This is a genomic window from Actinomadura monticuli (assembly GCF_041463655.1).
GTDB classification, from domain to species: Bacteria; Actinomycetota; Actinomycetes; order Streptosporangiales; family Streptosporangiaceae; genus Spirillospora; species Spirillospora monticuli.
In genome coordinates, this window is the sequence record NZ_JAXCEI010000009.1 from 1 (window position 1) to 113505 (window position 113505).

The window sequence follows — 113505 nt, forward strand, 5'->3', positions numbered from 1 at the left end:
CCTCACCCACATCGGCGACACCGCCGACCAGCGGCTGGCCATCCAAGCCGCCTACCCGATCCACGGCTGACACGTCGGGCCGACCTAGAATTCCCACACTCTGAATAAGACCCTCCGCCACTAACGGCGTCCTGCCGGTCCGCAGAGCGGCTGATCGTGGAGGCTACTTCTTGCGGCCGAAGAGGAAGTAGGAGATCGGGCCGGCGAAATTGATGAATGCGAGCATTCGCCAGAGTCGCTTCGAGCCCTTGATCTGGTCCTGTGGACGGCGTCGAAGGTCGACCAGCGCGGCCGCCAGAAGGGACAGTTGCACGACCGTGGCGCCCGCGATGAACGAGCGTTCCCGTCCGCTCAGTTCGGACCAGCGCTGAGAACCCACCATGCCTCCCCGTAGATCCGTTGCGGTCCCAGGCTAGACGAGGGTGGACATCGCGAAAGGGGCGCCCCTGGTGTAGGGGCGCCCCTTTCGTCAGCGACGCGGTCAGTCGGCGTAGCTGGGGAGCATGCGCTCGTGGGCCTCGCGCAGCTCCGACAGGCCGATGCTGAACAGCTCCTGCTGGTCGCCGTCCGAGCCGCGGCCGGTCACGTGGAGGCTGTCGCCGCCCGCGACGCCGATCTGGGTGACCGGGACGCCCGCGGACTCGCACAGGGCCGCCAGGCGCGACTCGGCGCCCGGCCGGACCACCAGCACGGCCCGCGCCACCGACTCGCTGAACAGCGACACGAACGGGTCGCCCGGCAGCGTGATGCGGGCGCCGAGGCCGCCGCGCAGGCACGCCTCGACGAGGGTCTGCGACAGGCCGCCGTCCGACAGGTCGTGCGCGGACGTGACCAGGCCGTCGCGGATGGCGGCGACCATCACCGACGCCAGCGCCGCCTCGGCCTTCAGGTCGACCAGCGGCGGCAGCCCGCCCAGGTGGTTGTAGACGACGTGCGCCCACTCCGAGCCGCCGAACTCCTCGCGCGTCTCGCCGAGCAGCGCGATCGTGGCGCCGTCGGTGGTCAGCGACATGTTCACCCGGCGGCGGACGTCGTCGTGCACGCCCAGGACGCCGATCACCGGCGTCGGGTTGATCGGAGTGTCACCGGTCTGGTTGTAGAAGCTGACGTTGCCGCCGGTGACCGGGATGCCCAGGTACTGGCAGCCGTCCGCCAGGCCCTCGACCGCGCGCGCGAACTGCCACATGACGCCCGGGTCCTCGGGGGAGCCGAAGTTGAGGCAGTTGGTGACGGCCAGGGGCCGCGCACCGGTCGCGGCGACGTTGCGGTACGCCTCGCTGAGGGCGAGCTGGGCGCCCGAGTACGGGTCGAGGCGCGTGTAGCGGCCGTTGCCGTCCAGGGACAGCGCGATCCCCAGCCCCGACTCGTCGTCGATGCGCACCACGCCGGCGTTCTCGGGCATCGCCATCACGGTGTTGCCCAGGACGTACCGGTCGTACTGGGACGTCACCCACGTCTTGCTGGCGAGGTTCGGGGACCCGGCCAGCCACAGGACCGTCCGGCGCAGCTCGTCGCCGTTGGACGGACGGGTGAGCCGCCCGGGGGTGTCGGCCTGCAGGGCGCCCAGGTCGTGCGGGGGCTCCAGCGGGCGGTTGTAGACCGGGCCCTCGTCGACGGCCGTGACCGGCGGGATGTCGACGATCGTCTCGCCCCGCCACGTCATGACCAGCCGGCGCGTGTCGGTGACCTGGCCGATGACCGTCGCCGGGATCTCCCAGCGGGCGCAGATCTCCATGAAGCGGTCGACCTTGTCGGGCGAGACCACCGCCATCATGCGCTCCTGCGACTCGCTCATGAGGATCTCCTCAGGGCGCAGCGTCTCGTCGCGGAGCGGGACGGTGTCGAGGTCGACGTGCATGCCGCCGGTGCCGGCCGCGGCCAGCTCCGTCGTCGCGCAGGACACGCCGGCGGCGCCGAGGTCCTGGATGCCGACCACGAGGTCCTCGCGGAAGAGCTCCAGGCAGCACTCGATGAGCAGCTTCTCCATGAACGGGTCGCCGACCTGGACCGACGGCCGCTTCTGGTGCGACTCCTCGTCGAACGTCGCCGAGGCCAGGACGGACGCGCCGCCGATGCCGTCCGGCCCGGTCAGGGCGCCGAACAGGATCACCTTGTTGCCGGGGCCCGGGGCCACGGCGCGCTGGATGTCCTCGTGCTTCATCACGCCGACGCACAGGGCGTTCACCAGCGGGTTCTGCTCGTAGCAGGCGTCGAAGACCGTCTCACCGCCGATGTTGGGCAGCCCCAGGGAGTTCCCGTAGCCGCCCACACCGGCCACGACGCCGGGCAGGACGCGCTGGGTGTCGGGGGCCTCGGCCGGACCGAACCGGAGCGAGTCCATCACCGCGATGGGACGGGCGCCCATCGACATGATGTCGCGCACGATGCCGCCGACTCCGGTGGCCGCACCCTGGTACGGCTCCACATAAGACGGGTGGTTGTGCGACTCGACCTTGAAGGTGACCGCCCAGCCCTGGCCGATGTCCACGACACCGGCGTTCTCACCCATGCCGACGAGGAGCTTGTCGGTCTTCGGGGCCTTGTCGCCGAACTGGCGCAGGTGCACCTTGGAGCTCTTGTAGGAGCAGTGCTCGCTCCACATGACCGAATAGATCGCCAGCTCCGCCGACGTGGGACGGCGCCCGAGGATGTGCCGGACGCGCCGGTACTCGTCCTCGTTCATCCCCAGCTCGGCGAACGGCTGGCGGCGCTCGGGGGTCGCGGCGGCGACGGCGACCGTGTCGGTGCCCTCGACGGGGACGGCGCCCTCGATCGCGGGCTGCGGCCCCGTCCCGGTCTCCACCGTGGGCCCCTGCCCGGCGCCCGGACCGAGCGCGGGTTGCGGGCCCGTGCCCCGGCCCACGGCGGGCTGGGGCCCGGTCCCGCGGCCGATGCGCGGCTGCGGCCCCGTGCCCGGGCCTTCGGCGCGGACGGGCAGCAGCGGCCCGGTGTTCATGCTGACGACGCCCTGCTGCCCGGTGCCGGACCCGACCGCCGGCTGCGGACCCGTGCCGAACCCCACGGCGGGCTGCGGGCCCGTCCCGGAACCGACCGCGGGCTGCGGACCGGTACCCGGACCGACCGCGGGCTGCGGACCCGTCCCCGGCCCCTCAGGACGCGCCAACGGACCCGAGTTCAGATCGAGGATGGGCTGCGGACCACTGCCAGGCCGCACGGTCGGCTGCGGGCCCGTCCCGGAGCCGACGGCGGGCTGCGGGCCCGTCCCGGAGCCGACGGCGGGCTGCGGACCGGTGCCCGAACCGACCGCGGGCTGCGGACCCGTCCCCGGCCCCTCAGGACGCGCCAACGGACCCGAGTTCAGATCGAGGATGGGCTGCGGAGCCGTGCCGGAGCCCACGGCGGGCTGCGGACCCGTCCCAGGGCCCTCAGGACGGGCCAGCGGGCCCGAGTCGAGGTCGACGACGCGCTGCGGCCCGGTACCGGCGCCCACGGCGGGCTGGGGGCCCGTGCCGAAGCCCACGGCGGGCTGCGGGCCGGTGCGGGTGCCGACGGCGGGCTGCGGGCCGGTGCCCGTGCCGACGGCGGGCTGCGGGCCCGTGCCCCTGCCGACCGCGGCCTGCGGGCCGGTGCCGGAGCTGCCGGGCTCGGCGGGCGGACGCGGCGCGGCGAAGCCGTTCAGGTCGGGCATGGTCAGCGACGGGTCGGCCACGGAGGGGTCGGCCACCGTGGTCGAGGGGTCGCCGCCCGCGGCGCGCTCCTCCTCCAGAGCGCGGGCGAACTCCTGCTCGGGCCCTTCGAGGGACCCCGGAGGCGGCTGCTCGCCGTCCAGCACCGGCATGGGACCCGTGAACGGCCCGGGAGAGGACTGGACGGCCGGGTCCTGCTGCGCCGGACGGCCCGCGGGAGCGGCGTTCCGGTCCTCCTCGATGATGGCCTTGAAGCCCTGGGTCACCGCCGGGTTGACGGGCTGGAGCTCGGGGTCGTCCGCGTCGGACCTGAGCTCCCCGAGCCATTCCATCGACGGCTCGTCGGAGGCGTCCCGGGTGGCTCGTCCGGACGGGTGGGGCCGTTGCTCACTCATGCGTTGACCAGTCTCTTGACGATCGAGGTGAAGAAACCGAGCCCATCGGTGGACGGACCGGTCAGCGACTCCACGGCATGCTCGGGGTGGGGCATGAGCCCGACCACGTTGCCGGCCTCGTTGCAGATGCCGGCGATGTCGTCGAGGGAGCCGTTCGGGTTCAGGTCGACGTAACGGGCGACGATCCGGCCGGTGTCGGCCAGTTCGATCAGGGTCTCCCGGTCCGCGGTGTAGCGCCCGTCCCGGTTCTTGATCGGGATCACCAGCTCCTGGCCCTCGCTGTACTCACTGGTCCAGGCCGTGCCGGCGTTCTCGACCCGCAGCCGCTGGTCGCGGCAGACGAAGTGCAGGCCCGCGTTCGGGAGCAGCGCGCCCGGCAGCAGGTGCGACTCGCACAGCACCTGGAAGCCGTTGCAGATCCCGAGGACGGGCAGCCCGTCGCCGGCGGCGGCCACCAGCTCGGTCATCAGCGGCGCGAACCGGGCGATCGCCCCGGCGCGCAGGTAGTCCCCATAGGAGAACCCGCCCGGCAGCACGACGGCGTCGACGCCCTGCAGGTCGTGGTCGCCGTGCCACAGGGCCACCGGCTCCGCGCCGGACAGCCGGACGGCACGTGCGGCGTCCTTGTCGTCCAGAGAACCAGGGAAGGTGATGATCCCAACCCGGGCAGCATCCATCTGTTCTGTTCCTCCGAGATGAGGGGCGGGCCGGGACGTCGGGATCTCCTCCGCCGATTACCCCGCTGCGCGTCGCATACCCCCCGCGCGCGTCCTAATCTACCCGGCGTTGTGCATGAGGCGGGCGTCGAGGCGGCCGATCAGCGCCCCGTCGCGCCAGGTCAGGCGCTTTCGCAGGTGAACGACGGTGCCGCTGTCGGGCGAGGAGTCGATGTCCAGGTCGTCCACGAGCGCCCGCATGATCTTAAGCCCGCGCCCGGACTCGCTCAGTACGCCCCGGTCCGCCGGGGCCGGCCGCGGCCCGCGTCCGGAGTCCATGATCTTGAGCAGGCACATGCCGTCGTCCACATGCCCCGTCACCTCGTACCCCCCGGTCGCGCGAGCGTGCTGGACGACGTTCGTGCACGCCTCGGAGGTGGCGACCAGAACGTCGTCGACGCAGTCCTCGGATACGCCGATGCCCCGCAGCGCGCCCCCCACCACCCGCCGGATCACCGGGATGCTCAGCGCGTCGCGCGGCAGCGCGAGCGAGAACCGCATATCCACCCGGACACCTCGTGTCATGCCCCGGGTTCAGCGACCGTTCCCCCGGTCCCGGGGCGTGCTCGACGACTCGACGCAGCTAACAGTTCCCCGGCGGAATACTGCGTAATCGCTATACTCGCGGGTCTTCTGGGAAATCCCGCGGACCCGCACAACGGATGGGAACGTACCGCACCATCCCGATACCGAGCGGTATTCCGCGCCATTTCCGGTGCGATCCGGCCGATCAGAGGACGTGCACCTCGTAGTTCTCGATGACCGGATTGGCCAGCAGCGTCTCGGCGATCTTGGCGACCCGCTCCAGGGCCGCCTCGTCGGCGTCCCCCTCCAACTCGACCTCGAACCGCTTGCCCTGCCGGACGGCGACCACGCCCTCGAACCCCATCTGCGGCAGCTTCCTGGCGATGGCCTGGCCCTGCGGGTCGAGGATCTCCGGCTTGAGCATGACGTCCACGACAACGCGCGCCACGACCGCCCCCTCCACTGATCTGCGCTTTCCCTTACGTGCTGAGCGTACGGCACCATGGCTGTTCACGAGCCGTCCGCACCCCCCGGAGCGATCCGATGAACATCGACGACCTGACCTCCTCGGAGCGCCGCCTGTGGAAGGGCTTCCCGAAGGGCGAATCCGTCGACCTGTCGACCGGCGACCCGGCGTTCGACGATCCCGGGCAGGCCGACCGCTGGGGACACGACCGGGTGGTCAGGGCCGAGGTTCTCGTCGCGCTGCTCGTCGGCGCGGTCGAGCGCGAGCCGGGGCAGGTCGCCGCCGTCCGGCTCTCCGGCGCCCGCATCACCGGGTCGCTGAACCTCGGGCACGCGGAGGTCACCGTCCCGCTGGCGCTCACCGGCTGCTCGTTCGACGAGGCGCCGCACCTGTACTGGGCGAGCATGAACAGCGTCCACCTGATGCGCTGCCGCCTGCCCGGCCTGGTCGCGTCCGGCACCAGGGTGGACGGCCACCTGTGGCTGGAGGGCAGCCGGATCAACGGCGGCCTCTGGCTGGACGGCGCGAACATCACCGGAATCCTGAACATGTCGGGCGTCCAGCTGACGAACCCCGGCGGGGACGCCCTCCTCGCCGACCGCCTCTCCGTCGAGGCGAACGTCTACTGCGACCAGGGGTTCGTCGCCAACGGCGAGGTCCGGCTCCCCGGCGCGCGCATCGGCGGCCAGCTGATCTTCCGTGGCGCGCGGCTCTACAACCCGTCCGGCGTCGCCCTGTACGCCAGCCGCCTGGACGTGGCCGCGAACGTGTTCTGCGACGGCGGGTTCGCCGCCGAGGGCGAGATCCGGCTCCGCGGCGCCCGCGTCGGCGGCTACCTCTCCTTCGTCGGCGCGAACCTGTCCGCCCCGCAGCGCACCGCCCTCAACGCCGACGACCTCGCCGTCGAGACCGACGTCTACTGCTCGGACGGGTTCACCGCCGTCGGCGCCGTCAGCTTCTCCGGCGCACGCGTCACCGGCCAGCTCAGCCTCCGCGACGCCCGGCTGAGTCACGACACCGGGACGGCCCTCAGCCTGCAGCGCGTCCAGGCCGAGGAGCTCCTGCTGCGCACCGCCGAACCCATCAAGGGCACCGCCGACCTCTCCTACGCGCGCATCAACCTCCTCCGCGACGACGCGGCGTCCTGGCCGGAACGCCTCCAGTTGGACGGCCTCCAGTACGAGACCCTCGAACCGCCGCTCACCGCCCGCGAACGCCTCGCCTGGCTGCGCCGCGACACCGACGGCTACGCCCCCCAGCCCTACGAGCGCCTGGCCCAGACCTACCGCTCCCTCGGCCTGGACGCCGACGGCCGCTCCGTCCTGCTCGCCAAGGCCCGCGACCGCCGCCAGACCCAGGGCCTCCCCCGCAAGATCGTCGGCTGGCTGCAGGACGTCCTGGTCGGCTACGGCTACCGCCCGTTCCGCGCCGCGAGCTGGCTGATCGGCCTGCTCGCCTTCGGCACGATCGTCTTCTCCCTGCACCGTCCGGACGTCCTGGACGAAGGCCACAAACCCCACTTCAACGCGTTCTTCTACACGCTCGACCTCCTCCTGCCCATCGGCAGCCTCGGCCAGGAGATCGAGTTCGCCCCCAAGGGCGTCTACCAGTGGATAGCGAACCTCATCGTCGCCGCCGGCCTCGTCCTCGGCCTGACCGTCGCCGCCGGCGCCACGAGAGCCCTCTCCCGCGAATAACTCCGGATTCCCCGACTCCGCCGCCGCTCCTTTCACTACGGTTCACAGGTCGAAAGGAGGCGGGTCATGACCCTGAAGATCGACGCCCGCGCCGTGCACGCCGAACTCCAGGCGATATCAACGGCGATGTCCGAGGTGACCCGCCAGATGGGCCCGCAGACCTGGCAGGGCGGCTCCGCCGCCGGCTTCACGAGCGACCTCCAGGCCCACAACAGGGCCTTGAACCGCTTAATGCTCGAAGTGGAACGCACGGTCGTCCGCTTCAACCAGGTCCCACTGACGTTGGACCCACCAGAGATCCCCCGCGCGACCCCGCCCGCCGGCAAGCCGGGCGTCGCCTCGGTCTCCCCGTCCGCCCTGGAACGCCTCGAAACCGCCCTGACCCGCGCCGCCGCCGACCTCCCTCACCGCGCCAAGATGATTCGCGGTCACCTGGCCCTCGCCCACCCGGACATCCCGAGCACCACGTCCTGCGACAACGCCGCCGCCTGGTGCCGCACCCAGGCGACCCGCATGCGCACCCGCATCATGTACGCCCTGGCCGAAACCGAAGTGACCGCGACCCCCTTGATCCAGGGCCCGGTAATCCAGGTCCCGGACGTGGAGCGCTTCGGCTCCAAGGAAATGACCGACCTGGCCCGCCTCCAGGCCCGCGCGTGGCAGAAACATACGACCCACCCGGGCAACGCCACCCCGGCCCTCATGTCGGAGATAGCCCGCACCCTGGCCGAGAACAGCAAGAACACCACCTACCTGGCGACGTTCTTCTCCAACATCCCACCGGGCTCCGCAGGCAAACTCCCCTACCGCCTGCACCAACTGAGCAACACCAGCGGTCTGACCCCAGAGGACAAGAAGACAGTAGGCAACCTGGGCACAGCCCTAGCCGCCCTATCCCGCAAGAAGGAAACCGAGGGCATTACCGCCGAAGCCTTGGGCCCAGCCGGCGCCGACATGCCCGGCCAAGCCCTTCTCGTCAAGTTGAGCGCCCCCAATATCAAATGGAGCAGTGCCATTCTGGCCGACCTGGGAAGGGCCGCCCTCCGCTGGCGCCAGAAACACCCGTCCTATGAGATCACGCACACCTATGACGAGGGCGACAGAGGCCGCACAAAAGTACTCAACCAGCCTTACGGCCTCTGGTGGAAGGCATGGGGGATCTCAGGCCCTTCCGGCAAGTACCCGGATGCGAAGACGCTGCGCGAGTACGACCCGGCACTCGCCGTGCTCGGCCGCATTTCCGGCCAGAAGGACCTCACCGCGGCCCGCAACCTGGCGTCGATGAAGCTGGACGACGCGTTCCTCATCGAGGACCCTGACAGAGCTCCCGCCGTGACCTGGCTGACCCGCGGCACCGGAGACACATACGCCTCGCTGATCGTCGCCCCCGACTGGCCGGACGGCGGCACCGTCGCAGGTTCGGTCATCCAGCTGGCGACCACCCCGGAAAAGAGCCACGAGAACCAGGCCGCTCTGAACGCTGCCGAGGTCATGAAGTCAGTAGGCTGGTGGAACGACAAGGGCCGCGAAAAAGCCGAGAAGCCGCTGAAGAGCGGAGCGCCGCTGGACCTGATTCCCTGGTTCGACATCCTGCCTCGAATGGACCAAGCCCCTCCTGGCACAGCACACAGCGAGCACTACACCCTCGAACTCGGCCCCGGACTGACCTCCGGTCTCCTGGCCATGACACGCATGTACCTCCCCGCACTCGGCCAGGCGAACCGAACTTCGAGCGGTACGGGGCTGACCACCGAGGACCCGGTGACGAGGAGAACGTTCGCGGAGATCGGAGGCGAGGACATGCAGCAGTTCCTGCGCACCTTCGCGGCGGACGACAGAGCCTGGGCCCAGATAGCCGTCGACACGGAGGCCTATCGACAGGGACTGTTCGCCTGGGGAATAAAGCACCATAACCTCAACGACGCGATCGTGAAAGCCGGCTACCTGGAGGGCGTGCTCATCGCCGCTTTCGGAAAGGAGCGGATAACCCGGGAAGAACTCACCAAGAAGCAGTACGAAGAGGCACAGAAGCATCTCGGTCTGCTTCGTGACGTCGGCGGGGCGGCACTCGGCGCCTCACCGGTCGCCGCGACTCCGGGAGCGACCGATGCCTACGCCATCGGCACCGCACTGGCGCTGGACAAGGTCAAGTACGCGGACTTCGACAAGAAGGTGCAAGAACTTCGAGGAACGTACGCGACGTACTCGGACCAACTATACCGGGACTTGGCCATTGGGTTGCATCTCGCCAAGGGATCCCGTACCGGCGACCCAGAAATGGACAAACTACTGTTGACGGCCCGGTCCTCGGGCTACCGCGGCCCTGAGATCGTCAGAGGCATTCAGTATTACGACTTCGCGGAGCCTGGAGCGGTGGAGCGGCGAACCGGGTTTGCGGTGATAGGCGATGTCCAACTGCAGGTCGAACACAATGCGCCTGAACAATAGCGGCTTATCGGGTATAGGGCGTCCCCGCCAGAGAGGACGGCAATCGAACCCGGTACGTCCGGCCGCAGGACTGGTCCACGACGACATAGTCACCGTTCTTCAGTCGACCGGCGGCAACCAGGTCCGCTGAGGCCAGCACCGCCATGGACCCGTCGAAGTCATCGCATATCAGTCGCTTCCCGTAGGACAGAACCTCCAACCTTCCGTCCGGACGGACCAGTCCTGGGCGCGGGCTGGGCTGGACCGCCGATGTACCGCCCAGCAGGAGCGTTGACCCGTCGTCCACGGGGAGCGCCGCCGACCAGTCCGGCAAGCCTCCGGATCGCATATGGATCCTGATGCCTTGGGAGCGGTCATCGGTGATCCGCAGAAGCCCAGTCGGCGCCAGGACGAGCATGCCGCGAGCGCCGACGGCGATGGCGCTGACCGGCCGAAGATCCGCGGCGCCCGCGAGATCGCGCACGGCCTCGCGGTAACCCTGCGGCATCCACTGCCTGATCTTGCCTGGCCCGGTCACCTCGTAAAGATCGCCTGCTCGGGAAACGATGACCGGCATGCCGTCTCCGCGGACGACGAATCTGGCTCCAGGCAAGGACTCGCGGAGTCTCACCTGCCTCCGCGCGCCTAACGGATTTCCCGAAGGGGCGAGCACCTGGGTTCCGGACTCCCCCATGTCGAGCACCTTCGTCTCGATGCGGCTGGGGAGCGACATCTTGGTGAGGCGCAGCCCCTGATAGGACGACATGATCCAAAGCGTCCCGGGAGTGAAGCCGAGTTGATCGCCCGGAGCCCTGGTGCGGAGCGTGGTCAGGGTGCCATCCCGCTCAATTCGCTCAACGGGTTTGTCGCTACCGCCACCAAGCACCCGGAGGTAGACGACCCCGTTATCGGCATCAATGGCCAGACCGCCTTCGGACTGGGCGCTGGACTTGATCGCGTACTCGCCGTCTCGCGGGGGCTCGTGGTTCTCCGGCGAGCCGGCGATCACCACCACCTGGCCGGGACGGTTCGGTCGAGGAGTCGGGTTGAAGGACGGAGTGTCTTGGGTGCAGGCGCTCAGGGTTGCCAGGAGGGCTACTGGCGGGATGACCCTTGTGTAACGCACCTGTCGATGATGCCAGAGCGGGGGTGGGGTTGATCGGAGGGCGGCGGGACTGGGATCAAGGGGCGCGACTGGGGTAGGGATCACGGTGGCGGGACTTGCATCGCAGGGTGTGATGTCTGCCACGATGGCATTGCGACTTTTGTCCCTTACCGGGGGCTCTGGTCGTTGGCATCGGCCGGCGGCGCGGCGATCCCGCGGTCCCGGCCCCGAACGAGGAGTGTCATCGATGACGATCGACTCCGTGCGCGGCGCGCCCGACACCCCGCAGCTCGTCGAGCCCGAGCTCGTCCAGCTGCTGACCCCCGAGGGGGAGCGCGTCGAGCATCCCGACTACCCCCTGGACCTCAGCGCCGAGGAAGTGCGCGATCTCTATCGCGACCTGGTGATCGTCCGGCGGATCGACCTGGAGGCCGTGGCGCTGACCCGGCAGGGCGAGCTGGGCCTGTGGGCGTCGCTGCTGGGGCAGGAGGCCGCCCAGATCGGGTCCGGGCGGGCGCTGTCCGAGCACGACATGGTGTTTCCGACGTATCGCGAGCACGGCGTCGCGTGGTGCCGGGACGTCGAGCCGCTCAAGCTGCTCGGGCTGTTCCGGGGCGTGAACCACGGTGGCTGGGATCCGGCCGAGCACGGGTTCCACCTGTACACGATCGTGATCGGCAGCCAGACGCTGCACGCGGCCGGCTACGCGATGGGGATCCAGCGGGACGGGGTGCTGGGCACGCCGTCGGCCGGGGCCACGATCGCGTATTTCGGGGACGGGGCGACTTCGCAGGGAGACGTGAACGAGTCCTTCGTCTTCGCGTCCGTCTTCAATGCGCCGGTCGTGTTCTTCTGCCAGAACAACCAGTGGGCCATCTCGGAGCCGCTGGAGAAGCAGTCGCGGATTCCGCTCTACAAGCGGGCGCAGGGCTTCGGATTCCCCGGGCTGCGCGTGGACGGGAACGATGTCTTCGCCTGTCTCGCCGTGACCCGGAAGGCCCTGGAGAACGCCCGGACGGGCCAGGGCCCGACGCTGATCGAGGCGTTCACCTACCGGATGGGCGCCCACACGACGACCGACGATCCCACGCGGTACCGGCTGAAGGCCGAAGAGGAGGCGTGGAAGCTCAAGGATCCGATCGAGCGGGTCAAGGCGTACCTGGTGCGCAACGACCTGGCGGACGCGGGGTTCTTCGAGAAGGTCGAGGACGAGGCGAAGCAGCTCGCGAAGGAACTGCGCGAGGGCTGCCGGGCGATGCCCGATCCGAAGCCGCTGTCGATGTTCGAGGACGTGTACGCCGAGCGGCATCCGCTCATGACGGAGGAGCAGGAGCAGTTCGCCGCCTACCTGGCGTCGTTCGAGGAGGAGTCGAAGTGACCACCCTGACCCTCGGCAAGGCGCTGAACGAGGGCCTGCGCAAGGCCATGGAGAACGACCCGAAGGTCCTGGTGATGGGCGAGGACGTCGGGAAGCTCGGCGGGGTCTTCCGCATCACGGACGGCCTGCAGAAGGACTTCGGCGAGGAGCGGGTCATCGACACGCCGCTCGCCGAGTCCGGCATCATCGGGACGGCGATCGGGCTCGCGCTGCGCGGGTACCGGCCCGTCTGCGAGATCCAGTTCGACGGGTTCGTGTTCCCCGCGGTCGACCAGATCGTCACGCAGCTCGCGAAGATGCGGATGCGGTCGCTGGGCAGGCTGTCGCTGCCGGTCGTCGTCCGGATCCCCTGCGGGGGCGGCATCGGCGCCGTGGAGCACCACTCGGAGTCGCCCGAGGCGTACTTCACGCACACGGCCGGGCTGCGCGTGGTGACGTGCTCCAACCCGGTGGACGCGTTCTCGATGATCCAGCAGTCGATCGCCTCCCCCGACCCGGTGATCTTCTTCGAGCCGAAGCGCCGGTACTGGGACAAGGCGGAGGTCGACGTCGACTCCACCGACTGGGCGCCGCTGCACGAGGCGCGGGTCGTCCAGCCGGGCGAGCACGTGACGGTGCTGGCGTACGGGCCGTCGGTGAAGACGTGCCTGGAGGCGGCCGCGGCGGCGTCCGAGGAGGGGCGGTCGCTGGAGGTCATCGACCTGCGCTCGCTCAACCCGCTCGACATCGGCGCGGTGACGGAGTCGGTGAACCGGACGGGACGCTGCGTGGTCGTGCACGAGGCGCCGGTGTTCAGCGGGTTCGGCGCCGAACTGGCCGCGCGGATCACCGAGAAGTGCTTCTACCGGCTGGAGGCGCCGGTGCTGCGCGTCGGCGGGTTCTCCACCCCGTACCCGCCGTCCCGTCTGGAGGACGACTACCTGCCCAACCTCGACCGCATCCTGGACGCGGTCGACCGGACCTTCGCGTGGTGACGCCGGTGAGCGAGCCAAGACTGTTCAAACTGCCGGACGTCGGCGAGGGCCTGACCGAGGCGGAGATCGTCAAGTGGCACGTCCAGCCGGGCGACACCGTCGAGGACGGGCAGACCATCGTCGAGATCGAGACGGCGAAGGCGATCGTGGAGCTGCCCTGCCCGTTCGACGGCGTGGTGGCCGAGCTGCTGGTCACCGAGGGCCAGACCGTGGACGTCGGGGTGCCGATCATCTCGGTCGGCACCGAGGGCGGCGCCGTCGCGACGCCGGTGTCGGAGCCGCCGGCGCAGACGGCTGCGCTGCGCGAGGAGGGCGTCCCGACGGCGAACGAGCCGGGCATGGTCACGCCGGAGGAGCCGCCGAAACGCCAGCCGGTGCTGGTCGGGTACGGGGTCAAGGAGGCGGCGACCAAGCGCCGCCCGCGCAAGGCGTCCAACGGCGCGGCGCGGGCCGTGCGGCCCGCGCCGGTGCGCCCCCCGGCCCCTCGTCCACAGCCTGTGGACAACGGGTTGCCGCTGGCGAAGCCGCCCGTCCGGAAGATGGCGAAGGACCTCGGCATCGACCTCGCCACCATCACCGGTTCGGGGCCGCAGGGTTCGATCACGCGTGAGGACATCCTCGCCGCGCAGGCCGCACCCCAGGCGCCCGCGCCGGTCCAGGCAGGCGCGCGTGAGGAGCGCGTACCGGTGAAGGGTGTGCGCAAGGCCACGGCGGCGGCGGTGTCCGGTTCGGCGTTCACGGCACCGCACGTCACCGAGTTCCTCCAGGTGGACGTGACCCGCACCATGGAGACCGTCCAGCGGCTCCGCGAACTGCCCGAATTCGCGGACGTGAAGGTGTCGCCGCTACTGCTGGTGGCGCGCGCGCTGCTCACCGCCGTGCGACGGCACCCGATGGTGAACTCCTCTTGGGTGGACGGTCCGAACGGCGCGGAAATCGTCGTCAAGCGCTACGTGAACCTGGGCATCGCGGCGGCGACCGAACGCGGCCTCATCGTGCCCAAGGTGAAGGACGCGCAGAACCTCGACCTGCCGGGCCTCGCGCGCGCGCTGAACGAACTGGCGACGAAGGCGCGCGCGGGCAAGGCGTCCCCGGCGGACCTCTCCGACGGGACGATCTCCATCACGAACGTCGGCGTGTTCGGCGTGGACACCGGGACCCCGATCCTGACCCCCGGTGAGGCCGCGATCCTCGCGTTCGGCCAGATCCGGGACATGCCGTGGGTGCACGAGGGCGAACTGGCGATCCGCAAGGTGACCACGCTCGCCCTGTCGTTCGACCACCGCATCGTGGACGGCGAGCTGGGCTCCCGCGTCCTGCGCGACGTCGGCGACATGCTGGAGGACCCGATCCGCATGCTCGCCTGGAGCTGACGGCCGGAGCGAACGCCGATTCCGTGGGGCCGGCCCCGTGCCGGCCCCACGGAACCGTCTCAGCGCGGCGGGTTGTCGCCGTCGTACATGCGCTCGTCCCGCCTGTCCTCGAAACGCGGACCGCGTTGCTGCGTGCGGGTCATCATCAGCAACTGGAGTGCGAACGACACCCCGCCGACGATGATGAGGATGACCCCGATGACGTGGATGTCCACCGGGTCGGTCATCGCGTCCGGCTTGATCGCGAACTTGAGGATCAGCCCTAGCGTGATCGTGAAAACACTGACGCCGATACCCATGACTCGACCTCCGCCGGACGATCCGATGCCCTGCTCTTTAACTATCCCTTTGGGTCGTCCGCCACACGTCGCGGCGGCCATGAGACTGATCTATGAGACGGGGACCTTCTCGACCTTCCCGAAGGGTCCGGCGTTGAAGGTCACTGATGTGACGCTGCCGGGCGGGGCGGGCAGGTAGAGGAAACCGCGGTCGGGCTTGCCCACGGCGGTGAGGAAGGTGGCGCGTCCAGGGTCGAGGTAGATGCTCGTACCGCCCGACCGTGCCGGGCCGACGCGGACGGCCCGGTAGACGTCCTTGCCGCCCGGCGTCTGGATGGAGAACGAGCCGAACACGCCTCCCGGATAGTTGGGGTCCGGGTAGGACGCGTCGGGCGGGGTGGTCCCGGGCCCCTGGTTCACGATGTCGAAGACGGCGACGATGTAGGCGCCGTCCCGGTAGAAGGGTTTGACGTCCAGCCGCCTCTTGGCCGCACCGAAGGGGGCTGTGCGGGTCGCCACCGTCTTGCCGTCCTCCGCGCGGAAGGCGGCCGGTGAGGTGGTGCCGCGCGCGCTTGCCTTCGTCCGGTAGGAGACCTCGACACGGTTGTTGCGGGCGGCGTCCTTGGCGACGGGCTCGGTGTTCCCCTTGCCGCTCGCCGTGTAGGTGAAGCCGTCCCCCAGGCGGGTCTTCATCTCCTTCATGACGGCATCGGCCCGGTCCGCGGACAACTTGGTGTCGTTCTCGCTGGTGTGCCCTTCGAATGTCAGCGCGCCCGTGGCGTTCGTCTTGATCTGCTGCGCCGCGTCGTCCAAGACGGCTTTCGCACGGCTCGACAGCTTCGCCGAGGTGCCGTCGAACAGCCCGTCCGCGCGCAGGCCGACGGTGACCTCCGACGGGCTGGACGTGACGTCCTTGGTCTCGCCCTCGACGATGTCGTACAGATCCCTGGGATTGCCTCCCGTCCCGGCCGAGGGGGACGCGGACGTCGACGGTGTGGCTGACGTTGAAGGCGTGGGGGCGGCGTAGGGCCTGACCCGGCCGAAGGGCTCGGCGCCGACCGACGGCCCAGCGGAGGGCGTCGTGGACGGAATGGACGGCATGGTCGGCATCCCCGTCCCGCTTGGAGGCGCCGACGCGCTCGGGCTCCCGGAGGCCGCGGCATCGGTCACCGGAATGCCGGTGAACTCTCCCGCCGTCCCAGGAGTGATCGCCGTGACCTTCCGGACGTCCGCCGGTATCGCCGGGTATTCGGCGGCCATCTCCCGCGTCGCTCCCGGGGTGAAGCCGGAGCCGCTCGTCGTCCCGGTCGGCTTGTAGAGCTTGCGTCCCACCGGGTCGACCAGCGCGATCTCGAACGGAACGGACTTGGTGGACGAGTCCAGCGACGTCACGCTGTACCGCAGCACCGCCTTGCCCGCCAGCCGCTGGACGCTCCGGACGTCGACCCGCGCGTGCAGGCCGTCCGCGCCGCCGAACCAGCCCTCCCTGGAGAACGCCCCGGCGCTCTGCGCGGCAGGGCTCGGTGCGCCGCCCACCGTGACGGTCGGCGGAGCGACCTTCTCGGCCCGGCTGCCGTCGGCGCAACCGGCGGCGAGGAGCAGGCCGACGAGGGAGGCGGCGAGGGGCGAGACACGCATCGGCCATCCGGTCGGAGGGAACGGGCGAGGGACGCGGCCGATAGTAGTGAACACCGCCACCCCCCGCCATACGCGCTGCCAGGCTGCACCGTGCCGCCACGCCGCGAACAGTTGGAGGCCATTCTCAAGCGATTCCCCGAGCGGCCGAACCCGGGCGCCCGCGATCCGGGGCTCGAACCCTCTACAAGTGGGGAAGTGCCCTAACCCCGGTTGCCACGCCATTTCTGCACCGGACACGTAACGGGGCCGGGCCGAGCACCCGATCCTGCGGCGACCGTGCCGATCAGGCGTCCTCGATACCGTCCACCTTCCCCGCCGCGGCGGCCGACCAGACACCGAGGGCGATGTGGTCATAGTGGGAGTACGTCGTGATGTCGTCCTCGATCGACAGCGTGAGCGCCATCGTCTCGCGGTCCCAAATCTCCCTGACCCATCCGGCCGTCAGGTCACCGACCGTACGGGTAGGCGGACCGATCCGGTCTTCGACGAGCCCGCGCACGCGGCGGAATTCGGCCTCGAACTCGGCTGGCCCGGCATCCGGATACCGAATCCACTCGGCCGAGAAGTCCTCGTCCAGATCGTCCTCGTCATCGTTGTCGTCCCCATCATCGTCGACACCTTCGGCGACGAGCGGCGGCCACAGCAGCGCGAACGGAAGCGCCACGAACGAGTGGTCCGCCGCGCCGGCCTCACCGGAGTCCTCATCGGGCGGCGGCGCACCCAGATCCAGTTGCCAGCCGGCCCCGTCCGGGTCGCCCGCCCCAGATCCGGAAGCCGCCGGCAGGTCCAGCTTGGGCCAGTCCTCGTGACCGGTCTGCCAGGGCACTCGAACAGTGCCCACGTCGTCCGCCCGTATCCATCCGCGTTCCACGAACGCGCGCTCGACGGCCTGCCGCGTCCACGGCCCGTCCGCGAGCGAGATCATGGCGTCGACCAACGCTCCCTCCACCGGCAGCAGCTTCATGCTCATGGAGCGACCCTATTGATTCACCTTGGACCGCCGCCCCATCAGTTGCGCCGCCCGCGCCAACCGATGGTTCTGGCGGTGAGTGCGGCGTCATCGTCCAGACCCTGGCCTCCCCGTCGTTACGGCGTGGCCAGGACGTTCGTCCGCGCAATGTTCGGGCCGCGACCGGCCCTGCACTCCGGGTCGGCTTGTCCCCCGATCCCCGTCGCATGCCCTGGCCGACCCGCGAACGTTGCTCACCGACCGTGCCCAGGGATGTCCAGTAGGAGCGTCGCAGCGCGTCCGGCGGTTGAAGAGCAGAGGTCAGCACACCCGCGAGTGAGAGCGGGCACCAGCCGTGGCCACAGGCGCGCACTGGCAGCCGAGATGCACGCGCCGCAGGGGCGGCTTGCGGGTGGCAGTGCGGAATACATGGGGAAGGCAAGCGCCGTATCTGGCATTTAGCCTGTACGGATGCAGACTGAGCCGCGCGGCACGATGCACGGGTGGATTTGGCGTGCCAACCTGCTCCCATTCGTCGAGACGATCGCTGATCTTGTGCGGTGCCGGCTCGACGAAAGCGGTCTTACGGCCGGGCTGAAGGGCTCCGATGCCGAGGACGACCGCTGGTTCACCTTCGTCCTGGACGGGCAGCCCCGCGTCGAGATGCACTTCGCGGGTGGGGACGATCGAGTGCTGGTCGACGTGGAGCTTGACGGCACAGACCAGTCATTCGAGATCAGGGCCGCTCTCCTGCTCAATATCTGCAGCACCTACCACCTGGCTCCCAAAGTCAGCTGACCTCAGCACCATCGACCCAAAGATCAGCCGTCCCGTAGTACTAGCTCGATCCGCCGGCGGCGACTCACCACGCGGCGGTCGTCCGTGCATGTCGAGCGCGCCGACCTGGCACGGAGCACCACTGTCGACGTCCTGTGGAGCGGCCCGCGCGACGCCGAGCACCTACCGCACCTGCCCGGGATCGCGGCCCCCCAAGTGGCGGCCGCTACCCCCGTTGACCTGCGGCGTGTTGTTGTTATGGGAGCTCTCATAAGAACAACACGCCGCAGGTCAACGCAGTCGGCTTCGGGTGGTGGTGCGGGGCGCTGGAGCCCGGCCTCGCGAGCCTTTGGCGTCCCTCGATGTTCAAGGGCCGCTCGCGTGTGTCACCGGAGCACCTCGGCGCTTCGGCCGCCCGCGACCACGGTGCGGACGGGGAACGTGATGAGGAGCGCGGCGGCGACCAGGAACCCGCTCACCCACAGTGGCCCGAGGGTCCCGACCGCGGTGTTGAGAGTGGTCGCGGCGATGAGGGGGCCGGTGGCGGCGCCCGCGTTGAGGGCCGCGGTCGCATACGAGCCGGCCATGGTGGGGGCTCCCGCGGCCTCGTAGAGGACCCGCGTGATCAGTGTGCTGCCCAGCGCGAACGACAGCGCGCCCTGCACGAACACGAGGGTGAGCAGGGCGACCGGCTCGTCGGCCAGCACCGCCAGGGCGGGCCAGCCGAGGAGCAGCAGCGGACCACCGGCTGCGATGACCAGGCCGGGACGCTGGTCGGACAGCCGGCCGGCGACGGTGACGCCGACGAGGGAACCGGCGCCGAAGAGCACCAGGACGACAGAGATCCACAACTCGTCCAGCCCGGCGGTGTCGGTCACCACGGGGGCGAGGAAGGTGAAGCTTGCGAACGTCGCCGCGTTCACCAGTGCGCCGAGCAGCATCACCAGGATCAGCCGCGGCCTGGTGATCTGGGCGAGTTCCGCTCGCAGGGCCGGCCCGCCGGTCGCCTCTTCCTTCCTGCGTCCCCTGGGGATCCCCCTCAGGATGCCGAGAGCCGCGGGCAGGCAGAGAGCGGCGACGGCCCAGAATGTGGCCCGCCAGCCGAACGACGCGCCGAGTACGGACCCGCCGGGAACCCCGGCGATCGTGGCCATCGTCGTGCCCGACAGCAGCACCGCCAGCGCACGTCCCTTCTTGTCGGCGGGGACCAGCGTGGCGGCGGCCGTCAGGGCGACGGCGAGGAACCCGGCGTTCGCGAGCGCGGCGACGACCCGGGTGGCGAACAGGACCGGGAAGCTGGTGGTGACGGCGCCAACGGCGTGGGCCGCCGCGAAGGCGAGGACGAACCCCAGCAGGCTGGAGCGCCTGGGCCAGTCGCGGGCGAGCGCGGCCACCAGCGGGGCGCCGACGACCATGCCGATCGCGAAGGCCGAGGTGAGGATGCCTGCCGTCGCGACGGTGACGTCGAGATCCGAGGCGATGTCCGGCAACAGGCCGGCGAGCATGAACTCCGAGGTGCCCATGGCGAAGACCGCCAGGGCGAGCAGGTACAGCGGGAGAGGCATCGAAGGCTCCGAGGTGAGGAGAAGCACGAGAAGGTCATCTCGTCACCGCTGCCAGCCCACGGGCACACACGTCCCACCGCGGAAACGCGGCGCGACGGGGCTACGAACTCAGGCGTTCAGGGGGCTGACGGCGTGACCGAAAGCCCCCACCTTGTCCGACTCAGGACCCGACATGGCCCGCACGCTACCCGACCGGCGTCCGTCGAAGCACTTCGGTTTCATCGGCATCGGCCAACGTCATGTCCCGCAGCCACCAGGGGCCTCCCTGTGTGAGCAACCGGAGGCGTTCCGATGACCTGCGCACCCAAGGCATGGCGGTACCGGCCGGCGCACGCCCGCTCAGCGTTCGCGCCACCGCTTTCTGCGCGTCCGGCCGGTCGTCTGGAGCTGGATCACGACATCGACCAGGCTCTCGCCGTCCTCGCTCGTCGACCTGCGGCGTGTTGTTGTTATGGCAGGCCGGATAACAACAACATGCCGCAGGTCAACGTGCTCGCGGGGGCGGGGCCTAGGCAGGTCCCGGGTGGCGTGGCTTGCGGAGCAGGGCCGAGGCCAGCAGGTACTGCGCGGCCAGGTAGGTGGCCATGACGATCACGCCGTGCAGCGGCAGCCGCGGCAGGTCGCTGAGGTCGACGCCGATGAGGGCGTCCGAGAGCAGGAACAGCAGACCGCCCGTCCCAGCCCGGACGCTGAAGCCTCGCGCGGTCAGCGCACTGACCAGCAGCAGCAGCGAGTAGGCCACCACCGGCGGCCCCATCGAGCCGAGGCCGGGCCAGATCACCGCGATGCCCGCCGCCCAGCCCAGCCCGTACAGCAGCGGGATCAGCGGAACGCGCCGCAGTCTGCGCAGTGCGCCCCGGCGGACGAAACAGCCGATGTAGCAGGCGTGCGCGGCGCCGAACGACACCATCCCGGGGATGAACATCCCGTCGATGGACAGCAGCACGTCTCCGCCCCAGGAAAGCAGCAGCGCCGCCAGCAGCCCCCGGGACCCGCCGCAGGCGGCCGCCCACGCCGCCAGCAGCGGCAACAGCATCGCCTTGGTCAGCGCGTCCCATGGCCCGAGGTCCACGGCCACCAGCAGCAGATGCAAGGCCGCACAAACCCAGAACCCGGTCAGCGTCCACCGCGCGAAGGGCGACGGACCGGCCGGGAGATCACTGTCGCGCACGCCGGGAATCCTCACTGTCTCCTTGCCGGGAGATTCTTCCCTAAGGGCCAGGAGCTCGGAGTCCGCACCCTGACCGACCGCGGCGGCCCTTGCCTAGGCGCAGTAAGCCCGAGAGGGAACAGGACGTGAACGGGCCCCCGCCGGGAGTCCGGCGGGGGCCCGTGTCAGAGGGTCAGAACGCCTCTTCGGGCAGGTCCATCACGTCCAGGGTCGTCGCCTCGGTGATGGCGCGGTCGGAGGCCAGGCGCGGGAGCACCGTCTGGCAGAAGAACTGCGCCGCCGCGACCTTGCCGTTGTAGAACGCCTTGTCGGAGTCCGACACGTCCCCGCCGCCGAGCGCGGTCAGCGCCACCTCGGCCTGGCGGAGCAGCAGCCAGCCGACGATGAGGTCGCCGAGGCCGAGCAGCAGCCGGGACGAGTTGAGCCCGATCTTGTAGAGCTCCTTCGGGTTCTCCATCGCACCGAGCGCCCACCCGATCATCGGGTTGAGGATGCCCTGGACGTCGTCCAGCGCGCGGCTGAGCAGCGCCCGCTCGTTCTTCAGCCGGCCGTTGCCGGCCTCGGACCCGGCGAACGCCTGGATCTCGCCGGCGATCACCTTCAGCGCCGCGCCGTTGTCCCGCAGGATCTTGCGGAAGAACAGGTCCTGGCCCTGGATCGCGGTGGTGCCCTCGTACAGGGTGTCGATCTTGGAGTCGCGGATGTACTGCTCGATCGGGTAGTCCTGCAGGAAGCCGGATCCGCCGAGGGTCTGCAGCGACTCGGCGCCGAGCAGCGCGTAGGCCCGCTCGGAGCCGAAGCCCTTGACGATCGGCAGCAGCAGGTCGTTGATCTTCTCGGCCTGCTCGTCCTTACGGCCCTCGTGCTCGGCGATCTGCACGGCGTCCTGGTAGGACGCGGTGAGCAGCACGAGCGCGCGCATGCCCTCGGCGTACGCCTTCTGGGTCATGAGGCTGCGCCGGACGTCCGGGTGGTGGGTGATCGTGACGCGCGGGGCGGTCTTGTCCGTCATCTGCGTCATGTCCGCGCCCTGCACGCGCTCCTTGGCGTACTCCAGCGCGTTCAGGTAGCCCGTCGACAGGGTCGCGATGGCCTTGGTGCCGACCATCATCCGGGCGTACTCGATGACGAGGAACATCTGCTTGATGCCCTCGTGCACGTCGCCGACCAGGTAGCCGACGGCGGGGTGCTTCTCGCCGAGGGTGAGCTCGCAGGTCGTGGAGACCTTGAGGCCCATCTTCTTCTCGACGTTCGTCACGTAGGCGCCGTTGCGGTCGCCCAGCTCGCCGGTCTCGACGTCCACCAGGTACTTCGGCACGAGGAACATCGACAGGCCCTTGGTGCCGGGGCCCGCGCCCTCGGGACGGGCCAGCACCAGGTGGAAGATGTTCTCGGCCATGTCGTGCTCGGCCGAGGTGATGAAGCGCTTGACGCCCTCGATGTGCCAGGTGCCGTCCGGCTGCTGGACGGCCTTGGCGCGCCCGGCGCCGACGTCGGAGCCCGCGTCCGGCTCGGTCAGCACCATCGTGGCGCCCCACTGACGCTCAAGGGCCAGCTCGGCGAACTTCTTCTGCTCGGGCGTGCCGATGTGCCAGAGGATCTGGGCGAAGCCGGGGCCGGAGGAGAACATGTAGACGGCCGGGTTGGCGCCCAGCACCTGCTCGGCGACGGCCCACGTCAGCGAGCGGGGCGCGCCGCTGCCGCCGAACTCGGGGACGAGGTCGAGCCGGTACCACTCGGCGTCCATCCACGCCTTGTAGGACTTCTTGAAGCTCTCCGGCATCTCGACGGTGCCGGCGGCCGGGTCGAACTTCGGCGGGTGGCGGTCGGCGTCCTCGAACGACTCGGCGATCGGGCCCTCGGCCAGCCGGTTCACCTCGTCGAGGATGCTGCGGACGGTGTCCTCGTCCAGATCCGCGTACGGGCCGCTGCCGAGGAGGTCCTGGCGCCTGAACACCTCGAAGAGGTTGAACTCCAGGTCCCGGAGGTTGCTCTTGTAGTGCCCCATTCGAGACTCCGTCTGGTCCGGCGGCGGCCGACGGGCCCCGCAGCGTACTCATCAGTAACTCAACATCATGCTACCCGTTGGTAACCAGTGGCAACCACTCGAACCGGACGGATTGGGAGAACGCCCACATCGATACCACGGCGGCGTGCTCTCCATGACGCAACTCACAAGGTCGGGCCGGTGTCCGGCGGGCCGCGCCGCACCCGCGCCGGACCCTGCGCCGGGTCGCCGGAGGGTGGTGGGAAGATCGGGCGGGGGCTTGACCATCGTGAGGCACGAGGAGGTGCGCATGAACCAGGAGGAGCCCGAGACCCCGAGGCTGACCGTCATCGGGACCGGCTACCTCGGCGCCACGCACGCCATCTGCATGGCGGTGCTGGGCTACGAGGTCCTCGGCGTGGACGTCGACCAGGACAAGATCGACCGGTTGGCGTCCGGCGAAGTCCCGATCTTCGAGCCCGGACTGCCCGAGCTGCTCACCAAGGCGCTCGACTCGGGCCGGCTCCGGTTCACCACCTCGTTCGAGGAGGCGGGCACGTTCGGCGACGTCCACTTCCTCTGCGTGGGTACTCCGCAGCAGGCCGGTTCGGACGCCGCCGACCTGAGCTACCTCGACGCCGCCGTCCGCTCCCTCGCCCCGCACCTGCGCCGCCGCGCCCTTGTGGTCGGCAAGTCCACGGTGCCGGTCGGGACGGCCGCGCTGCTCACCGGCCTCGTCCAGGAGCTGGCGCCCGCCGGGAAAGAGGTCGAGCTGGCCTGGAACCCCGAGTTCCTGCGCGAGGGCTTCGCCGTCGACGACACCATGCGCCCCGACCGGATGGTGTTCGGCGTCACCTCCGACTGGGCGGACGAGCGGCTGCGGGCGGCGTTCAAGCCCGTCCTCGACCTCGGCACCCCGGTCATCCGGACCGACCTCGCCACCGCCGAGCTGGTCAAGGTCGCCGCCAACTCGTTCCTCGCCACCAAGATCTCCTACATCAACGCGATGGCGGAGGTCTGCGAGGCGGTCGGCGCCGACGTCAAGGACCTCGCCGACTCCCTCGCGCTGGACGACCGCATCGGCGGCAGGTTCCTCAAACCGGGGCTCGGCTTCGGCGGCGGCTGCCTGCCCAAGGACATCCGCGCGTTCGCGCACCGCGCCGAGGAGATCGGCGTCGGGCAGGCCGTGTCGTTCCTGCGGCACGTCGACGACATCAACCGGCGCCGCCGCGCCCGCACCGTCGACCTCGTCCGGGAGCTGCTCGGCGGCGACTTCACCGGCCGGCGGATCGCCGCGTGGGGCGCGGCGTTCAAGCCCAACTCCGACGACATCCGGGACGCGCCCGCGCTGGACGTCGCGCACACGATGAACGACCTCGGCGCGGACGTCCGCGTCTACGACCCGGCCGCGCTCGGCAACGCGCGCCGCGCGTTCCCCGAGCTGCGGTACGGCGAGAGCGCGTTCGACGTCGCGCAGGACGCGGACGTCGTCGTCCTGCTGACCGAATGGTCCGACTTCCGGGAGGTCGACCCGGCGGCGCTGGCCGGGGTCGTCAGGCACAAGCGGATCGTGGACGGGCGGCACGCGCTCGACGCCGCGCAATGGCGCGCCGCCGGCTGGGAGTACCGCGCGCTGGGCCGCTCCTAGCCCGGAATAGCCCGCCGCAAGGGGCCGTTGACGATGACGAGGGCCCGTGCCCTCCCGGACGAGGTGCGTCGTACCCGGAATGCGAAGACGACGCGTGACCACCGTCGTCTCGCACCGGGAGCGCGATCATGGCCTGGATCCTCGTCATCGTCGCCGGCCTCTTCGAGGTCGCGATGGCCCTCTGCCTGAAGGGCAGCAAGGGCTTCACCGAACCGCTGCCGTCCGCCGGATTCCTGGTGTTCGCCGTGACCAGCTTCGGCCTCCTCAGCCTCGCGTTGAAGAACCTCGACGTCGGCACCGCCTACGCCGTCTGGGTCGGCATCGGCGCGGTCGGGACGGCCGTGCTCGGCATGCTGGTCATGGGCGACCAGGTCTCCGCCGTCAAGGTCGGCGCCCTCGTGCTGATCATCCTCGGGGTCGTCGGGCTGAACCTCGCCGGGGGCGGGCACTGAGAAATGGCCGCAGGCGGCCACGGAACCCGGCGGTTCGCAGGTCACGGCTCTTTGCCGGAACGTAATCTCCCGTAACAGCGTCTATGGGACGACAGAGCGCGGGGAGTGCTCGAACACGGGAGGGGACCGGTCTTGGTCTTCAAGAAGCTGCGGCAAATGGCGGGCATCGGCGGTCCGTCCATCGAAACGATCCTGCACGATCCCAACACGAGGCCCGGCGGGGTCGTGACGGGCGAGGTCACCATCATCGGCGGCCAGTACAACTCCGACATCAAGTCGGTGAACCTCGCCCTGCGCACCAGGGTCGAGGTCGAGTCCGGCGACAACGAGTACACCCAGAACCTCGAGTACTCGAAGATGCCCGTGGCCGGCGGCTTCAGCCTCCAGGAGGGCGCGCGCCACAGCGTCCCCTTCCAGATGCCCATCCCGTGGGAGGCGCCGCTCACCCACATGTACGGGCGCGCGCTGCACGGCACCACCGTGGGGATCGCGACGGAACTGGAGGTCGCGGGAGCGCTCGACCCGGGCGACCTCGACCCGATCGCCGTCCACCCGCTGCCCGCGCAGGAGCGCATCCTCGTCGCCTTCTCCAACCTCGGCTTCCAGTTCCGCAACGCCGACTGCGAGAAGGGGCGCATCTGGGGCGTCCACCAGGAGCTGCCCTTCTACCAGGAGATCGAGTTCTACCCGCCCGGCCAGTACGCGCGCGGCATCAAGCAGCTCGAAGTGACGTTCGTGTCGAACCCGCACTCCATGGAGGTCGTGCTGGAACTCGACAAGCGCGGCGGCGTGTTCACCGAGGGGCACGACGCGTTCAGCCGCTTCACCGTCGACTACGCGAGCGTCGAGCACACCAACTGGGAGCAGCAGCTCGACGGCTTCCTGCAGGACGCCGGGCGCCGCCGGGGCTTCTTCTAGACGCTCGCGCCGGGACGTCCACGACTTCCAGGCACCCACGAGAGATCCCCTCCGCGAAGTTGATCGCGGAGGGGATCTCCGCGTAGAAAGAGGTTCCGTGCCCCAGCCCCCCGGACTGAACGACGCGGAACGGCGCCTCTGGGCCGCGTTCCCCACCGGCGCATCCGTCGTCCTCGGCGACGGCCTGCCCGCCGGCCCCGACCCCGACCGCATCGTCCGCGCCGACATCATCACCCGGCTGCTGCTCGGCGCCGGCGACACCCGCCCCGGCGCGGTCGCGGCCGTCCGGCTGCGCGGCGCCTACATCACCGGGCAGATGGACATCACCGGCGGCACCGTCGAGCACGAGCTGCGGCTGGAGGACTGCCGGCTGGTCCGGGAACCGGACTTCTCCAACGCCGAGACCCGGCAGCTGCGGTTCGCCGGCTGCCGGATGCCGGGCTTCGACGGCGGCGGGCTCCGCGTCGACGGCTACCTGAGCCTGTCCGGATCGCGGATCGACGGCTCGGTGCGGCTGGCGAGGGCGCAGCTCGGCGGCGGCCTGCGGATGAACGGCACGCGCATCACGGTGACCGACCCGACCCAGTGGGCGATCTTCAGCGGCGGGCTCGTCGTGGACGTCGGCGCCTTCATCCGGGACGCCGAGATCACCGGCGGCGTCCGGTTCGTCGGCGCGCGGATGAACGGCGGCCTGTTCATGGAGCGCACCGTCCTGTCCAACCCCGGCCGGATCGCGCTGGACGCGCAGAGCATGGTCGTCGAGGACACCGCCGAGTTCAGCAACGGCTTCACCGCGCTCGGCACCGTCCGGCTGCGCAGCGCCCGCTTCAACGGCCTCCTGTCGTTCAGCCGGGCGCGCCTGGACTCCACCGACCCGGCGCGGATGGCGCTGCACGCCAGCCACATCCAGGCCGACGAGCTGCTCCTGTGGCCGGAGGAGAAGATCCAGGGCCGGGTGTCGCTGTCGTACTCCCGGATCGACCTGCTCATGGACCATCCGTCCGTCTGGCCGGACGAGCTGTACCTGAACGGCATGACGTACCAGACGCTGCGCGGGGCCGAGTTCAAGGACCGGCTCAGCTGGGTGTCGCGGGACAAGGAGTTCCACCTCCAGCCGTACGAGCAGCTCGCCGCCTGGTACCACGGCATCGGGCACGACGACCTGGCCCGGAAGGTGCAGCTGGCCAAGATGAGGGCGCGGCGGCGCGGGCTGAACCCGGTCGGCAAGGCGTGGAATCACCTCCTGGACTGGACGGTCGGGTTCGGCTACCGGCCGTGGCTGGCGTTCGCCTGGTTCGCGTCCCTGCTGGCCATCGGGACGACGGTGTTCTCCATCGAGCACCCGCAGCCGATCAAGCCGCGGGACGAGCTGCCCGCCTTCCATTCGCTGATCTACACGCTCGACCTGCTGATCCCGCTCGACACGTTCGGGCAGCAGCTGTCCTACGACGCGGTGAACTGGTCGCGCTGGGTGGCGTACGGGCTCGTCACCACGGGCTGGGTGCTGGTCACGGCGCTGATCGCCGGGGCCACGCGCGTGCTGCGACCGAACTAACGCGCCGCCCGGGGCGTCCACCCGGGTAGGGATCCACGAGAATGGGACTTCATGGGCACGTATCTGATCACGGGGGCGACGGGCGGCATCGGCACGGCGGTCGCCGAGCTGCTGCGTGAACGCGGGCACGACCTGATCCTCACCGGGCGCTCCCAGGAGCGCCTCGACACGCTGGCCACGACGCTGAGGACCGGCGCGCACGCCGCCACCCAGGTCATCAACCCGGGGGCGGTCACCTCGCCGCCGCGCACCGCGTCCGTCACCGCGATCCCGCTCGACCTCACCGAGCCGCGCCGCATCGAGGCGTCCCTCGCGATGGCGGGGATCCCGGCCCGGCTGGACGGCGTCGTCCACGCGGCGGGGATGGTGCACCTGTCGCCGGTCGCCCAATTGGAGGCCGACGAGTGGATGGAGCACCTGTCGGTGAACCTGGTGTCGGCGGCGGAGCTGACCCGCCTGCTGCTGCCCGCGCTGCGCGCCGCCGAAGGCCACGTCGTCTTCGTGAACTCGACCGCCGGGCTGCGCGCGAACCCCGAATGGTCGGCGTACGCGGCGAGCAAGTTCGGGCTGCGCGCGCTCGCCGACTCGCTGCGCGCCGAGGAGAGGTCCGTTCGCGTCACCACGGTCTACCCCGGCAGGACGGCCACGGAGATGCAGCGCAGCGTGCGCGCCCAGGAGGGCCACCCCTACGCCGAGGACGACTTCGCCGCCCCCGCGACCGTGGCCCGCGTGCTCGTGGCGGCGCTGGAGACCCCGCGCGACGCCGTCGTCTCGGACGTCACCGTCCGGCCGAACTAGCTCCGCCGCCCGGCGCTCACTCCGGCCACGGGTTGTCGAGGATGATCTGGACGAAGTCGTCGCGCTCGAACCCGTCCATGTAGTGCTGGAGGACGTCGGCGTTCATGTTGCCGAACGTCGTCCGCGGCCGGTGGGCGTTGCCGTCGGTGAACGCGCGGAGGATGCGCTTCTTGAAGTCCGGGCGCGGATGCGCGGCCGTCACCGCGTCGCGCTGCTCGTCGGTCATGTCGTGGTAGCCGACCCCCAGGACGTCGGTCGCCACGCCCGCGTTCAGGAGCGCGATCTCGGGGTCGAGGAACTCGGGGACGCCCGGCGTGGTGTGCAGGGCGATGCCGAGCCACACGGTACGCGCGTCGGCTTCGCTGTAGCCGCGCCGCAGGAGGAAGTCGCGCGCGGCATGGGCGCCGTCCACCTCGAATCGCAGTTGCGACGTCCGGTAGCCGGCGGTCAGGCCGATGTCGTGGAACATCGATCCCGTGTAGAGGAGTTCCAGGTCGGGGCTCAGCCCCTGGGCCCGGCCCTGGAGCGCGCCGAGGAGGAACACGCGGCGCGAATGGTGGTAGAGGAGGTCGTCCTCGGTGTCGCGGATGTATTCGGTGACGTCCCGGACCAGCGGGGTGTCGGGGACGGTGACGCCTGCGATCGTCTCGGCCATGTGACCGGGCTACCCGCCCCGTCCGGGCGCACTCGGGCTCAGCCGCGGCGCAGGAACCAGGACGCGAGGACGCCGCCGATCAGCCCGAACAGGTGGCCCTGCCACGAGATGCCGGGGTCGCCGGGGATCACGCCGAAGATCATCGTCCCGTAGACGGCGACGACGGCGACCGCGATGCCGATGTCGAGCAGCCGCCGCTCGAAGATCCCGCGGCCGACGAGGTAGCCGAAGAACCCGAAGATCAGGATGCTGGACCCGAGCGTGTTCGCCGAGCTGAGGAACCACACCCCGAGCCCGCCGACCACGATGATGATCAGGCTGGCGGCGAGGAACTTGCCGATGCCGCGCGCCGCCGCGATGAACCCCAGGATGAGGAACGGCAGCGTGTTGGCCATCAGGTGCCCGAACCCAGCGTGCATGAACGGGGCGGTGAAGATGTCGGGCAGGTCGTCGACGTCGCGCGGCTGGATCCCGAACCGGTCGAGCCATCCGTTCGTCGTGTAGTCGAACGCCTCCAGGACCCACATCACGGCGGTCACCGAGATGATGAGGATCAGCGACGACAGCGCGCGGACGCCGTGCTTCGCGAGCTCATCGGAACGCTGCCCGTCGGGGGTGTAGCTCATGTTCTCCACCGTAAGTCTGGACGTCCCTGAACCGTCAACGACGGGGGCGTCCGGAAGGTGCCATCGGGCCCTTCCGGCATAGTGGGCGAATGCGTGCAGCGATCTGTGAAGAACTCGGCTCGGTCGTCGTCAGGGACACCGCCCCGCCCACCGCCGGGCCCGGCCAGGTGCTGATCACCGTGGAGGCCGCGGGGGTCAACTACGTCGACGCCCTCTTCGTCCAGGGCCGGTACCAGATCAAGCCGCCGGTGCCGTTCATCCCGGGGGGCGAGGTGGCCGGGACGCTCCCGTCCGGCGAACGCGTCCTCGCGATGTGCGGCCTCGGCGGCTTCGCGGGCCGCGTCGCCGTACCCGCCGCCTCCGCCGTCCCCATCCCGGACGAGCTGGACTTCGCCCGTGCCGCCACGTTCACGCAGAGCTACTGCACGGCCCTGTTCTCCCTCCGCGACCGCGCGAACCTGCGGGCGGGCGAAACGGTGCTCGTCCTGGGCGCGGGCGGCGGGGTGGGCCTGGCGGCGGTCCAGGTCGCGAAGGCGCTGGGCGCCCGCGTCCTCGCGGCGGCGTCGACGCCGGAGAAGCAGGAGGCCGCCCGCGAGGCCGGCGCCGACGCGGCCGTCGGCAGCGGCGAGGACCTCAAGGCGGCGGCCCGCGCCTGGTCGGACGGCGGAGTGGACCTCGTCTACGACCCGGTCGGGGGAGCGCTCGCGGAGCCCGCGCTGCGCTCTCTGCGCGAGCTGGGCCGCTATGTGGTGATCGGGTTCGCGTCCGGGGACATCCCGTGCCTCCCGCTGAACCAGGTCCTGCTGCGCAACCGCGCGGTCGTGGGCGTCGACTGGGGCGCCTGGTCGCTGCGGAACCCGGTCGACCAGCGCGCCCAGCTGGAGGAACTTCTCGCGATGGTCGCGAAGGGCGACCTCAGCCCGGTGCCGCCCCGCACGGCGCCCCTGGCGTCGGTGGCCGAGGTGCTGGACGACCTGCTGAACCGCCGGGTCGTGGGCAAGGTGGCCCTGCTCCCCTGAGCGGCCGGCGGGCGGCTGCTAAGCAGCTGCCACGTGGCTCAGGCGGCTCAGGCGGCGGAGGCGTGCTCCGACTCGGACGCGTCGCCGCGCACCACGATGACGGGCAGCGGCTTGCGGGCGGGCGCGTCGGCCGTGCGGCGCAGGTAGCGGCGCTCCTCCGGGGTCGTCCCGCCCCAGATGCCGTCGGGCTCGCCCACCTTCAGCGCCCAGGTGAGGCAGTCGGCGATCACGGGGCAGTTCGCGCAGATCGCCTTGGCGGCGTCCTGCTGCTCCTGGAGCACCTCCGCCGAGTAGCCGATCGGGAAGAACAGGTCGGGATCGGCCCCGCGGCAGATGGCGTGGTCGGTCCAGTGCTCCTCGTTCTCGTTGTTCTCGTTGCTGTGCATTGGCTTCTCCCTGCGCCGCGACGAGACCACCGTTGGGCTCCGGTCGGCGGGGGTGGTCTCCACTCAACGTAGTACTACAACCCGTAGTACTACAAGACATGCGTGAACGTTGCAACTTAGCGTCCGGATAACCTGTGAGGTGTGCAGCGTGATCAAGAAGTGACCTTCCGCGAGGCTACGGCGGCCGATCTCCCGCAGATCGTCCGGCTCCTCGCCGACGATCCCCTCGGGTCGACCCGCGAAACACCCGGGGAGGAGATCCCGGAGGCCTACTTCACCGCCTTCGCCGCGATCGAGAAGGACCCGAACAACGCCGTCATCGTCGCGGAGGCCGGCGGCGAGCTCGCCGGCACCCTCCAGCTCACCTACATCCCCGGGCTCACCTACACCGGCGGCGAGCGCGCCCAGATCGAGGGCGTCCGCATCGCCGCCGAGCAGCGCGGCCGCGGCGTCGGCCAGCTCATGATCACCTGGGCCATCGACCAGGCCCGCGCCCGCGGCTGCCGCGTCGTGCAGCTCACCACCGACCGCCAGCGTCCCGACGCGATCCGCTTCTACCAGAAGATCGGCTTCCGCCCCTCCCACATGGGCATGAAGTACCCGCTCACCTGAGCGTCCCCCGCCGCGGTCAGCCGGTGGGGAGGGCGAGGTGGCGCGGGTTGGCGACGGTCACCTTGTCGACCACCGAGGCGCGGACCGCCGCGGTCACCTCGTCCATGCGGTCGTCCAGGGCGCCCTCGCGGATGGCCTTGGACAGGTCGGCGTCCGACGCGCAGTCCAGCTCGCGCAGGCGTCGCTCGTGCGCGGCCTTGTGGGCGGCACCCAGGAGCATTTCCCGGCGGGCTATGCGGAGCGCCGAGGCGGCTACACGGGCGTGGAAGCGCAGTCGGTCGTCAGGTTGGTCGGCCTGGACGAGGAAGGCGCCCACAGCGTCGATGAGGGTCGCGGCGTCCGGGGGGTCGTGCGGGGACGCGTCGGCCGGCTCGGACTCCTCCAGCGGGTCTCGGACGGTCATGGGTTCGGTCAGGCCCAAGGCCAGAAGAAGGTCGTGTTCCTGCTCACAGACCCTGCGGCCCAGGACGGCGTACTCGATCGACAGGTCGGTGCCGGTCAGGTAGCGCTCGGCCTGGTGGCGGCACAGGATCAGCCAGCGGAGCGTCCCGTAGACCTCCCACCAGTGGAGTTCCTCCGGGGTGGGCGGGGTGCCGCCCGCGTCGGCGTAGCCGGCGAGGAGGTCCTCGCGGGAGCCGAAGCCGCCCACGGGGTGCGGGGAGCCGAAGCGCCATGCCTTGGTGCAGAGCCAGCCCAGGTCTTCGGCCGGGTCGCCGAGGTGGGTCAGCTCCCAGTCGAGGACGCCGCGGACGCCGGTTTCGTCGATCATCAGGTTGCCGTTGCGGAAGTCGCCGTGGACGACCGTCCGGCGGCCCGAGGCGGGCGGGCGGTGGTCGTCCAGCCAGCGGAGCGCCAGCTCGACGGAGGGGCGGGCCTCGAAGTTCGCGTAGTACTCGGTGAGGGCGTCGAGGGGATCGGCGTCGGGCAGGTCCGGGACGGGCGCCATGGTGTGCAGGCGGGCCAGGATGGCGCCGAACTCGCGCGCCAGGCCGGGGCGGACGGCGGCGAAGCGCTCGTCGCGCAGCAGGCGGCGGGGGATCGTCTCGCCCGGCAGCCGCTCCATGATCAGATAGGGCGCGCCGGCCAGGTCGTCGCCGTGGCCCGCCAGCGCGGGGACGGGGACGCCGGCCGCGGCGGCCGAGGCCAGCAGGCCCGCCTCGCGGCCCATCGCGGCCGGGTCGGGGAAGCCGGGCGGGTCGCGGCGCAGGATCAGGGCGCGGCCGTCGGCGTCGAACGACCAGGTCTCGCGGCTCGCGCCGCCGGAGAGGCGGCGCAGGCCGGTGATCTCCGCGTCGAGGCGGGCCGCGAGCGCGGCCTCCACGGCGCTCACGCGCGGGCCGCGCGCCGGGCGGCGGCGACATCGCGGAGGGTGTCGACGTCACCCGAGGTGATGGCGGTCATGAAACGGTCGGCGAGTTCCACGGGACTCCTTCGTCAGGACGGCAGGCCGAGGGCTCGGACGGTAAGAGTGTCCAGGGTCTCCAGAAGCCGCTCGGTACCCGGGGGGTCGTTGCCCTGGACGAGCCACAGGTACAGGGAGCGGTCCACCATCGAGGCGAGCACGCGGGCGGCCATCTCGGCGTCGATGTCGGATGGGACGAGCCCCTCGCGCTGCCAGCGCGCGATCGCCTTCGCGGAGCGCTCCGCCGAGGCGGCCCGGTGCTTGCGCCGCAACTCCTGGAACTCGGCGTTGAACGTCGCGACCTGCTCGATGATCGCCATCATCTTCGCGTTGCGCCTGTACGCCTCGTAGTAGGCGCGGTTGGCGCGGCGGACGCGCGCGGCCGGCTCCGGCCCGGCGGACGGGACGAGGTCGTGGTCGGTCATGTCCGCGAAGAGCCGGTCGGCGACCTCCAGGAACACCGCTTCCTTCGACGGGAAGTACGTGTAGAAGGACCCGTAGGCGACGCGGGCGTGCCGGGTGATGTGCGCGACGCGCGTCTCCAGGAAGCCGCGTTCCTCGAAGACCTCGCGGGCCGCGGCGAGGAGACGCTCCCTGGTCCGGGCGCCGCGTTCGGTGAGCGGCTGCACGCCGGGCTCATCCCGCATCTCCGTGATTCCTCTCGCCCGGGGTGTTGACAATCCGCTGCCCGCAGGAACAGTATCCGAGCATCGAGTAAGTTGATATGACTGTCAAGTCAACTCCGGAGAGGCGCGATGGCGGACCGTTCCTGCTGATCAACGACGTCGTCGAGTACGCGGCGCGCGAGCTTCGCTCCCGATTCAAGGAGGTCCCGTGAACACCGGTCCCGTGAACACCGAATTCGAACTCGGCGGAATCAACCACCTGGCGTTGGTCTGCTCCGACATGAAACGCACCATCGACTTCTACTCCGGCGTCCTCGGCATGCCGCTCATCAAGACGCTGGACCTGCCCGCCGGAATGGGGCAGCACTTCTTCTTCGACTGCGGCGGCGGCGACTGCGTCGCGTTCTTCTGGTTCCCGGACGCGCCGGACCCCGTCCCCGGGATCTCCGCCCCGGCCGGCCGTCCCGAGCAGGGCGAACTGCTCAGCGCGGTCGGGTCGATGAACCACGTCGCGTTCCACGTCCCGGTCGAGAAGTTCGAGGAGTACCGGAAGCGGCTCAAGGAGAAGGGCGTCACCGTCAGCCCCATCCTGAACCACGACGACAGCCCGATGGGCCTCTCCCGCGACGTGGACGAGGGCGTGTTCGTCCGCTCCTTCTACTTCCAGGACCCCGACGGAATCCTGCTCGAATTCGCCTGCTGGACTAGGACGTTCGACGAGTCCGACGTCTCCCACGAACCCAAGACCGCCGCCGACCGAACCGTCTCTAAGGACAAGCATGCCGCGACTGCGTGAGGTACCCCGCGCCGAGGTCACCGACGAGCGCATCCTCTTCTTCTACGACCACCTGTTCGCGCCCGACCGCGACCCGGCCGTCGACCACGGCACGGCGACCGGCTCGCCGGGCGACTGGTGGACGGTGTTCGCCCAGTCCCCCGACGTGTTCGGGCACGCCGTCAAGGGCTTCGCGCTGTACCGGAACGCCGACCTCGACCCCGTCCTGCGGGAACTCGGCCAGTGCCGGGCGGGCTGGGCGCGCGGCAGCCAGTTCGTGTTCTCGCAGCACTGCAAGCAGATGCGGGCGCTCGGCATGGAGGAAGAGAAGATCCAGTCGATCCCGCACTGGCAGACGGCCGAGTGCTACTCGCCGCTGGAGCGGGCCGTCCTCGCCTACACCGACTGCCTCGTCCTGGACGGCGGCCGGACGCCCGACGCGGTCTTCGACATCCTGAAGGAGCACCTCTCCGACAAGGAGATCCTGCAGCTCACCTACATCACCTGCATGTACGACATGCACGCGGTGATGTCGCGGGCGCTGCGCCTGGAGTTCGACGACCGGCCCGAGCCGATCGTCGAGGTCGCGGCGCCCGAGGGCTACGGCAGCCGCGACATCGCGGCCGACCTGACCGGGGAGCGCTGATGCTGTTCCCCGTGCCCGACCGGGTCCGGGACGTCCGGGACGCCGTGCACGCCTTCATGACCGAACGCGTCGAACCGGCGGAGCCCGCGCTCAACGCCGGCGACGCCGGCAAGCTCCGGGAACTCCGCGAGCAGGCCAAGGCGGAGGGGCTCTGGGCGCTCGGCCACCCGAAGGAGCTGGGCGGCGGCGGCATGCCCTTCCTCGACTACGTCTACGTCAACGAGGTGCAGGGACGCAGCGAATGGGGGCAGCTCGTCCTCGGGACGTTCACGCTCCAGGACTCCCTCATGCTGCACAAGTACGCGAGCCCCGGCTGGCGTGAGCGCTACCTGGCCCCGCTGGTCGCCGGCGAGATCTCCCCCAGCTTCGCCATGACCGAACCGGACCAGGCCAGCTCCGACCCGACACAGCTCCGGACGACGGCCGTCCTGGACGGCGACCACTGGGTCATCAACGGCCGCAAGTGGTTCACCACGGGCGCGGCCCAGGCCGCCTACACGACGGTCATGTGCCGCACCGAGCCCGAGGGGACGGCCCCGCACAGCGCCTTCAGCATGATCGTCGTGCCGACGGACACGCCGGGGTACCGGATCGTCCGGGAGACGCCCGTCCTCGGCATCAACGGCGGGCACTACGAGGTCGACTACGACGACGTCCGCGTCCCGGCCGACCACCTGCTCGGCCCGCGCGGGCACGGGTTCGTCATCGCCCAGGACCGCCTCGGCCCCGGCCGCATCTTCCACTGCATGCGCTGGCTGGGCCAGGCGCAGCGGGCCTTCGAGCTGATGTGCGCCCGCTTGGGCACCCGCGTCGCGTTCGGAGAACCGCTCTCGGCGAAGCAGCTGATGCAGCAGCACGTGTTCGACTCCTACACCGAGATCCAGGCGTCCCGCCTGCTCACCCTGCAGGCCGCCGAGCAGATCGACGCGGGGAGCCAGGCGCGCGTCGAGATCGGCGCGATCAAGGTCGTCGGCGCGCGGATGCTGCACAACGTCGTCGACCGCGCCATCCAGGTCCACGGCGCCGCGGGCCTCACCGACGACACCCCGCTCTCCCGCATGTACCGGCACGCGCGCGAGGCCCGCATCTACGACGGTCCGGACGAGGTGCACATCCAGAGCACCGCGCGCCGGATCCTGCGAAGGATCGGGTGAGCCTCACCCGCAGGTCTCTGCTCGGAAGGCCCGGCGCCGGCCGCGTACGCGAGGGGGGGAAGACGTTGAAGATCACCAAGCTCGCCGAGGGGCTGATGTTCCAGATGGCCGGAGTGAGACCGCACGGCCTGGACGACCTCGACGCCGGATTGTCCGGCGGCCGGGTCGGGAAGGCGCGCGTCCTCGAGATCTAGCGTCAGGGGCACTTGACGTCAGGACGTCTTGACGCGCACACTCGGACCATGGTCACACCAGAGGGAATCGAGCAGGACATCACGCTGACGAGCGCGTCCGCGCGCTACGACGAGCTGTGGGTGCGGGACGCGGTCGGGGAGGCGCCGCTCGGGCGCGGGGAGGTGCTGGAGCTCCTCGCGCTCGGCGAGGTCATCGCCCGGAAGGCGGTGTACGGGCGGCAGCTCGCCGTCCGGTCGGCGCGGCGGGCCGGTGCGTCGTGGGCGCAGATCGGGGCGGCGCTCGGCGTCAGCAAGCAGGCCGCCTGGGAGGCCCACGGCCGGTGGATCGACGACCAGGCGGAGCAGCACCGGCGCAGCGACTACCAGGGCCTGGACGCGGAGCAGATCGCCGCCGAGCGAAAGCTCGCCGGACGCGCCGACGGGTAGACCCGGCCCCGGTCGCGAACGTTTCCCGGAATATGCGGCCGACGCCTATGGTCGCGTTTTTCCAGCGCCTGGAGTTTCCCGGAGTGGTGGTTGGGAAATCTGGCTGCTAGAGGGAACGGAGGCGATTGGCATGGAGGTCGTTCTCGAAATGACCCTGCCGAGGAACGCCGAGAGCGCTCCGCTGGTGAGGCACACGCTCGACGCATCTCTCCGCGGTCTCGGCGTGGGTTCCGACATCCGTGCCGATATCGCGCTCGCTCTCGGAGAAGCGTGCGCGAACGTCATCCAGCACGCCGCGGCCGGAAAGGAGTACGAGGTCCGGGCGCGGATGGACGGGGCGAGATGCGTCGTGGAGGTGATCGACGGGGGCACGGACGCGGAACAGGCGGACGGCGAGCGCGGCTGGGGGGCCGCGCAGGCGCCGCCGCTGGCCGAGCACGGCCGGGGGCTCCAGTTGATGCGGGCGTTCACGGAGGAACTGACCATCGCCGATCGCGCCCACCGCGGCGGCGCGATCGTGCATTTCGAGAAGTCGCTGGCGGGCTGACGGCCCGGCGGGCGGACGCCCGCCGGACCGGTGCGCGGCGGGTCAGCCGGTGACGGGCAGGTCGTGCTCGACCGGGGTCGGCGCGGGCGCCTCGACCGGGCCCCGCGGCGCCGCGCCGCGGCCGCAGGTGGCGGACGCGACCCTGATCGCGCCCTTGCCGCCGGGCAGCATCAGCTCCATCGCGGTGACGGCGAGCCGCCCGTCCGCGGTGCGCTGCTGCTTGTTCAGGGTGAGCGCCGTGCGGCCGAGGCCGTCCACGTCGACGGGGATCGTGGTGTTCGGCGGCGGGGAGGCGTCCAGCCGCCTCCCGGCGAGGACGGCTTTCGTCAGGTGGGCCGAGCCGCGGCCGTCGACGCACCTGGCGGACACGGCGTTCGCCCCGAGCTTCGCGTCCGGGACGGCGAGCCGCGCGACCGACGAGTCCGCGCGGGCCGGGGACGCGGTGACGTCCAGCGCGGACGCCTTGACCAGCTTGGTGCGGTCCTCCCGCAGGAGGCTCTTGCTGACCTTGCCCGTGGTGGACGACACGGCGGGCACCGGCGGGACGGGGAGCGGCCCGCTGACCGCCAGCCCGTACGCGGACCCCTCGCCCGCGGGAGCGGCGACGGGAGCGGCGGCGGCGAGGGCCGGCAGGCCGGCGGCGGCGAGGCCGCCGGTGAGCAGGCCGACGGTGGCGAGGCGCTTGACGGCATGGCTGTAACGCATGGACGTACTCCGTTTCTTGAAAGGTCTTGGGTCAGGCCGTGATGAACACGAGCGAGCCGAGCGGGACGCGGGACAGCGCCCTCAGCGCGTCCGCGGGCACCCGCACGCAGCCGTGCGTGACGGCCGTGCCGAACACGGAGGCGTCGGGCCAGCCGTGCAGGGCGACGGTGCCCGGCCCGCCGCCGAAGGTGTCGAGGGTCGCCGAGTGCGTGCCGAGTGGCAGGACGACCGGGCTCGGCGTCTTCTTGGCCGGGGCGAGCGTGGCCATGACGAACGTCCGTCCGGGCGGCGTCGGGGTCTTCGGGCCGCCGACCGCGACCTTCCAGCGGCCCGCCGGCCGCCCGGACTTCAGCAGCGTGAGCCGCCGTCGCGCGAGCTCGACCCGGACGGTGTAGGGCGTGTGCGCGGTGCGCAGCCCGGCGCCCGGGATCCAGCCGCTCGCCCGGTTGGGACGGCTCGGCAGCAGCACGCGCCGCCAGTCGCCGGAGCTCTCCACGACCGGCACCCAGGTGGGCCCGCCCAGCTCCATGGTGGGGAGCGTGGCGATGCGGCGGCCGCCCGGACGGTCGAGGACCGGCGCCGGACGGGCCGGGTGGACGACCAGGCCGTCGGTGACGCCGTCCGGCGTGGCGTCCTCGGGTGCGCCGGGGACGGTGCTGAACGTGGTGGCCTCGGGAACCTTGCCGGTTCCGGCGGCGGACGGGCCGGCGCCCGCACCGCCGGCGCCCTTCTCACCGGTGCCCTTCTCACCGGCGGACGCCGTGCCGTGCGCTGACGAGCCGCCGCATCCGCCGAGCAGCAGCGCGGCGGCGGCCGCCGTGAGGAGCCCGGCGGCGACGGCGGTGCGGCGGGCATGCCGCGGGGCAATCGTGGTCGCCATGAGCCGGGATGTTAGTAGTGGTGCGAGCGCGCGTATCGAGAATGGCGAAAAAGTGCCGCGAGACGCGAATACAAATGCCGATAATCGACGATTACACAGTGGCTTCGCGGAGCGTCTCGACTTACCAGATTAAAAAGGGATGATTCAGACGAGCATCGAGAACGAGCCCTCGCCGTCGTCCGGCTTGGAGGCCGCCTCGTGGAACTCCATGAGCCCCCACAGCAGCGCGGCGCGCGCGGACGCCGGCATCAGCGCCAGCACGCGGGCGAGCTCCTCCAGCCGCCGCACCCGGAGCCGGTCGAGCAGCGCCCGGCCGTCGGCGCTCAGCCGGATGGTCACCTCGCGGCGGTCCCGGCCGGGGTCGCGGGTCAGCAGCCCGGCCGCCTCCAGCCGGTCGCACAGCCGGCTCGCCGAGGACACCAGCGCGCCCATCTCGCCCGCCAGGTGGCTGACGTTGACCGGACCGCGCTCCAGCACGAACAGCGCGCGCAGTTGCGTGGACGGGACGGGTACATCCGGGGCATGGTGGGCTCGGGACCAGATGTCCATCAGGGTGGAGGCCGCGCCGTCCAGGGCGACCGCGGACTCCGCTGTCCTCTCACCCGACGTGTCCACCATGCCCTCCACTGTTACATACGATGTCGCCGACGGCATCCCCGGGACCTGCGGGTCAGCGGGCGGCGCCGCGGCTCGGCTCCCGGCCCGGCGAGGATTGCGATGCACGGTCGACCCGCGGAAGACGATCGCCTCACCGCGATCGAGCAGGCGCTTTGGGCGGCCCCGCCGCACGAGCTGATCGAGGTGGCGACCCGGCTGCTGGAACGGCACGCGGGCGCCGCCGGCGTGGACGTGCTCCTCATCGACTACCGGCAGACCCATCTGGTCCGCGCGGAAGCGGGCGAGGCGGACGACGACGTGCCGGTCGACAACACGGCGGCCGGGCACGCGTTCGCCGCGCAGCGGACCGTCCGGGACGGCGACGCGACCCACCTGCCGATGAGCGTGCGGGGCGAGCGCCTCGGCGTCCTCACCGCGCGCTTCGCCGACGGCGGGCCGCCCTGGCTGGAGGATCTCGCCACCGTCCTCGCCCGCGCCCTGAAGATCGCCGACCAGGGCACCGACCTGTACCGGCGGCTCCGCCGGCGGACGCGGCTGACGCTCGCCGCCGAGATGCAGTGGGACCTGCTGCCGCCGCCGTCCTACGCCGCCGCCGAGTTCAGCTTCGCGGGGCAGCTCGAACCCGCGTACGCGGTGTGGGGCGACAACTTCGACTGGTCGGTGTCCGCCGAGCGGCTCACGCTGACCGTCAGCAACGGGATGGGGTCGGGGACGGACTCCGCCGCGCTCACCCACCTGGCGATCAGCGCGCTGCGGAACGCGCGCCGGTCCGGCGCCGGCATCGCCGAGCAGGCGGAGCTCGGCGACCAGACGCTGTTCGCGCGGCATCGCGGCGAGCAGCACGTGGCCACGCTGCTGCTGGAGTTCGACCTCGGCACCGGCCGGGTCCGGGTGGTGGACGCGGGCTCGCCGCGGATCTACCGGATGCGCGGCGGCGCCACCGACGGGATCGGGTTCGACGCGCAGATGCCGCTCGGGATGTTCGGCGACACCCGCTACACGACCGAGGAGTTCACCGCCGAGCCGGGCGACCGGCTGGTCGTCGTCAGCGACGGGGTGCACGGGGCGCTGTCCCCGTCCGGCGTCCCCTTCGGGCGGTCCGCGCTGCCTCAGGCGCTGCGCGCCACCCGGCTGCAGGAGCCGCCGGAGGCCGTCCGCACCATGATCCGCCGCTTCGTGGAGTACCACGAGGGCGACGGCCCGGCCGACGACGCGGTGATCACCTGCGTCGACTGGACCGGACGCGGCACCGGCTGACCGGCGGGCGGCGGGCGGCGTGATCAGCGCGGCAGCTTGACCACGGTGACGAAGAAGTTGTCGATCTGGCGGACCACCGAGATGAACTGGTCGAAGTCGACCGGCTTGGTGACGTAGGCGTTGGCGTGCAGGTGGTAGCTGCGCAGGATGTCCTCGTCGGCCTCGGACGTGGTCAGCACGACGACGGGGATGCGGCGCAGGTCGTCGTCGTTCTTGATCTCCTGGAGCACCTCGCGGCCGTCCTTGCGCGGCAGGTTGAGGTCGAGCAGCACCAGGTCGGGGCGGGGCGCGTCCGCGTACTCGCCCTCCCGGCGCAGGAACGCCATCGCCTGCTCGCCGTCGTTCACGACGTTCAGCGTGTTGTTGACCTTGTTGTGCTCGAACGCCTCGACGGTCAGCAGGACGTCGCCCGGGTCGTCCTCGACGAGCAGGACCTCGATGGGGTGCGGGCCTTCGTTCATGCGTCGTCTCCGTTGGTGAGAGGGGACCGGACCGGCAGGGTCCAGCGGAAGGTGGTGCCGGGCTCGTCGCCGCGGTCCTCGGCGTCCAGCCAGATGCGGCCGCCGTGGAATTCGACGATCTTCTTGCAGAGCGCGAGCCCGATGCCCGTGCCGGTGTACTCGTCCCGCGGATGGAGCCGCTGGAAGATCAGGAAGATGCGGTCGGCGTAGCGGGGCTCGACCCCGATGCCGTTGTCGGTGCAGGCGAACTCCCATTCGTCGCCGTCGCGGCGGGCGTCGATGACGACCCGGGGCGGGACTCCCTCGCGGCGGAACTTGATCGCGTTGCCGATGAGGTTCTGGAAGAGCTGGGTGAGCTGCGTGCGGTCGCCGTCGACGTGCGGCAGGTCCCGCACGTCGACCTCGGCGCCGGTCTCCTCGCGCAGCGCCGCCAGGTTGTCCGTGGCCTGCCGGACGACGTCCGCCAGGTCGACGGACTCCTCGGGCCGCGTCATCCGGCCGACGCGGGAGAAGCTCAGCAGGTCGTTGATCAGGGCCTGCATGCGCTTGGCGCCGTCGACGGCGAACGCGATGTACTGCTGCCCGCGGTCGTCGAGCTGGTCGCCGTACCGGCGCTCGATCATCTGGCAGAAGCTCGCGACCTTGCGCAGCGGCTCCTGCAGGTCGTGGCTCGCGACGTAGGCGAACTGCTCCAGCTCGGCGTTGGAGCGGCGCAGCTCCGCGGTCTGCTCGTCGAGCAGCCGGGTCTTCTCCTCGCTGGCGCGCCACTGCCGGACGATCCGGTTGCGCATCGCGTCGATGATCGCCGCCAGCTCGTTGATCTCGGCCGGGCCGCGGACGTCCAGCGCGTGCCCGAGGTCGCCCTGGGACACGGCGCGGACGCGTCCGGTCAGCGTGGACACCGGCGTCAGCACCGTCCGGCGGAGCAGCACGGCGAGCAGCAGCGCGGCCACGATGACCACGACGAGCGCGGCGCCCACCGACCACATCGTCGTGGACGCCCGGCTGCGCAGCGTGTCGGCGGCCCGGTCGTGCAGCTTCGTGATGCCGATCTGCAGCGGGGTCATGTCGCCGCGCGCCTGGTTGAGCAGCCGCCGCGCGTCCCGGCTCGCGTCGGGGTCGATGCCCTGGGCGCCGGGCCCCGCCGCGATCTCGTCGGCGAACGCGGCCCGCCACGCCTTGGAGTCGCCGGCGGCCTTGTCCAGGAGGCGGTCGACCTCGTGGCTCTCCGGCACCCCGTCCAGCAGGCGGCGCATGCGGTCCACGGACTCCGCCTCCTGCCTGACGGCCGCGCGGTACTGGGCGACGTGCTCTTCGCCGCCGTCCTGCGCGTAGTCGCGGATGGCCATGTCCTGGTTGGTGACGGCGGACGAGAGGCGGAACTGCTCCAGCGTCGCCGGGTCGACCTTGTTGATGAGGACGTCCCGCGCCTGGTTGTTGCCGTACAGCGCGATTCCCGCCTGGCCGATGGCGATGAGGAGGAGCAGGCCGAGGACGAACGCGCCGAGCTGGTAGATGCGGACGAGGCTCATCCGGCCCATCCCGTGCGCGGGGACGTCCGCCTCCGGGAGCACGACGTCGGGCCCGCCGATGTCGAGCTCCTGGGCGGTCTCGACGCGGTGCGGCCCGGTGGCGCCGGTGTCAGCGGCGCCGGCGGTGCCGCCGGATTCCTCCGCGGTCATCGGTCGTCCCCCCGGCTGAGCAGGAGGACGGCCAGGTCGTCGGAGAGGACGTCCCCGTTCAGCCGTTCCGCCTCGGCGATGAGCCCGTCGATGAGGACGTCGCCGCGCTGCCCGTCGCCGTGCGCGGCCGTCGCCAGCTCGACGAGGCCGGACAGGTCGAGGTACCCGTCGCCGTCATGCCCCTCGATCAGCCCGTCGGTGTAGAGCAGCAGGGTCCACGCGTCGCCGAGGTCCAGTTCGAGGGCGGGCCATCCGGCGCCGGGGATCAGCCCGAGCGCCGGCCCGTACGGCTCCTCCGGGACGACCTCGACACCGTCCGGCCCGAAGAACAGCGGCGGCGGATGCCCGGCCCGGTAGAGGCGGGCGCTGCGCCGGTCGGGGGCGATCGTCAGCATGCACACGGTCGTGAAGATCTCCTCGGCCCACCGCTCGTGCTGCAGGACGGCGTCCAGCGTGTCCAGGAGGGCCGTCCCGGTGGTGCCGGCGAGGACGAGCGTGCGCCACGCCATGCGGAGCCGCACCCCGAGGGACGCCTCGTCGGCGCCGTGCCCGCTGACGTCGCCGATGACGGCGTGGACGGTGCCGTCCTCGGTCTCCACGGTGTCGTGGAAGTCGCCGCCGAGCAGCGCGCGGTCGCGTCCCGGCCGGTAGCGGGTGTGGTGCCGCAGGGTTCGGTCGCGCAGGATCGGGACGGGCAGCAGCCCGCGCTCCAGCCGGGCGTTCTCCCGGCTCAGCGCCCGCGCCTCGACGAGCTGCCGCTCGGACTCGTCGGCCCGCTGGCGCTCGATCGCGTAGCTGATCGCGCGGGTGAGCAGCGCACCGTCCACGTCCTGTTTGACGAGGTAGTCCTGGGCGCCGGCGGCGACGGCCTCCACCCCGACGTGGGCGTCGGCGAGGCCGGTCAGCACGAGCACGGCGGTGGTCGGGGCGTGCGAGCGCACCTGGTGGAGCGCGTCGAGGCCCTGCGCGTCCGGCAGCGACAGGTCGACGATGACGCACTGGATCTCGGGGCGGAGGGCGTCGAGCGCCTCGCGGAGGGTGGTCGCGACGGTGATCCGGACGCCGGGCTGGGCCTCGGCCAGCAGCTCCTCGAACAGGAACGCGTCGCCCGGGTCGTCCTCGACCAGGAGGAGGTGCGGGGAGCCGGCGACGCCGAGGAGTCGCTCCGCACCGCGACTGTGCAGCGCGGCCATGTCTCAGCTCCTTCGGTCCGGCGCAACCGGATGTTCAGCCCGGATTTTGGTTGTCGTCGAGCAAATATAAGGGCTCCACGTCGCCGGAATGCACAGTGAACACCCGAAATCAACGAGGTTCGGGTCACCCAACCACCTTGCGGCGGGCGTAGTGGCGGGCGGCCCCGCTCCGGAAACCGCGCGCGTCGCCCGTTTCCTCGATTCGGTGTAACAAGGACGCCTCCCCGGCCACTACCTCGTGACATGAACACCTGGACGGACGGAGAAGCGGTGTCGGACGACAGCAGCGGTGCCGGACGGCGGCGGAGGGACGGGCGGTGACGCGGCGTGACCCCAGATGAAGAGCGCTTCACCGCCGTCTACGACGCGTGCCGCCAGAACGTATGGGCGTACGCCGCCGCGCGCGGCGGGCGGCAGGCCGCGGACGAGGTGGTGAGCGAGACGTTCGCGGTCGCGTGGCGGCGGCTCGCCGACGTCCCCGACCCGCCCCTGCCCTGGCTGCTCGGCGTCGCGCGCAACGTGCTGCGCGACGGCCGCCGGGCGGAGGCCCGGCGCGAGACGTTCACCGCGGAGCTCGGCCGGTCGGCCGCGCGTCCCGCCGGTGACATCGCCGAGGACGTCGCGGAACGGCTCGCCGTGCTGCGGGCGATGGCGACCCTGCCGGAGCGGGACAGGGAGATCCTGATCCTCATCGCCTGGCAGGGGCTGACGCCGCGCGAGGCGGCCGGCGTCGTCCGCTGCTCGCCGGCCGCGCTCCGCGTGCGCCTGCACCGCGCGCGGCGCCGCCTCCTGCACGCCGCCGGACAGGAGATGACCGCCGGGCCGGAGACGACCGCCCGGCCGGAGACGACGGACGCCCGCGGGCCCGCCGGGGCGCGCCCGCAGGGACACATGGGGCACATGGGGATCGTGAGCGAGGAGATGCCATGAGGGACGACGTGCTGCACACGCTGCGGGAGGCCAGGCCCGCCGAGCTGGACCCGGACGCGCCGGTGGACGAGGGCGTCCGGCGGGCGGAGCTGGCCCGCGCCATGGCGGACGGCCCGGCGGACGGGCGGGCCGCGCCCGCACGGCGGCGGGTCCGCCCGATGTGGGGGCTGAGCCTCGCCGGGGCGGTGGCCGCGGGGGCGATCGTCGCGGCGGCCGTGGTCACGACCGGCGGGAACCCGGCCGGCCCGGCGCCGGCGCCCGGCGGGGCCGAGCCGGCGCTCGACGCGAAGTCGGTGCTGCTCGCGGCGGCCGAGCAGGCCGCCGGGCAGACCGAGACGACGCGGGCCTACTGGCACCAGGCCACGATCTCGTCCCACCTCTACATGGTCGGGACGGGCGCGGACCGCTACGGCGTCACCGTCCGGGACAGGTCGGAGACCTGGGTCCCCGCGAAGCCGGGCGCCACGATGTGGGGGCGCCAGCAGAACCTCGGCGCCAAGCCCGCCACGGCGGAGGACGCCGCGGCCTGGAAGCGCGCCGGATCACCGACCACGTTCGAACTCCAGGCTCCGATCTCGCCTGAGAGCGGGAAGTACAAGCCGTTCACGGCGACGACCTCACCGGGCCGCCCCCAGGTGAGCGGCTCACCGCTGGTGGACGGCGACAAGGTGTTCTGGCTCGGCCGCAACGTGACGATGAAGGATCTGCGGTCGCTGCCGTCCGACTCGAAGCGCCTCAAGGCGGAACTGCTGCGCTGGTACAAGGGCCACGGCACCGAGTCGGACGATCCGATGTCGTCGGACGAATGGCTCTACGACGTGGCGCGCGGCCTGGTGATGGACATGCCGGTGAAGCCGGCGGTCCGGGCGGCGGGATTCCGGATGCTGGCCGCTCTCCCGGCGGTGAAGTCGCTCGGAAAGGTGACCGACCCGCAGGGCCGGACCGGAAACGCGATCGCGGTGGACCAGCGGACGGCCCGCGGCCTGATCCGCCACCAGATGATCATTGATCTGTCCTCGGGAACCGCGCTGGCCGGCCAGGACGTCATGCTGGCGCCGGCCGCCGGGACGCAGATCCCGGCCGGGCGGACGGTGGACTCCACCGTCACGGTGAGCACGGAATGGACGGACTCCCACCCGCGCTGACACGTCCGCGGAAGGGGCGGTGCCGGCCGTGGCGCCGTCCCTTCCCGGCGTTAGTGGCCGAGATGTGATCAGGCGCTTTTGGGGGTCCGGCGGGCGGTTTGCTGCGCGGCCCTGCGCTGCGCGGCGGCCGCCTTCGCGCGGTTGAGGCTTTCCCTGACCTTGGCGGCGCCGCGCGTCGCGGTGACGGTGTCCTTGGCGCGTCCGGCGTAAACGGCGAGCACCTCGGCGACGGGCGGCGGCTGCCATTCCTCCTTCACGGCGATCGGCAGGAGGGCCGGCGGGACGGGTACGGTTGCGGAGTTTCCAGACACGGTGTTTCCGGGCGCGGTGTTCCCGGGCACGGCGTTTCCAGTCACGGGGACGAGCGCGAGATGCGATTGGCAGTGCGGGCACTGCACCCCCGGATGGGTGTCTCTGCTCATAACACAAATCATTACCCAAGGGTCTGACAAAACAAGGGCCCGCACTTTTATGAGCGCCCGGTGGCGGCGGGGTCGCAGGCACCTGGCCGCGGAAGACCTTCACTCCGCGCGGCGCCGTGGGTACAACGTGACCGTGACCTCTCAGAAGCCTTCCTCGCCTGCGGTGTTCTGGCCCCGCTGCTCGGCCGTCCACGGATGCACCGGACGCGCGACCGGGCGGTTCGGGGGATGCCCCGCCCACCTGCGTCCCCGCGAGTTCGAGGAGTTCGCGGGCGCGCTGCGTCCGGGCGCGGACCTCGACCTGCGCGGCGTCACGGTCCCGGTGTGGCTGCTCGACGGCGTGCTGGACGCCGTCACCGGCCCCGACGGCCGCCCCCACCTCGGCCGGGCGCGGTTCGACGGCGCCGTGCTGCCCGCCGACGCGGTGCTGCGCGGCGTCTGCGTGGAGGGCGACAGCTCGTTCGACGGCGCGTGCTTCCTCGGCGGCGCGTCCTTCTACGACGCGCGGTTCTTCGGCAACGCCTCGTTCCGGGGCGCGCGGTTCGGCGGCAACGCGTCCTTCCACGAGGCCCGCTTCCACCGGTACGCCTCGTTCGAGGAGGCCGTCTTCACCTGCGACGCGCTGTTCGGGGAGGCGCGCTGGCACGCCGACGCCTCGTTCCGGGAGGCCGTGTTCATGGGCGCGGCCTGCTTCGACCGCGCCCGCTTCGGCCGGGACGCCGCGATGCAGGCGGCGCGGTTCGGCGGCCCCGTCTCGTTCAAGCGCGTCCAGGTGACCCGGCACGCCCGGTTCGAGCGGACCCGGTTCCGGCAGGGCGTGTGGCTCGGCCCCCTCGCCGCGGGCGGCCGGATCGTGCTGTCGGACGCGACCGTGCACGGCTCCCTGCGCGTCCACGCGGCGGCGCCGCGGGTCACGGCGCGCGGCATCGTCGTGCACGGGGAGGCCGGGTTCCGGCTGCGGCACGCCGAACTCGACCTGGAGGACGCGGTGTTCGAGGGCCCGGCCGCCGTCCGGTCGCTGGCCCGCGCGATCCAGGGGCTGGCCCCGCCGGTGGACGCCCCGGCGGCGGTCCGGGTCGCGTCGCTGCGCCGGGTCGGCGCGGCCGAGGGCCTGCACCTCGCCGACGTCGACCTGAGCGGTTGCGGCTTCCTCGGCCTGCGCCGCCCGGACGCGCTGGCGATCACGGGCGACTGCGCGTTCGCGACCGTCCCCGCCCGGCGCCCGCTGCACCCGTGGGGGCGCGGCGAGCGCGCCGTCCTCGCGGAGGACCTCCCGCACGGCGCCGCCGACCCCGGCCGCCTGCGGGTCCTCTACCTGGAACTGGCCCGCGCCACCGCCGAATCCGGCCGGCCCCGCGTCACCAGGGACTTCCGGTACCGGGCGCTGGAGATGCGGCGGCGGACCGAGCGCGACCCGCTGCGCCGGCTGGGCCTGCACCTGCTCTGGATCACCTGCGGCTACGGGCTGCGGGCCGGACGCGCCGTCGCCTGGCTCGCGGTGATCGTCGCGCTGGCGTGCTGCGGCGCGTCCGCCCTGCACCACGGCGACCGGGCCCGCGGCGGGCACACGGCGCACCGGCCCGGCGGCGGGCACACGGCGCACCGGCCCGGCGGCGGCGCCTGAGCCGGGGCCGGGTGCCCTAGATTACGGATTGATCAGCGGCAACCCTGGGCATGACCGGAGTGTCTGATACTTCGGTGAAATCTCCGAGTTCGACCACCGTTCATCTTGCTCAGGGAAAATCACGGTATGACCGTCACTCCAGGACAGTTCCCCCAGCCCGAAGCGCTGCCCGACGACCGCTTCCTCGACCGGGAGGAGAGCTGGCTGAGATTCAACCAGCGCGTCCTGGAGCTCGCGGAGGACCCGGCCCTGCCGCTGCTGGAGCGCGTCCGGTTCCTGTCGATCTTCGCCAGCAACCTGGACGAGTTCTTCATGGTCCGCGTCGCCGGGCTCGCCCGCCGGATGGCGACCGGGCTCGCCGTCCAGTCCGCGAGCGGCCGGCAGCCCCGCGAAGTGCTCGAACGCACCGGCGAGGTCGCGCACGAGCTGATGGAGCGGCACGCGGCCTGCTTCCGTGACGCGATCCGGCCCGCGCTCGGCGACGAGGGCATCGACATCCTGCGCTGGGACGGACTGGCCGAGACCGAGCAGGAGCGGCTCCGGCGGCTGTTCCGCGACCGGATCTACCCCGTCCTCACCCCGCTCGTCGTCGACTCCGCGCACCCGTTCCCCTACATCTCCGGCCTGTCGCTCAACCTGGCGGTGATCGTCCGCGACCCGGAGACGGACGCGACGATGTTCGCCCGGGTCAAGGTGCCGCCGCTGCTGCCGCGCTTCATCGAGGCGTCCCCCGACCGGTTCACGCCGCTGGAGGACGTGATCGCCGCGCATCTCGGGCAGCTGTTCGTCGGCATGGAGGTCGTGGAGCACCACGCGTTCCGCGTCACCCGCAACCAGGACCTGGAGATCGACGACGACATCAGCGAGGGCCTCTTGCAGGCCCTCGAACGCGAGCTGCTGCGCCGCCGGTTCGGCCCGGTCGTCCGGCTGGAGGTCGAGGAGTCGATCTCCGAGGGCGTGCTTGAGCTGCTGACGTCCGAGCTGGGGGTGGACGAGGGCCAGATCTACCGCGTCGTCGGGCCGCTCGACCTCGGCGGGCTCGCCGCGATCGCCGACCTCGACCGGCCGGAGCTGAAGTACCCCCCTTTCGTGCCGTCGAAGGAGGCGCTGCCCGAGGACGCCAGCATCTTCAGCGCCATCCGTGAGCGGGACGTGCTCGTCCACCACCCGTACGACTCGTTCACCACGACCGTCCAGCGGCTGATCGAGGACGCCGCGGCCGACCCGCGCGTCCTCGCGATCAAGCAGACGCTGTACCGGACGAGCGGCGACTCCCCGATCGTGGACGCGCTGATGAGCGCCGCCGAGGCGGGCAAGCAGGTCGTGGTCGTCGTCGAGCTGAAGGCCCGCTTCGACGAGCGCGCCAACATCGCATGGGCGCGCAAGCTGGAGACGGCCGGCTGCCACGTCGTGTACGGGTTCGTCGGGCTGAAGACGCATTGCAAGCTCGCGCTGATCGTCCGGCAGGACGACGAGGGCAACCTGCGCCGCTACTGCCACATCGGCACCGGCAACTACCACCCGAAGACCGCCCGCCTCTACGAGGACTTCGGCCTCCTCACCGCCGACCCCGAGGTCGGCGAGGACGTCAGCGCCCTGTTCAACCACCTGACCGGCTACTCGCGGCAGAGCTCCTACCACCGGCTGCTCGTCGCGCCGAACAGCCTGCGGTCGGGGCTCGTCCAGCGGATCGAGCACGAGATCGACAACCGGCGGGCCGGGCATCCGGCCCGGGTCCGGATCAAGTGCAACTCGCTCGTCGACGAGGTGATCATCGACGCGCTGTACCGGGCGTCGAGGGCGGGGGTGCCGGTGGACGTCTGGGTGCGCGGCATCTGCGCGCTGCGTCCCGGCGTGCCCGGCCTGTCGGACACGATCCGGGTGCGCAGCGTCCTCGGCCGGTTCCTGGAGCACTCCCGCGTGTTCGCGTTCGAGAACGGCGGCGAGCCCGAGGTGTGGATCGGCAGCGCCGACCTCATGCACCGCAACCTGGACCGCCGCGTCGAGGCCCTCGTCACCGTCACCGACCGTCCCCAGCGCGACGACCTGCTCTCGCTGCTCGACCGCGCCATGGAGCCCGGCACCCACGCGTGGACGCTCGGCGGCGACGGCACCTGGACGCGGGCGCGCCCCCGTCCCGGCGAGACCCTGCTGGACATCCAGACCCACCTGGTCAAGAGCCGCCGGTGGAGGACGATCGATGGCTGAGGTCGTGCACGCGGCCGGCGCGCTGCTGTGGCGGGACGCGCCGGACCACGGGCCGGAGTTCGCGCTGATCCACCGCCCCCGCTACGACGACTGGTCGTTCCCCAAGGGCAAGGTCGACCGGGGCGAGCACGTGCTCCGCGCCGCCGTCCGCGAGATCGAGGAGGAGACGGGCATCGTCGCCCGCCTCGGCCACCGCCTCCCCACCAGCACGTATCCGGTCGGTGAGCGGACGAAGCGGGTCGACTACTGGGCGGCCCGGCCCGTCGCGGCGAGCGCCTTCACCCCCAACGACGAGGTGGACGAGGTCGTCTGGCTGCCGGCCGCCGCGGCGGAGGCCCGGCTCAGCTACGGGCACGACGTCGACCTGCTCCACGAGTTCCTGCGCGGCCCCGCGCTGACGTCGCCGCTGGTGATCGTGCGGCACGCGTCCGCCGGGGAGAAGCACGCGTGGCGGGACGCCGACGAACTGCGCCCGCTGGACGCCGCCGGCCGCGGCGAGGCCGCCGTCCTCGCCGGCCTCCTGCACTCCTTCGGCCCCCTGCGGGTGATCAGCTCAGCGACGGCCCGCTGCCTGGAGACCGTCCTGCCCTACGCGCGGCTGACCCGCACGCCCGTCGCCACCGACGCCGCGTTCACCGTCGGCGAGACCGGCCCGGAGCAGGCGGTGGAGGCGCTGCTCTCCCTGACCGGCGTCCCGGCGATCGTGTGCACGCACGGCGAGATCGTGTCCGACCTCATCACCGGCCTGTGCAGGGAACTCGGCGAGAAGGTCCCGGACGACCCGAGCCTCGCCAAGGCCGAATTCTGGGTCGCGCACCTGGCCGGCGACTCGCTGACCGCCCTCGAACGCCACGCCCCCTGAGACCGGGCGCCCCGCTCAGAAGGAGGGGCCGAGGGTCTGCGACCAGGTCGTGGCCAGGCGGTCGCGGGAGGTCTCGGCCGCGCACTGCTCCTTGCCGTACATGACGCCGAGCGTGAACGCCTCCGCCGGGACGCGGGTGCGCTTCGCGGCGGCGGCGAGGTGCTCCATGGCGATGACGCCGTCCTGGTAGCCGCCGAGGACGCTCTGGATGCGGGTGGCCTCCTTGACCACCCGTTTCGCCGCCACGCCCAGCACCGGGACGGCCAGCTCCGCCGCGTACCTGACGCGCTTGGCCTCCTTGCGGGTCTCGTGGCGCGCGACATCGGGGTCGGCCGCGGTCTTGATCGACGCGTACTCCTCGGCCATCCGGTCCCAGGCCCGGGTGACGAGGCCGGGCAGCTCCTTGCGGGCCTTCTTGCCCGCCGCGGCGGCCAGCGGCGGGTCGGCGATCAGCGCGTCGAGCGCGTCGAGCAGCGCGAAGTACCTCGGCTCCTTCAGGGAGGCGTCCAGCCGCCGGTACGCGGACCGCTCCTGCTTCTCCAGGTCGTCCAGCAGGAACTCGGGGGCGCCCTGGAAGCGCATGCGCAGCACCTCGCGGTCGCGCACCTCCCCCAGCTCCTGGGCAAGCCAGCGCAGTTCCGGGCCGAGCGGGACGGTGCGCCCGGTGTCCAGGACGGGCCGGTAGCTGCGCAGCGCGCTCCGCGTCCGGCGCACCGCGACCCGCATCTTGTGGACGGCGTCGTGCTCGCCCAGCCGCGCCTTCGGGTCGAAGTTCACGATGGCCTCAACCTGCTCGGCGAGATAGGCCATGACGACCTCGCCGGTGGTGATCGCCGGCGCCTTCCCGTTGCAGGTGGCCGCCGCGATCCGCGACCGGGCCGCGGACCGGGCCGCCGCGGACGCCGACGGGACGACGGCGTCGCCCAGCAGCCGCCCGAGCTTCGACGACGACTTGGCCCGCTTCGCGCCGCTCTTGCGGAGCCGCTTGCCGGCCGCCTTCAGCAGCTCCGGGGGCCCCGAGCCCAGCTCGACCTCGACCTCCCGCCACCGCTGCGGCTCGGCGTCGAGCCCGCGCCCGGTCACCAGGTCGTCGGCCACCTCGGCCAGCTCGGCGCCGTCCGCCGCCAGCAGCCGGACCACCGTCCGGCGGGTCTCCAGCGTCGCGACGGGACTCAGCTCCGCGCCCCGCGTGTGCACCGCGACCAGCCCCGCGAGCCGCGCCGGGACGACCAGCGGCCGGCCGAGCGGGGCCCGCAGCTCCTGCTTGCTGTCCGGCCCGGCGGGCATCTTCAGGTGCCAGCCCGCGTCCGTCCCGCCCCGCCGCCGGCGCAGCGTGATCCTGTTGGCCGCGAGCCGCAGGTCCGGGGTGTCGAAGTAGGTGGCGTGCAGCTCGTGGACTTCGGGCTCCCCGAGCGCCGCCACGCCCGGCAGCCCGTCCAGGTTCGGCAGGACGAAGTCGGCGGCGGCATCGTACTTCTGCTCGATCTCGAGATGCCTATCGGCCACGCTCTGCTCCTCAGGACGTTCGGGGACGTACACGCACACCCAGGTGACAAGCATTTCACGACCAGATGAACTATGGCGGAATCCTTTACCTTGAGCCATCTGCCGGAAATGCGGTCATGCGACGCCGCGACGCCGCCCGTCCGACGGTGCGGAGCGCGCGGCGGTTTCGGCGGCGGCTACGGGACGGGCGAGAGCCCGAGCGCGTTGAGCGCGGCCGTCCCGGCGGCGGCGTGTTCGCCCCCGGCGAGCACCAGGGTGCGCGCCGACTGGTAGCCGCAGCCGGCCGCGTCGAACGCCGCCGCGGCGGCGAGTTGCCGGGGCAGGTCTCCGTCGAGGAGCGCCTCCGCACGGTCCACCTGGGCGGACGCGACCGGGTTGCCGGCGACGGCGGTCCGGGCGGCGGCGATCCGGTCGCGGGCGTCCGGGTGCCCGGCGAGCACCGCCGCCTCCGCCCTGAGCGCGGTGTACCAGTGCAGCCAGACCCAGCAGACCCATTTCCACACCTGGCCGGGCTCGGGCGCGACCCGTTCCAGCGCCGCGTCCGCGTCCCCGTGGTGGAGCAGGACCATGGCGTCGAAGACCGCGCCGTAGCCCAGGCGGTGGTCCGCCTCCGGGCCGGACTCGCCGACGATCGCGAGCCATTCCGCCCGGGCGCCGTGGTCGCCGCGCAGGCCGTGGATCATCGCGACGGACGCGGCGGCGGGCCCGGCGGAGCGCGAGCGCAGGCGGCCGCTCTTCTCCCACGCGTCCCGGAAGCGCACGCTCGTCGCGAGCACCTCGCCGGCGTCGCCGACGAACGCGTCCGCGACGAGCAGCCAGGACGTGGCGTGATGGCCCGCCTCGGCCAGCAGCGGATGGTCGGCGAGCCGCCTGCCCCACCCGCGCGCCTCCGCCAGCTCGCCCACGCCGACGGCGGTCCCCGCGGCCATGGCGAGCGCGTCCATCCGCTCGTGCGTACTGGCCGGCGCGGACGGTTCGGACGGGAGGATCGCGATCCGGCGCCGGGCGGCGGCCGCGGCGGCGAAGGGCTCACCGGCCCAGCTCCGGGCCCCGGAGAGCGCGTCGAGCGCCGCCGACTCCGCCACCGGGTCGCCCGCGCGCCGCGCCATGTCGACCGCGCGCTCGGCGTACCCGACGGTCTCCTGGGCGGGGTTGTCGGGGTCGCCCTGGACGGCGCCGAACGCGTCCGCGACCACCGCCGCCTCGGCCAGCGCGACGGCGGCCCGCGCCTGCGGGGCGTCGCCGGACAGCTTCCGCGCCTGCGCGAGCATGGCGGTCACCTCGTCCGCGGGCGGGGTCCGCGCGAACGAGCTGGAGAACCGGTACGCGACGGTGGCCGCGGTCGCGAGGTCGCGGCCGGCGCCGGCGGCGTCCCCGGCCAGGAGGGCGGTGTCCGCGGCGGCGCGGTGCAAGCGGAACGCCTCGCCGTCGAGGCTGCGGCAGCCGGCCACCGCGGCGGCCTGCCGCAGCGCCGCGGCGCCGCCGCCCTCGCCGCCGCCGCCCCCGGCGAGCCCGGCCGCCTGCTCGAACCGCTGCTGGGCCTCGCCGAGCAGGTTGCGGGCGAAGGCCAGCTCCGCCATGCGCACGGCGAGCCGGTGCGCGTCCGCGCGCAGGTCCGGCCGGTCGGCGGCCCAGGCGAGGGCGGCGCGCAGTTCCTCGGCCACCGCGTCGAACCGGGCGCGCCAGTCCGCGCCCCCGGTCTCCTGGAGGGCCTCGGCCCTGGCCAGGCACCAGCCCAGATGCCGTGCCCGCACGTCCGTCAGCTCGCCCGCGCCGTCGAGCCGCTCCGTCCCGTACTGGCGGATCGTCTCCAGCGCGTGGTACCGGGTGCCGGTCGCGGACGGCGTCACCGAGAGCAGGCTCTGCTCGGCGAGCACGCCGAGACCGTCGACGACCTCACCCGGATCGAGCGGGGCGAACCCGGCGACCTCGGAGGCCGCCTCGATGGTGAACGGCGCGACGAACACCGACACGCGGCGCAGCAGCGCCCGGTGCCGCGGCTCCAGCAGGTCGTGGCTCCAGTCCAGCACTGCCCGCACCGACCGGTGCCTGCCGTCGGCGCGGGACCCGCCACTGAGGATGCGCAGCTGGTCGGAGAGCCCGGACGTGAGGCCGTCCAGCCCGAGCGTGGACCACCGCGCCGCCGCCAGCTCGATCGCGAGCGCCATGCCGCCGAGCCGCTCGCAGACGGCCACCACGCCCTCGACGCCCTCGACGCCCTCGCGCGCCGCCGGGCCGGCCGGCGGACCCACCGCCGCCGCCCGGTCCATGAACAGGGCGACCGCGTCCGACTCGTCCCCGCCGTCCCGCGACAGCGGCGGGACGGGGAAGACCCGCTCGAACGGCACCAGCAGCCGGGCCCGGCTCGTCACGAGCACCCGCAGCCGCGGGCAGGCCGCCAGCAGCCGCTCCACGAACGGCGCCACCCCGTCCCGGACGTGCTCGCAGTTGTCCAGCACCAGCAGCGCCCGGCGGTCCGCCAGCGCGGCCGGCACCGCGTCGTCGATGGCGTGCCCGGGCCGCTCACCGGCGCCCACGGCCGCCGCGACCGCCGCCCCCACCCGTCGCGGCTCGGTGACCGGGACCAGGTCGACGAACCACACCCCGTCCGCGAAGTCGCCGGCGAGGTCCGCGGCGACGGCCAGCGCGAGGCGCGTCTTGCCCACGCCGCCCGGACCGGCCACGGTGACGAGGCGGTCCGCCCGCACCGCCGCGGCGAGTTCCGCGCGCTCGCGCGTCCGTCCGATGAACGCCGTCAGCGGCGCCGGCAGGACGGGCGCCGCCCGCCCGGCGCGGGCGGACTCGGACGCGTGCCGGGCGAGGGCCCGCCGGTCCGGCAGCCCCAGCTTGCGCAGCAGCGAGGAGACGTGCGACTCCACGGTGCGGACGGAGATCACCAGCCGCGCGGCGATCTCCGCGTTGCTCAGGTGCTCCCCGAGCAGCGCGAGCACTTCCGCTTCCCGAGCCGAGATCGCCGGACTGGTCACCGGCTCATTATCCGTGGTGCGTTCCGTGCCCGGCACGGACGCGGCCCGCGCCCCGGCCGGGAGAGCCTGGGATCACACCGACGGACAGGAGTGACCATGAGCCAGGCCGCGGCCCTCGCCGCCCCCCGCACCCGCGCCCAGCGCCGCCGCGACACCGAGCACCGCCTCGCCCACGACGTCGACGCCTGGGTGGCCAGCGCCGCGCCGGACGGCGCCCCGTACCTGGTGCCGCTGTCCTTCGACTGGGACGGCGAGGCGCTGCTGGTGGCGACGCCGCCGGACAGCCCGACCGGCCGGAACCTGGCCGCCACCCGTTCCGCCCGGCTGGCGCTCGGGCCCACCCGCGACGTCACCGTGATCGACGGCGAGGTCGAACCCGTCGACCTCGACGCGCTGCCGCCGGAGCGCGCGGACCGCTTCACCGCGCGGACCGGCTTCGACCCGCGCGCGTCGGCCGGGCCGTACCGCTGGTTCCGCATCACCCCGCGCCGCGTCCAGGCCTGGCGCGAGGTGAACGAACTGCCCGGCCGCGACCTGATGCGCGACGGCCGCTGGCTCCCCTGACCGGCGCGCGGACGCCGCCCGGCGGCGCGAGGTTCGGGTGAACGGGTGACCGCTTCGAGCCAATGGCCAGGTGGAACCGGACGGACGGCCGGCACATCGATGTATCCGAGATCGTCCGACATGGGGGTTTTTGTGAAGCGTGCAGTCCCGGTTCTCTCCGTTCTCGCGCTCGGCGGCGTACTGCTGCTGAGCGGCTGCCAGAGCAACTCGCAGCGCTGCGTCAACGGCAAGTGCCACGTGACCGTGAACGGCGCCGGACAGACCGTGGAGGTCAACGACGTCGACGTCACCGTCTCGCAGATCTCCGACCAGGGCATGACGGTGTCGGCGGGCGGCTCCGCACCCGCCACGATCGCGACCGGCCAGGGCGCCCAGGTCGGCCCGGTCTCCATCAGGGTGACCTCGATCGAGGGCCAGAAGGTCAAGTTCGACCTGCGGTAGCCCGCACGGGCGCCGCACCGGCTACGGGGCCTCGACCCCCGAGATCAGGTACCTCATGACCTCCGCACCGCGGATCTGGGCCGCCTGCTCGGGCTCGGGCCCCGCGGCCCGGAAGCGTTCGACGTCCTCGCCGCTCTCCCACCGCTCGTACACGTTGATCCGTCCGGGCTCGACCAGATCGGCCGACACGGCGAAGTCGAGACACCCGGGCGCCGCCCGCGCCAGCTCGACCGCCTCCCTGCACCCCTCCAGATAGGCGTCACGCGCATCGGCGTCCACGGACAACGTCCCAGCAATGATGATCACGTCCACCGTCCCCTCACCACCCGCAGTGTCCCCCACCCCACCGACACTTATCGCGGGGTGCGAGCCGCGGACGGGTAGGGTCGGGCCGCGTGACAGGTGACAGCGTTCGGACGCGCCCGAGGCGGCTCAAGGAACCGGTGCCGCCCACGATTCCGGACTCGCTGAGCGAGGCGAGCATCACGGAGAACGATCTCGTCGACGACGGCTTGTACCTGTCGATGCGGTTCGGCCCGCTGGACCTGTCCGGGCGTGACTGCGAGGACGCCGAGTTCGAGCGCTGCCGGTTTGAGGAGACGCGCCTGTCGGGCTCGACCATGCGGCGGGCGGAGTTGCGGGACGTCGCGTTCGACCGCTGCGACCTGGCGAACCTGAGGCTGCCCGGCGCACGAGTCTTCAACACGGCGATCGACGGCAGCCGTCTCACCGGGACGGCGATGACCGAGTGCGGGCTGCGGGACGTGCTGTTCAGCAACTGCCGCGCCGACCTGTCCTCTTTCCGCTTCGGGCGGTTCAAGAACGTGGTGTTCCGGGACTGCGACCTGATCGAGGCGAACTTCCAGGAGGCCGATCTCGCCGGTGCCCGTTTCGAGCGCTGCAAGCTGAGCGGTGCGCAGTTCAGCCAGGCCAACATGCGAGGCACCCGGCTCACCGAATGCGACCTTTATGGCGTGCACGGCATTCAGAGCTTCGCGGGCGCCGTCGTGACCATCGCTGACGCGCAAGGCCTGCTGTTCACCCTGGCATCGGCGATGGGAATCACCATCGGCGACTGATGCCGAAGCCCGCGTCCAGAGTGATCGACGCCGGGTAGGTTGATCGTTCTGTGGCTCAGCAGTACTTGGAGGAGCCCGTCCTGCCCCATGAGCATTTGTCGGCCAGGCAGCCGCCATTCGGGGATCGGTGTTGATTCCTGGCCAGCTCTGGGTCCGCTGTCAACCTGGCTCATTCACCAGGCGTCCTACGTACCGTGTCTTCGCAGGTCATCCGTGGAAACACGGACTGCTTCGGGGGAGTGTCGACGGTTGCCTCGGCGGCACCGGCGGGCCGGGCGTCAGCGCAGGTTCTCGTGGTTGCGAATGATTTCGCTCAGCGGATCGGACGGGTACAACTCCAGCCATTCGTCCGCGATAGGCCGCACAGCGGGACTCAGGTCCGACAGCTTGTACCGGTCCATTAGCGAGCGAAGGATGAACCCGGCCTGTGAATCGGGGCCGTGGGTTTCCAGCCAGGCGAGCGCCTTTTCGGTGACCGTTTCGACGTCCTCGTCCTTCAACTCCGCGCGGTCCAGCGTCGGGGCCAGGACGAAGCTGGTCTGGCGGCGTGCGCCGTGGGAGTCGAGCCAGGCGAGTGCGTGATCGATGACCTTGTCGAGGGATTCGCCCTCCAGGCCTCGATGGTCGAGCAGCGAGCCGAGGATGAACCGGGTCTGGAGCGTCGACCCGCGCGCGCTTATCCAGGTGAGGCCGTGGTCGGTGATGGCGTCCACAGCATCGCCCGGCAGGTCTTCGCGGTTCAGGAGAGCCCTGAGGATGAGGTCGGCCCTGGGGGTGGTGACATGGGCGTCGAGCCAGCTGAGGGCGTGGGCGAGGGCCTTGTCGAAAGCCTCGCCCGACAGTTCCGCACGCTGCAGCAACGACTTCAGGACGAGGCGCGTCTCCGTGGCGTCCGGATTCGTGTCAAGCCAGACCAGGGCGCAGGCGGCGGCCTGGTCGAAGAGTTCGTCCGTGAGATCTCGGCGTCCCAGCAGCGACTTGAGCACAAGACGCGTCTCCGCCACGTCGGGGTTCGCATCGAGCCAGATCACCGCGGAGGCGGCGGTCCTGTCCAAGAACTCGCCCGCCAGTTCCGGACGCCCCAGCAATGCGGTGAGGACGAAGTGGGCGTGCAGGGTGGGCGCGTGCGCATCGAGCCACGTCACGGAGTGGGCGACGGCCGTGTCGAGCGGGCCGTCCGGCAGGTCCTTGTACCGCAGCAGCGAATTCAGAATGAACCCGGCCTGAGGTGTGCTGACGTTGACACCGAGCCAGGAGAGGAGATGGTCGACCATGTCGACGGGCGCGGCCGCCGGATGCAGCCGCCCCAGCAGCGCCCTGAAGACATAGCTGGCCCGGGATATGGTGGCGTGCTCATTGAGCCAGGCCAGGGCGTAGCCGACGGCGGTGTCGAAGGGTTCGCCCACCAGGTCTTCGCGCCCCAGCAGCGGCTGGAGGATGAAGCTGGCCTGCGGCATGGTGCCGTTGCTGTCGAGCCAGGTCAGCGCGTGGCCGGTGGCCATGCCGGCGTGCCTGTCCGCCATCTCCTCGCGTCCCAGCAAGGCCGCGAGAACGAAACCGGCCTGAGGCGCCGCCACGTGAATGTCGAGCCAGGTCAGCGCATGGCCGACGGCCGATCCGAAACGCTCACCCGTCAACTCCGGACGCGCCAGCAGCACCGAGAGGACGAAATGGCTCTGGGCTGCGGTGTCCTGATCGTAGAGCCATGCCAGCGCGTAATCGGCCGCCTTGTCGAAGGTCCCGCCCGACAGTTCCTGGTGCCCCAGCAAAGGGTGGAGGACGAAGCCCGCCTGAGGCGTGGTGACGTGGCCGTCGAGCCATACGAAGGCGTAGCCGACCGCGGTGTCGAAGCGCTCGCCCGTGAGGTCTTCACGCCCCAGCAACCCCGCGAGCACGTATCCCGCCTGGAGTTCGGGGACGTGACCGTCAAGCCAGGTGAACGCGTGGCCGACCGTCATGTCGAAGGGCTCGTCCTTCAACTCCGAACGCCCCAACAGCGCCGCGAGGACGTATCCGGCCTGGGGAGTGCGGGCGTGAGCCTTGAGCCACGTCAGGGCGTAGACGGCGGCCGTCTCAAGGGGTTTGCCCGTCAGTTCCCTATGCCCCAGCAAGGAATGCAGGACGAAGTCGGCCTGCGCGTTGGTGACGTGGCTGTCGAGCCAGGTGAAGGCCCGGCTCACGGCCGTGCTGAAAGCCTCACCTCGCAATTCGGTTCGCCCGAGCAGCGCTTTGAGGACGAAGTCGGCCTGCGGCAAGGTGACATGCTCGTCGAGCCACGCCAGCGCGTAGAGCGCCGCCGTTTCGATGGAGTCGCCCACTAACTGCTTGTGCCCGAGCAACGCCGTCAGGATGAACCCGTCCTCGGGTGCCGCCGCGTGACCGTCGAGCCAGGTGAAGGCATGGTCGGCCGTCTTGTCGAAGAACTCGCCCGCCAGTTCGGCGCGTTCCAGCAAGGCCGTCAGAACGAAATCGTTCTGGACGCCGGCGCCGTTCTCATCGAGCCAGCTCAGAGCGTAACCGACCGCCCTGTCGAAGAACTCGCCCGCCAGCCCCGCCCGCCCCAGCAAAGCCGTGAGCACGAAGTCGGCTTGGGCCGTGGCGACGTGCGTGTCGAGCCAGGCGAAGGCGCGGCCGGCGACCGCTTCGAAGCCCTCGTCCCTCAGCTCCTCACGTCCGAGCAACGCCGCGAGGACGAAGTCGGCGCGGGGTGTCATCTCGTGCTCGTTGAGCCATGTCATCGCGTGGCCGACGACCGATTCGAAGGCTTCGGCCAGGGGTTCCTTATGCCCCAGCAGCGAATAGAGGACGAAACTGGCCTGCGGTGTGGCGGCGTGGCTGTCCAGCCAGGTGACGGCGCAGGCGGCGGCCTTGGTGAAGGCCGTGCCTCTCAGCTCGGCGCGCGACAGCAGGGAATGGAGGACGTAGCTGCTCTGCGCCGAGGCGGCGTGCTCGTTCAGCCAGGTCAGGGCATGATCCGCGGTCCTGCTGAAGGACTCGCCCGTCAACTCCTCCCGTCCCAGTAATGCCGTCAGGACGAAGGCGGCCTGGGGTGCGGTGACGTGATAGTCGAGCCAGGTGAAGGAGCGGCGGACGGCCGTGTCGAACAGCTTGCCCGTCAACTCCTCCCGTCCCAGCAAAGCCGTCAGGACGAAGCTGGCCTGGGGCGCGGTGGCGTGAAGGTCAAGCCACTTGCTCGCTTCACGGACGAGATATCTGTTCTCCGTCGACTCGCCCCGGAGCGCCTTGTAGAAGAAGTGCCGCGCGAAGATCGACCTGCCGTTCCTGGAGAGCCAGGGCGCGACCAGGTTCTGCCATCGCGCGAAGGCGACCGGGGACCAGCACGGGCTGTCGATGACCGCGCCGAGCGCGTAAGCCCCTTCGTCCTGCTGCTCGGCGAGCACGCCGCCGGCGCGATCGGCGTGCGCCGTGAGCCAGTTCTCGCAGTAGGCGCTCAGCACCCTGTCGCGGTCGCCGTCCTCGAAATCCCGGATCATCCGACCCAGGTTCATGGCGTAGCGCCCGATGCTGCGCGCGCGTATCAGGCAGCCCGACATGATCCGATCGGCCACGGTGGTGCGCACGGTCCTGCTGCCAGACCGGATGAGCGTCCGTTCTAGCAGCTGGTCGGTGACGATGTCGTGCACCGCGGCCGGCCCGTGATCGGTCGAGATCACCCAGCCCATGGACAGGAGGACTCCGAGCAGGTGGCGGGCCTGTTCCGAGTTCCCGTCCAGCACGGCGGCCCCGGTGGCGATCAGACTCTCCTCGTCCTGCGGCGCCGCCGCGATCATCGCGGTGATCGCCTGGAGGTTCAGCTGCGGCTCGGCGTCCGAGAACGGATCGGGGGCGGCCTGGACGGCGAGCTTGTCCTCCTGCAGGCGCCGGTTGAGCCAGTCGATCAGCTCTTCGGGGCGGACACCCGGAAGCTCGGGGTTGAACCGCCTGCGGGATGCCTGCGACTCGGCCTCCCGGGCGATGAGCATCGCGATGGCGGGACGCAGACCGCAGAGATACCGGAACTTCTCCTCGCCGACTTTCACCGACGCCGTCGGTGCGAGCGAATCGATGATCCGATCCCGGATCCGCACGGTCTGATCAGCGTCGGGTTCGAGCCGGACGACCTTGAACAGGGGCGTCAGGGAGGCGCCGGCCTGATGCTGCCAGCCCGGCCGCGCGGAAGCGAGAAGCGCGACCTGCGTCCCGTTCTTCCGCGCGTCCGGCAGCACCCGGTGGCGCAGCGTGGACAGCTCCTGCAGCAGTCCGGACTCGTTGAGGTAGTCGATGATGACGAGCACCTTGTCGCCGCCGGCCTCGATCGCGGCCGCCACCTGGTCGGAGGTGACGACCGGCTCGCCCGACCTGACGTGCAGCACCGTCCAGCCGTCCTTGACGGCGCGGTTGCCGACCTCGAAACACGTCCGGGTCTTTCCCGCGCCCGCGGCTCCCACCAGGAGAATGCCGTCGGCGTCGGCATCGGCGTTGGCGACGCCTTCCGAGAGGAGGGACAGGAGCCGGTCGGGGTGAATGTCGGCGTTCTCATCCGGCGGCACGAACCGCAGGCAGTCGTTCATCAGGTTCCGCCGCATGCCGCTGAGGCCGGCGACCTCGGCGGCATGGTCGACGATCCCGGGCGAGATGACCGGGCCATCGGCCTCCGGCAGGTCGACCAGGTCGTCGACGCCCGCCTTCACAAGGCCGGAGAAGGCGCCGTCCGCCAGTAGGGCGGAGATGCGAACCGCCTCGACGCGCCCCGTCGGGAAGTTCCGCGGCTCGGCGACCACGAGGCCGATGAGGACGTCGTCGTCCCCGCTGATGACGGCGGCCCCTGAATTCCCAGCCCAGGGCGACCGGAATTCATTGTCCTTCGCGGGCAGATCGCGAGGCGCTGTCAATTTCGAGTTGAGCGCGTACCGCTTGTTCTCCAGCCCCGTGGACGGCATGACCCGCCACGCGTGCGCCTCGTGCCTTCTGTTCCCGCGTCCGTCCCGCTGAGCCCTGGGATAGCCCAGCGTGATGCAGTCGACCGGTTGCAGGCCCTTCAGTTCCCCGTAGCGGATGGGCGTCCATTCCTCCGCCCACGGAACGGCGCCCGCGACGCGCACCAGGGCGGCGTCGAGCCCGAGATGGTCGGCGCGCCAGATGACGATCGCCCCGTGCGCGGCACCGGTGAAAGGCGTGACATCGCACGGATCTCCGTGCGCGCCGACCACATGACCCGAGGTCAGGACGAGATCAGGACCGACGGCGAAACCGGAGCCGGTCGAACTTCCCTTGACGAGACACAGACGCGACAACGTAGCGGAGTGCCGGGCATCTGCCATACCGTTCCACTCAGTCGTCGTCGTCACCGATCAAGGTTTCAGAACCTTCGGGCACGGCCGCGCCGCGGGGCTTCAAGCTGAGCATCATGCGATGGGTCGACGATTTTCCGCTCTCCCGGCCACCGCCCGCGGCGACCTTCCACAGGGAGAGTTTGCCCTCCATCTTGCGCCGCGTGTCGATCACCATGTTCAATTCCAACTCGATTGAGCTGACCTCGAATTTGAGTTCGTCGTCCTTGCCCTCTTCCATCGCCTCCTTCAACTCCATGCGGAGTTGCTTGATGGCGTCGGAGAGCGGGATTCCGAACGAATCACCTTGATTCTGCGAGGCCTCGCCCATGCCGCTCCAATCAGAACTGCCGCCGATTCGTCATTGTCGAACTCTAGCCCCAGGCACGGTGGAGCGGAAGGCCGGGCCGCACCGCTTCCGGGCGACTCCGGGCCCGCCCATCCGGCCGCGGCACGCGGAACCGGGGCCGATCAGACGACCCGGGCGCAGAGCACTCCCGCACGGAAGTCCTCCCATCTGCGGGAGCCGTCCGGGCACGTGCTCGCGTAATAGCCGGTGAACTGGAGGATGTAGTTGAACCCCTTCGGCACGGTGTCCTTGTTGCACGACCACGAGGTCATCAGGCCATGGCCGGTGATGGACACCCTGCCTTTCTCGCTCCCCCGCTTGCCCAGGAAGCACTCGCCCTCCCTGAATTGCCGCCGCACTCAGAGGTAGATCCTGTCGCCGTCATGCACGGGAGACCGCCACCATGATTCTCCGTCGAGCGGCTCGGAATTGCACGAGGTGCTCGAACTCCGCACCCCGGTCACCTCCTCGACGGCCTCGTGCAACGTCGGTCCGGCGATGTACTCCGTCACCAGCCACGGCGGGTCGGCGCCGGTGTCGGCGTCGACGACCTGGGCCGTGTAGAAGCCGCCGATGCGGCGCGCCGCCGCGACCTCCTTCGCGAACCGCCGCCGGAAGGACGCGTTGTCGGCGAAATGCGGGTGGACGACCTTGACCGCGACGAGACGCCGGCCCTTCGAGCGCCCCAGGTAGACCTGGCCCATCCCGCCGGCCCCCAGCCGCGCCAGCAGCCGGTACGGCCCGACCCGTTCGGGATCGCCGGTCCTGAGCGCCTTGAGTCCTCCGCCGAACATCTCCCCCCTGCTGAACGCAGTTGTCTGTTTGACGGCAAGCGTAGCGAGGATGATCGTCACGTTCTGCGTCCTCGGACGCACTCACGGCCCGGCCGCGCCCCCGCCCCTCAGACCTCCTCGGGGTCGCGGCCGAGGACGTGGCGGCCCCCGTCGACGGGCACGACGGCGCCGTTGACGAAGCTCGCCTCGTCCGACAGCAGGTAGGCGACGGCCGCGGCCACCTCCTCCGGACGTCCCACCCGTCCCAGCGGGTGCAGCAGGCGCATCTCGTTCTCGATCCGCGCGGCTTCGGCGGGCTCCTGGCGTCCCAGGAAGGCCTCGTACCGCTCGGTGGTGATCGAGCCGAGCGCCACCACGTTCGTCCGGATGCCGTGCGGGCCGTGATCGACCGCCAGCGCCCGGCTGAACCCCTCGGTCGCCGCCTTCGCCGTCGCGTAGGGAAGGGACCCGCGGACCGGACGCTGCGCCTGGTGGGACGAGACGTTGACGATCGCGCCGCCCGTCCCGGCGTCCAGGAAGCGGTGCACGGCGGTCACGCAGCCGACCACGGCGGGGTCGAGGTTCAGCGCGACGAGGTCCAGCAGCTCCCGGGCGGACGGGGAGACGACGTCGCGGAAGACGGCGGCGTTGTTGACCCAGCCGGTGAGCGTCCCGGCCTCCTGCGCCCGGTCGGCCGCGCGGCCGGCGACCTCCTCCTCGGCGGCGCTCCCCACGACCGGGATGACCCCCGCGCGGCCGTCCGCCCACGCGAGCGCCGCCGGATCGAGTTCGATCACGACGACCGAGCCTCCGTCCGCGACCAGGCGTTCGACGATGGCCCGGCCCACGCCCCGCCCTCCTCCGGTCACCACATACGACCGACTCACGGCGCACCTCTCCTGTCGACGGCTTTCCGCCCATCCTGGCGCGTCCGGAGATCCCGGTTTCCCGGTCGACCCACCATGCCTTCACGTAACCTTTCCCCTACTCTCAGTGCACGAGGAGGCAGGTTCCGATATGGCGCGACGTTCTCGTTCCGGCAGGCGGCCGGACGGCCCGGCTCCGCGGGCGTCCCGCCGGCGCCCGAGGCTCGGCTCGTCGGCCGCCACGCTGCTGGCCGCCGTGATCACCTCGGCCGCCCTCCTCACCGCCGCTCTGATCAACTACGGCTTCGGCGGCGGCGGGAGCGCCGGAGGCCCGGCGACACCCGCGCCGAAGGTCGTCGACCGGACGCCCACGTCGGCGCCCCCGGCCGAGGCCGCGACGCCTTCTCCGTCGCGGCACGGCCGTCCCAAGGCGAAGTGCTCGTGGCTGGGCGACGGCAAGTGCAAGGCGTCCGTCACCAAGAACCCCCAGGGCGGGTCCGCCGGTGAATGCGGCGGTTCGGGCGGCCAGGGAAGCGGTGGATGCTCGGCCAGGGTCGACTAGCCGACAAGCCCGGGCACACCGGGCGGCACGCCGGATGACCGTCCTCCCGGGCGCGTCTGTAGGCTGGTCGACGCGGATGGTTCGCTTGTTTCGAGCGTCGTAAGAGGGAACCCGGTGCGAGTCCGGGACTGCCCCGCAGCGGTGAGTGGGAACGACCGCCGTCATCACGCACTGGGCCTCGCGGCCTGGGAAGCGACGGCCAGTAGGACGCCTCGGAGGAGGCGGCGCCCGCGAGTCCGAAGACCTGCCTCCGCCCGCGCGCCGGCCGGTGCGCGGTGGTCTGCGGCCTCGTGGGACGGCCGGCGACACGGCTTCGCCGTGCGCTCTCCCGTGGGGCCGCCGTGGCACAGCGAGGGAAGCCGCCATGAACACGACAATCCTCGGATATCCCCGGATCGGGCCGGGGCGGGAGCTGAAGTTCGCCACCGAGGACTACTGGAGCGGACGCGCCGACGAGCACGCGCTCGCGAAAACCGGGGCCGAACTGCGCGCCGCCGTCTGGACGGCGCTGCGCGACGCCGGGATCGACGGCATCCCGTCGAACACGTTCTCGTTCTACGACCAGATGCTCGACACGAGCGTGATGGTCGACGCCGTCCCCGAGCGCTACCGGCACCTGACCGGGTTCGACCGGTACTTCGCCATGGCGCGGGGCGTCCAGGACGTCCCGCCGCTCGAGATGACCAAGTGGTTCGACACCAACTACCACTACATCGTCCCCGAGCTGGGGCCGGACACCCGGTTCCGGCTGGCGGACGGGGCGGCGGCCAAACCGCTGGCCGAGTACCGGGAGGCGAAGGCGCTCGGCATCGAGACGCGTCCCGTGCTCGTCGGGCCGCTCACCTACCTGCTGCTGGCCAAGCCGGCGGGGCCCGTCGACCCGCTGGAGCTGCTGGACGGGCTCGTCGACGTGTACGCCGAGGTGCTGGAGCGGCTCGCCGGGTCGGGGGCGCGGTGGGTGCAGCTCGACGAGCCGGTCCTGGTCGCCGACCGGACCCCGGCGGAGATCGACGCACTGACCCATGCCTACCGGCGCCTCGGGCAGCTCACGAGCAGGCCGCGCCTGATGGTCGCCACATATTTCGGCACGATCGGAGCGGACGCGTTGCGCGTCCTGGCCCGGAGCCGTGTGGAGGCCGTGGGCCTCGACTTCGTCGCCGGTCCGGGCACCGTGGAGGTGCTCGCGTCGGTCGGCGGGCTGCCGCGCAAGACGCTCGTGGCGGGCGTGGTCGACGGGCGGAACGTCTGGCGCACCGACGCGGGCAAGGCGCTGTCCGCCTGCGCGTCCGTGCTCGGGCTCGTCGACCGGGTCGTGGTGGGCACGTCGTGCTCGCTGATGCACGTCCCACTCGACCTCGACCAGGAGGACGCGCTCGACCCGGCGGTCCGGGGACGGCTCGCGTTCGCCCGGCAGAAGGTCGCCGAGGTCGTGGCGCTGGGGCGGGCGCTCGGCGAGGGCGTCCCGGTCCCCGAGAGCGCCCCCCTCCCCGAGGCGGGCGTCGACCCCGCCGTCCGGGAGCGGCTCGGGTCGGCCGGCGACGCGCGCCGCGGCGACCGCGCCGTGCGGTTCGCCGCGCAGCGCGACGCGCTCGGCCTGCCCGACCTGGCGACGACCACGATCGGCTCGTTCCCGCAGACCCCCGAGATCCGCCGGGTCCGCGCCGACCGCCGCGCCGGACGCATCGGCGAGGCCGCCTACGTCGCCGCCATGAAGGACGAGATCGCCCGCGTCATCGCGCTCCAGGAGGACCTCGGCCTGGACGTCCTCGTGCACGGCGAGCCCGAGCGCAACGACATGGTGCAGTACTTCGCCGAGCAGCTCGACGGGTTCGCGGCCACCGAGCACGGGTGGGTGCAGTCGTACGGGTCGCGGTACGTCCGGCCGCCGATCCTGCACAGCGACGTCGCGCGGCCCCGCCCGATGACCGTCGAGTGGGCCGCGTACGCGCAGTCGCTGACGGACAAGCCGGTCAAGGGGATGCTGACCGGACCGGTGACGATGCTCGCCTGGTCGTTCGTCCGCGACGACCAGCCGCTCGCCGAGACCGCGCGGCAGGTCGCGCTGGCGCTCCGGGACGAGATCGCCGACCTGGAGGACGCCGGAATCCGCGTCATCCAGGTGGACGAGCCGGCCCTGCGGGAGCTCCTGCCGCTGCGGGACGCCGACCGCCCCGCCTACCTCGACTGGGCGGTCGGCGCGTTCCGGCTGGCCACGTCCGCCGTCAAGGACACCACCCAGATCCACACGCACATGTGCTATTCGGAGTTCGGCGAGATCATCGGCGCGATCGGGGCGCTGGACGCCGACGTCACCAGCGTGGAGGCGGCCCGCTCGCACATGGAGCTGGTCGGCGACCTGCGCGCCGCCGGGTACGGGAACGGCATCGGGCCCGGCGTGTACGACATCCACTCCCCGCGCGTCCCCGCCGCGGAGGAGATGGAGGCGAACCTGCGCCGGGCGCTGCGGGCGGTCGAGCCGGAACGGCTGTGGGTCAACCCCGACTGCGGGCTGAAGACCCGCGCCTACCCGGAGACCGAGGCGGCGCTGCGCAACCTGGTCACCGCGGCCCGCCGCGTCCGTGGCGAGCTGACGCGGGACTGACCGGCGCCGTCCCCGCCGCCGCATGGCCCGCCCCCACCCCGGGCCATGCGGCGGCCGTTCATGTGGCCGGAACCGGCCTCAGTCGTCCATCGACTCCCACAGGTGGACGAGCTGCTCGCACACCTCGGTGATGTCCGTGATCGGCAGCTTGCCGGACTCGCCGGTCCGGGCGCACCAGCGGAACGTCGCCGACTCGCACCACACCGTGAGATCGCCGCGGCCGGAGAGGACGGGGACGCCGAGCTCGTCCATCGGCGTGAGGTCCTCGATGCCGCGCTGGACGAGCAGCCCGTGCAGGTCCTTCGTCGCGTGCGGCTCGTCCATCCGCCAAGAGTGCCGGTGCCGGCGCGCGGTGCGCGGGAGCGGCAGCGCGAACCAGGTCGCCTTCCCCCGGACGGACGGCGACCGCAGCCGGGAGCGGGACGGATGGTGCCCCCACCGCCCCTTGGTCAGCAGCTCGATGATCTCCAGCCCGCGGCCGTGTTCGAACATCGGACCGGCCGGCGCCTGCGGCCGCCACCCACGGAGCGTGTCGAACGCCTTGACGACCAGCTCGTCGCGGCCCCGGCCGTCCGTGCGCTGGTACACCCACAGTTCGGCGCCGTGGCCGGCGGAGTCGCCGGTGCCGGGCAGCGCGTGCTGCAGGACGTTGGTGGCCAGCTCGCTGACCATGAGGATGATGTCGTCGAAGTCCTGGCCGGAGAGCCCGAGGGCGGGAAGCAGCCCGGTCACGTGCGCGCGCGCCACCCGCGCGATGGAGTCGTCGGCCGGAAGGGGCAAGGCCGCGCAGCCGCCGTTCTCCAGCCTCCATGGAATCCCGCACGTCGCTGCGGCCTTCGTCATGACGCCCACCCTCGGGGGTTTACGGAGACGATCGCGAATCAGACATTCGCGACCTGAACCTCCATGGTTCGCGACTCGCTATGTGTGAATCACAGTTCCTAGCTTCGCACATTTCTGGCCCTTCGGGGCAGCACATCGCAAGGATCCTGCGCGGGGAGTCGAGACGGTCCCCAAATACCCCCGAAAGCGCCCAAAGCACGTCCACACACGGTGCGAGAAACAGGTACCGGCGGACGCGGGACGTCCGGCGCGCGCCGCTGTAGCGTGGACGGCGCCTGAGAGAGGGCCGCACACATGAAAGATCCCCCAGGGGTGCAGCCCTGGGGGATCCTGTGTGCGGCCCGATCAGTCAGCGGTCGTACCTGCCGGCCCGCACGTCTTCGAGGAACGCGGCGAAGACCGGGCGGGGCACCACGTGCGCCCCGGCCTCCGGCGTCCTGCTGTCGCGCAGCCCGGTGGCCGTCCCGAGGTCGGCGACCTCGACACATCCCCCGTTGCTGCTCGCGCTCGCGGTGGCCTTGAACCACCGTGCCTGAGAGAGGTCCATACGTCTTACTCCAGCTTCGCGATGAGTGACTCCAGGTGGGCCGCGGTGTCGGCGGCGCTCAGCGCCGCCGCGCGGATCTCTTCGAAGATCTCGCCATACGCCTCCACTTTGCCGGGATCGTCGATCTCCTGGATGTCGGCGTCGTTCTCCAGGAAGACCATGCAGGGCTCGCCGCCGGGGAACTCGAAGATGTTGACCAGCGTCGACATGCCCGGGTGCAGGCCGTCCGACAGGCGCAGCAGCCGCAGTTCGACGTTCGGCCGCCCGGACATGGTCAGCAGGTGGCGCAGCTGGGCGCGGCGGTCGCCGGGGTCGCCCCACTCGTACATCAGGGACGCCTCGGTGATCAGCGCGGAGAGGTGCGGCGCGCGGTCGTCGCGTTCGAGGATCTGCTGCCGCCGCAGCCGGGCCCGCAGCGCCTGCTCCCGCCACTCCGGCGACTGCTGCCCGGTCGACAGCAGCGCCTGCATGTACGGCAGTGTCTGCAGGAGCCCCGGCAGCACCAGCGGCATGACCACCCGGATGCTCGACGCGTCCCCCTCGTAACCGGGGAACTCGTTGTGGAACACGTCCGGGTAGTCACGCCACCAGGCCCGCTGCCGGGCGCGCGTCGCGAGTTCCTCGAGCTCCTCGAGGTCGCTGCCCGCGTAGATGCGCGCCAGGTCGCGGATGTCACTGAGCTCAGGGCGAACCCAGTTGTTGGCCTCGAACCGGCCGACCTTGCCCCGTCCCCAGTTCAGCCGGTCGCAGACCTGGTTGGCCGTGTATCCCGTCCCGACGCGCAGCTCTCGCAGGCGGCGCGCCAGCCCCCGTTTGGCAATGGTGGCGCCGTACGCCTCGCTCATCGACGCCACCTCCCTTGACATACGGCCGGCATCAGCATACGCCTTCCGAATTTGTGAATCACAGATTTGGCCGAATCAGGAAGCGCATCACGACTTCCCTCGGGCAGGGCGTTCATCAGGCCCCCTATGACGCGGCCCGGTCGAACTCGCCCTTCTTCGCGCCGTCCAGGAAGCAGACCCATTCGTGCTCGTCGAACACGGAGATCAGGTCCCCGGACGTGCGCAAAAGCGTCCATTCCCTGACAAAAGCGACTTCGATGCCACCCTCGCCGGTCTCCGAGCGCTTCCAGTCGAGGGTGTCCGGGTCGATGCCCAGCTCCGCCACCGTCGGCTTCGTCATTCTGGCTTCCTCGCAACAGCGGCATATCCCAGCCGCGAGCCATCACTGTCCGCCTCGTCAGGGTCTTCGGCACCCCACACCCCCAGATGGCACACTTCCGCCGGCGCGCCCGGGTAGGGCGGGACGATCTCCAGCCCGGTGAAGAACCGCTCGATGTCCGCGCGGGGGCGGGGGTAGGCGCCGCCGGACGACGACCTGGCGTACACCGCCGTGACCTGGCCGAGCTCCTCGCTGACCTGCCGGTCGCTGCTGATCGCGGACAGGGCGACGTAGCTGCCCGGCGCGACCCGGGAGACGTACCGCTGGACGAGCCCCCACGGGTCGTCCTCGTCCGACACGAAATGGGTCACGGTGACCATCAGCAGCGCCACCGGCCGCGTGAAGTCGATCATCGCCTGGGTCTCCTCGTGCCCGAGCAGACCTTCGGGGTCACGGAAGTCGGCGGTGATGAACGCCGTCCCTTCCACGCCCTCCAGCAGGGCCTTCGCGTGGATCTCGACCAGGGGATCGTTGTCGACGTACAGGACCCGCGCGTCGGGCGCGACCTTCTGCACCGCGTCGTGGGTGTTGTTGCCCGTCGGCAGGCCGGCGCCGATGTCGATGAACTGCCGGATGCCCTGATCGGCCAGCCACGCCACCGAACGCTGCAGGAACCCGCGGTTCGCCCACGCGGCGTCCTCCAGGTCGGGCATGTGGGCGCGGACCGTCTTCACGGCCTCGCGGTCGACCTCGAAGTTGGCCTTTCCGCCGAGGATGTAGTCGTACATGCGAGCCGGGCTGGGGACCGTGCTGTCCACCCCGGGGGGAGCCTGCTCGATGTCGCTCACCGTTTTCGCCTCCATCGCCGCAACTTGTGATGCACGAATTATGAGGCAACCTCACACCCGAGGCGATGTTCCCGCCGGGAACGGTCCGGCGCGCGACGGGCCCGATCAGGCGGACACACCGTCCATCATCTGCAATTGGATCGCGACCGACCGCGCCTCCGGGACGTCGAGCCGCTCGAACAGGTCGAGCGCCTGCCGCCAGTGGATCCGCGCCGCGTCCGGACCGCGGAGCTGCAGAAGCGTGGCGGCGATCCCCTCGTGCGCCTTCCCCTCGTGGTACGGGTCGCCGATGCTCCGCGCGATGGCGAGCGCCTGCCGGTGATGGTCGAGCGCGGCGGTACGGCACCCGGTCGCCCGGTGCGCGTCCGCGATCCCCTGCACCGCCCGGACGCGCTGGTAAGGGTCCTCTATCTCCCGCGCGATCCGCTCGGCGTTCTGGTGGTGCACCAGCGCCTCCGCCGGACGGTCGATCAGCAGGTAGGTGACGCCGAGGCTGTTGAGCGCGTCCGCGACGTTCCGCCGGTCGCCCGCCGCCCGGAACACCGCGATCGCCTCCCGGTGGCAGCGCAGCGCCTCACCGTAGTTCCCCTTGTACTGGTGGACGTTCCCGACGTTGTTCCGGAGGATCGCGGGGTACTCCCCGATCCCGCCGAACACCCGGCCCGCCTCCTGGTAGTGCCGGACGGCGTCGCGATGGTAGCCGCGCCGACGCTGGATCTCGCCGAGGTTGTTGTGCGCCATCGCGGCTCCGCGCTCGTCCCCCGCCAGCAGGTATCCGTCCAGCGCGGCGCGCAGGTGGGCCGCGGCCTCCTCGTAGCGGCCGAGATGCCACAGGTCGATTCCGGCGTGCCCGAGCGCCTCCGCCTCGCCCCGCCCGTCGCCGATGCGCCGGTACAGCGCCTGCGCCTCCCGGTGGTGCGCGAGCGCCTCCCGGAACCGGGCGGTGTGCCAGAGGTAGATGCCCATGCGGTCCAGCGCCTCGGCCGAGCCGCGCGCGTCACCCGACGCGCGGGTCAGCCCGAGTGCCTCTTCCGCCAGTTCCAGCGCCTCCGTGTGATGGCCCGTGCGCGCCTTCGTCTGGCTCAACTCCCGGAGGGCCAGGGCCGTGGTATCGCCGTCCCCGAACTCGCGCACGGCCTGGAGCGCCTCCTCCTGGGCCTCGGCCGCGTGCTCGTAATGGCCCTGCGCCTCCAGGAACGCGGAGAACGACCGCACGAGCAGGACGCCGTGCTGCCGCCACTCGTGCGCGAAGGCGTGCCGGGCGAGGACCAGGCCGTTGCGCCATTCCGCCTCCAGCCACGCCCGCGCGTCGGGCTCGTCCGTTCCGTCCCGCGTGACCGGGACGGGGCGGTGGCGGTGGGGATGCAGGGCGCGGTCGGCCTGGTCGGCGCGGGTGAGGTAGTGGTTCAGCAGCCGCCCGACGGCACGCCTGCGCTCAGCGCTCGACTCCTCGCCGAACGCCCGCGACCGCGCGAACGCCCGCACCAGGTCGTGCATGCGCAGCCGTCCCGGACCCGGTTCCTGGACGAGATGGTGGTCGAGCAGCGCCTCGACGGCGTCCCGCGCCACCGCCGCCGGTACGCCGCTCACCACCGGGACCGTCCGGACGTCCGTCTCCGGGCACGGGCTCAGGCCGAGGCGGCGGAACACCAGCCGCTGGTCATCGGTGAGCGCGCGGTAGGAGAGCTCGAACGCGGCCTCCGCCGGCCCTCCGCCGGTCCCGGCGTCGGCGTCGTCCTCGTGGAACAGGCCCGCGGCGGCCCGTCCCGCGGCGACGCGCAAGGCCACGGGCAGCCGCCCGCACCGGCGGACGATGGCGTCGACGTCGACGTCCCGCAGGTGGCCCGCCATGCCGCGGACCAGGGCGCGCGCCGCCTCGACGCCCAGGACGTCGAGGCGCAGATAGCCCGCGCCGGGAAGCCCGGACAGGCGGCGCCGCGCCGTGACGAGGAAGCGCGCCGACCGCGCCGTCAGGATCGCGCAGATCTGCCGGACGCCCGTGGCGTCGTCCAGCACGACGATCGCCCGCCGCCGCTCCATCTCCCGCCGCCACAGCAGGGCCCGCTCCGCCGGCCCGGCCGGGACGCGCTCCGCGGGGACGTTCAGCTGCCGCAACAGCTCGGCGAGCGCCGCGTGCGGCGACAGCGGCGGCAGTTCCGGGTCATGGCCGCGCAGATGCAGGTAGAGCCGGACGTCCGGATACCGGTGGGCGAGCGCCCGCGCGGCCCGGACGGCGAGCGCGCTCTTGCCCACGCCCGCCATCCCGGTGATGACGGAGACCCGGTCGTGGGCGCGGCCCGTGAGGGCGTCGAGTTCGCGGTCGCGGCCGGTGAAGTCGTCGATGTCCGGCGGCAGCGAGTCGGGCGGGGCGGCCTCGCGGCGGGGCGTCGCGGCGAGCCCGACGTCCCGCCGCAGTATGCCCTCGTGGATCTCGCGGAGCCCCGGGCCCGGCTCGGTGCCGTTCTCCTCCGCGAGGAGCGTCCGCACCCGGCGGTAGACGGCGAGGGCGTCCGCGGACCGGTCGCAGCGGTACAGCGCGGTCATGAGCAGGCCCGCGGCCTTCTCGTCGAAGGGGTGCGCCGCCGTGAGCCGGAACAGCTCGCCGACCACCTCGGCGTGCAGGCCCAGCCGCGTCTCCGTGTCGATCCGCTCCAGGACGGTCGCGCGGAACTCCTCCTCCAGGCTCACGCGCATGTGCCGGGCCCAGTCGCCGGGCAGCCCCGCCAGCGGTTCCCCCCGCCACAGGCCCTCCGCCTCGCGCAGCAGGTCCCGCGCCTGCTCGTCGTCCCCGCTCGCGGCGATGGCGCGCGCCTGCCGGCACAGGCGCCGGAACCGGTGCAGATCGACCGCGTCGGCGTCCACGGCCAGCACGTACCCCGCCGGATCGTGGCGCAGGACCGCAGCGCCGGTGTCCCGCAGCCGGCGGCGCAGCCGGGACAGGTAGCTCGTCAGCGTCGCGCGGGCGTGCTCCGGCCGGCCGGCGGTCCCCCAGATCCGCGCGGCCAGCGTCTCCGCCGTGACCGGGCGCCCGCACTCCACGGCGAGGACGGCGAGCACGCACCGCTCCTTCGGCGAGCCGAGCTTCACCCCCCGGCCGTCCACCGTGATCTCCACCGAACCGAGGAGCGTGACCTCCTCCATCTTTTCCCTCCGTGCCTGCCCCCTCCCCTTCCGGAAGGTCTCACGATAAATGGCCACTTACCAGACTTCCGCGTCCTCGATACGACCCCGCGCCGCCGGCACGCCAAACACATGTTTGATTAACGCGATTCGGACACCGGTTGGCGCGATACCTGCCCTTACGTCTCGAAATGTCACTTTCGGTGAAACTTGCTCGACGTTCGACCTGAGAGATCACCAGAAATCGCCACGAGCTGGGCGAAGCGCCCTTATGCTTGCGCAGGCGTCCGAACCGCTTGGGGGGCGAGTCGAGTCGAACCGTGCACACGCAAAATGCACGTGCATCGACGGATGCAGGCGAACACCCACACCACGACGAAGTGGAAGAGATAGATGTTCATAGCTGCCTTGACAATGCTTCCTGCCATCTGCGACATCTTCATGTGGTAATGGGATGGGGCCGGACCACAGATCCGGCCCCATCCCCTCGTTCGACCCGAACTCAGCCTTATCGCTTCTGCGCAACCCACACTGACGGCCGCGTAGGCCGGTCCCAGTCATCGGCAGCCGCAACGGTCTGTCGCCTCTAGCTGGGCTGCAAGGGAAGCGTCCAGGTTGGTGCAAGGAGGTCGTCCAGGAGGCGCATCCAGGTTTGTCCGTGGTTGTCAGTCCATCGGGCAAGGAGGGTGTGATGACGGTCGAGTGGTCCATCGGGCCGTTCGGGCTGGACGGCGAGAAGGGGGCGACGCTTTCCGGGCTGCGGACGGTGCTCATGGTCGTCCACCACCTGACGGCGGCGACGCGGCTCGCGGACGTGGCGCCGCTGGTGGAGCGTGATCGGCGGGTCCAGACGGTGTACACGGTGGCGCCGGCATCGGCGGTGGGGGCGGGGACGGCGCGGCACCTGGCGGCGTCCGGGGCGCTCGTGGTCCCGTTCGCGCAGGCGGCGCAGACCCGGTTCGACCTGGCGGTCGCGGCGGGGGACGGCGGGCTGGAGCGCCTCCACGCGCCGGTCCTCGTGCTCCAGCACGGGATGGGGCCCGGGAAGCTCGCGCGGCGCTGGGACGGCACCGGGCCGGAGGCGGCGCGGCCGGTCGCGGGGATGCGGCGGGAGGCGATCGTCGCGGGCGGCCGGGTCATCCCGTCCGTGCTCGGGCTCGCGCACCGGGATCACCGCCGGACGCTGGCGCGCGTCTGCCCCGAGGCGCTGCCCGTCGCGCGGATCGTCGGCGACCTGGCCTTCGACCGCCTGCTCCAGGGCATGCCGCTTCGCGAGCGGTACCGGGCCGCGCTCGGGGTGGACGGGCGCCAGCTGGTCGTCGTCTCCTCCACCTGGGGCCCGGAGGCGCTGCTCGGCCGGAACCGCGACCTGGTGCGGCGGCTCGCCGCCGAACTGCCCGCCGACGGGTACCGCATCGTGCTGGCCGTCCACCCGGTGACCTGGGGTTTCCACGGTTTCCGGCAGCTGCGCGCCTGGTTCGACGACTGCCTGCGGCTCGGGGTGGGGCTGCTGCCGTTCGAGGAGGGGTGGCGTGCCGCGCTGGCCGCCGCCGACCTCGTGGTGGGCGACCACGGGTCCGTGTCCGCCTATGCGGCGGGAGCGGGCATTCCACTACTGCTCGGGGCGTTTCCGGCAAGCGATGTCGTGCCCAGGTCGCTGAGCGATCTGCTGGGGCGGCGCGTCCCGCACCTGGCGCCCGACCGACCGCTGCTCCAGCAGGTGCGGGACGCGATCGGCGCGCCCGTGGCCAAGGATCTGCGCGGCCGGCTCACCTCGGAGCCGGGACGGGCGGCCGTCCTGCTGCGCCGGGAGATGTACCGGCTGATGCGCGTCGACGAGCCGGCCGAACCGCCGGTGACGGACCCGCCTCCGCTGCCCGACCTCGTCGGTGCCCCATGAGCACCGCCCGCCTCGTGGGCGTGCGTCTCGCAGGGCCGGAGGACGCGTCGTACGTGACGGCCTCCGGTCCGCGAGGCGGACTGCGCCTGGTGCTCAGCGGACGGCCGGTCGACGATGACGGACCGCCGGCGGGTCAACTGCTGGACGAGCATCTCGCGGTGGACGGCACGGAAGATCCGTGGGCGCCCATCGCGGACGTTCTCGTCCACCGCGGGCGCCGTCCGGTGGAGTTCCACGGGCTGGTCGCCTGCGCGGTCGAACCGGACGGCACCTGCGCCATCGCGTCCCGGAACGAGTGCGTCGTGCTCACCGCGACGCCCCGGACGGCGTTGTTGCTCGCGTCCGTCGCGCACTCGTGGCTGGTCACCGGGCGGGGACTCGGGACGCTGGCGTCCGTGGCGTTCAGGTACCGCCGAGTTCCAGCAGCCGGTCGCGGATGGCGCGCGCCTGGTGGGAACCCAGTTCGTCGTAGATAGCGGCGGCCCGCTCCAGGTGGTCGCGCTCGGCGGCGGGGTCGTTCCGGCGCTCCGCGAGCCGCGCCCGCGCGGCGTGGACGGTCGCCAGCGAGTGCCGGGCGTCGACGCGGGCGGCGGCGTCGCGGGCGTCGTCGAGGGCCGCGCTCGCGGCGGCGTCCTCGCCGTCCGCGATCAGCGCGTCGGCGAGGGCGGTGAGCGTCCGCGCCAGGTTGTAGTCGTCGCCGCGTCCCGCGAAGAAGTCGCGTGCCGCGCGCAGCCGCCCGGCCGCCTCGGCGGGGCGGCCGGCGCGGAGCAGCGCCTCACCGAGCCGGCGCGTCATCATCGCGACGCCGCGACCGGGGTCGACGGTGGCGCCGCCGCTCACGTCGAGGGCCTCGGTGAACGTCTCGATCGCGGGGGCGACCCGGCCCTGGGCGAGTTGAGCGACGCCGAGCCGCTCCAGCGCCGACGCCTCGCCGTCGGCGTGCCGCGCGGCCCGTTCGAGGACGAGCGCCTCCCGGCTGAGCCGTTCGGCCTCGGCGAACTCGCCGAGGTTCAGCCGCGCGGACGCCAGCGACTCCAGCATCCGGGCGACGGCGAGGGGGTCGCCGAGCGCGGTGGCCGACGCGAGCCCGGTCTCGTGGGTCTCGACCCACGCGGCGTAGTGCTTGCGGACGACCACGACGCCCCAGAGCGCCTCGCACATCTCCCATGTCTCCCGGTGCAGGCCGCGCCGGTGCGCCTCGCCGATCATGTCGCGCAGGGTGGGGAGCGCGCCCTCCATCCAGCCGATCGCCTCCACCGTGCCGGAGAACGGGACGATCGGCGGACGGTCGTACTCACGGCCGAGGTGCCACCGGTCGGGGATGATGGTGCGGTCGGCGGCGACGGCCATCCGCAGGTAGTGCTCCATGAGCCGGTGGAACGCCCGCGCCCGCTCGCCGTCCTGCTCGTTCCCCTCGGCAGGCTCGTTCCGCTCGGCCACGGTGCGCGCGTGGACGTGCGCCAGGTCGTGGAACGAGAAGGTGCCGTCCGGGGAGGCGTCCACCAGATTGACGTCCACGAGGACGTCGAGGTCCCGCACGGGGTCGCCGCCCTCCAGGGCGGTCACCGCGGGCAACGCGAACCGGCCGTTCGGGTGGACGCTGAGCAGCCGGTAGAGGCGGGCCGCGGACGGCGGCAGATCGCGGTAGGTGACGTCGAAGACGGCCTGCACTGACAGATCCTCCTCGCCGAAGCCGGCCAGCCGGTTGCGCTCGTCGGCCAGCTCGCCGACGAGCCGCTCGATCCGCCAGTGGCCGCGCGTCGCGAGCCGCGCCGCCGACGTGCACAGCGCGAGGGGGAGCCGCCCGCACAGCGTCGCCAGCGACCGGACGGCCTGCGGCTCGGCCTCCGTCCGGCCGCTGCCGAGCATCCGGTCGAGCAGCTGGACGGCGCCGTCCTCGTCGAGCGGGTCGAGGGGCAGGAACGCGGCGCCGTCGACCGCGAGGGCGGGCAGCCGGCGCCGCGACGTCACCACGACCATGGACGGGCCGCGCCCGGGCAGCAGCGGCCGCACCTGGGCGGCGGACGCGGCGTCGTCCAGCATGATGATCAGCTTCCGGCCGGCGGTGAGCGTGCGGTACTGCGCGGCCTGCTCATCGGTGCCGGCGGGCACCGCCTCGGGGGGCGTGCCGAGCGCCCGCAGGAAGCGGCCGAGGAACTCGCCCGGCGCCGCGGGCGATCCGGCCGAGAATCCGCGCAGGTCGGCGTAGAGCTGGCCGTCGGGGAACGCGTCCGCGACGCGGTGCAGCCAGGCCAGCGCCACCGAGGTCTTCCCGACGCCGCCGACCCCGCTGATCACCATGACCCGCGGCGCCGCGGCGTCCCGGACGGAGTCGCTCAGCCGGACGAGGACGCCGAGCTCGCGGACGCGGTCGGTGAAGTAGGGGCGGGACGCGGGCAGCTGGGCGGGCACGGACGGGCGGCCTGCCCCCGCGTGCACGTGGACGCCGCCGTGCACGATGCCCGCCTGGACGACCGAACCGGACACGTCCGCGGCGACCTCATTTCGCAATGACGGCCTTTGCGTCCGCCATTCCTCGGCATCGCCATCGGTCAAGGGGTATCTCCGCACAGGCAGGGAACGTCCGAATCCGGGTCAAGATAACCCGGCGCGCGACGCCCGGCAAGACGATCACGGCCCCGGCCTCCACATACGGTCTTCTTACAGGGCAAAACCGAATGATCGGCTTTGCCCTGACGAGCCACGTCCGTCTCAGTAGGCCCACTGGAAACTCAACCGTCCGTGATTAATGTCAAGGTGTGGTCAAGAATGGCCGGGGCATGATGCACTGTCCGTCATGACAGATCCCATGACCGTCGCCATCGCCACAGCCATGGCGGGCAAAGCCGTCGAGGTCGCCGGTGAACCGGTGCGCGCGGCCGTGGCGGAACTCGTCCGGAGGGTGCGGGAGCGGTTCCGCGGGTCGCCCGGCGGCGAGCGTCCCGAGGTCCTCGAAGGGGCCGTGCGGCGGCTGCTGGACGAGGACCCCGCGTTCCGCGCCGAGCTCGAGGCGATCTGGCAGCAGGCCCACGTGGACGCGAGCGCGGCGGACGACGGGGTCGTCAACGTCTTCAGCGGCAGGGCGGCGAACGTCGTCCAGCTCCGGGACGCGGGCGGCGACATCAACATCGGCTAGGGTTCGGCGGCGCTCCCCCGGGCATCACGGCCCCGGAAAGGGGGAACGCGCATGAAGACCGCACCTGATCTCGCTCTGCGCCAGCTCACGATGCAGTTCGTCGGGAACGCGACCACGCTGCTGCGCTGCGGGCCGTTCACGCTGCTGACCGACCCCAATTTCCTGCACCGCGGGCAGCGCGCCTACCTCGGTTTCGGGTTGGCGTCCAAGCGGCTGACCGAGCCCGCGCTGAACGTCGACGAGCTGCCGCGGCTGGACGGCGTCGTCCTGTCCCACCTGCACGGCGACCACTGGGACCGGATCGCCCGCACGAAGCTCGACCGGGGCCTGCCGATCGTCACGACGCCGCACGCGGCGCGCCGGCTGCAGGGGTGGCACCGCTTCCGGCACGCGATCGGCCTCCGCACCTGGGAGTCGCACACCATGCTGAAGGACGGGGCGCTCCTGCGGATCACCGCGATGCCGGGACGGCACGCGCCCGGCCCCGCCCGCATGCTGCTGCCCCCGGTGATGGGCAGCCTCCTGGAGTTCGGCCCGGCCGCCGGCGAGGTGCAGTACCGCCTCTACATCACCGGCGACACGCTGATGTACGACGGCATCCACCGGATCTCCCGCCGGTACCGGGACATCGACCTCGCCATCCTCCACCTGGGCGGCACCAAGCTGCCCGGCGGCCTCATCGTCACGATGGACGCCATGCAGGGCGCCGACCTGTTCGAGGCGATCCGCCCTGGGCGCGCGGTACCGGTCCACTACGACGACTACACGGTGTTCAGTTCGCCCTTGGAAGACTTCCGCCGCGAAATGGAACGCCGAGGCTTCGGCGAACAGGCGACCTACGTCGAGCCGGGCCAGACCCACACCTTCACTCAAGCCTGACGGCGACGCCCTTCGACCCGCTTGCGCATGGCGCGGGCCATGCGCAAGGGAAAGAGGCCCAGAAGCGGCGCCCGGCGGCCCAGGTCGTCGGTGTCCTTCCTGTCGAAGGCGCGGGCGTAGCACCGGGCCTGGTCCGCACTGTCGTACTCCTTCGACCCCCCGGCGCCGCAGCCGCGCACGCACGACCAGCGCATCGTCCGTCCGTCGGCGGCGAAGCCGTAGTCGTGGCCGAAGATCCGGCAGCTCAGCGGCGTCACGATTCCGCGTCCCCGTCGCCGGACCCGTCGCCGGATCCGTCATTGGACCCGGGCGGCCCGTACTGGTTGCGGGCGAGCGGCCGGGCCCGTCCCTCGTGGACGGCCTCGCGCAGCGCGGCGCGGAACCTGCCCGGCCCCCAGTAGCGGGCGCCGACCAGCTCGGCGAGCCGGTTGCGGGACGTCGGCCCGTGCTCGACGAGCGCCCGCGCGATGGCGTTGACCTCCCGGTCGAGAGCGATGTCGGCGTCGGACGCCCAGGCGCTCGACCACCCGGCCAACATGCCGGACGGCGAGTAGAACGCCCGCCCGGGGCCGGGGCGGAACCGGCGCAGCCCCGTGCTCTGCTCCCGCTCGCGGCGCAGCACGCGCTCGCGGATGCGCGCGTCGCGCTCCCGCGCCGCCCGCTCCCGTTCCGCCGCCTCGGCGCGCTCGCGCTCCGCCTGCTCGGCCGTGCCCGACTCCGCGGCGAGGGACTCGGCGGCGGACCGGTGCTGCGCGGCCTCCATCCGGTCGGCGGCCGACTCGGCGCGCATCCGGTGGACGCCCGCCTGCCGCTCGTGCTCGGCGGCGGCCGCGTCGTGGTGCCCGGCGCGGGCGGCGTGCGCGAGCGCCAGCTCGGCGTGCATGCGCTCCCACGCGTCGTAGGTCTCGGCCTGTTCCCGGGCGATCTCGGCCTCGATGCCGTCGAGGTGCTCGGCGCGCCCGCGGGCCTGCGCGGCCATCGCCCGCTGCTCGCCCGCCCGGGCCCGCTCGGCCGCCGCCTCCGCCAGGGCCGCGTGGGTCTCGGTGTCGGCCGCGTTCTCGGCGGACAGCGCCTCCGCCCGCTCGCGGAGCGCGCGGGCCCGCTCGTCGGCCGCCTCGGCGCGGCTCAGCGCACTCGCCCGGTCGGCGTCGTTCCCGGCGGTCTCCGCGGCGGCGCGCTCGTCGTGCGCCACCGCCTCCTCCGCGAGCCGTTCGGCGTCCCACTCGGCGATCTGCGCGAGGACCTCCTCGACGCGCATCCGTGCGGCGGCGTCGGCGTCGCCCGCGTCCGCGCGCGGCGCGACCTCGTGGACGATGGCGCGGTGCTCGGCGGCGCGGGCCCGCTGCTCCTCGGCGTGCCGCCTCGCCTCCAGCGCGGCGCGGCGGCCCGGCCGGCCGCCGGCCGCCTTCGCCGCGGGCCCGGCCTTCTCCTCTTCGGCCTCGTGGGCGGTGAGGGGCTTGGCGATGTTCTCCAGCGACGCCTGCTCGGCGCGGACGCCGAAGGCCAGCTCGGCGATGCCGCCGAGCGCCATGATGACGGCGCCGATGAAGAAGCCGATCGCGACATTGCTCGCGACGCCGCTGTCGATCAGGTTGCCGAAGATGAGCGGGCCGGAGATGCCGCCGACGGCCGTGCCGACCGCGTAGAAGAACGCGATGGCCAGCGCGCGGGTCTCCATCGGGAAGATCTCGCTGACGGTCAGGTAGGCGGAGCTGGCGCCCGCCGAGGCGAAGAAGAACGTCACGGCGACGAGCGCGATGAACGTCCAGCTCGTCAGCCCGCCGGCGGACAGGAAGGCGCCGAGGACGAGGGTCAGCACGGCCGAGACGAAGTACGTCCCGGAGATCATCGGCTTCCGGCCCACGGTGTCGAACAGCCGCCCGAGCAGCAGCGGGCCGAGGAAGTTGCCGATCGCGAACAGCACGACGTAGTACGGCACGGCGCCGGACGCCACGGCGAAGTACTTGCTCAGGATCGTGCCGAGGTCGAACGTCACCGCGTTGTACAGGAACGCCTGCCCGACGAAGAGCGCGAACCCGAGCGTCGCCCGCTTCGGGTACACCCTGACCGCGACCTGCGCGATCTCCCGGAACGGGATGGCCTTGCGCTGCCGGACGGTGATGCTCTCGCCGGGTTCGTCCAGGGGCCGGCCGGTCTCGCGGTGGATCTCGGCCTCGATGCCGTCGACGATCCGCTCCGCCTCGCCCTCCCGGCCGTGGATGAACAGCCAGCGCGGGCTCTCCGGGACGTGCCGCCGGACGAGCATGATCGCGAGGCCGAGCACGCCGCCGATGCCGAACGCGAGCCGCCAGCCGAGGTCCTGCGCGAAGATCGAGGTGTTCAGGAGGAGCACCGCGGCGAGGCCGCCGACCGCGGACCCCACCCAGTAGCTGCCGTTGATCGCGAGGTCGACCCGGCCGCGGTTGCGGGCCGGGATCAGCTCGTCGATCGCCGAGTTGATCGCCGCGTACTCGCCGCCGATGCCCATCCCGGTGACGAACCGGCAGGCGAAGAAGTACCAGGGCGCGAACGCGAACGCGGTCGCGACCGTCGCGACGATGTAGACGACCAGCGTGAGGATGAACAGTTTCTTCCGGCCGAACCGGTCGGTGAGCTGGCCGAAGAAGAGGGCGCCGAGGCACGCGCCGGTGACGTAGATCGCCGCCGCGAGACCGATGTCGCCGGCCGACAGGTGGATGCCGCTGCCCGGCTCGGTAAGCCGCGCCGCGACGGACCCGACGATGGTGACCTCGAGGCCGTCGAGGATCCAGACCGTCCCCAGCCCGACGACGATCATCCAGTGCCACCGGGCCCACGGCAGCCGGTCCAGCCGGGCCGGGATCCGCGTGGTGATCGTGCCCACGCGCGTATCAGCCGTCATGCTGTCAGTCCTCCAACGGAACCGGCGGCTCTCACCGGCGTGCCGTGCACCGCCGGATGGAACACCCGTATGGCTACCCGTCAGCCGGGTGTCACACCTCCGAAAGGTCCGGCAGATACCCCCAGGGGCATAGTTGAATCGGAGCCAGACGGGAAGGACCAGGCCGTACAACAGTCCGTCAACGGAGTAGATCAGCCATGAAGAACGACGGAATCCAGGTCGAGGTGGTGGAGACCTCCGCACTCGGCGACCGCAGCTATCTCGCCCATGACGGATGCGTCGCGGTCGTCGTCGACCCGCAACGCGACATCGACCGCTTCCTCGCGCTGGCGGGACGGCTCGGCACCCGCATCACGCACGTCGCCGAGACGCACATGCACAACGACTACGTGTCGGGCGGGCTGGCGCTGGCTCAGGCGACCGGCGCGTCCTACCTGCTAGCCGCCGACGACGAGGTCGGCTTCGACCGGGTGGGCGTGGCCGACGGCGACGAGATATCCGTCTCCGCGACGCTGCGCGTCCGGGCGGTCGCCACCCCCGGGCACACCTTTCACCACCTCTCGTACGTCCTGTCCGGACCGGCCGGCCCCGAAGGGGTGTTCACCGGCGGGTCGCTGCTGTTCGGCACCACCGGACGCACCGACCTGCTCGGCTCCGAACACGCCGACGCCCTGGCCCACCGCCAGCACGCCTCGGCGCGGCGCCTGGCCGACCTCCTCCCCGACGGCGCGCGGGTCTGGCCCACGCACGGCTTCGGGAGCTTCTGCTCCGCGAGCCAGTCGGACACGTCGTCCTCGACCATCGGCGACGAGAAACGGGCGAACCCGGCGCTGCGCCTGGAAGCGGACGACTTCGTCACCGAGACCCTGGCCGGGCTGGACGCCTACCCCGCGTACTACGCGCACATGGGCGCCCGCAACGCCGCCGGCGCCGGCCTGATCGACCTCACCCCCGCCGAGACCGCCGACCCCGGCCGGCTGCGCGACCGCCTCGCCGCCGGGGAATGGGTGGTCGACCTCCGGTTCCGCAAGGCGTTCGCCCAGCGGCACCTGGCCGGGACGCTCAGCTTCGGCCTGGACGGGAGGATGTCGACCTGGCTCGGCTGGATGGCGGAGTGGGGCGCGCCCCTCACCCTGCTCGGCGAGACGCCCGAGCAGGTCGCGGAGGCGCAGCGCGAACTGGCGCGCATCGGCATCGACCGTCCGGCGGCGTCCGCCACCGGGACCCCGGAGGAATGGGCCGGCGGCGACCCCGAGCGCCTGGACTCCATGGCCGTCGCCGCGTTCACCGACCTCGCCGCCGCCCGCGCCGGACGTCCCCCGCGGAACCTGCCTGAACCGGACGTCGTGCTGGACGTGCGCATGGGCGGCGAATGGCGGGAGGGCCATATCGACGGCGCCGTCAACGTCCCGCTGCCCGACCTCCCGCACCACTTGGACGACGTGCCGGACGGAGCCGTCTGGGTTCACTGCACCACCGGCTACCGGGCCGCCGCGGCGGGCAGCCTCCTGCAGAGCGCCGGACGCCGGGTCGTGCACATCGACGACGACTACCCCGAGGCCCGCACCGCCGGCCTCACCACCGGCTGACCGGCGCGCGCGCCGTCTGGCCCGGGCATGGCGAAGGGCGCCCGCCGTGGCGGGCGCCCTCTCCATCGGTGCCGGTGTCGGGGCCGAGGTCACTTGAGGAACGGGAGCCGTTCGACCAGCGGGGTCTTGCCCCACCAGCGGCCGAGGCCCAGGGTGTCGCCGGCGCTGACCAGGGCCAGCCCGACGATCAGCAGCGCGTAGATCAGGTGGTCGTCCATGAAGACGTTGTTCTCCGGGGGCAGGACCGCCGACCACATCATGACCAGCAGCGCCGCGCCGCCGACCGCCGCGATCCGCATCCCGATGCCCAGGATCAGCGCCGCACCGACCCCCGCCAGCCCGATCATGAACAGCCAGTCGGCCCACGCCGCGCCGGCCATGTCGTTGTAGAACCCCGCCAGCGGGCCCTTGGGGGCGTGCGCCAGGAAGCCCTCGGTCGGGCTCCCGCCGTCCAGCCAGCCCTTGCCCGACGGGGTCGCGTGGCCCAGCCCGAACAGCTTGTCCACGAACGCCCACGCGAACACCCAGCCCAGCGCCAGCCGGGCCGCGGCCCAGACGTAACGGGCGGCGGGCGACTCGGTCAGCGGCTTGGGGGCGACCACGCGGATGAGGGTGCTCCGCCTCACGTGCGTCTTGTGCTCGGAGACTGCCATCGCCGTCTCACCTTCCATCACATCGTCGGTTTCTTCACCCCTTACTCAACCCCTCGCGGCCTTTCGGCCGTAGGTCCGTTCGGTCCACGATCAGCGGGCCGAAAGTCCCTTCACCGGGCGGCTGCGGCATCCCCGGATCCCCGCCCCCATGGGACTTCCGTCCCTAACCGGACGGTTTACCGTCGTATCTCCTCAATGAATGGGAATGGCTGGTCTCGATCACATGACCTCAAGACCTGATGAGCACCCGCCGCCGGGCGCGGACCGTCCGACCCGGCTGATACGTGTACCAGGGTGAGCATCCACAAGTTCCTGGAGGTCGCGCACGGCCTGCCGGAGGTGTCCGAGAACGAGTCCTACGGCGGCATGACGAGCTTCCAGGTGCGCGGCAAGAGCTTCGGCTACCTCGCCGAGGCCGACGAGACCGTCATGCTCAAGGCCACCCGCGACGAGCAGGCCGCACTCGTCGCCGAGGCACCGGACGTCTTCGCGCCGTCGTGGGCCAGCGGCCGCTTCGCTTGGCTGAAGGTCGATCTGACCAAGGTCGACCCGGAAGAGCTCGCCGAGCTGGTGACCGAGGCCTGGCGCCTTTCGGCCCCCAAGCGCCTCGCGGCAGCCCGGCTCGGGTAACCCCGGCGCTCCTCCGACCTTCCCGGTGGATTCGTGCAGGTCAGACGGGGTACGCCCGCCCCACGACGGCCGGGGCGACAGCGGGGGAGGCGTCGTGCGGGCGGAATGGCGGCGGCGCGTGCGCGCGGTGCGGTGGCCCGTGGGCATGGGCCTCGCCGGATGGCGGTGGCTGCGGCGCTCCCGCCGGGTGACACGGCGCCGGCTCCGGACGGAGGCGGCGGCCGAGGTCGAGCGGATCCCGCGCCGCGGCGGCGACCGGGTGCAGGACGCCGGGCAGGGCGTAGGGCCGATCTACCAGCGGCGCTACATCGTCCGCATCTCCGGGAGCCCGCTCGCCCCGGCCGAACTGATGGCGCGGCTCGGCGACGACCTCAACGCGGCCTCCCCGGTGGAGGTCGCCGTCTTCGACAAGACGTCGGGCGGCTCCCGCCCCCTGGCGGAGCAGGACGAGTACGTCGTCCACATGCCGGGACCGTGGAACTGCCCCGTCCGGGTCGTGGAGCGGACCCCGGTGTCGTTCCGGTTCACGACCCTGCGCGGCCACCTGGAGGCCGGGGAGATCGAGTTCCGGGTGGACGAGGCGGCGAACGGCGACCTCGTGTTCACCATCGAGTCCTGGGCGCGCAGCGGCGAGCGGCTGGCGGCCGTCCTCTACCAGAAGGTCGGCATCGCCAAAGAGATGCAGCTCCACATGTGGACGCACTTCTGCACCCGCGTCGCCGAGCTGTCCGGCGGCAGCCTGGTCGGGGACGTGGAGGTCCTGACCGAACGGGTGGACGGCCCGGCGGGCAGGCCCCACCCCCTCACCCGCGCCCTCACCGCGGCGTTCACCCGCGCCTTCGCCCTGGCGGCCCACCTCCGCGACCGGCCCCTGCATCCCCGGGGGCTCGTGTTCGATGCCACGCTGGTCCTGCACGGCACGTCCCAGTACTGGGGCGTCCCCCTCCTGGACGACCGCACGGAGGTGCCCGCCCAAGTGCGGCTTTCCCGCGCGGTGGGCCTCCCGCCCGCGCTGCCGGACATCCTGGGCCTCGCCCTGCGCTGGCGGCTGCCGCCGGACGGCGACGCGGAACTGCTGCTGGCCACGACCGGCCGCACCCCGCTGGGCCGCCACCTGCTCCGCCCCGCGACCCGCTGGAGCCCCGCCTTCTACGGCTCCCTGCTCCCCTACCGGGCCGGTGACCGCCGCCTCCTCCTCGGCGCGGCCGCGCGGACCCCGGCCGTCCCGGCGGACCTCGCCTCGCTCGCCCGCCTGGACGAATGGTCGCTCGACCTGCTGGTGGCGCCCGAGTTCGGCCCGTGGGAGCGGTTCGGCGAACTGCGTCTCCACGGGCCCGCGCGGGACGGCGACACCGGGCGTTTCAACCCCGCCCGCCATCCCATCCGGGGCCTGGTCCCGGCCGGGCCGCTCCAGCAGGTGCGCGGCCCGGTCTACGCCGCCGTCCAGCAGGTCTCGGACGCCGAGCGCCCCCGACCGCGGAGGGCGCCATGAGGAGAGGCGTCCGGCGCCGGATGCGGCGGCTGCACGCCGGCCTGCACCGGCTGCCGCTGAACTTCGACCCGTCCCGGCTCGACGAGGGCGGCCCGGACTGGCACGTCGACGACTACCGGCAGCCGCTGCCGCCGGAGCCGCCCGGCCCGCCGGTCCCCGGCGGAAGCTGGGAAACGGCCCGCGACCTCGTCCGGGACTACGAGTACGCCGACCCCGCCATCATCCGGGAGATCTGCCGCTCGGGCCCGCCCGAACCGGGCCGCGACATGCTGCTGGAAGGCCGGTTCCACGGGCTCCACTTCTACCTGGGCCTCCGCGTCGGCGACGTCGTCGACGACGTCATCGAGACGGACGGGCGCCGCGCCCAGGTCTGGGGCTGGAACTACCAGACGCTGAAGGGACACCTCGAACGCGGCCAGATGGACCAGGAGGTCCGCAAATGGCTCGACACGGGCGAGGTCGAGTTCCACATTCACGCGGTCTCCCAGCCTGCCCCCGACCCGAACCCCATCGTCCGCCTCGGTTTCCGCCTTTTCGGCCGCCGCACCCAGCTCAGGTTCTACGACCGCGCCTGCCGGCGAATGAAGCACCTGACAGCCTCCACCCCGACCTCCCCGCCACCCGAAGCCGACGTCCCTCAGCCGGCGAGACGAAAACGAACCGCCTGACCGCCCCCGCGCTGGAGAACAGCCGCGAAAGTGTCGTCGCGGGTGACGACGGACCGGCCGGCGTCGAGCGCTCCCGGACCGCCCTTTCGCGCGTCGGAGTAGGACTCCGCGACCCATGTGCCCGCGCCGAGGAAGGAGAGCGGATACCGCACGGTCTGCGCCCGCTCGCCCGTCATCGCGCCGACGTACCAGTCGGCTCCGGATCGCCGCGCGATGACGAGGTGGTCGCCGATCCCGGAGGACAGCACCTTCGTCTCGTCCCACGTGACCGGAACGTCCTCGATGAATCGCAGCCCTGGCGACTTCGCGTCATGCTCGGGCAGGTCGGCGGCCATCTGGACGCCCGAGAGGTAGGCGACGTAATAGGCCAGCTGCTTGGCAGCGGTCGTGTGCACGCGCCGGCCGCTGCGCCGCGGGTCCCACAGGACGTCCATGATTCCTGGGGTGAAGTCCATGGGGCCGGAAAGCATGCGCGTGAAAGGCAGGATGAGCGTGTGCTCCGGGGTGTCGCCCTCGTCGTCGATGGCATCCCATTCCTGCCCGCGGACGGCCTCCCTGGCGAGCGCGTTGGGGAACGTCCGAGCCTCCCCCGTGGCGTGGACGCATTCGTGGCAGTCGACGTTGATGCGGTGCTGCGCGGCCTTCTCGAGGACGAGCCGGTAATGGCCCACCATCCGCTGGTCGTAGTGGTGATGGCCGGGGATCTTCCCGACGTAACCGGTCTTGAGGTAGTGGATCCCCAGGCTCTCGTACAACGAGAACGCGGCATCGATCTGCTTCTCGTAATCATCGACCCCGGCGCCGGTCTCGTTGTGGGCGATGAACTCGACCCCCTTGCCCTTGCCGTAGGCGACGACTTCGGGGAGATCGAAATCGGGGGTGGCCTTCGTGAAGTCCTGGTCGGCCCAGGACCCTTCCCATCCCCGGTTCCAGCCTTCGGCGAGCAGGCCCTGGATGCCGTGCGCGGCGGCGAAATCGATGTACTGCTTCGCGCGCCGGGTGGTCGCGCCATGGCGCGGCCCGGTCTTCCAGGTGGCCTGGCCGTGCTGGATCAGCCACCAGATGCCGACGTACTTGACCGGCCTGATCCACGACGTGTCTCCCCGGCAGATCGCGCACGGCGGATTGAGGTTCTCGACCAGGTGCGACTCGATCAGCCCGCCCGCCGTCCCCGCGATCGTCAGCACCCGCCACGGCGTGGAGCGGCCGGTGCGAGTGACGACCGCCTCCATCCGCCCCGGCGTCGGCACCAGAGCGGCTCGGAGCCGCCCCGACTCCGGCACGACCGTCATCGCCGCGTAGTCGTTCAGGTCGGCTTCATGGATCGACAGGTACGCCCCGCTTCCGTAGCGGAACGTCACCGGGGTGTTGGAGGCGCCCATGCCGCTGTAGGAGGACGACCGCCACATGTTCTCGTCGGTGTCGAAGTCCCGCTCCGTCCACCATGCCGCCGGATCCCCGGCAAGGGCGAATTCCGTGACTTCGTCCACGATGTGCAGCGACGGCAAGCCCGGCTGTTCCGGCACCTCGTACCGGAAGGCGACCCCGTCGTCATAGGCGCGGGCGACCACGCCGAAGACCCTCCCGTCCGCCTGCCGCAGCCGCACGGTGAGCTCCCGGTAGTGATCGCGGATGCGCGAATCGGCCCCCCAGCGCGGGTGCCACGTGGTGTCGCGGGAGGTGACGCGGCTGCCCGTCATCCGCACGTCGCCGCCGAGCACCGAACCGTCCGCCAGCCTCAGCCCGAGGCCGGACGGCTGGACGAGCACGACGTCGCCGCGCCGGACGGAATAGACGAGCCGCCCGTCCTGCACGGACACGGCCAGCGATAGGGCGCCGTCCGGCGACCGGACCACCTGGCCCCGCGGATCCTGCGCCCCTACGGCCACCGTCTCGCTGGACAGCGTCGCGAGCGAGACGAGGCCCGCCGACACGACGCGAAGGACACGCGACCCGAACAGCGCCCTTCGCACCCGAGATCTTTACCCCGCCGCCCCGCGCGCCAAGCCGTCCGGCATCGGCCGCGCCGCACACCGGGTCGACACTTAAGTCGTCGCTTGACTTTTGAGCTATAGTTAAGTGCATGCTTAAGCATGAGGCGGAGGCGGCCGACCGGGTGTTCCACGCGCTCGCGGACGCGAACCGGCGGGCGGTGATCGAGCGGCTGACCCGGGGGCCTGCCACCGTGAGCGAACTGGCGGCCCTGCTCGGGGTGACCGTCGCCGGGACGGTCCAGCACCTGCGGGTACTGCAGGACAGCGAGCTGGTGCGGTCGGAGAAGGTCGGGCGGGTCCGCACCTGCCGGATCGATACGGCCGGCCTCCGCAGCGCCGAGGCGTGGTTGCGGCGCCGGCGCACGGAGTGGGAGCACCGCCTGGACCGCCTCGGCGCGGTCCTCGACGACCAGACGAAGGAGCCAGGATCATGACCGGCCACTCGGTGAAGCACAGCACGTTCACGCTGGAGCGGGCCTACCCCGCTTCACCGGCCGCGGTCTTCGCGGCCTGGTCCGACCGGGACACGAAGGCCGCATGGTTCGCGCCCGAGGACGGCCGCTACTCGCTGGACTTCCGGGTCGGCGGCACCGAGGTCGTGCACGGCGGCGACAGGGGCGACAGGGGCGGCCTCGTGGCGAGGAGCGAGTACCACGACATCGTCGCCGACGAGCGCATCGTCTACAGCACGGCCCTGTTCAGCGACAAGGTCCTGTCGACCGTGTCGCTGACCACCGTGCAGTTCGACCCCGACGGCGACGGAACCCGCCTGGTGCTCACCGAGCAGGGCACCTTCCTGGACGATCGAGAGCGGCCCGAGTGGCGCGAGCAGGGCACCGGCGACTGGCTGGACGCCCTCGGCCGCCAGGTGGCCCCGCGATGACGGGCGACGGCGAACGGCGGATCCGTGAGCTGCTGGAAGCCATGGGGACGTCGTCGCGGTCACCAAGAACCGCCGTGGGCGACTCGGCCGCCGATTCCGATGCGAAGTGAGCTCAGCCTCCTGTGCGCGGCGGTGCATCGTCGTCCGTTCGGGTAGAAGGGCGGAAACACGAGTAACGCAGGGAGGGCGCTTTCGTGACGCACCGAACGGTCGGCCAACCTGGATCACCGCAGGATCCGCGAGCAGATGCGGGCGAGCCGGATCCGGCAGGTCCGGTGGAGGCCGCGCTCGATGTGCTGTGCGGACGGTGGGCGACGCCGGTGATCCGGGAGCTGCTTCGGGGCGACCGTTCGTTCAGCGAGATGCGGCAGGCGCTGCCGAGGCTGCCGGACAAGGTGCTGGCCGACCGGTTGGCGCATCTCCTGCAGTCCGGGGTGCTCGAACGGCGGCGGGAAGCGGAATGGCCGCCGCGCTCGCGGTACGCGCTCACGCCGCACGGGCGGCGGCTCGGGCCGATACTGGACGCACTGCGAGACTGGGGTGAAGGCCTGGCCCGGGAGCGTTAGGTCAAGCGACGAGGTCGCGGACGAGGTCGGCGGCGGGCTTGTCCGTCGTCCGGTGGAAGGATTCGCCGGCCCACAGGTTGACGCCCTCCGGGTCGCCTTGCGCGGCGGACGCCTTGCGTAGGGGCGAGGTCACGTAGTGGACGTCGGGGTAAGCGGCGGGTGCGTGCGGCGAGTGTTCGGTCAGGAACCGGTTGACGAGGCCACGCGCGAGACGTCCGCTGAAGGCCCGGGTCATCGCGGTGGACGTGAAGCGCGGGTCCGTTAGGGCGGCCTTGTGGACGGCACTCGCACCGCTCTCCGGGCAGCGGACGAAGGCCGTCCCGAGCTGAGCGGCCACCGCGCCCAGGGAGAGGACTTCACCAACGTCGGTGGACGAGGCGAGCCCCCCGGCGGCGATGAGGGGCTGCGAGGTCATGGCGCGCACGGAGTGGAGCAGGACGCGCAGCGGCAGCGGCTCGTCGGACACGTTGGTGAACGAGCCGCGGTGCCCGCCGGCCTCGGAGCCCTGCAGGCAGAGGGCGTCGGCGCCGGACGCCTGGCGGGCCTCGTCCACGGACGTCACGGTGACGATCACGGTCACGCCCCGGGCCTGGAACGCCCGGACGACCTTCGGCGACGGGCATCCGAAGGTGAAGGACACGAACGGCGGCGGGTCCCCGAGCAGGTCGGCGATCTTCGCCTCGTACGCGTCGTCGCGGGCCCCCGGGACGCCGAGGGCGACGCCGAGACGGGCGGCCTCGGGCGCCAGGCGGTCACGGTAGGCGTCGACGAGAGCCGGGTCGATCTCGTCCAGCGACGGCATGAAGACGTTCATCCCGAACGGGCGGGACGTCAGTTCGCGCGTGCGCGTGATGTCGGCGCGCATGGCCGCGGGCGTCGTGTACCCGGCGGCGAGGAAGCCGAGGCCGCCCGCACCGGACACGGCGGCGGCCAGTTCGGGCGTCGACGGCCCGCCCGCCATCGGCGCCTGCACGATCGGTACGTCCGTCCACCCCTCGCCGCGGCTCGCGCTCATGATCCGAACGATAATCCCGGGGGAGGACCGGGCGCCCGCCCGGGGTCATCGAAGGGAAGGGGCGGCATGCGGGTGCTGCTGCACTACGACATGGACCACGCGGAGCCCGGCCTCGACATCGTGAGCTGCTCCGAGCAGGACGACGCGCGGTTCGCCGAGCTGCTGCCGGACGCCGAGGTCATCTGGCACGTGCTCCGCCCGCTCACGGCCGAGGACATGGACCGGGCGCCGAAGCTGCGGCTGATCCAGAAGCTCGGCACCGGCGTGAACACCATCGACCTGGACGCGGCGCGGGAGCGCGGTGTCGCGGTCGCGAACATGCCGGGGCAGAACGCGCAGGCGGTCGCGGAGACGTCGCTGCTGCTGATGCTGGCGGCGCTCCGCCGGGTCGTCGCGTTCGACGCGCGGACGCGGCGCGGCGCCGGCTGGCCCGCCGACCGCGGCCTGGTCGGCGGGGAGCTGGCCGGGCGGACGGTCGGGCTCCTCGGCGGCGGCGAGATCGCCACCCTGCTGCGCGGCATGCTGGAGGCGATCGGCGCGACCGTCGTCTACACGTCCCGGCGGCCCCGGCGCGACGACCCGGCCTGGCGGGAGCTGGACGACCTCCTGCGGGCGAGCGACATCGTCTCCGTCCACATCCCGCTGACGGACGAGACCCACCACCTGCTCGACGCGGAGAGGCTCGCGCTCCTGCCGCCGGGCGCGATCGTCGTGAACACGGCGCGCGGCGCGGTCGTTGACGAGGCGGCGCTGGTGGCGGCGCTGCGGTCCGGCCATCTGGGCGGCGCCGGGCTGGACGTCTTCGAGCGGGAACCGGTGGACGCGTCCAACCCGCTGCTGGCCCTGGACGACGTCGTCGTCATGCCGCACGTCGCCTGGCTGACCGGCGAGACCTGGGCCCGCTACTTCGCCGTCGCGGCGGAGAACTGCCGCCGCCTCGCGAGCGGCGGCGACATCCTCCACCGCGTCGTCTAGGGGATCAGGACGGGCTTCACGACCTTGCCGGACGTGGTGTCCGCCTCCGCCTCGTTGATCTTGTCGAGCGGGTAGGCGGTGATGAGCCGGTCGAACGGGAACCGGCCCTGCCGCCACAGCTCGATCATCGTGGGGATGAACGTGTGCGGGACGGCGTCGCCCTCAATGATGCCCTTGACCGTCCGCCCCATGAGCAGGAGGTTCGCGTCCAGCGTGTACTCGGTGGCGCCGACGCCGACGAGGCCGCAGACGCCGGTGGTGCGCAGCGACGCGACGGCCGTCGAGACGACCGCGGGGACGGCCGTGCTGTCGAACGAGTACTGCACGCCCTCGCCGCCGGAGATCGCCCGGATCTGCCCGGCGATGTCGTCGTCCGCCCCGTTCAGGACGTGCGTGGCGCCCAGTTCGCGGGCCAGGTCGAGCCGCGACTCGTGCAGGTCGACCGCGACGATCACGGTGGCGCCCGCGACGCGCGCGGCCATCACGGCGGCCAGCCCGACCGCGCCAGCGCCGAAGACCGCGATGCTGTCGCCGGCGCGGACGCCGAGGGAGACCAGCACCGATGCCGCGCCCGTCTGGACGCCGCAGCCGAGCGGGCCGAGCTGTTCGATCGGCACGTCGCGGGACACCGGCACGACGTTGCGGACGGTCCCGAGCGCGTGGGACGCGAACGACGACTGCCCGAACCAGCGCGTGTGGACGGCCTCGCCGTCGCCGGTCGTGGCGCGCGGGCTTCCGTCCAGCGGCATGGCGAGCATGTTGAGCGCGGTCATCTGCGGGCAGGCGCCGGGCTGCGCGTTGCGGCAGTTGTCGCACGTCCCGCACGAGTCGAACGACATGACCACGTGGTCGCCGACGGTGAGGCCGGTGACGCCGGGACCGACCGCCTCGACCACGCCCGACCCCTCGTGCCCGAGCACGACCGGCTTGGTGACCAGGTCGCCGGGGACGCGGCCGAGCATGTCGGTGTGGCACATCCCGGTGCCCGCGATCTTGACGAGGACCTCGCCGGGGCCGGGGTCGGCCAGGTCGAGGGACTCGATCGTGTACGGGGCGTCTGCGGCGCGCAGCACCGCGGCGTTGATCTGCACCAGGGGTTCCTTCAGGCGATGGAGTAGCGGACGGGGAGGCGCTTCAGGCCGCCGACGAACGTCGTCGCGGTGCTCTCGGGCGTCCCGGCGAGCTCGATCGAGCGGAGGCGGGGCAGGAGTTCCGAGTAGAAGGCGCGGATCTCCATGCGGGCGAGGGCGGCGCCGAGGCAGTAGTGGACGCCGAATCCGAACGCCAGGTGCTTGTTCGGGTCGCGGCCGACGTCGAAGCGGTAGGGGTCGTCGAAAACGTCCTCGTCCCGGTTGCCCGACGGGTAGGAGAGCAGCACGGCGTCGCCCTCCCGGATGGTCACGCCGCGCAGCTCGTAATCCCGGTTGGCGGTGCGCATGAACTCCTTGACGGGCGTCACCCAGCGGATCATCTCGTCCACCGCGAACGGCATCAGCTCGGGGTTCCGCTGGAGCCGTTCGAGCTGGTCGGGGTGCTCGATGAGGGCCTGCAGGCCGCCGGAGATCGTCGCGCTGGTCGTGTCGTGGCCGGCCGTCGCGACGATGACGTAGTACGAGGCGGTGTCGAAGTCGTTGAGCGGCTCGCCGTCGATCCGGGCGTTCGCGATCGCGGACGCGAGGTCGTCCGTCGGCTCCTTGCGGCGCGCCTCCGTCAGCCCCTGGAAGTAGGCGAAGAAGTCGAGCAGGACCTGCAGTTTCTCCTCGTTGGTCGCGCCGCGCTGGAACTCGTCGTCGTCGCCGCCGAAGAGCTCCTGCGTCAGCTTGAGCATGCGGCCGAAGTCGCTCTCCGGAAGCCCGAGCAGCGACAGGATCACGTACAGCGGGAAATGGACGGCGACCTCCTGCGCGAAGTCGCATTCGCCGCCGAGGTCCACCATCCGGTCGACGTACCTTTTCGCCAGTTCCTGGATGCGCGGTTCGAGCGCCCGCATCGCGCGCGGCCGGAACCAGTCCGCGCCGATCGCCCGGATGACCCGGTGGTCGGGGTCGTCCATGTGGATCAGGGTGCGCAGCGCGATGCCCTGCTCGGCGCGCTCCCGGTTCAGCTCGTCGAACTCGGCGGTGCCGAGCAGCGGGCGCGGCGCGTTGAGGAAGATCTGGTGGTTGCGCTCGATCTCCAGGATGTCCTCGTTCTTGGTGATCGCCCAGAACGGGGTGTAGTCCGGGGCGTCCACCCAGTGCACCGGCGACTCGCGGCGCAGCAGCGCGAGCGACGCGTGGAACCGCCGTTCGTCCGCGTAGGCCTTCGGGTCGGCGAGGTCGAGCCCCGCTCGGTCCACGGTCAGCGTCATCGCTCTGCTCCTCGCTCGGGGCTGCCGCCACACAGGAACCTACGGGCCCGAATCCGGTTCGGTCAACGATGTCCGGACGGCCGGCGGGGCCCGGGCGGTGGCTCGGCTGGGCGGGCGGTGGCTCGGCGGGCTCGGGCGGTGGCTCGATGAGGCTCGGGCGGTGGTTCAGATGTCGGTGAAGTCGCCGTGCCGGCCGCGGCCGTCCGCGAACCGCGCGGCGCCCCGCAGCGCGTCCTGCAGCGAGCCGACCCCGTGCCCGTACTCGGCGGCGATCGCCTCGTCCTCCGGCAGGCCCTCCGCGTCCAGCACCGACATGCGGTCGTTGCGCAGGCATGCCTGCGGGAACCCGGCCAGCTGCGCCGCGAGTTCCTCGGCGGCCTCCCGCGACGTCCCCGCCGGGACGAGCCGGTTCGCGAGGCCGATCTGGAACGCCTCCTCCGCGCCCACCGGACGCCCGGTGAGGATCAGATCCATAGCGCGGCTCGTGCCGATCAGCCGGGGCAGCCGGAACGTCCCGCCGTCCACGAGGGGGACGCCCCAGCGGCGGCAGTAGATCCCGAACGTCGCGTCCTCCTCGACCACCCGCAGGTCGCACCAGAGGGCGAGCTCCATGCCGCCGGCGACCGCGTGGCCCGCGACCGCCGCGATCACCGGCTTGGACAGCCGCATCCGCGTGCAGCCCTCGGGCCCGTCCGCGGGGGGCGGGTCGACGCGCGGGCTCCGGTCGGTTCCGATCGACTTGAGGTCGGCGCCGGAGCAGAACGTGCCGCCCTCGCCCCACAGGACGGCGACGCTCGCCCCCTCGTCCGCGTCGAACTCGCGGAACGCGCCGGCCAGTTCGCGCGCCGTCGTCCCGTCCACGGCGTTGCGGGTCCCGGGACGCGACATGATCACCGTCGTCACGGGCCCGTCCCGCTCGATCCGTACCGCCACGCGGCCTCCTAGTCGCCGATGAACGCACCGTCCGCCAAATCCGCGAACCGGTCGAGATCCTCCGCCGGGGCGCCGATCGCGCGCAGCGGACCGGCGTCGGCGAGATGGCTCCGAGCGTAGAGGCGGGCGACGAGCGCCTTGCGGTCCGTCCCCGCGTCGGCGCGCTCCCAGCCTGCCTGCTCCAGCAGCAGCGCAGCCGCGTACACGTCCGCCATGTACTGGGCGAGCGGGAAGAGGCGCGCTTCGGCGATGGCCTTGTCGAGGTCGCGCCACGTTTCTATGGCCTGGCGGAGATGCCCGATGCGGTCGCCGACCAGGGCGGCGGTCGCATCGTCCCCCGGCGGCGCCTGCTCGACGGCCTGCGTGAGCCTTTCGAGGAAGGGCTCGTGCGCGTCCTGCCGCTCGATCGCGCGGCGGACGTCCAGGCACAGGATGTTGTCGCCGCCCTCCCAGATGGGGTTGACCTGCGCGTCCCGCAGGAGGCGCGCCACAGGCCACTGCTCGATGTAGCCGTTGCCGCCGTGGATCTCGATGGCGTCGCTCGCCGCCGTCACGCCCAGCCGCGCCGCCCTCAGCTTGATCAGAGCGGCGGCCACCCTGAGGCGCGGCCGGCCCAGGTACCCGTCGAACACGAGCGCCTGCGCGGCCTCGGTCTCCACGATCAGTTCGGCGAGCTTGCGCCGCATGAGCGGCTGGTCGATGAGCGCCGCCCCGAACGCCTCCCGCGCCCGCGCGTAGCAGAGCGACTCGACCAGCGCCCTGCGCGCGCACCCGAGGCCCATCATCGCGATGCCGAGGCGGGCGCCGTTCGTCAGCTCCATCATGCGGGCGAGGCCCTTGCCGTCCCCGCCCTGACCGGCCGTCGAGGGCGGGGCCAGCAGGAACGCCTCCGCGTCCGTGAACTCGATCTCCGCCGACGCGACCGACCTCGTGCCGAGCTTGTCCTTGAGCCGCCGGACGCGGACGCCGTTGCGCGACCCGTCCCGCCGCTCCTTCAGGACGAGGAACGGCGCGATCCCCCGCACCCCGTCCGCGGCGCCCTCGGACTTGGCCAGCACCACGAACGCCGACCCGTTCGCGTTGGACGCGAACCACTTGAAGCCGTTGAGCCGCCAGGCGTCCCCGTCCTTGGACGCGGTCGACTCCAGCGCCCCCAGATCGGACCCGCCCGACCGTTCCGTCAGCATCTGTGCCGCCTCGCCGGACATCTCCCCGGCCGCGAACAGCTCCCGCACCCGCTCCTTGACGTCCTCGGGAGCGAACATCTCCGTCAGCCGGACGACCATGTCGCCGCCGGTCCCGAGCGCGCACGCCATGCCGATGTCGGCCTGGTCGAGCAGGTAGCTCCAGGCCACGCCGAGCGGCGCGGCGTCGACCCCGCCGGCCTTCGCCTCCGCCACGAAATCGGGCCGCGTGAACGACGTGGCGACGAGATCCCGCCTGGCCGCCTCGAACGACGGCGGCATGACGACCTCGCTGACGTCACGCCCCCACCGGTCGTACTTCTCCAGCCTCGGCGGGTTCCGGTCGGTCTCCTCCGCCCGCTCGGCGATCGGCCCGCCCATGAGCGCGCCCATCTCCTTCAGCCGCGGCTCGGCCCACCCGAACCCGTCCCCGAGGTGCCGCCGCATGAGGAACCGCAGCGTGGGGTCGCAGTCGTACCAGTTCCGGCCCACGGCCCCCTGGTAGCGCTCGGTCGCGTACCGGCGCGCCTTCTCCGCGCCACCGAACGGCAGCCGGTCGAACGGCTCGATCAGATAGGACGTCATACTCCCGACATTACGCTTTTCTCTCACATGATGGAAGTCTGTAAGTTATCGCGCGGCGAAGGAGCACATCAGTACCATTTGCCTGATCACAGGGGGTGGGCGGTGTTCGGGATCTTCAAGCGGCGGCGCGAGGACGAGCTGGCCCAGGTCGAAGCCGAAATCACCGCGTTCGGCGAGGCGCTCGCACGGCTGCCCCTCGACCCGGACGCACACGGCGCCGACCCCGACCTGATGGCCGACTACGGCCGCGCCCTGGACGCGTACGAGCAGGCCAAGGTGCACTTCCTGGGCGACCGCGACCGCGAGGACGCCGCCGACGTCCTGCACACGCTCGAACAGGGACGCCGCATCCTCGCCCGCGTCGAAGCCTCCCTGGCCGGCCGGCCGCTCTGCTTCTTCGACTCCCGGCACGGGCCGTCCGTGGACCGCGTCGCCTGGGCCCCGCCGGGCGGCGCCGCCCGCGACGTCGACGTGTGCGCCGCGGACGCGATCCGCCTCACCGAGGGACTGCCGCCGATCGCGACGGGCGTCCGGCCGCCGCCCGTCCCGGCACCCCGTCCCAAAGCCGTTCAGCCCTCCGGGCCGGGGAAGCAGCCCGCGCCGTTCAAGGTCGCTCCCCCGAAGCTGAGCAAGCGGGCCCACGTCAAAGGCCGAGGCGACGGCGAGGCGGAGTTGCGCCGCCCCAGATGGGACGTGCCGTCGGTGCTCGTCGTCCGGCTCCACGGGGCCGGGCAGGTCGACCACGTCCAGCAGGGAAAGGCCGTGCGGCTGGGCAAGGCGCCGCTGCCGTTCCGCCTGGTGCTGCCGCTCCCGCTGGAAACCGAATGGCCCGTCAAGCTCCGCATCAAATGCACCGGCACATGGTCGACCTGGTTGCAGGCGGGTGACAGCGTCCCCGCCCTCGAACAGAGCATCGCGTCACGCGGCTCGTTCATCTGCCGGTACATCGGCGGCGCGGCACGGATCCAGCTCAAGCACAGGGAGCGGGGCGCGTACACCGTCACCGAACTGACCCCGGAATTCCGGCGGGGCCCCTGCGTCCTGTCCGGCCAGGGGATCTCGTCCGCCGAAGGCGAACTGGCGGGCTCGACCTTCCTCCTCGTGGAGGCGGAGGGCGAGTGGCACATCAGGGTGGGCTGAGACCTTCCCGGTAGTGTCGTGACCAGCCATGGACAGCCTGGAGATCCGCCCGCTCACCGCCCGCTCGGTCGTGCTGAGCACGCTGCTCGGCGTCCACCCTCCCCGCCTCCCGGCCCGCTACCTCGTCCGCGTCGGCGACCTGTTCGGCATCGCCGAGGGGACGATCCGCGTCGCGCTCTCCCGCATGGTGGCCGCGGGCGACCTCGTCCAGTCCGACGGCGCGTACACGCTCACCGAACGCCTCCTCGACCGCCAGGCCCGCCAGGACGAGAGCCGCCTCCCGTCCACCCGCCCCTGGGACGGCGCCTGGGAGATCGCCGTCATCACCGCCGAACGCCGCCCCGCCGCCGACCGCGCCGCGCTCCGCCAGGCCATGTCCGCCCTCCGCCTCGCCGAACTCCGCGAGGGCACCTGGCTGCGCCCCGCCAACCTGACCCGCACCCGGCCCGACCCGGTCGTCCGCCAGTGCACCTTCCTCACCGGCCGCCCCGAGCAGGACCCGGCCCTGCTCGCCGCCACCCTCTGGGACCTGGACGCCTGGACGGCAAAGGCCGAAACCCTCCGCACCGCCCTGGCGTCCGCCACCGAGATAGCCGAACGCTTCACCCTGGCCGCCGCCGTCCTCCGCCACCTCCTGAACGACCCCCTGCTCCCCTCCCCCCTCCTCCCACCGGCCTGGCCCGGCCCAGCCCTCCGCACCCTCTACAAGTCATTCGAGAAAGACTTCGAACAACTCCTCACAACCCAAGTACTTTCCTGACCCGTCCACGACCTCTACCCTGACAATCCGTCGGACGGGAGGTTCGATGGACCGGGCAGAGCAAGCGGCGTCCCTGTTACCGCACGTCAAGCGATTAGCCGAGGAACACGGCCCCGCCCTCAAACGCGCCCAGACACTCCTCCTCGACGGAGCATTGGCGGGCCCGGCGGCGGACCGCCTCCAGAAGACCCTCGCAAACCAGCACGAGGACGTCCGCTCCGCCTTCTACGCCGCCTTCGACTCCGTCCGTCACCTGGCCTCCGGCGCCGGCCCACCCCGCGTCCGGGAGCCCTACATCGCAGGCGCACCCCGAGGCGGCCGCCAGACCCCGGCCGTCCGCAGCGGCTCACCGGAAAAGCTCGACCAGCTCTACGCGGAGCTGACCGGCACTTCGAACTCCTGGCAGGACGCGGCCCAGGCCCTCTCTGAAATCCTCGCCAACCTCGGCCTCACCACAGCCCCCGCCCGCACGATCTCCCGCTCCGCCCAAACGGTCACCGACCAGAAGTCCGAGGTACGCCGAAGCCGCGACGAGCTCCTCAAGACCGACCGCCAACAGGTCGTCCAATCCGCCAAGACGGGCAACCCACTCCGCGACGGCTGGAACGCCTACGCCCACCACTACCTCCCCGGCCTCGGCCAAGGCGTCAAGGACATGGGCCTCAGCGCCCTGGCGAGCAACCCGACCACCGCCCCCTTCTACATCGCGATCAAACCGAAGGGGTGGCTGCAACGAGGCCCCGTAGGCCAGATCCAGGGCCTGGCCCAAGGCGTCCAGCACCCGGTCGCCTTCGCCAAGGCCGCCGTCAACTGGGAAGAATGGAAACGTGACCCCGTCCGCGCCTTCGGCGAGGCCGCCCCCGCGATCGTCATAACAGCGGTAACCGCCGGCACCGGCACAGGCTCCGGCGTAGCCGCTCGCCTCGCCACCGCCCTCCGCCGCACCGGCAAAGCCGATACAGCCCAGTCCGCTCAAGCCCTGAAGAACGCCGCCGCAGAAGCCCCCAAGACGAGCGACCTGACCAGGCAACCTCCGGATACCCTCGACACTCCCCGGACAGCACCGGAACAGGCTGACCACCCAGCACTTCCACGAAGACCCGGTACCGCCGACGAACCTCACCCCGCCCTCACCGCCGCAGAGAAACAAGCGCTGGAAACCAGCTTAACGATCTAAAGGCGGCGAATGCCAAAAAGTATGCCGACGTGGCACGGGACCCAGACCACAACTTCAAGGCGACCAAGGGCTCTCAGGACGAGGCCAAGATATCGTTGGATCTCCTCAGAAGAGGAATATTCGACGAGAGCTATCAGCGCCCCAGCGGACCAAAGCAGGGAGATTTTATCGACAAAGGCGTTCATTGGGACATCAAGGGCATTCATTCAGACTGGCCACCAGGCGTACCCCAGCACGTCCGCGCAAGACCTTTTCCAAACGCCTACAGTTCGGCGGATTTCCGGAGCACTCTCCTCAAGCAATTCCAGATGAACCGGGGCGTGATAATCGACACACGAAATGCCGATCAAACTGCGATCAACGACATGCGGCGAATCATCGAACAGGAGGGGTGGGGTGACCGCGTCATCTGGTACCCCTGACGGCGACTGGAAGCCCCGGGCATGGCCGGCGAACTCGGAGGCCGCCGCGACACTGCGCGCTTGGCTCAACGATCCCGGCTCCACTCTTTATGCGCTCGATCTGGATTTCCGAGGTGCAGATCTGGCCGACGCCGACTTCATCGAGGCCTGGTTGAGCGGCTCGAACTTCGCCGACTCCGACCTCAGCCACGGCTTGCTGTGGAGAGCACACTGCGAGAATACGAATTTCAGTGCGGCGAATCTCACCGGAGTCGAGCTGGTCAAGTCCTTCCTCACGGAAGCGAACTTCACGAAGGCTCGGATGAGGGGCGCCAAGCTCGGGCGGGCGGAATGCATACGAACGTCCTTCGCCTGCGCGGACCTGAGACGAGCGCGCATCGGCGATGCCACGTTCATCGACTGCGACATGAAGAACACCGATCTGCGCGGTTCGACCGTGACGATGGCCGCATTCGGTGGGACCGACCTCACGAACGCCAAGGTGAGCGGTATGACCGGAAGCGTGGTCGGCTCGATCGTGGTCCGGGAGGGCGCCGAACTGACCGGCCTCCAGATGGAGCGCTGGCTCAGAGACAACGGCGCCCACGTATCGGTGACGGGCTGAATCCACTCCGCGCTACCAGGTGGCGGGGAACATGCGGTGTTTCAGCAGCGCGTTCACCAGGTCGGCGGCGTGCTCGGTATTGCCGCAGGGCGAGAGATGGCCGCCGCTTCCGGCTTCGTAGTAGGCCCAGTTGCCGCCGGGCGTCGCGCGGACACCGACCGCGACGCGGACGTGGTCGTCCAGGCTGTACGCGAAGACCCACAGCGTCGGCGGGCGGGCCGGGAACTCGCCGGCCTTGTAGAGCTTGACGTACCGGTAGCCCTCGGGCGCGAGAGCGGCGGCGAGCAGGTCGAGGTTGCGGATCGCCGTGGCGCGGCCCAGGCGGGTCCGCCACCGCAGCACGCGGCGGTGCGACCGGGTGGTCTTCGCGCTGAGCGGGTCAGCGGGCACGTAGCACCGCCCGGAGCGTTGCTCAGGGGTGTCGGCTTCGGCCGACGCCTCGCTGTCGAGGTCTTCGCGGGGGAGCGGTCCATCGGTCGCCCGCGGGCGACCCCGCTCGGACCGGATGATGTTCCAGCCGGGGAACGCCTCCCGAAGACGGGTTTTGGTCTGCTCGATCTCGTCCACGATGACCGCTTTCCAGGGGGTATGCACAAGTAGTTCATCGATCACTTTCAGTGAACACGCAGCGAGAACGCCGTGGCCAGGGGAGAGTTGGGGGAGGAACAGGGAGGAACGAGGGACCGCTCCTCCCCTGGACGGCCGGAAGGTGCAGCGCAGTGACGTCCCCCGGCAAGAAGGCCGTCGGCGCGCGGCTGCGGGCGGTGCGCGAAGCTCCGCCGTACTGGTCGCGGACGGCGATGGCGCAGCGCCTGCGCGAAGCAGCCGCACCCGGCGAACGGGCCGCCCTGCCCGGCGTCCAGTCGCTCGCCACCATGATCAAGCAATGGGAGGCGGGGAAGTTCGTCCCGCGCCCCGACTACCGCGCCCTCTACGCCAAAGCCACCGGCCGCACCGAACTCGACCTCTTCGGCGCCTACCCGCCCGGCCCCGGCGACTGCTGGCGCGGCGATGGAGTGACGCTGGACGACACCGAGCGCCTCACTCTCGCGGTGCTGCGTCCCGCTCGGCTCGATACCGCGGCGCTCGATGCCCTCGCCACCGTCCTGGCCGGGCAGCGGAGGCTGGAGGACGCGCTCGGGGCCGCCGCCCTTCTCTCCCCCGTCGCCGCTCAACTCACACTCTGACCGCGATGCTCAAGGACGCCCGAGGTCCGCAGCGGCGCGGGCTCGGCCGCATCGTCGCCGAGTGGACCGTGTACGCCGGGTGGCTGAACGCGGCACTCCGGCGGGACGGGCGGGCGATCACACTGTTCGGGGACGGTGAGGAGCTGGCCGACGAGTTCGGCGACGGCACCCTCGCGGCGATCGCCACGTCCTTCCGCGGCTACGTCGCCCGGCAGCAGGGCCGCTTTCGCGGGGTGGTGCGGGCTTCCATGGCGGCTCTCGCCACTCCGGGCGGTCATCCCGTTCAGGCGACCTTCGACCGGCTGCAGGCCGCCCAGGGGTACGCCGCGCTGGGGGAGGCCGACCGTGCGCGGCGCCTCCTGGACGAGGCGGCCGACCGGGCCGCCGACGACATCGAACCTCCGCCACCCGTGTACTGGTACTCCAGACCGTTCTTCGACCTGAACATCGGCGTCGCGTGGCTCGGCATCGGCGACTGTTCGGACGCGGCGGCGCTCTTGGCCGAGGGGTTGGACGGCATCCCGTCCGACCAGGCCGGCGCCGAGTGGCTCGATGAGTACCGGGCTGCGCTGGCCACGGCACGGGAGCACGCCTGACGGGCGTTCGCGGGGCGTCCCGACTCGACGAGGACGGCGGCGCTGGTCTCGGTCAAGGGGTGAGCAGCTTCTCCATCTCGGCGCGGACGGGTCCCGTGATCTCGACCGGGCGGCGGGTGTGCCGGTCGACGAAGACGTGCACGAAATGGCCCTCGGCCACGGCGGCGCCGTCGGACGCGCGGAACATGCCGATCTCCCACCGCACGCTGGAGCGGCCCAGCTTGCCGATGCGGAGGCCGACCTTGATCGCGTCCGGGAACGACACCTCGGCCTTGTACTCGCAATGGGACTCGACGCAGAGGCCGATGGAGGCGGACGTAGCGGGGTCGAAGCCGGCCGTCCGGATCATCCACGCGTTGATGACGGTGTCCATGAGCGAGTAGTGGACGACGTTGTTGACGTGCCCGTAGACGTCGTTGTCCTTCCACCGTGTCGGGACGTTCTCCCAGTGCTGGTACTCGCCGGTCATGAAGGGCAGCCTAGGGTCGTCACAGGGGCTGCACGGCATCGGACCGGCAGGACGGTGGCCACGCAAAACGGGGTCCGGGCGCGCTGGTGCGCGCGCCCAAGGCGGAAGCGGCGTCCACCAGGCCGCAAGGAAAGGTTCTGAGCACGATCCCGGCCAGGTGAACGCCGCCCCGGAGCGGCGCCCCGTCGGACGCCGCCGTCTCTCAGGACGCGCGGGCCGCGTCGAAGCGGGCCTGCACACCCGTCTCATTCCCGGCCACTATTGCAAATAACTTGCAGTTACGCCCATCATGCAAAAGGCCCGCCCCGGACCGGGGCGGGCCTTGTCGCGCGGGGTCAGTACTTGCGGCGGCCACCGCCTCCGCGCAGCCGGGCGAGCAGCCCGCGCACCTTGGCCTGCGTGCGCGGGTCGCGGGCGTAGCGGTCGGCCTTGGCCCGCATCTTGCGGCCCTGCGGGCCCCTGACGTATCTCATGATCCGGTCGACGACAGGCATGTTCGTCCTCCTCGGCCTAGGTCTCCGTTCAACGAGTGCCCGGTCCTGGAAGTTCAGAACGCCTCGTCGAGGGTGACGCTCCCCTCGACGCCGATCTGGTAGGCCGAAACCCGCCGCTCGAAGAAGTTGGACAGCTCCTGGACGTCCTGCAGCTCCATGAACGCGAACGGGTTCGCGGTGCCGTAGCGGGCCCGGAGACCGAGCCGGACGAGCCGCTGGTCCGCCACGTATTCGAGGTAGGCGCGCATGTCGTCCGCGCGCATGCCGGGCAGGCCGTCACCGCACAGGTCGCGGGCGAAGGCCAGCTCCGCCTGGACGGCCTCGTCCATCATCGCGGCGACCTGGGCGGTCAGCTCGGCGTCGAACAGCTCCGGTTCCTCGGCCCGGACGGTGTCCACCACGGCGAACGCGAACTCCATGTGCGCGCTTTCGTCGCGGAACACCCAGTTCGTCCCGGAGGCGAGGCCGTTCAGCAGGCCGCGCGACCGCAGCCAGTACACGTACGCGAAGGCGCCGTAGAAGAACAGGCCCTCGATGCACGCGGCGAAGCAGATGAGGTTGAGGAGGAAGGCGCGCCTGTCGGCGGCGGAGCGGAGCTCGCCCAAGGCGCCGAGGGAGTCGATCCAGCGGAAGCAGAACTCCGCCTTGGCCCGGATGGACGGGATGTGCTCGATCGCCGCGAACGCTCTTGCGCGCTCGTCCTGATCGGGCAGATACGTGTCCAGGAGGGTCAGATAAAACTGTACGTGGACGGCCTCCTCATATAGCTGCCGAGATAGGTAGAGCCGGGCCTCCGGTGCGTTCACGTGCTTGTAGAGGTTCAGCACCAGGTTGTTCGCCACGATCGAGTCGCCGGTGGCGAAGAACGCGACGAGCCGGTTGACGAGGTGCAGCTCGGCGGGCGTGAGCCGCGCCAGGTCGGCCAGGTCGGACGCGAGGTCGACCTCCTCGACCGTCCACGTGTTGCGGATCGCGGCCCGGTACCGCTCGTAGAAGTCCGGGTAGCGCATGGGCCGCAAGGTCAGGTCCATGCCGGGGTCGAGCAGCATGCCGCGCCCTTCCGTTCGCGCGCTCACTGGCACGCCTCGCAGGACTCGGGGTTCTCCAGGGAGCACACGGCGGCGGACGCGACCGTCGTCTGCGCGATCCGCGTCGCCGGACGCGAACGCAGGTAGTACGTCGTCTTGAGCCCGGCACGCCACGCGTAGGCGTACATCGAGGAGAGCTTCCCGATCGTCGGCGTCTCCATGAACAGGTTCAGCGAGTGCGCCTGGTCGATGTACGGGGTGCGGGCGGCGGCGAGGTCGATGAGCGCCTTCTGCGGCAGCTCCCAGGCCGTCCGGTAGAGGGCGCGCATCTCGTCCGGGAGGCCGGCGAGGCCCTGGACGGACCCGTCCGCCTTCTTGACCGCCTCCCGGACGGCCGGCGTCCACCGCCCGAGCGACTTCAAATCGTCCACCAGGTAGGCGTTGACCTGCAAGAACTCGCCGGACAGCGTCTCGCGCTTGAACAGGTTGGACACCGGCGGCTCGATGCACTCGCAGCACCCCGCGATGGAGGCGATCGTCGCGGTCGGCGCGATCGCGATCAGCAGCGAGTTGCGGAGCCCGACCTCGGCGACGCGTTCCAGGAGCGCCTCCCACGCGTCCGGACGGGACGGTGCCGCGTCCGGGAAGTGGTCCAAGTGAAGCTGACCGCGAGCGGTGCGCGTCATGGCGTAGGCGGGTAGCGGGCCATGCGCGGCGGCGAGATCGGCGGACGCGTCGTAGGCCGCTAGCGCGATCTCCTCGGCGATGCGCGTCGACAGCGCGAGGGCCTCGTCCGAGTCGAACGGCAGGCGAAGGGTGAAGAAGACGTCCGCGAGACCCATCACGCCCAGGCCGACTGGTCGCCACTTGCGGTTGGCCGCCTCCGCCTCCGGCGTGGGGTAAAAGCCCTTGTCGATGGTTCGGTCCAGGAAGCGCACGGCGGTGCGGACCGTTGAGCGAAGCCGCTCCCAGTCGACCCCAGCGGGCGTGACGTGCGCGGCCAGATTCACCGATCCGAGGTTGCAGACGGCCGCCTCACCATCGCTCGTCACCTCAAGGATCTCCGTGCAGAGGTTCGACAGATGGACGGTCTGCCCCGGCTCCGCGGTCTGGTTGCACGCGCGGTTCGCGGCGTCCTTGAACGTCATCCACCCGTTGCCGGTCTCGGCAAGGGTTCTCATCATGCGCCCGTACAGCTTGCGGGCCGGGATCTGCCGGACGAACCGTCCGTCCCGTTCCGCCGCCCGGTACGCCTCGTCGAACGCGTCGCCCCACAGGTCGGCCAGCTCCGGGACCTCCTTCGGGTCGAACAGCGACCACGGGGCGTCGTCCTCGACGCGCCGCATGAACTCGTCCGGGATCCAGTTGGCGAGGTTGAGGTTGTGGGTGCGCCGCGCGTCCTCGCCCGTGTTGTCGCGCAGTTCGAGGAACTCCTCGACGTCGGCGTGCCACGGCTCCAGGTACACGCAGGCCGCGCCCTTGCGGCGCCCGCCCTGGTTGACGGCGGCGACGGACGCGTCCAGCGTGCGCAGCCACGGGACGATGCCGTTGGAGTGCCCGTTGGTGCCGCGGATCAGCGACCCCCGCGAGCGGACCTTCGTCCACGAGATCCCGATGCCGCCCGCGTACTTGCTGAGCCGCGCCACCTGCCCGTACCGCTCGTAGATCGACTCCAGCTCGTCGCGCGGCGAGTCGAGCAGGAAGCACGACGACAGCTGCGGGCGGCGCGCGGCCGAGTTGAACAGCGTCGGCGAGCTGGGCAGGTAGGACAGCGTGCTGAGCAGCCCGTACAGCTCGGCCGCCTCCGCCACGCCGTCGGCCAGCCCGCAGGCGACGCGCAGCAGGAAGTGCTGGGGCCGCTCCAGGACGAGCCGCGAGCGCGGATGCCGAAGCAGATACCGGTCGTAGAGGGTGCGCAGCCCGAAGTACTCGAACCGGTCGTCGGCGGCGTCGTCGACGAGCGCGTCGAGGGCGGCCGCGTTGGCGGCGACGAACGCGGCGGGCGCGTCCGCCAGCAGGCCCTCGCGGTGCCCGGCGGCGACCGACTCGGCGAACGTCCGGACCCCGGCGGACGCCGCCTCGTCCCGGATCCGGGCGCCGAGCAGCCGCGCCGCGACCTTGGAGTAGCCGGGTTCGGCGGGCACCAGGGCGGCGGCCTCGCCGATCGCGAGCTCCCGCAGCGCCGCCGCGTCGAGCCCTCCTCCGCCTCGGACGGCGGCGAGCACCCGGCCCGCCTCGACGTCCGGTATCCCCTCGCAGGCGGCCTCGACCTCCGCTGCGATCCCCGTCGCCGGTGGTGCGGCCAGAGCCTGTGTCACGTGCGTCTCCCCTCGCGAACCGCCTCGCGGAGGCACGCGAACGGGACGCGACGGCACGCCGCGCTCCGCCCGTCGGCCCACCCGCGAGGCCCTGGACGTATCAGCCTGGGGCCGGCCCCCAGACTCCCGAAGGAGGTCAGGCGACCCTCGCTTCGCTGGAGCTCCACTCCGGTCGCCCTACCTCCGTGCGGCAGGTCTTCGGACTCGCGGGCGCCGCCTCCTCCGAGGCGTCCTACTGGCCGTCGCTTCCCAGGCCGCGAGGCCCAGTGCGTGATGACGGCGGTCGTTCCCACTCACCGCTGCGGGGCAGTCCCGGACTCGCACCGGGTTCCCTCTTGCGACGCCCCCGCCGCGAACGGCGGGGGCGTACCAGCACGGGATTGGAACCCTACATCTAGTTGGCGATCTTTGTGCAACCCCAAGATGTTGGGCGCGTCGGCGGTGTCCGCGGGTCGGCTGCGCGGGCCGGGACGGTGCTGGCACGATGGAGCCGTCATGTCCGAGCACCCCCCGAGCCCCTGGTTCCGGATCGCACGCGCGGTGGTCTTCGCCACCGTGTGCGTGACGCTGGCCGTCCTCGGGCACGTCCTCGCCGGTGGGGACGCGGTCCCCGGGTGGGCGGGCATGACGGGGTTCGGCGCGGTCCTCGGCGTGTCGCTGATGCTGGCCGGGCACGAACGCTCCCTCGCCACGATCCTGGGCGGGCTGCTCGGCGGGCAGTTCGCGCTGCACACGCTGTTCACCCAGGCCGCCCCCGCGACGCACCACGCGCCCGCGATGGCGCACCACACGCCCGCGATGCACGGGGCGATGTCGTCCGGCGCGGACGCCATGGCGGCCCCGGCCGCGCACGGCGCCGCCAGCGGCCTGGTCATGACGCTCGCGCACTGCGTGGCGGCGCTGGTCGCCGCGTGGTGGCTGCGGCGCGGCGAGCGGGCGGCGTGGACGGTGGCCCGCCGGGTCGCCGCGGCGGCCGACCGTCCCGTCCGGCTGCTGCTCGCCCTGCTGACCGTCGAGAAGGCGGTGCCCCCGCGGCCGGTCCCGGTGGTGCCGGCGCCGGTCGCCGGCCCGGCCGTCGGCAGGGTGCTGCGGCACCAGGTCGTCCGGCGGGGTCCCCCGCCGCGTTCGAGGGCGCTCGCCCACTCCTGAGGCGAGCGCCGTACGTCACCGGACGCCGATGCCGGTCCACGGCGCGTCCGGCTTCTTCCCGTACGACTCGAACGGAGTTCCGTCATGTCCTTCCCCACGCACGCGCGCCGGTTGGGCGCCGTCACGTCCCTCGCCGCCATGTCCGTGGCCGCGCTGACGGCGGCCCCGGCGTCCGCCCACACCACGCTCACGTCGGCCAGCCCCGCGAAGGACGCGACGGTCGCGGCGCCGTCCGAGATCGTCCTGACCTACACGGACCCGGTCCGGCTCCCGCGCGTGGTCGTGACGGACGCGGCGAAGAAGCAGTACCAGTCGGGATCGGCGCGGGCGGTCGACAACAAGGTCACGCAGGTGGTCGGCGGCGGCCTGCCGGACGGGACGTACACGGTCGGCTGGCGCGTCGTGTCCTCGGACGGGCACCCGGTCGAGGGCGCCTACACCTTCACCGTGACGGGCACCGCGCGACCCGCGGCGCCGGCACCGTCTCCGGCGTCTCCGGCGTCTCCGGCGTCTCCGGCGTCCGCGACGTCCGCCGAGGACTCGGGCGGCTCGTCCGGCTGGCTCTGGATCGGCCTGATCGTGCTGGTCGTCGTGCTGGCGGCGGGCGCGGCCGGCCGGCTCCGCCGGTCCTCCGCCGGCCAGGATTGATCATTTGCCTCCCGGTCGGGTGATTACAGGATTACAGTGATTACCCGACCGGTGGCAATCCTGGGGGCCTCATGATCGTCGAGTACATCCGCTACACCATCGATCCGCAAGACACGGAGGAGTTCGAGGCCGCGTACGCGCGGGCCGCCGTCCCCCTCTCGGCCGCGCCGCAGTGCGTCGACTACGAACTGTCCCGATGCGTCGACGAGCCCTCGTCGTACATCCTGCGCATCCGCTGGACGTCCGCCGACGACCACATGAAGGGATTCCGCGGCGGCGAGCACTTCCCCGCCTTCTTCGCCGAGATCAAACCGTACGTGCGGCAGATCGAGGAGATGCGGCACTACGAGCGGACGCCGGTGCACGGCGCCGGGGCGTCCGTCCCGACGATGTACGACTGGGCGGGCGGCGGCGAGGTGTTCGAGCGGCTCACCGAGGTCTTCTACGCGAACGTCCTCAAGGACGACCTGCTCCTCCCCCTGTTCGAGCACATGGCGCCGGACCACCCGAAGTGGGTCGCGATCTGGCTGAGCGAGGTCTTCCGCGGCCCGGAGCGCTACAGCGGTGAGCGCGGCGGCTACCGCCACATGGTCCGTCAGCACCTCGGCCGCGGCATCACCGAGGCGCAGCGCCGCCGCTGGGTCGCCCTCCTGATGGACGCGGCGGACGAGGTCGGCCTCCCCGACGACCCCGAGTTCCGCGCCGCCTTCGCCTCCTACATCGAGTGGGGCACGCGCATAGCGCTGGCCAACTCCCAGCCCGAGGCGACCCCGCCCCTGGAGGCCCCCATGCCGCACTGGAGCTGGGGCGTGGCCCCGCCCTACATCCCGTCCGAGTAACGCGGGGCTACGGGGCGAAGGCGCGGAGGGTGATTTCCACGAGGGCGTCGGCGTACTCCGGGGTGAGGGGGCCGGATCGGTGCAGCCAGCGTTGGTGGAGCGGGGCGTACAGCACCTCTAGCACCAGGTCGAGATCGGCGTCCGCCGCGAGCTGGCCCGCCCGCTGGGCGCTGCGCAACCGCTCCTTCTTGGCCTCGTCGACGGGGCCGGCGAGCTTCTCGCGGTAGGCGTCGGCCAGCGCGGGGTCGGCGACGATCTCCAGGTTGAGCGCCCTGACGGGCGCCTCGAACACCGGGTCGGCGAACTCGGCGACGGTCGCCCGCATGACGGTCTTGAGATCGGCCTCCAGGTCGCCGGTGTCGGGCAGCCGGACGCCGTCCTCGCCCCTGCTGAGCTCCAGGAACGAGTCGAAGATCACGGCGCCCTTGGACGGCCACCAGCGGTAGATCGTCTGCTTGCCCACTCCCGCGCGGGACGCGATGGCCTCGATCGACACCTTGGCGTAGCCGACCTCGGAGACGAGGGCGCGCGCGGCGTCCAGGACGGCCCGGCGGGACCGCTCGCTGCGCCGGGCGGGGTTGGGCTTTCTGGCCTGCGACACGGCTCGGAGCCTAGCATCACGACGAGACGAGACGGTCCGTCTTGACAAAGCGTCGATCCGTTCGCATACTCGATTAGACGAGACGGAACGTCTCGTCTTGTGGTGCCTGGGGCGCCTCAGCCGCAAGCCGGCACTGAAGAGGGAGGTGGGCGTTTGCGTACCGCGGCCCAACTGGCACTCACCGAGATCACCAAGCGCTACGGCGACCGGGTCGTCCTGGACCGGGTGTCGCTCACCGTGCGGCCCGGCGAGCGGGTCGGCGTGATCGGCGACAACGGATCGGGCAAGTCCACGCTGCTCAAGCTCATGGCGCACGCCGAGCGGCCGGACAACGGCGAGCTCGTGGTCGTGGCTCCAGGCGGCATCGGGTACCTGCCGCAGTCGCTCGCGCTCTCGCCGCACGCCACGGTGGCCGACGCCATCGACACGGCGCTGGCCGACCTGCGCGACCTGGAGGCCCGGATGCGCGCGGCCGAACGCTCGCTCGGCGAAGACGACCTGGAGTTCTATGCCGGGCTGGTCGCGGCGTTCGAGGCGCGGGGCGGCTACGAGGCCGACACCCGCGTGGACGTCGCGCTGCACGGCCTCGGCCTCCCCGGGCTCGACCGCCGCCGCCGGCTGGGCACGCTCTCCGGCGGTGAGCGCTCGCGGCTCGCCCTGGCCGCGACGCTGGCGTCCGCTCCCG

The 113505-nt window shown here is 71.6% G+C and carries 107 protein-coding genes and 3 riboswitches (1 of these 110 only partly in view); of the genes, 52 read left to right on the forward strand and 55 right to left on the reverse strand.

Annotation, left to right across the window (positions count from 1 at the left end):
- Positions 1–163: 163 nt before the first annotated feature.
- The 5 genes from SM611_RS20795 to purS form a co-directional block, all read right to left on the reverse strand.
- Positions 164–382, reverse strand: coding sequence for a PLD nuclease N-terminal domain-containing protein (locus SM611_RS20795; RefSeq protein WP_371951522.1), 219 nt, complete (start codon positions 380–382; stop codon positions 164–166).
- A 99-nt stretch (positions 383–481) separates the two neighbouring features.
- Positions 482–2683 carry a phosphoribosylformylglycinamidine synthase subunit PurL gene (purL, locus tag SM611_RS20800; RefSeq protein ID WP_371951836.1) on the reverse strand — a complete coding sequence of 734 codons (2202 nt, stop codon included), beginning with the start codon at positions 2681–2683 and terminating at the stop codon, positions 482–484.
- A 1355-nt stretch (positions 2684–4038) separates the two neighbouring features.
- Entirely contained in the window at positions 4039–4719 is a 681-nt protein-coding gene (purQ, locus tag SM611_RS20805; protein WP_371951523.1) for a phosphoribosylformylglycinamidine synthase subunit PurQ, read from the reverse strand.
- Positions 4720–4818: 99 nt separating this feature from the next.
- Positions 4819–5259, reverse strand: coding sequence for an ATP-binding protein (locus tag SM611_RS20810; RefSeq protein WP_371951837.1), 441 nt, complete (start codon positions 5257–5259; stop codon positions 4819–4821).
- 229 nt (positions 5260–5488) lie between these two features.
- The gene (gene purS, locus SM611_RS20815) at positions 5489–5731 is read right to left on the reverse strand and encodes a phosphoribosylformylglycinamidine synthase subunit PurS (RefSeq protein WP_371951524.1); all 243 of its coding nucleotides are present in this window, start codon (positions 5729–5731) and stop codon (positions 5489–5491) included.
- 95 nt (positions 5732–5826) lie between these two features.
- On the opposite strand from purS, the gene SM611_RS20820 reads away from it, so the two are divergent.
- Together SM611_RS20820 and SM611_RS20825 are read left to right on the forward strand one after the other, a co-directional pair.
- A complete protein-coding gene (locus SM611_RS20820) occupies positions 5827–7446 on the forward strand; it encodes a hypothetical protein (RefSeq protein WP_371951525.1) in 1620 nt (539 codons plus the stop codon).
- A 66-nt stretch (positions 7447–7512) separates the two neighbouring features.
- Entirely contained in the window at positions 7513–9894 is a 2382-nt protein-coding gene (locus SM611_RS20825) for a hypothetical protein (RefSeq protein WP_371951526.1), read from the forward strand.
- A 4-nt stretch (positions 9895–9898) separates the two neighbouring features.
- Here SM611_RS20825 and SM611_RS20830 read toward each other — a convergent pair whose 3' ends face one another.
- The gene (locus SM611_RS20830; RefSeq protein ID WP_371951527.1) at positions 9899–10888 is read right to left on the reverse strand and encodes a hypothetical protein; all 990 of its coding nucleotides are present in this window, start codon (positions 10886–10888) and stop codon (positions 9899–9901) included.
- A gap of 337 nt (positions 10889–11225) precedes the next feature.
- Here SM611_RS20830 and pdhA point away from each other — a divergent pair, with 337 nt between their 5' ends.
- Genes pdhA through SM611_RS20845 form a run of 3 tightly spaced genes read left to right on the forward strand, consistent with a single transcriptional unit; the run spans position 11226 to position 14703 of the window.
- Positions 11226–12356: a pyruvate dehydrogenase (acetyl-transferring) E1 component subunit alpha gene (gene pdhA, locus SM611_RS20835; RefSeq protein ID WP_371951528.1), complete on the forward strand. Its 1131-nt coding sequence runs from the start codon at positions 11226–11228 to the stop codon at positions 12354–12356.
- Complete coding sequence (locus tag SM611_RS20840; RefSeq protein ID WP_371951529.1) at positions 12353–13330, forward strand: alpha-ketoacid dehydrogenase subunit beta; 978 nt, start codon at positions 12353–12355, stop codon at positions 13328–13330. The genes pdhA and SM611_RS20840 overlap by 4 nt, the downstream gene beginning before the upstream one ends.
- A 5-nt stretch (positions 13331–13335) precedes the next feature.
- On the forward strand, positions 13336–14703 hold the full coding sequence (locus SM611_RS20845) for a dihydrolipoamide acetyltransferase family protein (RefSeq protein WP_371951530.1): 1368 nt from the start codon (positions 13336–13338) through the stop codon (positions 14701–14703).
- Between the two features lie 59 nt (positions 14704–14762).
- Here the strand turns inward: SM611_RS20845 and SM611_RS20850 are convergent, their stop codons facing one another.
- The 3 genes from SM611_RS20850 to SM611_RS20860 form a co-directional block, all read right to left on the reverse strand.
- Positions 14763–15083, reverse strand: a complete 321-nt coding sequence (locus SM611_RS20850; RefSeq protein ID WP_371951531.1) for a DUF6458 family protein — start codon at positions 15081–15083, stop codon at positions 14763–14765.
- Positions 15084–15092: 9 nt separating this feature from the next.
- Positions 15093–16619 (reverse strand): OmpA family protein, encoded by a 1527-nt coding sequence (locus tag SM611_RS20855; protein WP_371951532.1) that lies wholly within the window; start codon positions 16617–16619, stop codon positions 15093–15095.
- Between the two features lie 283 nt (positions 16620–16902).
- The gene (locus SM611_RS20860; RefSeq protein WP_371951533.1) at positions 16903–17589 is read right to left on the reverse strand and encodes a hypothetical protein; all 687 of its coding nucleotides are present in this window, start codon (positions 17587–17589) and stop codon (positions 16903–16905) included.
- Positions 17590–18039: 450 nt separating this feature from the next.
- Between SM611_RS20860 and SM611_RS20865 the strand changes: the two genes are divergently transcribed.
- Positions 18040–18366, forward strand: a complete 327-nt coding sequence (locus SM611_RS20865; protein ID WP_371951534.1) for a hypothetical protein — start codon at positions 18040–18042, stop codon at positions 18364–18366.
- Positions 18367–18731: 365 nt separating this feature from the next.
- Here the strand turns inward: SM611_RS20865 and SM611_RS20870 are convergent, their stop codons facing one another.
- The 3 genes from SM611_RS20870 to SM611_RS20880 all read right to left on the reverse strand — a co-directional run bounded on the left by SM611_RS20870 (position 18732) and on the right by SM611_RS20880 (position 23089).
- The gene (locus SM611_RS20870) at positions 18732–19910 is read right to left on the reverse strand and encodes a Cmx/CmrA family chloramphenicol efflux MFS transporter (RefSeq protein WP_371951535.1); all 1179 of its coding nucleotides are present in this window, start codon (positions 19908–19910) and stop codon (positions 18732–18734) included.
- Between the two features lie 508 nt (positions 19911–20418).
- Entirely contained in the window at positions 20419–21081 is a 663-nt protein-coding gene (locus tag SM611_RS20875) for a lysoplasmalogenase (protein WP_371951536.1), read from the reverse strand.
- A gap of 172 nt (positions 21082–21253) precedes the next feature.
- A complete protein-coding gene (locus SM611_RS20880) occupies positions 21254–23089 on the reverse strand; it encodes an acyl-CoA dehydrogenase (RefSeq protein ID WP_371951537.1) in 1836 nt (611 codons plus the stop codon).
- Positions 23090–23378: 289 nt separating this feature from the next.
- On the opposite strand from SM611_RS20880, the gene SM611_RS20885 reads away from it, so the two are divergent.
- From SM611_RS20885 to SM611_RS20905, 5 genes are all read left to right on the forward strand, one after another.
- Positions 23379–24716: a UDP-glucose dehydrogenase family protein gene (locus tag SM611_RS20885; protein WP_371951538.1), complete on the forward strand. Its 1338-nt coding sequence runs from the start codon at positions 23379–23381 to the stop codon at positions 24714–24716.
- A 35-nt stretch (positions 24717–24751) separates the two neighbouring features.
- Positions 24752–24813: riboswitch (guanidine-III (ykkC-III) riboswitch) on the forward strand.
- 31 nt (positions 24814–24844) lie between these two features.
- Positions 24845–25168, forward strand: a complete 324-nt coding sequence (locus SM611_RS20890; RefSeq protein WP_371951539.1) for a DMT family transporter — start codon at positions 24845–24847, stop codon at positions 25166–25168.
- A 132-nt stretch (positions 25169–25300) separates the two neighbouring features.
- Positions 25301–26086, forward strand: a complete 786-nt coding sequence (locus SM611_RS20895; protein WP_371951540.1) for a sporulation protein — start codon at positions 25301–25303, stop codon at positions 26084–26086.
- 97 nt (positions 26087–26183) lie between these two features.
- Positions 26184–27641, forward strand: coding sequence for a hypothetical protein (locus SM611_RS20900; protein WP_371951541.1), 1458 nt, complete (start codon positions 26184–26186; stop codon positions 27639–27641).
- Between the two features lie 51 nt (positions 27642–27692).
- A complete protein-coding gene (locus SM611_RS20905; protein ID WP_371951542.1) occupies positions 27693–28439 on the forward strand; it encodes an SDR family oxidoreductase in 747 nt (248 codons plus the stop codon).
- Between the two features lie 16 nt (positions 28440–28455).
- Here SM611_RS20905 and SM611_RS20910 read toward each other — a convergent pair whose 3' ends face one another.
- Both SM611_RS20910 and SM611_RS20915 read right to left on the reverse strand, forming a co-directional pair.
- Complete coding sequence (locus SM611_RS20910) at positions 28456–29094, reverse strand: HD domain-containing protein (protein WP_371951543.1); 639 nt, start codon at positions 29092–29094, stop codon at positions 28456–28458.
- Positions 29095–29132: 38 nt separating this feature from the next.
- The gene (locus tag SM611_RS20915) at positions 29133–29720 is read right to left on the reverse strand and encodes a rhomboid family intramembrane serine protease (protein WP_371951544.1); all 588 of its coding nucleotides are present in this window, start codon (positions 29718–29720) and stop codon (positions 29133–29135) included.
- An 89-nt stretch (positions 29721–29809) separates the two neighbouring features.
- On the opposite strand from SM611_RS20915, the gene SM611_RS20920 reads away from it, so the two are divergent.
- Positions 29810–30739 (forward strand): NADPH:quinone oxidoreductase family protein, encoded by a 930-nt coding sequence (locus SM611_RS20920; protein ID WP_371951545.1) that lies wholly within the window; start codon positions 29810–29812, stop codon positions 30737–30739.
- Between the two features lie 47 nt (positions 30740–30786).
- Here the strand turns inward: SM611_RS20920 and SM611_RS20925 are convergent, their stop codons facing one another.
- Positions 30787–31125, reverse strand: a complete 339-nt coding sequence (locus tag SM611_RS20925; protein WP_371951546.1) for a WhiB family transcriptional regulator — start codon at positions 31123–31125, stop codon at positions 30787–30789.
- A 159-nt stretch (positions 31126–31284) separates the two neighbouring features.
- On the opposite strand from SM611_RS20925, the gene SM611_RS20930 reads away from it, so the two are divergent.
- Entirely contained in the window at positions 31285–31737 is a 453-nt protein-coding gene (locus tag SM611_RS20930) for a GNAT family N-acetyltransferase (RefSeq protein WP_371951838.1), read from the forward strand.
- A 16-nt stretch (positions 31738–31753) separates the two neighbouring features.
- Here SM611_RS20930 and SM611_RS20935 read toward each other — a convergent pair whose 3' ends face one another.
- Both SM611_RS20935 and SM611_RS20940 read right to left on the reverse strand, forming a co-directional pair.
- Entirely contained in the window at positions 31754–33067 is a 1314-nt protein-coding gene (locus SM611_RS20935) for a phosphotransferase family protein (protein ID WP_371951547.1), read from the reverse strand.
- Positions 33068–33171: 104 nt separating this feature from the next.
- Positions 33172–33786 (reverse strand): TetR/AcrR family transcriptional regulator, encoded by a 615-nt coding sequence (locus SM611_RS20940; protein WP_371951548.1) that lies wholly within the window; start codon positions 33784–33786, stop codon positions 33172–33174.
- A 187-nt stretch (positions 33787–33973) separates the two neighbouring features.
- On the opposite strand from SM611_RS20940, the gene SM611_RS20945 reads away from it, so the two are divergent.
- The 6 genes from SM611_RS20945 to SM611_RS20970 all read left to right on the forward strand — a co-directional run bounded on the left by SM611_RS20945 (position 33974) and on the right by SM611_RS20970 (position 37507).
- Positions 33974–34561, forward strand: coding sequence for a VOC family protein (locus tag SM611_RS20945; protein ID WP_371951549.1), 588 nt, complete (start codon positions 33974–33976; stop codon positions 34559–34561).
- The gene (locus tag SM611_RS20950) at positions 34545–35186 is read left to right on the forward strand and encodes a carboxymuconolactone decarboxylase family protein (RefSeq protein ID WP_371951550.1); all 642 of its coding nucleotides are present in this window, start codon (positions 34545–34547) and stop codon (positions 35184–35186) included. Before SM611_RS20945 ends, SM611_RS20950 begins: the two co-directional genes overlap by 17 nt.
- Positions 35186–36340, forward strand: a complete 1155-nt coding sequence (locus SM611_RS20955; RefSeq protein ID WP_371951551.1) for an acyl-CoA dehydrogenase family protein — start codon at positions 35186–35188, stop codon at positions 36338–36340. The genes SM611_RS20950 and SM611_RS20955 overlap by 1 nt, the downstream gene beginning before the upstream one ends.
- 65 nt (positions 36341–36405) lie before the next feature.
- Positions 36406–36534 (forward strand): hypothetical protein, encoded by a 129-nt coding sequence (locus SM611_RS20960; RefSeq protein WP_371951552.1) that lies wholly within the window; start codon positions 36406–36408, stop codon positions 36532–36534.
- Positions 36535–36582: 48 nt separating this feature from the next.
- Entirely contained in the window at positions 36583–36960 is a 378-nt protein-coding gene (locus SM611_RS20965) for a hypothetical protein (protein ID WP_371951553.1), read from the forward strand.
- Between the two features lie 130 nt (positions 36961–37090).
- The gene (locus SM611_RS20970; protein ID WP_371951554.1) at positions 37091–37507 is read left to right on the forward strand and encodes an ATP-binding protein; all 417 of its coding nucleotides are present in this window, start codon (positions 37091–37093) and stop codon (positions 37505–37507) included.
- A gap of 42 nt (positions 37508–37549) precedes the next feature.
- On the opposite strand, the gene SM611_RS20975 is transcribed toward SM611_RS20970, so the two are convergent.
- The 3 genes from SM611_RS20975 to SM611_RS20985 all read right to left on the reverse strand — a co-directional run bounded on the left by SM611_RS20975 (position 37550) and on the right by SM611_RS20985 (position 39710).
- Entirely contained in the window at positions 37550–38212 is a 663-nt protein-coding gene (locus SM611_RS20975) for a choice-of-anchor P family protein (RefSeq protein ID WP_371951555.1), read from the reverse strand.
- A 31-nt stretch (positions 38213–38243) separates the two neighbouring features.
- Positions 38244–39092, reverse strand: coding sequence for a L,D-transpeptidase (gene ldt-CoaP, locus SM611_RS20980; RefSeq protein WP_371951556.1), 849 nt, complete (start codon positions 39090–39092; stop codon positions 38244–38246).
- A gap of 144 nt (positions 39093–39236) precedes the next feature.
- Positions 39237–39710, reverse strand: a complete 474-nt coding sequence (locus SM611_RS20985; RefSeq protein WP_371951557.1) for a MarR family winged helix-turn-helix transcriptional regulator — start codon at positions 39708–39710, stop codon at positions 39237–39239.
- 99 nt (positions 39711–39809) lie between these two features.
- Here SM611_RS20985 and SM611_RS20990 point away from each other — a divergent pair, with 99 nt between their 5' ends.
- The gene (locus tag SM611_RS20990) at positions 39810–40967 is read left to right on the forward strand and encodes a PP2C family protein-serine/threonine phosphatase (protein WP_371951558.1); all 1158 of its coding nucleotides are present in this window, start codon (positions 39810–39812) and stop codon (positions 40965–40967) included.
- 23 nt (positions 40968–40990) lie between these two features.
- Here the strand turns inward: SM611_RS20990 and SM611_RS20995 are convergent, their stop codons facing one another.
- The 3 genes from SM611_RS20995 to SM611_RS21005 are packed head-to-tail and all read right to left on the reverse strand — an operon-like array spanning position 40991 to position 44303.
- A complete protein-coding gene (locus SM611_RS20995) occupies positions 40991–41428 on the reverse strand; it encodes a response regulator (RefSeq protein WP_371951559.1) in 438 nt (145 codons plus the stop codon).
- A complete protein-coding gene (locus SM611_RS21000) occupies positions 41425–43110 on the reverse strand; it encodes a sensor histidine kinase (protein ID WP_371951560.1) in 1686 nt (561 codons plus the stop codon). The genes SM611_RS20995 and SM611_RS21000 overlap by 4 nt, the downstream gene beginning before the upstream one ends.
- Entirely contained in the window at positions 43107–44303 is a 1197-nt protein-coding gene (locus SM611_RS21005) for a PP2C family protein-serine/threonine phosphatase (protein ID WP_371951561.1), read from the reverse strand. The genes SM611_RS21000 and SM611_RS21005 overlap by 4 nt, the downstream gene beginning before the upstream one ends.
- 327 nt (positions 44304–44630) lie before the next feature.
- Here SM611_RS21005 and SM611_RS21010 point away from each other — a divergent pair, with 327 nt between their 5' ends.
- A complete protein-coding gene (locus SM611_RS21010) occupies positions 44631–45233 on the forward strand; it encodes an RNA polymerase sigma factor (RefSeq protein ID WP_371951562.1) in 603 nt (200 codons plus the stop codon).
- Complete coding sequence (locus SM611_RS21015; protein ID WP_371951563.1) at positions 45230–46378, forward strand: CU044_5270 family protein; 1149 nt, start codon at positions 45230–45232, stop codon at positions 46376–46378. The genes SM611_RS21010 and SM611_RS21015 overlap by 4 nt, the downstream gene beginning before the upstream one ends.
- A 68-nt stretch (positions 46379–46446) precedes the next feature.
- On the opposite strand, the gene SM611_RS21020 is transcribed toward SM611_RS21015, so the two are convergent.
- Positions 46447–46689, reverse strand: a complete 243-nt coding sequence (locus SM611_RS21020; RefSeq protein ID WP_371951564.1) for a hypothetical protein — start codon at positions 46687–46689, stop codon at positions 46447–46449.
- 244 nt (positions 46690–46933) lie between these two features.
- Between SM611_RS21020 and SM611_RS21025 the strand changes: the two genes are divergently transcribed.
- The 3 genes from SM611_RS21025 (at position 46934) to SM611_RS21035 (ending at position 51494) form a co-directional block, all read left to right on the forward strand.
- Positions 46934–48424: a pentapeptide repeat-containing protein gene (locus SM611_RS21025; protein WP_371951565.1), complete on the forward strand. Its 1491-nt coding sequence runs from the start codon at positions 46934–46936 to the stop codon at positions 48422–48424.
- Positions 48425–48550: 126 nt separating this feature from the next.
- Positions 48551–50632, forward strand: coding sequence for an RNA degradosome polyphosphate kinase (locus SM611_RS21030; RefSeq protein WP_371951566.1), 2082 nt, complete (start codon positions 48551–48553; stop codon positions 50630–50632).
- On the forward strand, positions 50625–51494 hold the full coding sequence (locus SM611_RS21035) for an NUDIX hydrolase (RefSeq protein ID WP_371951567.1): 870 nt from the start codon (positions 50625–50627) through the stop codon (positions 51492–51494). Before SM611_RS21030 ends, SM611_RS21035 begins: the two co-directional genes overlap by 8 nt.
- Before the next feature lie 15 nt (positions 51495–51509).
- On the opposite strand, the gene SM611_RS21040 is transcribed toward SM611_RS21035, so the two are convergent.
- Both SM611_RS21040 and SM611_RS21045 read right to left on the reverse strand, forming a co-directional pair.
- Complete coding sequence (locus tag SM611_RS21040; protein ID WP_371951568.1) at positions 51510–53054, reverse strand: CYTH and CHAD domain-containing protein; 1545 nt, start codon at positions 53052–53054, stop codon at positions 51510–51512.
- Between the two features lie 122 nt (positions 53055–53176).
- Positions 53177–55987 (reverse strand): ATP-binding protein, encoded by a 2811-nt coding sequence (locus SM611_RS21045; RefSeq protein ID WP_371951569.1) that lies wholly within the window; start codon positions 55985–55987, stop codon positions 53177–53179.
- 96 nt (positions 55988–56083) lie between these two features.
- Between SM611_RS21045 and SM611_RS21050 the strand changes: the two genes are divergently transcribed.
- Positions 56084–56551 (forward strand): pyridoxamine 5'-phosphate oxidase family protein, encoded by a 468-nt coding sequence (locus tag SM611_RS21050; protein ID WP_371951570.1) that lies wholly within the window; start codon positions 56084–56086, stop codon positions 56549–56551.
- 132 nt (positions 56552–56683) lie between these two features.
- Positions 56684–56992: a hypothetical protein gene (locus SM611_RS21055; protein ID WP_371951571.1), complete on the forward strand. Its 309-nt coding sequence runs from the start codon at positions 56684–56686 to the stop codon at positions 56990–56992.
- 21 nt (positions 56993–57013) lie between these two features.
- Here the strand turns inward: SM611_RS21055 and SM611_RS21060 are convergent, their stop codons facing one another.
- Positions 57014–57334: a putative quinol monooxygenase gene (locus SM611_RS21060; protein ID WP_371951572.1), complete on the reverse strand. Its 321-nt coding sequence runs from the start codon at positions 57332–57334 to the stop codon at positions 57014–57016.
- Positions 57335–57435: 101 nt separating this feature from the next.
- Here SM611_RS21060 and SM611_RS21065 point away from each other — a divergent pair, with 101 nt between their 5' ends.
- Positions 57436–58071 (forward strand): pentapeptide repeat-containing protein, encoded by a 636-nt coding sequence (locus tag SM611_RS21065; RefSeq protein ID WP_371951573.1) that lies wholly within the window; start codon positions 57436–57438, stop codon positions 58069–58071.
- 278 nt (positions 58072–58349) lie between these two features.
- Here SM611_RS21065 and SM611_RS21070 read toward each other — a convergent pair whose 3' ends face one another.
- The 5 genes from SM611_RS21070 to SM611_RS21090 all read right to left on the reverse strand — a co-directional run bounded on the left by SM611_RS21070 (position 58350) and on the right by SM611_RS21090 (position 65410).
- Positions 58350–63419, reverse strand: coding sequence for a trypsin-like peptidase domain-containing protein (locus SM611_RS21070; protein WP_371951574.1), 5070 nt, complete (start codon positions 63417–63419; stop codon positions 58350–58352).
- Positions 63403–63732 (reverse strand): trypco2 family protein, encoded by a 330-nt coding sequence (locus SM611_RS21075; RefSeq protein ID WP_371951575.1) that lies wholly within the window; start codon positions 63730–63732, stop codon positions 63403–63405. Before SM611_RS21075 ends, SM611_RS21070 begins: the two co-directional genes overlap by 17 nt.
- 140 nt (positions 63733–63872) lie before the next feature.
- Positions 63873–64046: a hypothetical protein gene (locus SM611_RS21080; protein WP_371951576.1), complete on the reverse strand. Its 174-nt coding sequence runs from the start codon at positions 64044–64046 to the stop codon at positions 63873–63875.
- Positions 64047–64109: 63 nt separating this feature from the next.
- Positions 64110–64544 carry a protein kinase gene (locus SM611_RS21085; protein WP_371951577.1) on the reverse strand — a complete coding sequence of 145 codons (435 nt, stop codon included), beginning with the start codon at positions 64542–64544 and terminating at the stop codon, positions 64110–64112.
- A gap of 107 nt (positions 64545–64651) precedes the next feature.
- A complete protein-coding gene (locus SM611_RS21090; RefSeq protein WP_371951578.1) occupies positions 64652–65410 on the reverse strand; it encodes an SDR family NAD(P)-dependent oxidoreductase in 759 nt (252 codons plus the stop codon).
- Between the two features lie 130 nt (positions 65411–65540).
- Between SM611_RS21090 and SM611_RS21095 the strand changes: the two genes are divergently transcribed.
- Complete coding sequence (locus SM611_RS21095) at positions 65541–65951, forward strand: hypothetical protein (RefSeq protein WP_371951579.1); 411 nt, start codon at positions 65541–65543, stop codon at positions 65949–65951.
- Positions 65952–66028: 77 nt separating this feature from the next.
- Positions 66029–66201, forward strand: a riboswitch (cobalamin riboswitch).
- Between the two features lie 114 nt (positions 66202–66315).
- Positions 66316–68553, forward strand: a complete 2238-nt coding sequence (gene metE / locus SM611_RS21100; protein WP_371951580.1) for a 5-methyltetrahydropteroyltriglutamate--homocysteine S-methyltransferase — start codon at positions 66316–66318, stop codon at positions 68551–68553.
- A 78-nt stretch (positions 68554–68631) separates the two neighbouring features.
- On the opposite strand, the gene SM611_RS21105 is transcribed toward metE, so the two are convergent.
- The 6 genes from SM611_RS21105 to SM611_RS21130 form a co-directional block, all read right to left on the reverse strand.
- A complete protein-coding gene (locus tag SM611_RS21105) occupies positions 68632–69396 on the reverse strand; it encodes an ATP-binding protein (protein WP_371951581.1) in 765 nt (254 codons plus the stop codon).
- Between the two features lie 349 nt (positions 69397–69745).
- Positions 69746–69943 (reverse strand): DUF397 domain-containing protein, encoded by a 198-nt coding sequence (locus SM611_RS21110; RefSeq protein WP_371951582.1) that lies wholly within the window; start codon positions 69941–69943, stop codon positions 69746–69748.
- Between the two features lie 5 nt (positions 69944–69948).
- The gene (locus SM611_RS21115) at positions 69949–70788 is read right to left on the reverse strand and encodes a helix-turn-helix domain-containing protein (protein WP_371951583.1); all 840 of its coding nucleotides are present in this window, start codon (positions 70786–70788) and stop codon (positions 69949–69951) included.
- Between the two features lie 124 nt (positions 70789–70912).
- Positions 70913–71128, reverse strand: a complete 216-nt coding sequence (locus tag SM611_RS21120) for a hypothetical protein (protein ID WP_371951584.1) — start codon at positions 71126–71128, stop codon at positions 70913–70915.
- The gene (locus SM611_RS21125) at positions 71125–71955 is read right to left on the reverse strand and encodes an SAM-dependent methyltransferase (RefSeq protein WP_371951585.1); all 831 of its coding nucleotides are present in this window, start codon (positions 71953–71955) and stop codon (positions 71125–71127) included. Before SM611_RS21125 ends, SM611_RS21120 begins: the two co-directional genes overlap by 4 nt.
- A 105-nt stretch (positions 71956–72060) precedes the next feature.
- A complete protein-coding gene (locus SM611_RS21130) occupies positions 72061–75096 on the reverse strand; it encodes an AfsR/SARP family transcriptional regulator (RefSeq protein ID WP_371951586.1) in 3036 nt (1011 codons plus the stop codon).
- Between the two features lie 670 nt (positions 75097–75766).
- Here SM611_RS21130 and SM611_RS21135 point away from each other — a divergent pair.
- Positions 75767–76975, forward strand: coding sequence for a hypothetical protein (locus tag SM611_RS21135; protein ID WP_371951587.1), 1209 nt, complete (start codon positions 75767–75769; stop codon positions 76973–76975).
- Positions 76976–77108: 133 nt separating this feature from the next.
- Here SM611_RS21135 and SM611_RS21140 read toward each other — a convergent pair whose 3' ends face one another.
- Both SM611_RS21140 and SM611_RS21145 read right to left on the reverse strand, forming a co-directional pair.
- Positions 77109–77342: a hypothetical protein gene (locus SM611_RS21140; RefSeq protein WP_371951588.1), complete on the reverse strand. Its 234-nt coding sequence runs from the start codon at positions 77340–77342 to the stop codon at positions 77109–77111.
- A gap of 35 nt (positions 77343–77377) precedes the next feature.
- A complete protein-coding gene (locus SM611_RS21145; protein WP_371951589.1) occupies positions 77378–79462 on the reverse strand; it encodes an ATP-binding protein in 2085 nt (694 codons plus the stop codon).
- 310 nt (positions 79463–79772) lie between these two features.
- On the opposite strand from SM611_RS21145, the gene SM611_RS21150 reads away from it, so the two are divergent.
- Together SM611_RS21150 and SM611_RS21155 are read left to right on the forward strand one after the other, a co-directional pair.
- On the forward strand, positions 79773–80111 hold the full coding sequence (locus SM611_RS21150; RefSeq protein ID WP_371951590.1) for a hypothetical protein: 339 nt from the start codon (positions 79773–79775) through the stop codon (positions 80109–80111).
- A gap of 51 nt (positions 80112–80162) precedes the next feature.
- Positions 80163–80990: an MBL fold metallo-hydrolase gene (locus SM611_RS21155; RefSeq protein WP_371951591.1), complete on the forward strand. Its 828-nt coding sequence runs from the start codon at positions 80163–80165 to the stop codon at positions 80988–80990.
- Here SM611_RS21155 and SM611_RS21160 read toward each other — a convergent pair.
- On the reverse strand, positions 80981–81247 hold the full coding sequence (locus SM611_RS21160) for a hypothetical protein (protein WP_371951592.1): 267 nt from the start codon (positions 81245–81247) through the stop codon (positions 80981–80983). The genes SM611_RS21155 and SM611_RS21160 overlap by 10 nt on opposite strands.
- A complete protein-coding gene (locus SM611_RS21165) occupies positions 81244–83871 on the reverse strand; it encodes an MFS transporter (RefSeq protein ID WP_371951593.1) in 2628 nt (875 codons plus the stop codon). The genes SM611_RS21160 and SM611_RS21165 overlap by 4 nt, the downstream gene beginning before the upstream one ends.
- Positions 83872–84068: 197 nt before the next feature.
- On the opposite strand from SM611_RS21165, the gene SM611_RS21170 reads away from it, so the two are divergent.
- The gene (locus tag SM611_RS21170; protein WP_371951594.1) at positions 84069–85460 is read left to right on the forward strand and encodes an MBL fold metallo-hydrolase; all 1392 of its coding nucleotides are present in this window, start codon (positions 84069–84071) and stop codon (positions 85458–85460) included.
- 89 nt (positions 85461–85549) lie between these two features.
- Here SM611_RS21170 and SM611_RS21175 read toward each other — a convergent pair whose 3' ends face one another.
- Positions 85550–86113, reverse strand: a complete 564-nt coding sequence (locus SM611_RS21175; RefSeq protein ID WP_371951595.1) for a DoxX family membrane protein — start codon at positions 86111–86113, stop codon at positions 85550–85552.
- Between the two features lie 294 nt (positions 86114–86407).
- On the opposite strand from SM611_RS21175, the gene SM611_RS21180 reads away from it, so the two are divergent.
- The 3 genes from SM611_RS21180 (at position 86408) to SM611_RS21190 (ending at position 88903) form a co-directional block, all read left to right on the forward strand.
- Entirely contained in the window at positions 86408–86743 is a 336-nt protein-coding gene (locus SM611_RS21180) for an MmcQ/YjbR family DNA-binding protein (RefSeq protein ID WP_371951596.1), read from the forward strand.
- 94 nt (positions 86744–86837) lie between these two features.
- Positions 86838–88235 carry a DUF1990 family protein gene (locus tag SM611_RS21185; protein WP_371951597.1) on the forward strand — a complete coding sequence of 466 codons (1398 nt, stop codon included), beginning with the start codon at positions 86838–86840 and terminating at the stop codon, positions 88233–88235.
- The gene (locus tag SM611_RS21190; protein WP_371951598.1) at positions 88232–88903 is read left to right on the forward strand and encodes a DUF1990 family protein; all 672 of its coding nucleotides are present in this window, start codon (positions 88232–88234) and stop codon (positions 88901–88903) included. The genes SM611_RS21185 and SM611_RS21190 overlap by 4 nt, the downstream gene beginning before the upstream one ends.
- Here the strand turns inward: SM611_RS21190 and SM611_RS21195 are convergent.
- The gene (locus SM611_RS21195; protein ID WP_371951599.1) at positions 88873–90876 is read right to left on the reverse strand and encodes a glycoside hydrolase family 97 protein; all 2004 of its coding nucleotides are present in this window, start codon (positions 90874–90876) and stop codon (positions 88873–88875) included. The two genes, SM611_RS21190 and SM611_RS21195, sit on opposite strands and share 31 nt — an antisense overlap.
- Positions 90877–90986: 110 nt before the next feature.
- Here SM611_RS21195 and SM611_RS21200 point away from each other — a divergent pair, with 110 nt between their 5' ends.
- The 3 genes from SM611_RS21200 (at position 90987) to SM611_RS21210 (ending at position 92346) form a co-directional block, all read left to right on the forward strand.
- Positions 90987–91331 (forward strand): ArsR/SmtB family transcription factor, encoded by a 345-nt coding sequence (locus SM611_RS21200; RefSeq protein ID WP_371951600.1) that lies wholly within the window; start codon positions 90987–90989, stop codon positions 91329–91331.
- Complete coding sequence (locus SM611_RS21205; protein ID WP_371951601.1) at positions 91328–91780, forward strand: SRPBCC domain-containing protein; 453 nt, start codon at positions 91328–91330, stop codon at positions 91778–91780. Before SM611_RS21200 ends, SM611_RS21205 begins: the two co-directional genes overlap by 4 nt.
- Before the next feature lie 275 nt (positions 91781–92055).
- Positions 92056–92346, forward strand: a complete 291-nt coding sequence (locus tag SM611_RS21210) for a winged helix-turn-helix transcriptional regulator (protein WP_371951602.1) — start codon at positions 92056–92058, stop codon at positions 92344–92346.
- A 1-nt stretch (position 92347) separates the two neighbouring features.
- Here SM611_RS21210 and SM611_RS21215 read toward each other — a convergent pair whose 3' ends face one another.
- Complete coding sequence (locus tag SM611_RS21215) at positions 92348–93361, reverse strand: nitronate monooxygenase (RefSeq protein WP_371951603.1); 1014 nt, start codon at positions 93359–93361, stop codon at positions 92348–92350.
- A gap of 66 nt (positions 93362–93427) precedes the next feature.
- Between SM611_RS21215 and SM611_RS21220 the strand changes: the two genes are divergently transcribed.
- A complete protein-coding gene (locus SM611_RS21220) occupies positions 93428–94336 on the forward strand; it encodes a 2-hydroxyacid dehydrogenase (RefSeq protein WP_371951604.1) in 909 nt (302 codons plus the stop codon).
- Here SM611_RS21220 and SM611_RS21225 read toward each other — a convergent pair.
- The 4 genes from SM611_RS21225 to SM611_RS21240 all read right to left on the reverse strand — a co-directional run bounded on the left by SM611_RS21225 (position 94333) and on the right by SM611_RS21240 (position 99388).
- Positions 94333–95427: an NAD(P)-dependent alcohol dehydrogenase gene (locus tag SM611_RS21225; RefSeq protein ID WP_371951605.1), complete on the reverse strand. Its 1095-nt coding sequence runs from the start codon at positions 95425–95427 to the stop codon at positions 94333–94335. The genes SM611_RS21220 and SM611_RS21225 overlap by 4 nt on opposite strands.
- An 11-nt stretch (positions 95428–95438) precedes the next feature.
- Positions 95439–96686, reverse strand: a complete 1248-nt coding sequence (locus tag SM611_RS21230; RefSeq protein ID WP_371951606.1) for a cytochrome P450 — start codon at positions 96684–96686, stop codon at positions 95439–95441.
- A gap of 165 nt (positions 96687–96851) precedes the next feature.
- Positions 96852–97619 carry a crotonase/enoyl-CoA hydratase family protein gene (locus SM611_RS21235; protein WP_371951607.1) on the reverse strand — a complete coding sequence of 256 codons (768 nt, stop codon included), beginning with the start codon at positions 97617–97619 and terminating at the stop codon, positions 96852–96854.
- An 8-nt stretch (positions 97620–97627) separates the two neighbouring features.
- Complete coding sequence (locus tag SM611_RS21240) at positions 97628–99388, reverse strand: acyl-CoA dehydrogenase family protein (RefSeq protein ID WP_371951608.1); 1761 nt, start codon at positions 99386–99388, stop codon at positions 97628–97630.
- Positions 99389–99466: 78 nt separating this feature from the next.
- On the opposite strand from SM611_RS21240, the gene SM611_RS21245 reads away from it, so the two are divergent.
- From SM611_RS21245 to SM611_RS21265, 5 genes are read left to right on the forward strand one after another with little or no spacing between them, the layout of a single operon-like run.
- Positions 99467–100528 carry a hypothetical protein gene (locus SM611_RS21245; RefSeq protein WP_371951609.1) on the forward strand — a complete coding sequence of 354 codons (1062 nt, stop codon included), beginning with the start codon at positions 99467–99469 and terminating at the stop codon, positions 100526–100528.
- Between the two features lie 28 nt (positions 100529–100556).
- Positions 100557–101288 carry a PaaX family transcriptional regulator C-terminal domain-containing protein gene (locus SM611_RS21250; RefSeq protein WP_371951610.1) on the forward strand — a complete coding sequence of 244 codons (732 nt, stop codon included), beginning with the start codon at positions 100557–100559 and terminating at the stop codon, positions 101286–101288.
- Between the two features lie 46 nt (positions 101289–101334).
- Positions 101335–102465, forward strand: a complete 1131-nt coding sequence (locus SM611_RS21255) for a hypothetical protein (RefSeq protein WP_371951611.1) — start codon at positions 101335–101337, stop codon at positions 102463–102465.
- 29 nt (positions 102466–102494) lie between these two features.
- Positions 102495–102887: a hypothetical protein gene (locus tag SM611_RS21260; protein WP_371951612.1), complete on the forward strand. Its 393-nt coding sequence runs from the start codon at positions 102495–102497 to the stop codon at positions 102885–102887.
- Complete coding sequence (locus SM611_RS21265; RefSeq protein ID WP_371951613.1) at positions 102862–103491, forward strand: pentapeptide repeat-containing protein; 630 nt, start codon at positions 102862–102864, stop codon at positions 103489–103491. The genes SM611_RS21260 and SM611_RS21265 overlap by 26 nt, the downstream gene beginning before the upstream one ends.
- A 12-nt stretch (positions 103492–103503) precedes the next feature.
- On the opposite strand, the gene SM611_RS21270 is transcribed toward SM611_RS21265, so the two are convergent.
- Complete coding sequence (locus tag SM611_RS21270) at positions 103504–104058, reverse strand: hypothetical protein (RefSeq protein WP_371951614.1); 555 nt, start codon at positions 104056–104058, stop codon at positions 103504–103506.
- A gap of 152 nt (positions 104059–104210) precedes the next feature.
- Here SM611_RS21270 and SM611_RS21275 point away from each other — a divergent pair, with 152 nt between their 5' ends.
- Both SM611_RS21275 and SM611_RS21280 read left to right on the forward strand, forming a co-directional pair.
- Entirely contained in the window at positions 104211–104678 is a 468-nt protein-coding gene (locus tag SM611_RS21275) for a hypothetical protein (protein ID WP_371951615.1), read from the forward strand.
- 5 nt (positions 104679–104683) lie between these two features.
- Positions 104684–105274, forward strand: a complete 591-nt coding sequence (locus SM611_RS21280; RefSeq protein WP_371951616.1) for a hypothetical protein — start codon at positions 104684–104686, stop codon at positions 105272–105274.
- A gap of 52 nt (positions 105275–105326) precedes the next feature.
- Here SM611_RS21280 and SM611_RS21285 read toward each other — a convergent pair whose 3' ends face one another.
- The 4 genes from SM611_RS21285 to SM611_RS21300 all read right to left on the reverse strand — a co-directional run bounded on the left by SM611_RS21285 (position 105327) and on the right by SM611_RS21300 (position 109583).
- On the reverse strand, positions 105327–105743 hold the full coding sequence (locus SM611_RS21285; RefSeq protein ID WP_371951617.1) for an acyl-CoA thioesterase: 417 nt from the start codon (positions 105741–105743) through the stop codon (positions 105327–105329).
- Between the two features lie 335 nt (positions 105744–106078).
- The gene (locus SM611_RS21290) at positions 106079–106237 is read right to left on the reverse strand and encodes a hypothetical protein (protein ID WP_371951618.1); all 159 of its coding nucleotides are present in this window, start codon (positions 106235–106237) and stop codon (positions 106079–106081) included.
- 53 nt (positions 106238–106290) lie between these two features.
- On the reverse strand, positions 106291–107313 hold the full coding sequence (locus SM611_RS21295) for a ribonucleotide-diphosphate reductase subunit beta (RefSeq protein WP_371951619.1): 1023 nt from the start codon (positions 107311–107313) through the stop codon (positions 106291–106293).
- Entirely contained in the window at positions 107310–109583 is a 2274-nt protein-coding gene (locus SM611_RS21300) for a ribonucleoside-diphosphate reductase subunit alpha (protein WP_371951620.1), read from the reverse strand. The genes SM611_RS21295 and SM611_RS21300 overlap by 4 nt, the downstream gene beginning before the upstream one ends.
- 172 nt (positions 109584–109755) lie before the next feature.
- Positions 109756–109973, reverse strand: a riboswitch (cobalamin riboswitch).
- Positions 109974–110078: 105 nt separating this feature from the next.
- Here SM611_RS21300 and SM611_RS21305 point away from each other — a divergent pair.
- The 3 genes from SM611_RS21305 to SM611_RS21315 all read left to right on the forward strand — a co-directional run bounded on the left by SM611_RS21305 (position 110079) and on the right by SM611_RS21315 (position 112219).
- Positions 110079–110732 carry an MFS transporter gene (locus SM611_RS21305; protein ID WP_371951621.1) on the forward strand — a complete coding sequence of 218 codons (654 nt, stop codon included), beginning with the start codon at positions 110079–110081 and terminating at the stop codon, positions 110730–110732.
- A gap of 84 nt (positions 110733–110816) precedes the next feature.
- Positions 110817–111380, forward strand: coding sequence for a copper resistance CopC family protein (locus tag SM611_RS21310; protein ID WP_371951622.1), 564 nt, complete (start codon positions 110817–110819; stop codon positions 111378–111380).
- A 71-nt stretch (positions 111381–111451) separates the two neighbouring features.
- Positions 111452–112219 carry a group II truncated hemoglobin gene (locus tag SM611_RS21315; RefSeq protein ID WP_371951623.1) on the forward strand — a complete coding sequence of 256 codons (768 nt, stop codon included), beginning with the start codon at positions 111452–111454 and terminating at the stop codon, positions 112217–112219.
- Positions 112220–112226: 7 nt separating this feature from the next.
- Here SM611_RS21315 and SM611_RS21320 read toward each other — a convergent pair whose 3' ends face one another.
- Positions 112227–112820 carry a TetR/AcrR family transcriptional regulator gene (locus tag SM611_RS21320; RefSeq protein ID WP_371951624.1) on the reverse strand — a complete coding sequence of 198 codons (594 nt, stop codon included), beginning with the start codon at positions 112818–112820 and terminating at the stop codon, positions 112227–112229.
- Positions 112821–112973: 153 nt separating this feature from the next.
- Between SM611_RS21320 and abc-f the strand changes: the two genes are divergently transcribed.
- Positions 112974–113505, forward strand: partial view of a ribosomal protection-like ABC-F family protein gene (gene abc-f, locus SM611_RS21325; RefSeq protein WP_371951625.1) — the 5' portion only. 1085 nt of this gene lie beyond the right edge of the window; the window shows 532 of its 1617 coding nt (coding positions 1–532); its start codon is at positions 112974–112976; its stop codon lies off the right edge, out of view.

Bases quoted from the DNA above. Each gene is read 5' to 3' on its own strand.
- SM611_RS20795 (WP_371951522.1), bottom strand. From the start codon at position 382: ATGGTGGGTTCTCAGCGCTGGTCCGAACTGAGCGGACGGGAACGCTCG.
- purL (WP_371951836.1), bottom strand. From the start codon at position 2,683: ATGAACGAGGACGAGTACCGGCGCGTCCGGCACATCCTCGGGCGCCGT.
- purQ (WP_371951523.1), bottom strand. From the start codon at position 4,719: ATGGATGCTGCCCGGGTTGGGATCATCACCTTCCCTGGTTCTCTGGAC.
- SM611_RS20810 (WP_371951837.1), bottom strand. From the start codon at position 5,259: ATGCGGTTCTCGCTCGCGCTGCCGCGCGACGCGCTGAGCATCCCGGTG.
- SM611_RS20820 (WP_371951525.1), top strand. From the start codon at position 5,827: ATGAACATCGACGACCTGACCTCCTCGGAGCGCCGCCTGTGGAAGGGC.
- SM611_RS20825 (WP_371951526.1), top strand. From the start codon at position 7,513: ATGACCCTGAAGATCGACGCCCGCGCCGTGCACGCCGAACTCCAGGCG.
- pdhA (WP_371951528.1), top strand. From the start codon at position 11,226: ATGACGATCGACTCCGTGCGCGGCGCGCCCGACACCCCGCAGCTCGTC.
- SM611_RS20850 (WP_371951531.1), bottom strand. From the start codon at position 15,083: ATGGCCGCCGCGACGTGTGGCGGACGACCCAAAGGGATAGTTAAAGAG.
- SM611_RS20855 (WP_371951532.1), bottom strand. From the start codon at position 16,619: ATGCGTGTCTCGCCCCTCGCCGCCTCCCTCGTCGGCCTGCTCCTCGCC.
- SM611_RS20860 (WP_371951533.1), bottom strand. From the start codon at position 17,589: ATGAGCATGAAGCTGCTGCCGGTGGAGGGAGCGTTGGTCGACGCCATG.
- SM611_RS20865 (WP_371951534.1), top strand. From the start codon at position 18,040: ATGCAGACTGAGCCGCGCGGCACGATGCACGGGTGGATTTGGCGTGCC.
- SM611_RS20870 (WP_371951535.1), bottom strand. From the start codon at position 19,910: ATGCCTCTCCCGCTGTACCTGCTCGCCCTGGCGGTCTTCGCCATGGGC.
- SM611_RS20880 (WP_371951537.1), bottom strand. From the start codon at position 23,089: ATGGGGCACTACAAGAGCAACCTCCGGGACCTGGAGTTCAACCTCTTC.
- SM611_RS20885 (WP_371951538.1), top strand. From the start codon at position 23,379: ATGAACCAGGAGGAGCCCGAGACCCCGAGGCTGACCGTCATCGGGACC.
- SM611_RS20890 (WP_371951539.1), top strand. From the start codon at position 24,845: ATGGCCTGGATCCTCGTCATCGTCGCCGGCCTCTTCGAGGTCGCGATG.
- SM611_RS20905 (WP_371951542.1), top strand. From the start codon at position 27,693: ATGGGCACGTATCTGATCACGGGGGCGACGGGCGGCATCGGCACGGCG.
- SM611_RS20910 (WP_371951543.1), bottom strand. From the start codon at position 29,094: ATGGCCGAGACGATCGCAGGCGTCACCGTCCCCGACACCCCGCTGGTC.
- SM611_RS20915 (WP_371951544.1), bottom strand. From the start codon at position 29,720: ATGAGCTACACCCCCGACGGGCAGCGTTCCGATGAGCTCGCGAAGCAC.
- SM611_RS20920 (WP_371951545.1), top strand. From the start codon at position 29,810: ATGCGTGCAGCGATCTGTGAAGAACTCGGCTCGGTCGTCGTCAGGGAC.
- SM611_RS20925 (WP_371951546.1), bottom strand. From the start codon at position 31,125: ATGCACAGCAACGAGAACAACGAGAACGAGGAGCACTGGACCGACCAC.
- SM611_RS20940 (WP_371951548.1), bottom strand. From the start codon at position 33,786: ATGCGGGATGAGCCCGGCGTGCAGCCGCTCACCGAACGCGGCGCCCGG.
- SM611_RS20950 (WP_371951550.1), top strand. From the start codon at position 34,545: ATGCCGCGACTGCGTGAGGTACCCCGCGCCGAGGTCACCGACGAGCGC.
- SM611_RS20955 (WP_371951551.1), top strand. From the start codon at position 35,186: ATGCTGTTCCCCGTGCCCGACCGGGTCCGGGACGTCCGGGACGCCGTG.
- SM611_RS20965 (WP_371951553.1), top strand. From the start codon at position 36,583: ATGGTCACACCAGAGGGAATCGAGCAGGACATCACGCTGACGAGCGCG.
- SM611_RS20970 (WP_371951554.1), top strand. From the start codon at position 37,091: ATGGAGGTCGTTCTCGAAATGACCCTGCCGAGGAACGCCGAGAGCGCT.
- SM611_RS20975 (WP_371951555.1), bottom strand. From the start codon at position 38,212: ATGCGTTACAGCCATGCCGTCAAGCGCCTCGCCACCGTCGGCCTGCTC.
- ldt-CoaP (WP_371951556.1), bottom strand. From the start codon at position 39,092: ATGGCGACCACGATTGCCCCGCGGCATGCCCGCCGCACCGCCGTCGCC.
- SM611_RS20985 (WP_371951557.1), bottom strand. From the start codon at position 39,710: ATGGTGGACACGTCGGGTGAGAGGACAGCGGAGTCCGCGGTCGCCCTG.
- SM611_RS20990 (WP_371951558.1), top strand. From the start codon at position 39,810: ATGCACGGTCGACCCGCGGAAGACGATCGCCTCACCGCGATCGAGCAG.
- SM611_RS20995 (WP_371951559.1), bottom strand. From the start codon at position 41,428: ATGAACGAAGGCCCGCACCCCATCGAGGTCCTGCTCGTCGAGGACGAC.
- SM611_RS21000 (WP_371951560.1), bottom strand. From the start codon at position 43,110: ATGACCGCGGAGGAATCCGGCGGCACCGCCGGCGCCGCTGACACCGGC.
- SM611_RS21005 (WP_371951561.1), bottom strand. From the start codon at position 44,303: ATGGCCGCGCTGCACAGTCGCGGTGCGGAGCGACTCCTCGGCGTCGCC.
- SM611_RS21015 (WP_371951563.1), top strand. From the start codon at position 45,230: ATGAGGGACGACGTGCTGCACACGCTGCGGGAGGCCAGGCCCGCCGAG.
- SM611_RS21030 (WP_371951566.1), top strand. From the start codon at position 48,551: ATGACCGTCACTCCAGGACAGTTCCCCCAGCCCGAAGCGCTGCCCGAC.
- SM611_RS21035 (WP_371951567.1), top strand. From the start codon at position 50,625: ATGGCTGAGGTCGTGCACGCGGCCGGCGCGCTGCTGTGGCGGGACGCG.
- SM611_RS21040 (WP_371951568.1), bottom strand. From the start codon at position 53,054: ATGCTTGTCACCTGGGTGTGCGTGTACGTCCCCGAACGTCCTGAGGAG.
- SM611_RS21050 (WP_371951570.1), top strand. From the start codon at position 56,084: ATGAGCCAGGCCGCGGCCCTCGCCGCCCCCCGCACCCGCGCCCAGCGC.
- SM611_RS21075 (WP_371951575.1), bottom strand. From the start codon at position 63,732: ATGGGCGAGGCCTCGCAGAATCAAGGTGATTCGTTCGGAATCCCGCTC.
- SM611_RS21085 (WP_371951577.1), bottom strand. From the start codon at position 64,544: ATGTTCGGCGGAGGACTCAAGGCGCTCAGGACCGGCGATCCCGAACGG.
- SM611_RS21095 (WP_371951579.1), top strand. From the start codon at position 65,541: ATGGCGCGACGTTCTCGTTCCGGCAGGCGGCCGGACGGCCCGGCTCCG.
- metE (WP_371951580.1), top strand. From the start codon at position 66,316: ATGAACACGACAATCCTCGGATATCCCCGGATCGGGCCGGGGCGGGAG.
- SM611_RS21105 (WP_371951581.1), bottom strand. From the start codon at position 69,396: ATGACGAAGGCCGCAGCGACGTGCGGGATTCCATGGAGGCTGGAGAAC.
- SM611_RS21110 (WP_371951582.1), bottom strand. From the start codon at position 69,943: ATGGACCTCTCTCAGGCACGGTGGTTCAAGGCCACCGCGAGCGCGAGC.
- SM611_RS21115 (WP_371951583.1), bottom strand. From the start codon at position 70,788: ATGAGCGAGGCGTACGGCGCCACCATTGCCAAACGGGGGCTGGCGCGC.
- SM611_RS21120 (WP_371951584.1), bottom strand. From the start codon at position 71,128: ATGACGAAGCCGACGGTGGCGGAGCTGGGCATCGACCCGGACACCCTC.
- SM611_RS21130 (WP_371951586.1), bottom strand. From the start codon at position 75,096: ATGGAGGAGGTCACGCTCCTCGGTTCGGTGGAGATCACGGTGGACGGC.
- SM611_RS21135 (WP_371951587.1), top strand. From the start codon at position 75,767: ATGACGGTCGAGTGGTCCATCGGGCCGTTCGGGCTGGACGGCGAGAAG.
- SM611_RS21150 (WP_371951590.1), top strand. From the start codon at position 79,773: ATGACAGATCCCATGACCGTCGCCATCGCCACAGCCATGGCGGGCAAA.
- SM611_RS21155 (WP_371951591.1), top strand. From the start codon at position 80,163: ATGAAGACCGCACCTGATCTCGCTCTGCGCCAGCTCACGATGCAGTTC.
- SM611_RS21165 (WP_371951593.1), bottom strand. From the start codon at position 83,871: ATGACGGCTGATACGCGCGTGGGCACGATCACCACGCGGATCCCGGCC.
- SM611_RS21170 (WP_371951594.1), top strand. From the start codon at position 84,069: ATGAAGAACGACGGAATCCAGGTCGAGGTGGTGGAGACCTCCGCACTC.
- SM611_RS21175 (WP_371951595.1), bottom strand. From the start codon at position 86,113: ATGGCAGTCTCCGAGCACAAGACGCACGTGAGGCGGAGCACCCTCATC.
- SM611_RS21190 (WP_371951598.1), top strand. From the start codon at position 88,232: ATGAGGAGAGGCGTCCGGCGCCGGATGCGGCGGCTGCACGCCGGCCTG.
- SM611_RS21200 (WP_371951600.1), top strand. From the start codon at position 90,987: ATGCTTAAGCATGAGGCGGAGGCGGCCGACCGGGTGTTCCACGCGCTC.
- SM611_RS21205 (WP_371951601.1), top strand. From the start codon at position 91,328: ATGACCGGCCACTCGGTGAAGCACAGCACGTTCACGCTGGAGCGGGCC.
- SM611_RS21215 (WP_371951603.1), bottom strand. From the start codon at position 93,361: ATGAGCGCGAGCCGCGGCGAGGGGTGGACGGACGTACCGATCGTGCAG.
- SM611_RS21220 (WP_371951604.1), top strand. From the start codon at position 93,428: ATGCGGGTGCTGCTGCACTACGACATGGACCACGCGGAGCCCGGCCTC.
- SM611_RS21230 (WP_371951606.1), bottom strand. From the start codon at position 96,686: ATGACGCTGACCGTGGACCGAGCGGGGCTCGACCTCGCCGACCCGAAG.
- SM611_RS21240 (WP_371951608.1), bottom strand. From the start codon at position 99,388: ATGACGTCCTATCTGATCGAGCCGTTCGACCGGCTGCCGTTCGGTGGC.
- SM611_RS21250 (WP_371951610.1), top strand. From the start codon at position 100,557: ATGGACAGCCTGGAGATCCGCCCGCTCACCGCCCGCTCGGTCGTGCTG.
- SM611_RS21255 (WP_371951611.1), top strand. From the start codon at position 101,335: ATGGACCGGGCAGAGCAAGCGGCGTCCCTGTTACCGCACGTCAAGCGA.
- SM611_RS21280 (WP_371951616.1), top strand. From the start codon at position 104,684: ATGCTCAAGGACGCCCGAGGTCCGCAGCGGCGCGGGCTCGGCCGCATC.
- SM611_RS21285 (WP_371951617.1), bottom strand. From the start codon at position 105,743: ATGACCGGCGAGTACCAGCACTGGGAGAACGTCCCGACACGGTGGAAG.
- SM611_RS21290 (WP_371951618.1), bottom strand. From the start codon at position 106,237: ATGCCTGTCGTCGACCGGATCATGAGATACGTCAGGGGCCCGCAGGGC.
- SM611_RS21305 (WP_371951621.1), top strand. From the start codon at position 110,079: ATGTCCGAGCACCCCCCGAGCCCCTGGTTCCGGATCGCACGCGCGGTG.
- SM611_RS21310 (WP_371951622.1), top strand. From the start codon at position 110,817: ATGTCCTTCCCCACGCACGCGCGCCGGTTGGGCGCCGTCACGTCCCTC.
- SM611_RS21315 (WP_371951623.1), top strand. From the start codon at position 111,452: ATGATCGTCGAGTACATCCGCTACACCATCGATCCGCAAGACACGGAG.